The 115,343-nt window shown below is 70.3% G+C and carries 98 protein-coding genes, 2 tRNA genes and 6 pseudogenes (1 of these 106 running past the window's edge); 61 read left to right on the forward strand and 45 right to left on the reverse strand.

Annotated elements, in window-relative coordinates:
- Positions 1-97 precede the first annotated feature (97 nt).
- Both AB0915_RS02400 and AB0915_RS02405 read right to left on the reverse strand, forming a co-directional pair.
- Entirely contained in the window at positions 98-907 is an 810-nt protein-coding gene (locus tag AB0915_RS02400) for an SURF1 family protein (protein WP_366689309.1), read from the reverse strand.
- Positions 908-1,132: 225 nt separating this feature from the next.
- The gene (locus AB0915_RS02405; protein ID WP_366689310.1) at positions 1,133-3,010 is read right to left on the reverse strand and encodes a prolyl oligopeptidase family serine peptidase; all 1,878 of its coding nucleotides are present in this window, start codon (positions 3,008-3,010) and stop codon (positions 1,133-1,135) included.
- A gap of 61 nt (positions 3,011-3,071) precedes the next feature.
- Between AB0915_RS02405 and AB0915_RS02410 the strand changes: the two genes are divergently transcribed.
- Positions 3,072-3,908, forward strand: a complete 837-nt coding sequence (locus AB0915_RS02410) for a class I SAM-dependent methyltransferase (protein ID WP_366689311.1) — start codon at positions 3,072-3,074, stop codon at positions 3,906-3,908.
- A 40-nt stretch (positions 3,909-3,948) separates the two neighbouring features.
- Entirely contained in the window at positions 3,949-4,332 is a 384-nt protein-coding gene (locus tag AB0915_RS02415; RefSeq protein WP_366689312.1) for a nuclear transport factor 2 family protein, read from the forward strand.
- A gap of 201 nt (positions 4,333-4,533) precedes the next feature.
- Here AB0915_RS02415 and AB0915_RS02420 read toward each other — a convergent pair.
- The 4 genes and pseudogenes from AB0915_RS02420 to AB0915_RS02435 form a co-directional block, all read right to left on the reverse strand.
- Positions 4,534-5,061: pseudogene (locus AB0915_RS02420) on the reverse strand (SGNH/GDSL hydrolase family protein); the annotation flags it as partial.
- A 1,500-nt stretch (positions 5,062-6,561) separates the two neighbouring features.
- The gene (locus tag AB0915_RS02425) at positions 6,562-7,431 is read right to left on the reverse strand and encodes a phosphatase PAP2 family protein (RefSeq protein ID WP_366689313.1); all 870 of its coding nucleotides are present in this window, start codon (positions 7,429-7,431) and stop codon (positions 6,562-6,564) included.
- Complete coding sequence (locus AB0915_RS02430; RefSeq protein WP_366689314.1) at positions 7,428-8,252, reverse strand: polyphosphate polymerase domain-containing protein; 825 nt, start codon at positions 8,250-8,252, stop codon at positions 7,428-7,430. Before AB0915_RS02430 ends, AB0915_RS02425 begins: the two co-directional genes overlap by 4 nt.
- The gene (locus tag AB0915_RS02435; RefSeq protein WP_366689315.1) at positions 8,249-8,914 is read right to left on the reverse strand and encodes a DUF4956 domain-containing protein; all 666 of its coding nucleotides are present in this window, start codon (positions 8,912-8,914) and stop codon (positions 8,249-8,251) included. The genes AB0915_RS02430 and AB0915_RS02435 overlap by 4 nt, the downstream gene beginning before the upstream one ends.
- Positions 8,915-9,084: 170 nt before the next feature.
- On the opposite strand from AB0915_RS02435, the gene AB0915_RS02440 reads away from it, so the two are divergent.
- Positions 9,085-9,756, forward strand: a complete 672-nt coding sequence (locus tag AB0915_RS02440) for a response regulator transcription factor (RefSeq protein WP_366689316.1) — start codon at positions 9,085-9,087, stop codon at positions 9,754-9,756.
- Positions 9,753-11,135, forward strand: a complete 1,383-nt coding sequence (locus tag AB0915_RS02445) for an ATP-binding protein (protein WP_366689317.1) — start codon at positions 9,753-9,755, stop codon at positions 11,133-11,135. Before AB0915_RS02440 ends, AB0915_RS02445 begins: the two co-directional genes overlap by 4 nt.
- Before the next feature lie 326 nt (positions 11,136-11,461).
- Here the strand turns inward: AB0915_RS02445 and AB0915_RS02450 are convergent.
- Together AB0915_RS02450 and AB0915_RS02455 are read right to left on the reverse strand one after the other, a co-directional pair.
- Positions 11,462-11,535, reverse strand: a tRNA-Pro gene (locus AB0915_RS02450).
- 97 nt (positions 11,536-11,632) lie between these two features.
- Entirely contained in the window at positions 11,633-12,571 is a 939-nt protein-coding gene (locus tag AB0915_RS02455) for a metallophosphoesterase (protein WP_366689318.1), read from the reverse strand.
- A gap of 79 nt (positions 12,572-12,650) precedes the next feature.
- Between AB0915_RS02455 and AB0915_RS02460 the strand changes: the two genes are divergently transcribed.
- Positions 12,651-13,115: a GatB/YqeY domain-containing protein gene (locus AB0915_RS02460; protein ID WP_358857089.1), complete on the forward strand. Its 465-nt coding sequence runs from the start codon at positions 12,651-12,653 to the stop codon at positions 13,113-13,115.
- 82 nt (positions 13,116-13,197) lie between these two features.
- Here the strand turns inward: AB0915_RS02460 and AB0915_RS02465 are convergent, their stop codons facing one another.
- Positions 13,198-15,423 (reverse strand): transglycosylase domain-containing protein, encoded by a 2,226-nt coding sequence (locus AB0915_RS02465; RefSeq protein ID WP_366689319.1) that lies wholly within the window; start codon positions 15,421-15,423, stop codon positions 13,198-13,200.
- Positions 15,424-15,830: 407 nt separating this feature from the next.
- On the opposite strand from AB0915_RS02465, the gene AB0915_RS02470 reads away from it, so the two are divergent.
- The gene (locus AB0915_RS02470) at positions 15,831-16,178 is read left to right on the forward strand and encodes a WhiB family transcriptional regulator (protein WP_037690812.1); all 348 of its coding nucleotides are present in this window, start codon (positions 15,831-15,833) and stop codon (positions 16,176-16,178) included.
- A 31-nt stretch (positions 16,179-16,209) separates the two neighbouring features.
- On the opposite strand, the gene AB0915_RS02475 is transcribed toward AB0915_RS02470, so the two are convergent.
- Positions 16,210-17,580 carry an ArsA family ATPase gene (locus AB0915_RS02475; protein ID WP_366689320.1) on the reverse strand — a complete coding sequence of 457 codons (1,371 nt, stop codon included), beginning with the start codon at positions 17,578-17,580 and terminating at the stop codon, positions 16,210-16,212.
- Positions 17,577-18,563 carry an ArsA-related P-loop ATPase gene (locus AB0915_RS02480; RefSeq protein ID WP_366689321.1) on the reverse strand — a complete coding sequence of 329 codons (987 nt, stop codon included), beginning with the start codon at positions 18,561-18,563 and terminating at the stop codon, positions 17,577-17,579. The genes AB0915_RS02475 and AB0915_RS02480 overlap by 4 nt, the downstream gene beginning before the upstream one ends.
- Positions 18,564-18,634: 71 nt before the next feature.
- Between AB0915_RS02480 and AB0915_RS02485 the strand changes: the two genes are divergently transcribed.
- From AB0915_RS02485 to AB0915_RS02500, 4 genes are all read left to right on the forward strand, one after another.
- Positions 18,635-18,793, forward strand: coding sequence for a DUF4177 domain-containing protein (locus AB0915_RS02485; RefSeq protein ID WP_019992579.1), 159 nt, complete (start codon positions 18,635-18,637; stop codon positions 18,791-18,793).
- Positions 18,793-19,263: a RidA family protein gene (locus tag AB0915_RS02490; RefSeq protein ID WP_366689322.1), complete on the forward strand. Its 471-nt coding sequence runs from the start codon at positions 18,793-18,795 to the stop codon at positions 19,261-19,263. Before AB0915_RS02485 ends, AB0915_RS02490 begins: the two co-directional genes overlap by 1 nt.
- A gap of 171 nt (positions 19,264-19,434) precedes the next feature.
- Complete coding sequence (locus AB0915_RS02495; RefSeq protein WP_366689323.1) at positions 19,435-20,349, forward strand: NUDIX hydrolase; 915 nt, start codon at positions 19,435-19,437, stop codon at positions 20,347-20,349.
- Positions 20,346-21,176, forward strand: coding sequence for an MBL fold metallo-hydrolase (locus AB0915_RS02500; RefSeq protein WP_366133474.1), 831 nt, complete (start codon positions 20,346-20,348; stop codon positions 21,174-21,176). The genes AB0915_RS02495 and AB0915_RS02500 overlap by 4 nt, the downstream gene beginning before the upstream one ends.
- A gap of 116 nt (positions 21,177-21,292) precedes the next feature.
- On the opposite strand, the gene AB0915_RS02505 is transcribed toward AB0915_RS02500, so the two are convergent.
- A complete protein-coding gene (locus AB0915_RS02505) occupies positions 21,293-21,967 on the reverse strand; it encodes a Crp/Fnr family transcriptional regulator (RefSeq protein WP_030925113.1) in 675 nt (224 codons plus the stop codon).
- A 313-nt stretch (positions 21,968-22,280) separates the two neighbouring features.
- Between AB0915_RS02505 and nth the strand changes: the two genes are divergently transcribed.
- The 3 genes from nth (at position 22,281) to AB0915_RS02520 (ending at position 25,260) form a co-directional block, all read left to right on the forward strand.
- A complete protein-coding gene (nth, locus tag AB0915_RS02510; RefSeq protein WP_366689324.1) occupies positions 22,281-23,180 on the forward strand; it encodes an endonuclease III in 900 nt (299 codons plus the stop codon).
- A 60-nt stretch (positions 23,181-23,240) separates the two neighbouring features.
- Entirely contained in the window at positions 23,241-23,966 is a 726-nt protein-coding gene (locus AB0915_RS02515; protein WP_366689325.1) for a CoA pyrophosphatase, read from the forward strand.
- 88 nt (positions 23,967-24,054) lie between these two features.
- On the forward strand, positions 24,055-25,260 hold the full coding sequence (locus AB0915_RS02520) for a MarP family serine protease (protein WP_366689326.1): 1,206 nt from the start codon (positions 24,055-24,057) through the stop codon (positions 25,258-25,260).
- A 55-nt stretch (positions 25,261-25,315) separates the two neighbouring features.
- On the opposite strand, the gene AB0915_RS02525 is transcribed toward AB0915_RS02520, so the two are convergent.
- From AB0915_RS02525 to AB0915_RS02550, 6 genes are all read right to left on the reverse strand, one after another.
- Entirely contained in the window at positions 25,316-25,519 is a 204-nt protein-coding gene (locus AB0915_RS02525; protein WP_366689327.1) for a hypothetical protein, read from the reverse strand.
- Positions 25,520-25,681: 162 nt separating this feature from the next.
- On the reverse strand, positions 25,682-26,644 hold the full coding sequence (locus AB0915_RS02530; RefSeq protein WP_366689328.1) for an alpha/beta hydrolase: 963 nt from the start codon (positions 26,642-26,644) through the stop codon (positions 25,682-25,684).
- Positions 26,641-27,180: a phage holin family protein gene (locus AB0915_RS02535; protein WP_366689329.1), complete on the reverse strand. Its 540-nt coding sequence runs from the start codon at positions 27,178-27,180 to the stop codon at positions 26,641-26,643. The genes AB0915_RS02530 and AB0915_RS02535 overlap by 4 nt, the downstream gene beginning before the upstream one ends.
- Before the next feature lie 47 nt (positions 27,181-27,227).
- A complete protein-coding gene (gene nhaA / locus AB0915_RS02540) occupies positions 27,228-28,634 on the reverse strand; it encodes a Na+/H+ antiporter NhaA (RefSeq protein WP_366689330.1) in 1,407 nt (468 codons plus the stop codon).
- A gap of 253 nt (positions 28,635-28,887) precedes the next feature.
- Complete coding sequence (acs, locus tag AB0915_RS02545; RefSeq protein WP_366689331.1) at positions 28,888-30,885, reverse strand: acetate--CoA ligase; 1,998 nt, start codon at positions 30,883-30,885, stop codon at positions 28,888-28,890.
- 160 nt (positions 30,886-31,045) lie between these two features.
- A complete protein-coding gene (locus AB0915_RS02550) occupies positions 31,046-33,670 on the reverse strand; it encodes a SulP family inorganic anion transporter (protein ID WP_366689332.1) in 2,625 nt (874 codons plus the stop codon).
- Positions 33,671-33,956: 286 nt separating this feature from the next.
- Here AB0915_RS02550 and AB0915_RS02555 point away from each other — a divergent pair, with 286 nt between their 5' ends.
- On the forward strand, positions 33,957-35,282 hold the full coding sequence (locus AB0915_RS02555) for a hypothetical protein (protein WP_366689333.1): 1,326 nt from the start codon (positions 33,957-33,959) through the stop codon (positions 35,280-35,282).
- A gap of 57 nt (positions 35,283-35,339) precedes the next feature.
- Here the strand turns inward: AB0915_RS02555 and AB0915_RS02560 are convergent, their stop codons facing one another.
- Positions 35,340-36,335 (reverse strand): ATP-binding protein, encoded by a 996-nt coding sequence (locus AB0915_RS02560; protein WP_366689334.1) that lies wholly within the window; start codon positions 36,333-36,335, stop codon positions 35,340-35,342.
- A gap of 102 nt (positions 36,336-36,437) precedes the next feature.
- Here AB0915_RS02560 and AB0915_RS02565 point away from each other — a divergent pair, with 102 nt between their 5' ends.
- Entirely contained in the window at positions 36,438-37,262 is an 825-nt protein-coding gene (locus AB0915_RS02565) for an oxidoreductase (RefSeq protein WP_366689335.1), read from the forward strand.
- A 559-nt stretch (positions 37,263-37,821) separates the two neighbouring features.
- On the opposite strand, the gene AB0915_RS02570 is transcribed toward AB0915_RS02565, so the two are convergent.
- The gene (locus tag AB0915_RS02570) at positions 37,822-38,661 is read right to left on the reverse strand and encodes an HAD-IB family hydrolase (protein WP_366689336.1); all 840 of its coding nucleotides are present in this window, start codon (positions 38,659-38,661) and stop codon (positions 37,822-37,824) included.
- Between the two features lie 567 nt (positions 38,662-39,228).
- On the opposite strand from AB0915_RS02570, the gene ssd reads away from it, so the two are divergent.
- From ssd to AB0915_RS02605, 7 genes are all read left to right on the forward strand, one after another.
- Positions 39,229-40,290 (forward strand): septum site-determining protein Ssd, encoded by a 1,062-nt coding sequence (ssd, locus tag AB0915_RS02575; protein WP_366689430.1) that lies wholly within the window; start codon positions 39,229-39,231, stop codon positions 40,288-40,290.
- Entirely contained in the window at positions 40,287-41,435 is a 1,149-nt protein-coding gene (locus AB0915_RS02580) for a TadA family conjugal transfer-associated ATPase (protein ID WP_366689337.1), read from the forward strand. Before ssd ends, AB0915_RS02580 begins: the two co-directional genes overlap by 4 nt.
- Positions 41,432-42,313: a type II secretion system F family protein gene (locus AB0915_RS02585; protein ID WP_366689338.1), complete on the forward strand. Its 882-nt coding sequence runs from the start codon at positions 41,432-41,434 to the stop codon at positions 42,311-42,313. The genes AB0915_RS02580 and AB0915_RS02585 overlap by 4 nt, the downstream gene beginning before the upstream one ends.
- Positions 42,310-43,113, forward strand: a complete 804-nt coding sequence (locus AB0915_RS02590) for a type II secretion system F family protein (RefSeq protein WP_366689339.1) — start codon at positions 42,310-42,312, stop codon at positions 43,111-43,113. Before AB0915_RS02585 ends, AB0915_RS02590 begins: the two co-directional genes overlap by 4 nt.
- Positions 43,114-43,241: 128 nt before the next feature.
- Positions 43,242-43,379, forward strand: coding sequence for a DUF4244 domain-containing protein (locus tag AB0915_RS02595; RefSeq protein WP_366689340.1), 138 nt, complete (start codon positions 43,242-43,244; stop codon positions 43,377-43,379).
- On the forward strand, positions 43,366-43,767 hold the full coding sequence (locus AB0915_RS02600) for a TadE family type IV pilus minor pilin (protein WP_366689341.1): 402 nt from the start codon (positions 43,366-43,368) through the stop codon (positions 43,765-43,767). The genes AB0915_RS02595 and AB0915_RS02600 overlap by 14 nt, the downstream gene beginning before the upstream one ends.
- Before the next feature lie 50 nt (positions 43,768-43,817).
- Complete coding sequence (locus AB0915_RS02605) at positions 43,818-44,285, forward strand: Rv3654c family TadE-like protein (RefSeq protein ID WP_366689431.1); 468 nt, start codon at positions 43,818-43,820, stop codon at positions 44,283-44,285.
- Here AB0915_RS02605 and AB0915_RS02610 read toward each other — a convergent pair.
- A complete protein-coding gene (locus AB0915_RS02610) occupies positions 44,179-46,704 on the reverse strand; it encodes a DEAD/DEAH box helicase (protein WP_366689342.1) in 2,526 nt (841 codons plus the stop codon). The two genes, AB0915_RS02605 and AB0915_RS02610, sit on opposite strands and share 107 nt — an antisense overlap.
- Positions 46,705-46,782: 78 nt before the next feature.
- On the opposite strand from AB0915_RS02610, the gene AB0915_RS02615 reads away from it, so the two are divergent.
- The 12 genes and pseudogenes from AB0915_RS02615 (at position 46,783) to AB0915_RS02670 (ending at position 64,283) form a co-directional block, all read left to right on the forward strand.
- Positions 46,783-47,136: an STAS domain-containing protein gene (locus AB0915_RS02615; protein ID WP_003967428.1), complete on the forward strand. Its 354-nt coding sequence runs from the start codon at positions 46,783-46,785 to the stop codon at positions 47,134-47,136.
- Positions 47,137-47,516: 380 nt separating this feature from the next.
- Positions 47,517-47,969, forward strand: a complete 453-nt coding sequence (locus tag AB0915_RS02620; protein ID WP_366689343.1) for an ATP-binding protein — start codon at positions 47,517-47,519, stop codon at positions 47,967-47,969.
- 286 nt (positions 47,970-48,255) lie between these two features.
- Positions 48,256-50,691 (forward strand): sodium-translocating pyrophosphatase, encoded by a 2,436-nt coding sequence (locus AB0915_RS02625; RefSeq protein ID WP_366689344.1) that lies wholly within the window; start codon positions 48,256-48,258, stop codon positions 50,689-50,691.
- Between the two features lie 298 nt (positions 50,692-50,989).
- The gene (locus AB0915_RS02630; RefSeq protein ID WP_366689345.1) at positions 50,990-51,616 is read left to right on the forward strand and encodes a small secreted protein; all 627 of its coding nucleotides are present in this window, start codon (positions 50,990-50,992) and stop codon (positions 51,614-51,616) included.
- An 80-nt stretch (positions 51,617-51,696) separates the two neighbouring features.
- A complete protein-coding gene (locus AB0915_RS02635) occupies positions 51,697-53,208 on the forward strand; it encodes a class I SAM-dependent methyltransferase (protein WP_366689346.1) in 1,512 nt (503 codons plus the stop codon).
- A gap of 28 nt (positions 53,209-53,236) precedes the next feature.
- Positions 53,237-54,313, forward strand: a pseudogene (locus AB0915_RS02640) (hypothetical protein); the annotation flags it as partial.
- Between the two features lie 164 nt (positions 54,314-54,477).
- Positions 54,478-54,675, forward strand: a complete 198-nt coding sequence (locus tag AB0915_RS02645; RefSeq protein ID WP_366689347.1) for a hypothetical protein — start codon at positions 54,478-54,480, stop codon at positions 54,673-54,675.
- A 335-nt stretch (positions 54,676-55,010) separates the two neighbouring features.
- Positions 55,011-57,866: a type I DNA topoisomerase gene (gene topA / locus AB0915_RS02650; protein ID WP_366689348.1), complete on the forward strand. Its 2,856-nt coding sequence runs from the start codon at positions 55,011-55,013 to the stop codon at positions 57,864-57,866.
- A gap of 152 nt (positions 57,867-58,018) precedes the next feature.
- Positions 58,019-61,141, forward strand: a complete 3,123-nt coding sequence (tmk, locus tag AB0915_RS02655; protein ID WP_366689349.1) for a dTMP kinase — start codon at positions 58,019-58,021, stop codon at positions 61,139-61,141.
- 119 nt (positions 61,142-61,260) lie between these two features.
- Positions 61,261-62,466 (forward strand): DNA polymerase III subunit delta', encoded by a 1,206-nt coding sequence (locus tag AB0915_RS02660; RefSeq protein WP_366689350.1) that lies wholly within the window; start codon positions 61,261-61,263, stop codon positions 62,464-62,466.
- Between the two features lie 88 nt (positions 62,467-62,554).
- On the forward strand, positions 62,555-64,084 hold the full coding sequence (locus AB0915_RS02665; RefSeq protein WP_366689351.1) for an alpha/beta hydrolase: 1,530 nt from the start codon (positions 62,555-62,557) through the stop codon (positions 64,082-64,084).
- 125 nt (positions 64,085-64,209) lie between these two features.
- Positions 64,210-64,283 (forward strand) — tRNA-Thr (locus tag AB0915_RS02670).
- Positions 64,284-64,947: 664 nt separating this feature from the next.
- Here AB0915_RS02670 and AB0915_RS02675 read toward each other — a convergent pair.
- Entirely contained in the window at positions 64,948-65,874 is a 927-nt protein-coding gene (locus AB0915_RS02675; RefSeq protein ID WP_366689352.1) for an MATE family efflux transporter, read from the reverse strand.
- Between the two features lie 56 nt (positions 65,875-65,930).
- A complete protein-coding gene (locus tag AB0915_RS02680) occupies positions 65,931-66,275 on the reverse strand; it encodes a hypothetical protein (RefSeq protein WP_366689353.1) in 345 nt (114 codons plus the stop codon).
- 128 nt (positions 66,276-66,403) lie between these two features.
- Between AB0915_RS02680 and AB0915_RS02685 the strand changes: the two genes are divergently transcribed.
- Entirely contained in the window at positions 66,404-66,904 is a 501-nt protein-coding gene (locus AB0915_RS02685) for an SRPBCC family protein (protein WP_366689354.1), read from the forward strand.
- A gap of 227 nt (positions 66,905-67,131) precedes the next feature.
- Here AB0915_RS02685 and AB0915_RS02690 read toward each other — a convergent pair whose 3' ends face one another.
- Entirely contained in the window at positions 67,132-67,473 is a 342-nt protein-coding gene (locus AB0915_RS02690) for a hypothetical protein (protein WP_366689355.1), read from the reverse strand.
- Positions 67,474-67,557: 84 nt separating this feature from the next.
- Here AB0915_RS02690 and AB0915_RS02695 point away from each other — a divergent pair, with 84 nt between their 5' ends.
- The gene (locus tag AB0915_RS02695) at positions 67,558-68,217 is read left to right on the forward strand and encodes a DedA family protein (RefSeq protein ID WP_366689356.1); all 660 of its coding nucleotides are present in this window, start codon (positions 67,558-67,560) and stop codon (positions 68,215-68,217) included.
- 177 nt (positions 68,218-68,394) lie between these two features.
- Here AB0915_RS02695 and AB0915_RS02700 read toward each other — a convergent pair whose 3' ends face one another.
- Together AB0915_RS02700 and AB0915_RS02705 are read right to left on the reverse strand one after the other, a co-directional pair.
- The gene (locus tag AB0915_RS02700) at positions 68,395-69,366 is read right to left on the reverse strand and encodes a M48 family metalloprotease (protein ID WP_366689357.1); all 972 of its coding nucleotides are present in this window, start codon (positions 69,364-69,366) and stop codon (positions 68,395-68,397) included.
- 10 nt (positions 69,367-69,376) lie between these two features.
- Positions 69,377-69,769, reverse strand: coding sequence for a BlaI/MecI/CopY family transcriptional regulator (locus AB0915_RS02705; protein ID WP_366689358.1), 393 nt, complete (start codon positions 69,767-69,769; stop codon positions 69,377-69,379).
- Positions 69,770-70,176: 407 nt separating this feature from the next.
- Between AB0915_RS02705 and AB0915_RS02710 the strand changes: the two genes are divergently transcribed.
- From AB0915_RS02710 to AB0915_RS02720, 3 genes are all read left to right on the forward strand, one after another.
- Positions 70,177-71,985, forward strand: a complete 1,809-nt coding sequence (locus tag AB0915_RS02710) for a phosphatidylglycerol lysyltransferase domain-containing protein (protein ID WP_366689432.1) — start codon at positions 70,177-70,179, stop codon at positions 71,983-71,985.
- A 598-nt stretch (positions 71,986-72,583) separates the two neighbouring features.
- The gene (locus AB0915_RS02715) at positions 72,584-73,750 is read left to right on the forward strand and encodes an ROK family protein (RefSeq protein ID WP_366689433.1); all 1,167 of its coding nucleotides are present in this window, start codon (positions 72,584-72,586) and stop codon (positions 73,748-73,750) included.
- Positions 73,734-75,317: a beta-galactosidase gene (locus AB0915_RS02720; protein ID WP_366689359.1), complete on the forward strand. Its 1,584-nt coding sequence runs from the start codon at positions 73,734-73,736 to the stop codon at positions 75,315-75,317. The genes AB0915_RS02715 and AB0915_RS02720 overlap by 17 nt, the downstream gene beginning before the upstream one ends.
- Positions 75,318-76,091: 774 nt before the next feature.
- Here AB0915_RS02720 and AB0915_RS02725 read toward each other — a convergent pair.
- The gene (locus AB0915_RS02725) at positions 76,092-76,772 is read right to left on the reverse strand and encodes a phosphotransferase (protein ID WP_366689360.1); all 681 of its coding nucleotides are present in this window, start codon (positions 76,770-76,772) and stop codon (positions 76,092-76,094) included.
- Between the two features lie 37 nt (positions 76,773-76,809).
- Positions 76,810-77,067: a DUF2804 family protein gene (locus AB0915_RS02730; protein WP_366689361.1), complete on the reverse strand. Its 258-nt coding sequence runs from the start codon at positions 77,065-77,067 to the stop codon at positions 76,810-76,812.
- Between AB0915_RS02730 and AB0915_RS02735 the strand changes: the two are divergent.
- Together AB0915_RS02735 and AB0915_RS02740 are read left to right on the forward strand one after the other, a co-directional pair.
- Positions 77,003-77,191, forward strand: a pseudogene (locus AB0915_RS02735) (S1 family peptidase); the annotation flags it as partial. The gene AB0915_RS02730 and the pseudogene AB0915_RS02735 sit on opposite strands and share 65 nt — an antisense overlap.
- A 156-nt stretch (positions 77,192-77,347) precedes the next feature.
- Entirely contained in the window at positions 77,348-77,623 is a 276-nt protein-coding gene (locus AB0915_RS02740) for a hypothetical protein (RefSeq protein WP_366689440.1), read from the forward strand.
- A gap of 6 nt (positions 77,624-77,629) precedes the next feature.
- Here AB0915_RS02740 and AB0915_RS02745 read toward each other — a convergent pair whose 3' ends face one another.
- The 3 genes and pseudogenes from AB0915_RS02745 to AB0915_RS02755 form a co-directional block, all read right to left on the reverse strand.
- Positions 77,630-79,324: a bifunctional 3'-5' exonuclease/DNA polymerase gene (locus AB0915_RS02745; protein WP_366689362.1), complete on the reverse strand. Its 1,695-nt coding sequence runs from the start codon at positions 79,322-79,324 to the stop codon at positions 77,630-77,632.
- A gap of 155 nt (positions 79,325-79,479) precedes the next feature.
- Positions 79,480-79,666, reverse strand: a pseudogene (locus tag AB0915_RS02750) (hypothetical protein); the annotation flags it as partial.
- Positions 79,660-79,896, reverse strand: a pseudogene (locus AB0915_RS02755) (ABC transporter ATP-binding protein); the annotation flags it as partial. The pseudogenes AB0915_RS02755 and AB0915_RS02750, both read right to left, overlap by 7 nt.
- Positions 79,897-79,954: 58 nt before the next feature.
- Here AB0915_RS02755 and AB0915_RS02760 point away from each other — a divergent pair.
- Positions 79,955-81,121: a DUF2786 domain-containing protein gene (locus tag AB0915_RS02760; RefSeq protein WP_366689363.1), complete on the forward strand. Its 1,167-nt coding sequence runs from the start codon at positions 79,955-79,957 to the stop codon at positions 81,119-81,121.
- Positions 81,122-81,430: 309 nt separating this feature from the next.
- On the forward strand, positions 81,431-83,563 hold the full coding sequence (locus tag AB0915_RS02765) for an FUSC family protein (RefSeq protein WP_366689364.1): 2,133 nt from the start codon (positions 81,431-81,433) through the stop codon (positions 83,561-83,563).
- A gap of 28 nt (positions 83,564-83,591) precedes the next feature.
- Here AB0915_RS02765 and AB0915_RS02770 read toward each other — a convergent pair.
- Positions 83,592-84,059 (reverse strand): annotated as a pseudogene (locus AB0915_RS02770) (hypothetical protein); the annotation flags it as partial.
- A 261-nt stretch (positions 84,060-84,320) separates the two neighbouring features.
- Between AB0915_RS02770 and AB0915_RS02775 the strand changes: the two are divergent.
- Complete coding sequence (locus AB0915_RS02775; protein ID WP_037690973.1) at positions 84,321-84,563, forward strand: DUF397 domain-containing protein; 243 nt, start codon at positions 84,321-84,323, stop codon at positions 84,561-84,563.
- Between the two features lie 60 nt (positions 84,564-84,623).
- On the opposite strand, the gene AB0915_RS02780 is transcribed toward AB0915_RS02775, so the two are convergent.
- Complete coding sequence (locus AB0915_RS02780) at positions 84,624-85,127, reverse strand: ATP-binding protein (RefSeq protein ID WP_366689434.1); 504 nt, start codon at positions 85,125-85,127, stop codon at positions 84,624-84,626.
- A 326-nt stretch (positions 85,128-85,453) separates the two neighbouring features.
- Between AB0915_RS02780 and AB0915_RS02785 the strand changes: the two genes are divergently transcribed.
- The 6 genes from AB0915_RS02785 to AB0915_RS02810 all read left to right on the forward strand — a co-directional run bounded on the left by AB0915_RS02785 (position 85,454) and on the right by AB0915_RS02810 (position 91,007).
- A complete protein-coding gene (locus AB0915_RS02785) occupies positions 85,454-86,335 on the forward strand; it encodes a helix-turn-helix transcriptional regulator (protein ID WP_366689365.1) in 882 nt (293 codons plus the stop codon).
- Between the two features lie 56 nt (positions 86,336-86,391).
- Entirely contained in the window at positions 86,392-87,849 is a 1,458-nt protein-coding gene (locus tag AB0915_RS02790) for an aldehyde dehydrogenase family protein (RefSeq protein WP_366689366.1), read from the forward strand.
- Between the two features lie 103 nt (positions 87,850-87,952).
- The gene (locus tag AB0915_RS02795; RefSeq protein WP_366689367.1) at positions 87,953-88,504 is read left to right on the forward strand and encodes a DinB family protein; all 552 of its coding nucleotides are present in this window, start codon (positions 87,953-87,955) and stop codon (positions 88,502-88,504) included.
- Between the two features lie 18 nt (positions 88,505-88,522).
- A complete protein-coding gene (locus AB0915_RS02800) occupies positions 88,523-89,164 on the forward strand; it encodes a PadR family transcriptional regulator (protein WP_366689368.1) in 642 nt (213 codons plus the stop codon).
- 95 nt (positions 89,165-89,259) lie between these two features.
- Complete coding sequence (locus AB0915_RS02805) at positions 89,260-90,198, forward strand: ATP-binding cassette domain-containing protein (protein ID WP_366689369.1); 939 nt, start codon at positions 89,260-89,262, stop codon at positions 90,196-90,198.
- The gene (locus tag AB0915_RS02810) at positions 90,195-91,007 is read left to right on the forward strand and encodes an ABC transporter permease (RefSeq protein ID WP_366689370.1); all 813 of its coding nucleotides are present in this window, start codon (positions 90,195-90,197) and stop codon (positions 91,005-91,007) included. Before AB0915_RS02805 ends, AB0915_RS02810 begins: the two co-directional genes overlap by 4 nt.
- A gap of 30 nt (positions 91,008-91,037) precedes the next feature.
- Here the strand turns inward: AB0915_RS02810 and AB0915_RS02815 are convergent, their stop codons facing one another.
- Both AB0915_RS02815 and AB0915_RS02820 read right to left on the reverse strand, forming a co-directional pair.
- Positions 91,038-92,462, reverse strand: coding sequence for a glutamate decarboxylase (locus AB0915_RS02815; RefSeq protein WP_366689371.1), 1,425 nt, complete (start codon positions 92,460-92,462; stop codon positions 91,038-91,040).
- A gap of 160 nt (positions 92,463-92,622) precedes the next feature.
- Entirely contained in the window at positions 92,623-93,900 is a 1,278-nt protein-coding gene (locus AB0915_RS02820) for an ion channel protein (protein ID WP_366689372.1), read from the reverse strand.
- Between the two features lie 148 nt (positions 93,901-94,048).
- Here AB0915_RS02820 and AB0915_RS02825 point away from each other — a divergent pair, with 148 nt between their 5' ends.
- Positions 94,049-94,807 carry a MerR family transcriptional regulator gene (locus AB0915_RS02825; RefSeq protein ID WP_366689373.1) on the forward strand — a complete coding sequence of 253 codons (759 nt, stop codon included), beginning with the start codon at positions 94,049-94,051 and terminating at the stop codon, positions 94,805-94,807.
- 55 nt (positions 94,808-94,862) lie between these two features.
- On the opposite strand, the gene AB0915_RS02830 is transcribed toward AB0915_RS02825, so the two are convergent.
- On the reverse strand, positions 94,863-95,228 hold the full coding sequence (locus AB0915_RS02830) for a YbjQ family protein (RefSeq protein WP_366689374.1): 366 nt from the start codon (positions 95,226-95,228) through the stop codon (positions 94,863-94,865).
- A gap of 127 nt (positions 95,229-95,355) precedes the next feature.
- On the opposite strand from AB0915_RS02830, the gene AB0915_RS02835 reads away from it, so the two are divergent.
- The gene (locus AB0915_RS02835; RefSeq protein WP_366689375.1) at positions 95,356-96,072 is read left to right on the forward strand and encodes a VTT domain-containing protein; all 717 of its coding nucleotides are present in this window, start codon (positions 95,356-95,358) and stop codon (positions 96,070-96,072) included.
- 27 nt (positions 96,073-96,099) lie between these two features.
- Here the strand turns inward: AB0915_RS02835 and AB0915_RS02840 are convergent, their stop codons facing one another.
- Together AB0915_RS02840 and AB0915_RS02845 are read right to left on the reverse strand one after the other, a co-directional pair.
- Positions 96,100-97,821 carry a threonine/serine exporter family protein gene (locus AB0915_RS02840; RefSeq protein WP_366689376.1) on the reverse strand — a complete coding sequence of 574 codons (1,722 nt, stop codon included), beginning with the start codon at positions 97,819-97,821 and terminating at the stop codon, positions 96,100-96,102.
- Between the two features lie 256 nt (positions 97,822-98,077).
- Positions 98,078-98,572: an inorganic diphosphatase gene (locus AB0915_RS02845; protein ID WP_037691000.1), complete on the reverse strand. Its 495-nt coding sequence runs from the start codon at positions 98,570-98,572 to the stop codon at positions 98,078-98,080.
- 86 nt (positions 98,573-98,658) lie between these two features.
- On the opposite strand from AB0915_RS02845, the gene dacB reads away from it, so the two are divergent.
- From dacB to folE, 6 genes are all read left to right on the forward strand, one after another.
- Positions 98,659-100,155: a D-alanyl-D-alanine carboxypeptidase/D-alanyl-D-alanine-endopeptidase gene (gene dacB / locus AB0915_RS02850; protein ID WP_366689377.1), complete on the forward strand. Its 1,497-nt coding sequence runs from the start codon at positions 98,659-98,661 to the stop codon at positions 100,153-100,155.
- A 49-nt stretch (positions 100,156-100,204) separates the two neighbouring features.
- Positions 100,205-101,338, forward strand: coding sequence for a zinc-dependent metalloprotease (locus AB0915_RS02855; RefSeq protein WP_366689378.1), 1,134 nt, complete (start codon positions 100,205-100,207; stop codon positions 101,336-101,338).
- Between the two features lie 198 nt (positions 101,339-101,536).
- The gene (gene tilS, locus AB0915_RS02860; RefSeq protein WP_366689379.1) at positions 101,537-102,619 is read left to right on the forward strand and encodes a tRNA lysidine(34) synthetase TilS; all 1,083 of its coding nucleotides are present in this window, start codon (positions 101,537-101,539) and stop codon (positions 102,617-102,619) included.
- Positions 102,620-102,718: 99 nt separating this feature from the next.
- On the forward strand, positions 102,719-103,258 hold the full coding sequence (gene hpt / locus AB0915_RS02865; protein WP_072487175.1) for a hypoxanthine phosphoribosyltransferase: 540 nt from the start codon (positions 102,719-102,721) through the stop codon (positions 103,256-103,258).
- A 215-nt stretch (positions 103,259-103,473) separates the two neighbouring features.
- A complete protein-coding gene (ftsH, locus tag AB0915_RS02870) occupies positions 103,474-105,501 on the forward strand; it encodes an ATP-dependent zinc metalloprotease FtsH (RefSeq protein WP_366689380.1) in 2,028 nt (675 codons plus the stop codon).
- A gap of 144 nt (positions 105,502-105,645) precedes the next feature.
- On the forward strand, positions 105,646-106,251 hold the full coding sequence (folE, locus tag AB0915_RS02875; protein WP_366689381.1) for a GTP cyclohydrolase I FolE: 606 nt from the start codon (positions 105,646-105,648) through the stop codon (positions 106,249-106,251).
- 259 nt (positions 106,252-106,510) lie between these two features.
- Here the strand turns inward: folE and AB0915_RS02880 are convergent, their stop codons facing one another.
- The 6 genes from AB0915_RS02880 to AB0915_RS02905 form a co-directional block, all read right to left on the reverse strand.
- Positions 106,511-106,993 (reverse strand): DUF3180 domain-containing protein, encoded by a 483-nt coding sequence (locus AB0915_RS02880; RefSeq protein ID WP_366689382.1) that lies wholly within the window; start codon positions 106,991-106,993, stop codon positions 106,511-106,513.
- 98 nt (positions 106,994-107,091) lie between these two features.
- Positions 107,092-107,703, reverse strand: coding sequence for a 2-amino-4-hydroxy-6-hydroxymethyldihydropteridine diphosphokinase (folK, locus tag AB0915_RS02885; RefSeq protein ID WP_366689383.1), 612 nt, complete (start codon positions 107,701-107,703; stop codon positions 107,092-107,094).
- Entirely contained in the window at positions 107,700-108,059 is a 360-nt protein-coding gene (folB, locus tag AB0915_RS02890; RefSeq protein ID WP_366689384.1) for a dihydroneopterin aldolase, read from the reverse strand. Before folB ends, folK begins: the two co-directional genes overlap by 4 nt.
- Before the next feature lie 214 nt (positions 108,060-108,273).
- Positions 108,274-108,741, reverse strand: a complete 468-nt coding sequence (locus AB0915_RS02895) for a nuclear transport factor 2 family protein (protein ID WP_366689385.1) — start codon at positions 108,739-108,741, stop codon at positions 108,274-108,276.
- Complete coding sequence (gene folP / locus AB0915_RS02900) at positions 108,738-109,535, reverse strand: dihydropteroate synthase (protein WP_366689435.1); 798 nt, start codon at positions 109,533-109,535, stop codon at positions 108,738-108,740. The genes AB0915_RS02895 and folP overlap by 4 nt, the downstream gene beginning before the upstream one ends.
- A gap of 93 nt (positions 109,536-109,628) precedes the next feature.
- Positions 109,629-111,470 (reverse strand): phosphatidylglycerol lysyltransferase domain-containing protein, encoded by a 1,842-nt coding sequence (locus AB0915_RS02905; RefSeq protein ID WP_366689386.1) that lies wholly within the window; start codon positions 111,468-111,470, stop codon positions 109,629-109,631.
- Between the two features lie 140 nt (positions 111,471-111,610).
- Here AB0915_RS02905 and AB0915_RS02910 point away from each other — a divergent pair, with 140 nt between their 5' ends.
- Complete coding sequence (locus AB0915_RS02910; protein WP_366689387.1) at positions 111,611-112,732, forward strand: alpha/beta hydrolase-fold protein; 1,122 nt, start codon at positions 111,611-111,613, stop codon at positions 112,730-112,732.
- Positions 112,733-112,807: 75 nt separating this feature from the next.
- Here AB0915_RS02910 and AB0915_RS02915 read toward each other — a convergent pair whose 3' ends face one another.
- The gene (locus AB0915_RS02915) at positions 112,808-113,986 is read right to left on the reverse strand and encodes a betaine/proline/choline family ABC transporter ATP-binding protein (RefSeq protein WP_366689388.1); all 1,179 of its coding nucleotides are present in this window, start codon (positions 113,984-113,986) and stop codon (positions 112,808-112,810) included.
- 130 nt (positions 113,987-114,116) lie between these two features.
- Between AB0915_RS02915 and AB0915_RS02920 the strand changes: the two genes are divergently transcribed.
- Both AB0915_RS02920 and AB0915_RS02925 read left to right on the forward strand, forming a co-directional pair.
- Positions 114,117-114,830: an ABC transporter permease gene (locus AB0915_RS02920; protein ID WP_366689389.1), complete on the forward strand. Its 714-nt coding sequence runs from the start codon at positions 114,117-114,119 to the stop codon at positions 114,828-114,830.
- Between the two features lie 3 nt (positions 114,831-114,833).
- Positions 114,834-115,343 carry the 5' portion of an ABC transporter permease gene (locus AB0915_RS02925; RefSeq protein WP_366689390.1) on the forward strand. 165 nt of this gene lie beyond the right edge of the window, so the window shows 510 of its 675 coding nt (coding positions 1-510); the start codon lies at positions 114,834-114,836; its stop codon lies off the right edge, out of view.

A 115,343-nucleotide genomic window follows, 5' to 3' on the forward strand; every position in this document is an offset into this window, starting at 1 on the left:
GCGCTGCGGCGCGTTCGGTGACATGTCCACATCCCTGTCGCGGGTGGTCCGACCTCAAACACCGGCGGACCCCCTCACGTATGCGCGTCAGCACGCCTCAGGCGCTGTCCGTGTCCGCGTCGTCCGTGAGGCCGAGCCGCACGTCCCGCGCGGCCTCCGCCTCACGCCGGACCAGCCGGAACCACATGAAGAGCACGAAGGCGCCGAAGACGAACCACTCGCCGGTGTAGCCGAGGTTCTGGAACGCCTTCAGGTCGAGCCCAGTGCCCTGCGGCGCGACGGCGGGTACGGGGCGCAGAGCAGTGGCCCCGCTGTTCTTGGCGTCGGTGCTCTTGCTGTCGGTGCCCTGGAGCGTTACCCATGCGTCGTACACGTCGTAGGGGACGAGGTTGACCAGCGACGCGGCGCTGATCATGCCGAGCTGGCCGTCCGGGAGTCCGCCCGCCGTGTCGACGCCCGGAGTCCCCGCGTTCTCGGACGCCTGGAGGTCGCCGGTCACGGTGACTTCACCGGTCGGAGCTGCGGGAACCGCGGTCTGCCCGGCCTTGCCGGGCAGCCAGCCGCGCACCACTGGAAGCGCCTTGCCACCGTCGGTGCGCAGCAGGTTCAGGACGTAGAAGCCGCTCTTGTCGTCGAGTACCCGGCCGGGCACCAGGAACTGGTCGGCGTACCGGCCCGTCGCGGTGGCGGGACGCCCGGACGTCACCTTGTCGACCGGCAGAAGATCGTCGAGCGGTTCGGCGGCCCTGCTGCCCGGGGCGGGCTGCTCCTGGGCCTGTTCGTGTGTTTGCACGCGGTCCTCGAAGCGCCCGAGCTGCCAGGTGCCCATGAAGACGCAGAACGGGATGGCCAGGACGGCGAAGAGGTTGATCCCCCACCATCGCGGGGTCAGCAGGAACCGGTACACCCCTCCACGGTACGGTCCCCGATCCGACATCCCGGACCGGGGTGCCGCAAGCACCGCCACCCGCCCGGGCCAGAACGCCGGTCACCCGGGACGCCGCCGGGCGGGGCGGAGGCCGGGCGGGACGCCGCGCCGGGCGTGGCGTGGGCCCCCGCGTGGCCCCGGCCGCCACCAGGGCCTGGCGCGGGCCCGCACCGTCGCCGGCCACGGCGCGGGCCCGGACGCCGACTACCCGAGGTGCCGTCGGGCGAAGTCGAGTTCCAGCCGCACCTGCTTGATCCGCTCCTCGATGACGAGCGAGCCGTGCCCCGCGTCGTACCGGTACACCTCGTGCGGGGCGCCCCGGTCCTTCAGGCGGTCCACATAGTTCTCGACCTGGCGGATCGGGCAGCGTGGGTCGTTGACTCCCGCCGAGATGTAGACCGGTGCCTTCACGGCGTCGACGTACGTCAGCGGGGACGAGGCCTCGAACCGCTCGGGCACCTCCTCCGGCGTGCCGCCCAACAGCGTGCGGTCCATCGCCTTCAGGGCCTCCATCTCGTCGTGGTACGCCGTGACGTAGTCGCCGACCGGGACCGCTGCCAGGCCCAGCGCCCAGTCGTCCGGCTGCGTACCCAGGCCGAGCAGGGTCAGATAGCCGCCCCACGAGCCCCCGGCCAGCACCAGCTTCTCCGGGTCGGCGAGCCCGGACTTCACCGCCCACTGCCGCACCGCCGCGATGTCCTCCAGTTCGATCAGGCCGACCCGGTGCTTGAGCGCGTCCGTCCACGCCCGCCCGTAGCCCGTGGAGCCGCGGTAGTTGACCCGGACCACCGCGTAGCCGTGGTCCACCCAGGCGGCGGGCCCGGACGCGAACTCGTCACTGTCGTGCCAGGTGGGGCCGCCGTGGATCTCGAAGACGGTCGGGAACGGTCCCTCCGCCGGGGCGGCGGGCCGCTGCACGAGCGCGTGGATCCGGCCGCCCGGACCGTCCACCCACACGTCCTCCACCGGAACCGATTCCGGAGCCTTCGCGCCCGGCGGATCGAGCACCACTGCGCCCGTCGTGGACCGCACGACGGGCGGCTGCGCGGCCGACGACCACAGATACTCCACGGTGCCGTCCGGCCGGGCCGTGGCACCCGACACCGATCCGGCCGGCATCTCCACCCGTACCGGAGCGGTATCGGTGCCCGGCTCGAACCGCCACAGGTCGCTGCGAGCCTCGAAGCCGTGGACGATCAGCAGCGCGGAGCCGTCCGGATACCACTCGGCGCCCACGTCGCCGGGCAGATCGATCGCGAGGTCCGTTTCCGTCCCCGCCACCGGGTCCCAGATCATCGGCTCCCAGCGTCCCCGCCGCTGATGCCCGATCAGCAGCCGGGTGTCTCCGGCCACCGGCGCGAAGCCCAGCACGGTCAGCCCCAGCTCCTCCGTGCCCCCCTTGGTGTCGTCGAGCTCGGCGACCGTCGTTCCGTCCGGCCGCACCACGCGGAGCGCCGAGTGCATCGCGTCGCCGTGCTCGGTGTGCTCCAGGGCGATCAGCGTCCCGTCGTGCGACAGGTCGCCGACGCCCGCCGACTCGCGGTGCCGGTAGATCTCGACGGGCGCGGACCCTGGCCGTACGACATGGATCGTCGTCCCGTCCTCGTCGGTGGAGCGGCCGATCACCGCCGTCCCGTCCCGCCCGATCGCGAGCCCCGCCGGGTAGGAGGGGGCGAGACCGGGAGCCGCGGGCACGTCCGCCGTCCCTTCATCGCCACCGCCGTGGAACGGCTGGCGCATCCACACCCCGAACTCGTCCCCGTCGGTGTCGTCGAACCACCAGATCGCCTCGCCGTCCGGGGTCAGCACCCCGTCCGTCGTCCCGTTCGGCCGGTCGGTGACCTGCCGCTGATCCCCGCTCGCCCGGTCCCATGCGTACAGCTCGTACGTCCCCGTCGCGTTGGAGACGAACAGCGCACGGTCCGGAGCGTCCTCCGCCCAGTCGGGCAACGACACCCGGGGCGCCCGGAAGCGCTGCTCCCACACCGGAACGGAATCGGTCGTCGGTGCCGGAACGGAGCCGTTCGCCCGCGCCGGAGCGGAGTCGGTCGTCGAGCCAGTGATCTCAGTCATGCCCCCCATTCTGCGTCGGGCCCGGAAAATCCGTATCCATCGTCCTCAGTCTGTGGATAACCTCCCCGGCATGTACTCCCCGACTCCGGACGACTGGCACGAGGCCAACCGCGCGCGCTGGGATGAGCGCGTGGCGATCCATACGGCGAGCGACTACTACGACCTCGATGGCTTCCGGGCGGGCAAGGACGCGTTGCGTGCGTTCGAGCTCGCGGAGGTCGGGGACGTGACGGGAAAGTCGCTGCTGCATCTGCAGTGCCACATCGGGCTCGACACTCTCTCCTGGGCCCGGCACGGCGCCGCGCACGTCGTCGGGCTCGATTTCTCCGGGCCTGCCGTCGAGACCGCCCGTGGTCTGGCCCGCGAGCTGGGGTTCACCCCGGACCGGGCGGCGTTCGTCGCCGCCGATGTGCATGACGCGGCGGAGGCCGTCCCCGACTCCTCGTACGACATCGTCTACACCGGCGTCGGTGCGCTGAACTGGCTGCCGGACACCCGCCGCTGGGCCGAGATCGCCGCCGCGCTCGTCGCGCCCGGCGGATTTCTCTATCTGGCGGAGTTCCATCCGCTGACCGACTGCCTCGACGACGCGACCGGCACGACGATCATGTACGACTACTTCAGCCGCGACGCATGGGTCGACGAGACACCGGGTACGTACGCGGACCTCGACGCGCCGACCGTCCACAACCGGAGCGTCGAGTGGCAGCACCCCGTCGGTGACGTGGTGTCGGCGCTGGCCGCTGCCGGACTGCGGATCGAGTTCCTGCACGAGCACGACGCCTCGCTCTTCCAGCGGTTCGCGGCACTGGAGCGGCACGCCGACGGGTTCTACCGCTTCCCGCCCGACTGGCCTCGCATTCCACTGATGTACTCGATCAAGGCGTCGAAGCCGGCTGCGGGTTGAGCGAAGGCCGGTTGTCAGTGGTGGGGTTCAGACTCGAACCATGACTGCCGATCTGCGCGCCACGGTGGAGACGTACTGGACCGCGGCCGAGAAACGTGACTGGGACGCCTTCGCGGCGACGCTCGCCGAGGAGGTGCTCTACGACCTGCCGCAGACCCGCGAGCGCATCCGTGGCAAGGAGCGGTATCTCCGGTTCAACCGGGAGTATCCGGGGGACCGGCATGTCCGTGTTGAACGGATCGTGGCCGACCGGGCAGGCGAACAGGTGGCCGTACGGACGCTGTTCACCGTAGGCCTGGAAGAGATGCACGCCATCCACTTCTTCACGGGGGACGACCAGGGCCGGATCGTGGAGATCACGGACTTCTGGCCGGAGCCGTACGAGCCCCCGGCCGGGCGGGAGCACCTCGCCGAGCGTTACTGAGGCGCGGCTTCCGGGGCGGCCTCCACGGGGGTGGGGCCGGCCGCCGCCACCGCCGTACTCGCCGCAGCGACGGCCCTCGCCCTGCCCCGGCCGGGCGCTGCGGGCGGCGCTGAGCGGGACGGCATACGTGTGGCGGCCCACCGGAGAATTCCCGGCGGACCGCCACCTTGCGTGCCGTACGAACGCGTTACCCGTTGCCTGTCACGCGACCGAGCGGAAGGCGGGCAGATAGCCGCCCGACTGCCCCGTGGCCTTGGGGTGGTACGAGTTGTAGACCGGCAGCGTCACACTGTTGAGCCAGGCGTCACCGGAGCACAGCTCATGCCCGGTGAACTCGTCGGCCATGCCGGAGAACGTGAATCCGGCATGGGCAGCCTGCTTCGCGATGACACCGTTCAGCACATCGGACGCGTTGTTGATGGTCGAGCGCTCGGTCTCGGTGAGCCCGGCGATGCAGGTTCCCTTCAGCTGGTAGAACCGCGGATATCCCAGCACCACCACATGGGCCTGCGGGGCACGGGAACGGATGGCGCTGTACAGCGAACCAAGGCCGGACGGAAGTGAGTTCCGCATCTGCGACACAGCCGCGTTCACACTGCTCACACAGGTGGACTCGCTGTACAGGACGCAGTCCTGCATGACATCGGCGAAACCGACGTCGTTGCCGCCCACGGTGACGCTCACCAGGGTCGTCGACGAACTCAGCACACCCAGCTGGCTGCCGGCGACCAGGAGCCCGGTCGGCCCAGGGCCACGACGCGACATCGTCCGGAGGGCGCCGCTCCCGGCCAAGTCGCCCAACTGCACGGGGGCATGCCCGGGCCCGAATCCGAGGGCGCCGAAGTGATCGATGCGGAGGGGCTGTTCGCCCTTTCCTGACGGGCCGGAGCACGTGGCACACCCGGCCGGCGGCACTCAGACAGTCCCACCCCGAACTGTCACTCGGCGGGCATCCCGGAGATCCTGCGTTGAGCCGACGACGGGATGCGCCCGGAGGATGTCAGTGCAAGCGACGCCGCCGGGCGCCGTGTCGGCGCCGGACGTGGACGTCGCCACGCTGCTGGACGCGGGCATCGCGACGCCCCCTGACACGGGCATCAGTACGCCCGGATTCGGTGCGCAGGCGGCAGTACGACGGATCCTGACGGCCGGGATCGCCGCCGGCCCCGGTATCGCCATCGAAACGTGCCGCAGCGGGCGGTCTGTTCACCGCGATGCGCTTCACGGTCGCAACCGAGCGCGCGAACGCGCCGGACGAGGAGTCCGCACTCGGTGCGCGGGAGGTGGTACGAAATCGTCGAAGAGGCGCGCGGCTTCGGGCCCAGTGGCCGGGCAAAGCGGCGGATCCGGTCCCGCTCACGCCCGGCGACCTGAACCCGGCACCGATACCGACGGCCGCGGAGCGGTCGCGCCGGCCGTGCCCCCGGACACAGGGGACACGGTCCTCGTCGTCGGGTGGATCATGAAACGGGGCGGGTGACTGCTCACGCGACATCATGCGGGTCCGCGAGCCGGCCGCGGCACCAGTGGCACACCCGCGGGCACCGCCACAGATGGCGCCCGGGGCTGCGGAGATTCAGGCCGACACGCAGACGCACTCTGTGGTGGCCCCACGCGGGGTGCCACCACAGCGCTTCGGCCGCGGTCGGCCGGCGAAGATCAGTTGTGTCCGAACCTGCGCTGCTTCCGGTGGGAGACCTGCTCCGATATCGCGCGCACCGGCCCAGGTGCATCCGGAAGATGCGCCTGCCTCTGCTCCTTCGTCTCCGCGGACGCGCTGCGTTCGTGACCACCTGTGCGGGCACCGCGATTCTGTCGGCTCTGCTTCTTGCTCACGATCACGCCTCCTGTAGCCGATCTCGGACGAGGGGCCACTTTCAGATTCGCATGTGAGTACGAAGCGCGCATTCCGGGCGGCCGGGCTGAGGGTTGATCTCCGGAAACCACTCAGGGGCCTGATCCACTCAGTGGATCAGGCCCCTGACCTGGTTATTCAGCTGTCGGGGTGGCGGGATGTGAACCCGCGACCTCTTCGTCCCGAATGAGGATCGGTCGAGATCAATACCTGCCTGTTCGGTATTTATGCAGGTCAGAGTGTTGGGCTCGATGGTTCTCGCGTGCTGCGGGGGAGGGCTTGGGGAGCGGATTGGCTCCCAGACGGCTCCCAGAAGAGGTTCGGGAGGGTGACGGTGACCGGGTCACCGTCGCCGCGGCCCAGGGGGCACGGTGTCAGCGTGCGCCGGCCGCCAACTCGTAGTCGCCGATGAGGTCTCCGAGCAGAGTTCCGGCGAGGATGTCGCTGGGGACGTGGCCGGCCATGTAGACGCGGGAGTAGACGACTTCGTCCTGCATCCACTCGTAGTCCGTCGTGCGGTGTGGGGCGTGGGCGCTGAGCAGGGTGACCGCGGCGGCGGAGCGTGCGGCGTGCCGGGAGGGGTAGGAGTAGGGGCCCTTGGCGCCGGCCTTGAGGTGCTTGTCGGGGCGCAGGGAGGGGTCCAGGACGAACGGCGCGGGCTGCTTGTCCTTGGCGGCCAGCTGGTCGCTGATGGTCTTGGCCATCTTCAGGGCGGCCTTGAGCTGTGTCTTCTCCGCGGTGCCCTGGGCGGCGGGGATCAGTTCGCGCTGGTCGTGCAGGTAGAGCTTCCAGATGTCCTTCTTGCCGTAGATCTCCAGCCAGGTGGCGGCCTTCTTCCCGGCGGCGGTACGGGTCTTGGCGAGTTGCTGGACCTGGTGGAGTTCGGCGGTACGGGTCTGCGCGGAGGGCGGCGCGGGGATCTGCTGGGCGGCCCAGGCGGCGAACGCCTTGTCGTCGCGGGCGGTGCCGTGTTGTGCCTTCCACTGGGCGAAGAGCTTGTCGGCCTTGGTGTGCTGGGCCGCGACCTGCTTGCCGAGCGGGGCGATTTCCGTGTCGGCGAAGAGGGCCGGCGGCGGGTTCTGCTTGATGAGGGCGGTCGCTCCGGGCTTCTTGTGCTTGGCGGAGGCGAACGCGGAGGCTGTTGCCCCGATCATCTGCGGTCGCAGCAGGCCGACGGCGGCGGCCGCGACGGCGACGATCGCGATGACGGCGTACGGCCACTTGATGCTGCGCAGGACGTTCATGCGGCGTGGGTCCTTTCGAGGTGCGGTGCCGTCACCGGTTGCCGGTAGGTCCGGAAGTGGGTGCGGGCGAGGTGGCGTACGTCGTTGTCGGGCAGGCCGGGGGTGAGCAGGGACTGGCCGACGATGTATTTGCTGAGGGAGACGGACCGGGCGCCGAGGCGCAGCAGCAGCCGGTCGGCAGGTGCGGGCCGCAGGCCGCCTTTGGTCTCGACGAGGACGTGACCGGGGTCGAGGCCGGCGGTGCGGTCGCCGCGGTGGCAGGTGAGGATGCCGTCGAGGGTGACGCGGGTGCCGTGGTGGAGGTCGGCGAGGGCGGCGCGGACGTAGCGGATCTCGGCGGCGGGGGACAGGGCGGAGGCCCGGACGGGGATCCCGGCCTGCCGCAGTACGTCGTCGACGAACTCCGCCGCCGGTGCGTCGAGTTGGCCGTACGCGGGAGCCGGGATCGTGAGCGCGTGCTTGACCGTGGCGCCGCGGCCGTCCTTGGTCTTCACCTCCGCCCTGCACAGTCCGTCCTCCGCGTACAGGCGCGTGCGGACCTTCCAGCGATGGCGGCGCCGCTGGATGTGGGCGCGCCAGGCGCCGAGCTGCGGGGTGTCGAAATACGTGCTGAGATAGCTGGTCGTACGCCGTCCGGCGAGGTCGAGGACCCGGTGGCTGTCGGCGAGCCGGTCGATGAAGAGGCGTGCAGCCTCGAGCGGGAGCAGGTACTTGCGGTCGGTGCGGTGCTGGAGTGCGGCTGCCGCGTCGACCTCGGTGAGCGTCGCGCCGCGCAACCCCGGAAGTCCGAGCGCGGTGGCGAAGGAGGCCGGGGCCGTCATGACGCTGCCGCGCTCTCGCGCACGGTGGGAAGGCCGGTCTCCGTGGCGGCCGGTGGCTCGTCCGGCTGGGAGGGGTAGCGGGCGGAGACCCGGGTGGTCTCGCGTACGTAGTCGACCTCGTCGACCACGACGGACAGGGGGGCCTGGCCGAAGCGGAACGCTACGTCCTGGGCGATGAGTCCGGGGTCGGGGTAGATCCGGTCGAGGGTGAGCTTGACGACCCGGGTCGGGTTGTACGTCCTGGGGTCGTCGACGACCAGCACCGCCACGAGCACGAGGACGTTCAGGGCGAGGACGAGCCAGCTCTGGCGCTGCGGCAGCCCGGTGACGAGAGCGATGACCAGGGCTGCGAAGGTGTAGGCGACATCGCGCAGGGTGAACGCCGCGCTGCGCAGCCGGACCAGGGAGAGGATGCCGAACAGGCCGAAGCCGACCCCGGCCGGGAACTTGCCCCCGCCGATCGCGCCCATCGCGGCGAACAGGCCGATGTTCAGCGCGGTCAGCACGAGCGGCATCTCCGGTGCGCTGGGGCGGCGCCGGTAGAGCCAGCCGACCAGGATCAGCAGGGCGACGACGTCGAGGCCGCCGCGCGTGATCAGGTCCCCGGGGGCGATGTGGTCGGTGATGGCCTTCGCGGCAAGCACCGATATCGCTGTGTGCATGGCAGTTCCTTCCCCCGCGGCGCACCAGGAGGCGGACCGGCCCCGGTCCGCGATGCGCTGCGACGTGAAGGACGCTAGGGATGGCGCATGAACAGACCATGAAGCCTCCTGGCCGACCGGGTCGGGTCCTCGGGGTCGGGGCATCCGCGGTTCCGGTTAGCCTGGCCGCCATGCACTACCTGGTCGTCGACGACGAGACCCGCCTGACCGATCTGGTCGTCCGCTACCTCGGCGAGTCCGGGCACAGTGCCGAGGGCCGCTACGACGGGCCCTCCGGCCTGGCCGCCGCCCGCGATCCCCGCCTGGACGCGGTGGTCCTGGACGTGATGCTCCCCGGGATGGACGGGCTCAAGGTGTGCCGCACCCTGCGCGGCGAGGGCATCGACGTCCCGGTGATCCTGCTCACCGCACGTGGCGCCGTCGGCGAGCGGGTCGCCGGCCTCGATGCCGGGGCCGACGACTACGTCGTCAAACCCTTCGCCATGGAAGAGCTGCTCGCCCGGCTACGTGCGATCTCCCGGCGCCGCCCCGACCCGTCGGGACGCCTCCAGGTCGGCGACCTCGTGCTGGATCCGGAGCAGCAGCGGGCCTGGCGGGGTGACTGTGAACTTGACCTGCCGCGCCGGGAGTTCGCCGTGCTGCACGTGCTGATGGAAAACGCGGGCCGGGTCGTCTCGCGGCTGCAGCTCCTCGACGAGGTCTGGGACGGCGAGACCGATCTGCGCAGCAACGCCATAGACGTCCACGTCTCCAAGGTGCGCGCCAAGGTCGACCGGGCCTTCGACCGCACCACGATCACGACGCTGCGGGGCCGGGGTTACCGCCTGGAGACCGCCCCGTGACACGGCCTGGTCGGCTGTCGGCGCGTTTGCGGCGCCTGCCGGTGGTCGCACGGCTGGTGCTGGCCGTCGCCGTCACCATGTCCCTCGTTCTGGCGGGTACCGCAGGCCTGGTCTACTGGCGCGTCGAAACCGCCCTGGACCGTCAATTGGACGGGGACCTGGCCACGTACCAGCAGAGCCTGGACCAGGCCGTACGCGCCGGTGACGTACTGCCGCCCGGCCCCGATGGCAGTCTCCATCAGGTCCTCGACGCCGAGGGCCGGGTGCTGCACTCCAGCGACGCCGTGCGCGGTCAGCAGCTGCTCACGCCCGCGGAACGCGCTGCCGTCGCTGACGGTGCCACCGTCCGCCGCGATGTCGGCTCCCTGCTGCCCATCACCTCGGACACGCTGCGTCTGCAGGCCAGGCGGGTCACCGCCGGCGGGCAGCCGCGCATCGTGGTCGCCGCGGTCCGGCGGGGCCATCGTGACGAGGCGCTGCGCGAGCTCCTGGCCCAGCTGGCCCTGGCATCCGGGCTGACGCTGCTGGCCGCCTCGTACGTCGGCTACCGCACCGCCCGCGCCGCGCTGCGCCCCGTCGAGCGCTACCGCAGTGGCGCCGCCGCTCTCGCCGACAGCACGGGCGGGACCCAGGACCTGCGCCTGGAGGTGCCCACGGACCGCGACGACGAGATCACCCGGCTCGGCCACACCCTCAACCGCATGCTCGACCGGCTGGACGCCTCCGCCGCTCGCGAGCATCAGTTCATCGCGGACGCCAGCCACGAGCTGCGCACACCGCTCACCCTGATGCGGGCTGAACTCGACGTGGCGCTGCACCGGCCGCGCAACGCCGAGGAGTTGACCGACACGCTGCGTTCCGTCGACACCGAGGTCGGTCGCCTGGTCAGCCTGGCCAACGCTCTTCTCGATCTGGAACAGCTCGACAGCGGTGAAGGCGTGCAGCGCAGCGCCATCGGCCTCGGCCGCCTCCTCGACGGCGCCTGTGCCCGCTACCGGACGGCCGCCGCACGCGAGGAACGCACCCTCACCGTTGAGCACGGCGACGCCACAGTGCGGGCCGACCCGCGCTGGCTCGAACCGGCCATCGGCACCCTGCTGGACAACGCCCTGCGCCACGGCGCCGGTGCGATCCGGCTGCGCGCCGAGACCCACGGCGGGCGTCTGCAGCTGACGGTCACCGACGAAGGCCCCGGCTTCCCGCCCGACTTCCTCCCGCGTGCCTTCGACCGCTTCTCCCGGGCCGAGACCAGCCGCACCACCCCCGGCACCGGACTCGGTCTGGCTCTGGTCGCCGCGGTCGCCGCCTCGCACGACGGCACCACCCATGCCGAGAACACCGCATCAGGCGCGACCGTCACCCTCGACATCGCCTGTTGAGCCCGCCGAGCCGGTGTCACCCGCCTCCGGAGCGGCGGCGTACGAGGCCGATCACCGGGCCGATCACGAGCGGGGCGGCCGCGTACCTGCGGGTGCATGACGATCGTTGTACCTTCTGTGGTCACGTCAGCACAACCCGTAGCGGGCGCATCTCCAGGGTGCGCGCGGCGCGCGGCGCGTTCGAAGGTGCATCGCTACCCGTCGGGAGCCCCCCGGGGGGGCCGGTCCCCGAAGTCGGCTCCCAAATGGTTCCCAGACTGGGGCCGCACAGCAAATCAGGCCCGGTGCTGATTTCTCAGTACCGGGCCTGACCTGGTATTTCTCTGTCGGGGTGGCGGGATTTGAACCCACGACCTCTTCGTCCCGAACGAAGCGCGCTGCCAAGCTGCGCTACACCCCGATCGCCGCCGGTCTCCCGGCGACATCGATTACTTTAGCCCACCCGCGCCCGGAGACGAAATCCGGTTTCTGCCCCGGTGGGCGGGGCACCCCCGGGTTCAGTCGCGGGGCGTCAGCGTCAGCAGGGTCGCCTCGGGCGGGCAGGCGAAGCGAACCGGGGTGTAGCGGTTGGTACCGCAGCCTGCGGAGACGTGGAGGTAGGCGCGCCGGTCGCCGACCGTGTGGCTGGAGAGCCCCTTGACCCGGTCCGTGTCCAGGTCGCAGTTGGTGACCAGAGCCCCGTAGAAGGGGATGCAGAGCTGGCCGCCATGGGTGTGACCCGCCAGGATCAGCGGGTAGCCGTCGGCGGTGAAGGCGTCGAGGGCGCGCAGGTACGGGGCGTGGACCACGCCGATGGACAGGTCGGCGCCCGTCTCGGGGCCGCCCGAGACCTCCGCGTACCTGTCGCGCTTGATGTGCGGGTCGTCGAGGCCGGTGAAGGCGAGCTCCAGGCCGTCGAGCTTGAGACGGCCCCGGGTGTTGCTCAGGTCCAGCCAGCCCGCGTCGTCGAACGCATCGCGCATCGGCTCCCACGGGTTGTGGACGACGCCGACCGCGGGGGCGTTGCCGTTGAGGCCGTGCTTGCCCTGGACCTTCTCGAAGAGGTAGCGGGCCGGGTTACGGAGCTTGGGCCCGTAGTAGTCGTTCGAGCCGAAGACGTACACGCCCGGGATCTCCATCAGCGGACCGAGCGCGTCCAGCAGCTCCGGTACGGCCTCCGGGTCGGAGAGGTTGTCGCCGGTGTTGACGACGAAGTCCGGGCGCAGGCCGGCCAGCGACTGCAGCCAGCCGCGCTTCTTGCGCTGGCCGCTCACCATGTGGATGTCGGAGACCTGCAGCACGCGCAACGGGCGTGCCCCGTGCGGGAGTACGGGGACGGTGACCCGTCGGAGCCGGAACGAGCGGGCTTCGAAACCTGCCGCGTAAACGAGCCCGGCGGCGCCGACCGCTGCGCCGACTGCCGTGACTTTCAGGGGTACTCCGTAGCGTGCGCGCATGTGCCCATCGTCGCAGACACGATGCGGCGAGAGGAAAACCAGCGGGCGGTGGCCGCCCCGCACCTGCCACAATCAGCACATGACCACGCTCAAGTCCAAGCTCAAGGAAGACCTCACCGCGGCCATGAAGGCGCGCGACGAGCTGACCTCGTCGACGCTCCGGCTGACCCTCACCGCGATCACCAAGGAGGAGGTCAGCGGCAAGACGTCGCGTGAACTCTCCGACGACGAGGTGCAGAAGGTCATCGCCAAGGAGGCGAAGAAGCGCCGCGAGGCGGCCGAGGCCTTCGCCCAGGGCGGCCGGACGGAGCAGGCCGAGCGCGAGAAGGCGGAGGGCGAGCTGCTCGACGCGTACCTGCCGAAGCAGCTCAGTGACGACGAGCTGGGTGCGATCGTTGCGTCGGCGGTCGACGAGGCGAAGGCCGCCGGCGCCGAGGGGCCGCGGGCGATGGGTGCCGTCATGAAGATCGTGAACCCGAAGGTCGCGGGGCGCGCGGACGGCGGCCGGGTGGCCGCCGCGGTGAAGAAGCTCCTCGCGGGCTGAGCGGACCGTACATACGAGGAGGTGGGGTGACCCGGAATGTTCCGGGTCGCCCCACCTCCTCGTTCATGGACCGAGTGGCCGGTCAGGGACCCTTCGTGCCACCGGGACCCGGGCGCTGGGCCCCGTAGTTCCCGTCGGCGTTGTCCGGCGGGATGCCGGGGAACGGGTTGTTGCCGTCGCCCCTGTCCCGCCCCTTGTCACGTCCCCGTCCCCGTCCCCTGCCCCGGCCCTCGTCCGTGTTGTCCGGCGGGTCCGGGATGTTGACGGTGTTGAACGACGGGGCGGGCAGTCCGTTGAGGGCGCTCGTCATGGCGTCGCGCCAGATCGGTCCGGGGACCTGGCCGCCGTACACTTTGTCCTGGTACACGCCGCCGATGGTGACGCCCTCCATCTCGACGCTCTGGGACGGGCTGCCGACCCAGACCGCGCCGGACATGTTCGGCGTGTAGCCGACGAACCAGGCGTTCTTACGGGCGTCGGTCGTACCCGTCTTGCCCGCGTTGTCGCGGTTCTGCAGGCCGGCCTGCCGACCGGTACCGGAGTCGATCACACCGCGCAGCAGGGTGTTGACGGTGTCGGCCGTCGTCTGCGACATCGCCTGCGAGCAGGTGGTCTTCGGTACCGGGAGCGACTTGCCGTTCGCCGTCGTGACCGCCTCGATGGCGATCGGCGTGCAGTACATGCCCCGGTTGGCGAAGGCGGCGTACGCGCTGGCCATCGTGAGCGGCGAGAGGCCGTTGGAGCCGAGGGTCAGTGTGGAGGGGTTCTGCGGCAGCTTGGTGCCGTCGCCCTGCACCACGCCGAGCTTGTCGGTCATCTGGGAGACCGGGCACATGCCGATGTCCTGGAGCATCTGGACGAAGTAGGTGTTGACCGACTTCGCCATCGCTTCCTTCAGGGCGTACGGCCCCTCCTCGGACTCGCTCTCGTTCTCCAGGTGATACTGCCTGTCGTTGACCCACGGCTTTCCGCAGGTCTGAACCGTGTCCGGGTAGTCCATCTCGTACGGCGACGAGTACATCTGCGTCGCAGGCCTGCCACCCTCTATGGCCGCCGCGGCGAGGAACGGCTTGAACGTCGACCCGGTCGGGAAGCCGAAGTTCGAGCCGCCCATGTCCTTGTTGACCGAGTAGTTGTACTGGGTCTCGTTCGGCCCGAAACCGTACGGCTTGGACTGGCCCATGCCCATGATCTTGCCGGTGCCGGGCTGGACGAGCGTCACGGCGGTGGCGACCTTGTCCGTCTTGTAGACGTGACTCCTGATCGAGTCCTGCACGCCCGCCTGCGCCTGCGGGTCGAGCGTCGTGCGGATCGTGAGTCCGCCCTGGTTCCAGACCTTGGCCCGCTCCTCCTTCGTCTTGCCGTAAACCGGGTCGGTGAGGAAGACCTTGCGGACGTAGTCACAGAAGAAGGAGGCCCCGTTGACGGCCGTGATGCAGCCGTTCTTCGGCTTGCTGACCCTCAGCTTGATCGGCGTCGCCTGCGCCTTCTTCGCCGCCGTGCGAGTGATGTCCCCGACGTCCGCCATCCGCTGGAGCACGGTGTTGCGACGCTTGGTCGCCTCCTCCGCGTCGTTGACCGGGTCGTAGCGGCTCGGCGACTGGACGATGCCGGCCAGCAGCGCGGCCTCCTCCAGCTTCAGGTCCTTCGCCGACTTGGAGAAGTAGCGCTGGGAGGCCGCCTCGACGCCGTACGCCTGCTGCCCGAAGAACGTGATGTTGAGGTAGTTCTCCAGGATCTTCTTCTTCCCGAGCTCCTCCTCGACCTGGATCGCGTACTTCAGCTCCTGGACCTTGCGGCCCATCGTCTGCTGGGTGGCCTGCGCGACCTTGTCCGGGTCGTCGCCCGCCTCCTCGACGAAGACGTTCTTCACGTACTGCTGGGTGAGGGTCGACGCGCCCTGCGCGGTCCCGCCCGCCTGCACGTTGCGGTTCATCGCGCGCAGGATGCCCTTGAGGTCGATCGCCCCGTGCTGGTAGAAGCGGGCATCCTCGATCGCGATGATCGCCTTCTGCATGTACGGAGAGATGTCCTTCAGCGGAACGACGGTGCGGTCACGCGAGTAGACCGTCGCAAGCATGTCGCCCTTGCTGTCCAGGATCTTGGTGCGCTGGCTCAGCGGCGGAGTCTTGAGGTTGGCCGGGATCTCGTCGAATCCCTCGACCGTCCCCTTCGCGGCGAGCCCCAGAGCTCCGGCGGCCGGCAGCGCGATGCCTGCGAGCACGACTCCGGAGAGTGCGGCGACACCGAGGAACTTGGCGGCCTGCTGGGTCGCGGTGAGACCCCCGCCCGAGCGGTTCTTTGGCATGGGGGCAGCCTACGTTCTCAATCGCCGGACACGCGTATATGCGTTGGCCTAAGCTGCTCCCAACTGTCACAGCCTGCCGGTTCCGTATCAACCCCCATGCAGCATTCGGCCGTGACCCGACCACGGTTCGGCCAGCACCTCGGGCGCCCCGAATTCGCCCCATGTGTCATTGAATGTCCGTTGTGACTCCGATGAATTGTCCCTATTTTGCGGGGATATTCTTGTATGTCCTTGCCTCACTCCCCTGGGTGATCTGCCGCGTACGCATAGTCCGTTCGGGCCATCCAAGATTGGGCCCGAAGGGGGTGTTGTGCTGTCGCCACCTTCCGTAACGTCCTCAACTGGCAGCGGTGAATATGCCGCTACCGCCGTGGGGGAGCCTCGATTCGGGAGAGGACGGCGCCGGGATGGGCTGGGTAACCGACTGGAGTGCGCAGGCAGCCTGCCGCACTACCGATCCGGATGAACTGTTCGTACAAGGGGCAGCGCAGAACAGGGCCAAGGCGGTGTGCACCGGTTGCCCGGTGCGGACCGAGTGCTTGGCCGATGCGCTGGACAATCGCGTCGAATTCGGCGTGTGGGGCGGCATGACGGAACGGGAACGTCGCGCGCTGCTGCGCAGGCGACCCACCGTCACGTCCTGGCGCCGGCTGCTGGAGACCGCTCGCAGTGAGTACGAGCGGTCCACGGGCATCCTGCCGGTGGCCATCGGTCTGGACGACGAACTGCACGAGACGTACGCCGCCGTGGGGTAGGCCGCCGGGGCCACTCGGCCGTTCAGGTGGTTTACGCAGCTCCGGCCGGAGTGGAATCGGTCGCGAGCCGGTCCCCGACGGCCCGCAGTCCTGCGAGGTCGTGCACATCTCCGGGCAGCGCCGCGACTTCGGTCACGGCGACCTCGGGGTGCAGCGCGATAAAGCGGTCGCGGGTGCGCTGTTCGCGCGCGACCACCTGCATGCGTTCAGCGTGCAGCCGCAGCAGGCCTGCGGTCAGCTGCTCGACGGAGACGGCATCAGCCTCTGGTTCGGTGTCAATATCCTGGGTGTGCTCGGAACGGGCGGGGGAGGGCGGCGACTCGGGGTCTTCGGGAGAGGTGACTGCCGAGTCGGCCGGGTCACGAAGTCCAGCCTTCCCGGTGGTCTGATCCACAATGCCGATGTCGTCAAGATTTTCTGCGGCTGCCAGGGCGCGCTCGGCGGAGAGCCGGGCGGCGTCACTGCCGTGGACCCGGTTGAGGACCAGACCGGCCAGGGGCATGTCCTCCGCGGCCAGCCGTTCCACGAAGTAGGCGGCCTCGCGCAGTGCGTCCCGCTCCGGTGTCGCGACGACGAGGAACGCCGTGCCGGGCGCCTGCAGCAGTCTGTACGTGGCATCCGCCCGGGTCCGGAAACCACCGAACATGGTGTCCATCGCTGCGACGAACGTCTGTACGTCGCGCAGGAACTGGCCACCCAGCAGCTTGCCGAGCGTCCCGGTCATCATCGACATGCCGACGTTGAGGAACTTCATCCCGGCCCGGCCGCCCATTTTCGCCGGAGCCATCAGCAGCTTGATGAACTTCCCGTCCAGGAAAGAGCCGAGCCGCTTGGGCGCGTCAAGGAAGTCCAGCGCGGAACGCGACGGCGGGGTGTCGACGACGATCAGGTCCCACTCGTTGCGCGCCCGCAGCTGCCCCAGCTTCTCCATCGCCATGTACTCCTGCGTGCCCGCGAAACCGGCCGACAGGGATTGGTAGAAGGGGTTCTCCAGGATCGCGCGCGCCCGTTCGCCCTCCGCGTGCGCCTCGACGATCTCGTCGAAGGTCCGCTTCATGTCGAGCATCATGGCGTGCAGTTCACCGCTGCCCTCACCGGCGCTCTCGATGCCCGGCACCCGGCGCGGGACGTTGTCCAGGGAGAGAATGCCCATGGACTGGGCGAGCCTGCGGGCCGGGTCGATGGTGAGGACGACGACCTTCCGGCCGCGCTCGGCGGCCCGTACACCCAGCGCCGCCGCGGTCGTGGTCTTGCCGACGCCGCCCGAGCCGCAGCACACGATGATCCGGATGTCCGGATCGTCGAGCAGCGCATCGGTGTCCAGCGCGGGCGCGGTGGCCGTGGCTGTGCCTGTACCGGGGTCCGTACGCGCATCGGTGCCCGGTTCCGTACCCGCTCTCATGCACCCACCCCTTGGCCCGCCTCTTCGCCCACGCCCTGCTTGCGGAGTTCGACCGCCAGGTCGTACAGACCGGGCAGGTCCACGCCTTCGCTGATCAGCGGCAGTTCGCTGGTCGGCAGCTCCAGATCCGCGAGGGCCGCGCGCTGCTCGCGCTCCAGCTCGACCCGCTGGGCATGCTCGGAGGCCTGCTCGATCAGCGGACGTACCAGCGCCGCCGACCCGGTCACGCCCGCCCGGGTGAGCGCCTTGGCGATCTCCTTGCGGCGGCCCCCGGAGGCGGTACGCAGCGCGTCCTCATCCAGCAGATGCGGCCGCACCATGTTCACAATGACCTTGCCCACCGGCAGTTCGGCCGCCCGCAGCTCCGCGACGCCGTCCGCGGTCTCCTGGACCGGCATCTCCTCCAGCAGCGTCACCAGGTGGACCGCCGTTTCCGGGGACTTCAGCACCCGCATCACGGCCTGCGCCTGATTGTGTATCGGGCCGATCCGGGCCAGCCCCGCCACCTCGTCGTTCACATTGAGGAAGCGCGTGATGCGGCCGGTGGGCGGCGCATCCATGATCACGTAGTCGTAGCTGTACCGGCCCTGCTTGTCCTTGCGGCGTACGGCTTCGCAGGCCTTGCCCGTCAGCAGCACGTCCCGTACCCCGGGTGCGATCGTCGTGGCGAAGTCGATCGCACCGAGCTTCTTGAGCGCCCGGCCCGCGCTGCCGAGCTTGTAGAACATCTGGAGGTAGTCGAGGAGTGCGCGCTCCGCGTCGATCGCGAGGGCGTACACCTCGCCGCCGCCCGGCGCGACCGCGATCTTGCGCTCCTCGTACGGAAGGGAATCCGCCTCGAAGAGCTGGGCGATGCCCTGCCTGCCCTCGACCTCGACGAGAAGGGTGCGCTTGCCCTCGGTCGCGAGGGCGAGCGCGAGGGCGGCGGCGACCGTGGTCTTACCGGTACCGCCCTTGCCGCTGACGACCTGGAACCTGCTCACGTATTCGAGCCTAACCAGTACGGCCCCGGGCTACGCACGAGCCCGTACGTGCCAGGCATTACAGTCGGCCTATGACCAAGTGGGAATACGCGACCGTGCCGCTCCTCGTGCACGCGACGAAGCAGATTCTGGACACCTGGGGCGAGGACGGCTGGGAGCTGGTCCAGGTCGTTCCCGGCCCGAACAACCCCGAGCAGCTCGTGGCCTACCTGAAGCGGGAGAAGCCGTAGTGGCGGGCGCAGTCGAGGCGAAGCTCGCCGAACTCGGGCTGACGCTGCCGGACGTCGTACCGCCGCTCGCCTCGTATCAGCCGGCCGTCCAGTCCGGTGTGTACGTGTACACGTCGGGCCAGCTGCCCATGGTGGAGGGCAAGCTTCCGGTCACCGGCAAGGTCGGTGCGGAGGTCACGCCGGACGAGGCCAAGGAGCTGGCCAGGACCTGCGCGCTCAACGCGCTGGCCGCCGTGAAGTCGGTCGCGGGCGACCTGGACCGGATCAAGCGGGTCGTGAAGGTCGTGGGCTTCGTCGCCTCGGCCTCCGACTTCACCGGGCAGCCTGCCGTGATCAACGGTGCGAGCGAGCTGCTCGGCGCGGTGCTCGGCGACAAGGGCGTGCACGCGCGCAGTGCCGTGGGCGTCGCGGTGCTGCCGCTGGACGCGCCGGTCGAGGTCGAGGTGCAGGTCGAGCTGGACGGGGCCTGAGCCGCCGCCGCAGTGAGGCGGGTACCTCCGTGATCCATGATCCCGCCCGGTCCGTGCGACCGGGCGGGATCACGCGTTTCACACCCCCGGGTCCATGCGTGACGCGTGTCTCGTCCCGTGCACCCCTTGCTGCCTCTCGAACATCGTCGCGGTTCCGGATAGCCTCCGGCCATGTCCAATGGTCAGTGGTACCCACCGGAATGGCCCGACCGGATCCGGGCACTCGCCGCAGGCGAGCTCACGGCCGCGACCCCCCGGCGCGCCGCCACCGTGATGCTGCTCCGGGACGCCTCTGGCACCGAGGGCGGGCCCACCGTCCACATGCTGCGCCGCCGCACCTCCATGGCTTTTGCCGGAGGTGCGTACGCCTATCCGGGTGGCGGCGTCGACCCGCGCGACGACGACCGCCTCGTCGGCTGGGCCGGACCCGCGCTGGAGCTCTGGGCCGAGCGGCTCGGCGTCGGTACCCTCGCCGAGGCGCAGGCCATCGTCTGTGCGGCGGTCCGTGAGACGTACGAGGAGTCGGGTGTCCTCCTCGCCGGGCCGACCGCCGACACCGTCGTCAGCGACACCACGGGCGCCGACTGGGAGGCGGACCGCGAGGCCCTCGTCGCCCGCGAGCTGTCCTTCGCCGAGTTCCTGGACCGGCGCGGGCTCGTGCTCCGCTCCGATCTGCTCGGGGCGTGGGCGCGCTGGATCACGCCCGAGTTCGAACCCCGGCGCTACGACACCTGGTTCTTCGTCGCCGCGCTCCCCGAGGGGCAGCGCACCCTCTCCCATGGCCCTGAAGGCATGGGAGCCGCCCCTTCCACCTCCACGGAGGCCGACCTCGCGCTGTGGATCTCCCCGGCGGACGCCACCGACGGATACGACCGGGGCGAGCTGCTCATGATGCCGCCGACCGTGTCGACGCTGCGTCAACTGCGCCCGTACGGCACCGCAGCCGAGGCGCTGAAGGCCGCGTCCTCCCAGGACCTCACCCCGGTACTCGCACAGGCCCGGCTGGAGGACGGCGAACTGGTGCTGAGCTGGCCGGGGCACGATGAATTCACCAAGCACATCCCGACCGGAGATGGTTCTGCATGAGCGACGCAGCAGCGCTGCCCGGGCAGCCGCGCGGCGGGGTCCTCTCCGGCCCCGCGACCGCCCGTACGGTCAACGTCCTCGCCCCCAACGCCTCGGCGATGACGCTCGACGGCACCAACACCTGGATCGTCGCCGAGCCCGACTCCGACCTCGCGGTCGTCATCGACCCGGGCCCGCTGGACGACAGCCATCTGCAGGCCGTCATCGACACCGCCGAGCGCGCCGGCCGGCGGATCGGCCTCACGCTCCTCACCCACGGTCACCCCGACCACGCGGAGGGCGCGGCGCGCTTCGCCGAGCTGACCCGTACGGCGGTGCGGGCGCTGGACCCGGCGCTGCGGCTCGGCGAGGAGGGGCTGACGACGGGCGACGTGATCACCACGGGAGGGCTCGAACTGCGGGTGGTCCCGACCCCCGGGCACACCTCCGACTCACTCTCCTTCCATCTGCCCGCCGACCGGGCGGTGCTGACCGGCGACACGATCCTCGGGCGCGGCACCACGCTCGTCGCGCACCCGGACGGGCGGCTCGGCGACTACCTCGACTCGCTGCGGCGGCTGCGCTCGCTGGCGGTCGACGACGGGGTGCACACGGTGCTGCCGGGGCATGGTCCGGTCCTGGACGACGCACAGGGCGCGGTCGAGTTCTATCTCGCCCACCGCGCGCACCGGCTCGCCCAGGTGGAGACGGCGGTGGAGGCCGGGCACCGCTCGGCCACGGAGGTGGTGGCGTACGTGTACGCGGACGTGGACCGGTCGCTGTGGCCCGCGGCGGAGCTGTCGGTGCGGGCGCAGCTGGAGTACCTGGGCGAGCACGGGCTGATCTGAGCCGCTGTTACGCCCGTGGCGCTGATATCAGGGCTGCGCGGCGCCGAGGCGCCGTGACGCGCGAGAGGCCCCGCCGTCCGGCGGGGCCTCTCGCGTCGTGAGGGGGTGGTGTCCGGCTAGCGCGAACGCTTCGCCAGGCGCTCCACGTCCAGCAAGATCACGGCGCGCGCTTCCAGGCGGAGCCAGCCGCGGCCCGCGAAGTCGGCAAGCGCCTTGTTGACCGTCTCGCGAGAGGCGCCCACCAGCTGGGCCAGCTCTTCCTGGGTCAGGTCGTGGACGACGTGGATGCCTTCCTCCGACTGGACGCCGAACCGGCGCGACAGGTCGAGAAGGGCGCGGGCGACACGGCCCGGTACGTCGGAGAAGACCAGGTCGGACATCTGGTCGTTGGTCTTGCGCAGTCGGCGGGCGACGGCGCGCAGCAGAGCCGTGGCCACCTCGGGGCGGGCGTTCAGCCAGGGCTGGAGGTCGCCGTGGCCGAGGCCGAGGAGCTTGACCTCGGTCAGCGCGGTGGCGGTGGCGGTGCGCGGGCCCGGGTCGAAGAGCGACAGCTCACCGATCAGCTCGCCGGGGCCGAGGACGGCCAGCATGTTCTCGCGTCCATCGGGGGACGTGCGGTGGAGCTTCACCTTGCCCTCGGTGACCACGTACAGGCGGTCACCCTGGTCGCCCTCGTGGAAGAGAGCGTCGCCGCGTGCGAGGGTCACCTCACTCATCGAGGCGCGGAGCTCCGCGGCCTGCTCATCATCGAGCGCCGCGAAAAGCGGGGCGCGCCGCAGAACGTCGTCCACGAGTTCTCTCCTTGTCGGCCTGTTCAGGGAACCGTGGTCCCCATCATGCCGGACGGTAAAACAGTGCGATCAATCACAAACCAGTTTGACGCACGGGCGCGCCCCATCGTGCCGCAGGGGGCCGATTGGGGGCGGATCCACAGTGACCGGGGCGGATGTCACTGCCTGGCTCTAGGCTGGCCGGGTGTCCAACAAGCCGGTGAGAGCGCAGGCCAAGGGGGCTGATGGGGTGTCGGAAGACCGTAATTCCGCTGTGGGCGAACAGGCTGCGAGTCAACCGACAAAAGCCGCAAAACGCCCGAATGGGGAGTCGGTGAAGCGGGTGAAGTCCGGGGGGCCCGCGAAGGCGTCCAACGGCTCCGCAAAGAAGGCCGGAGCATCGGCGAAGACGTCCGGGGCGTTCGGGAAGACGGTCGGGGCAGCAGTGAAGCCGGGAAAGTCCGGGAAGCCGGAGTCGCACCTCGCGATGGTCCGCCGCGCCCGTCGGATCAACCGCGAGCTCGCCGAGGTCTATCCGTACGCCCACCCGGAGCTGGACTTCCGGAACCCCTTCGAGCTCCTGGTCGCCACGGTTCTCTCCGCCCAGACCACCGATCTGAGAGTCAACCAGACCACCCCCGCGCTGTTCGCCGCCTACCCGACCCCCGAGGACATGGCGGCGGCCGTCCCCGAGGAGCTCGAGGAGATCATCCGGCCGACCGGCTTCTTCCGGGCCAAGGCCAGGTCGCTGATAGGGCTCTCCGCGTCCCTCAGGGACAACTTCGGCGGTGAGGTCCCGGGGCGGCTCGCGGACCTGGTCACGCTGCCCGGCGTCGGCCGCAAGACCGCCAATGTGGTCCTAGGCAATGCCTTCGGCGTCCCCGGCATCACGGTCGACACCCACTTCGGCCGGCTGGTCCGCCGCTGGAAGTGGACGGAGCAGGAGGACCCGGAGAAAATCGAGGCTGAGATCGCCGCGATCTTCCCCAAGAGCGAGTGGACGATGCTCTCCCACCGCGTCATCTTCCACGGCCGCCGCATCTGCCACGCCCGCAGGCCCGCCTGCGGTGCCTGCCCGATCGCCCCGCTCTGCCCCTCGTACGGCGAGGGCGAGACGGATCCGGAGAAGGCCCGGAAGCTCCTGAAATACGAGATGGGCGGACAGCCCGGCCAGCGGCTGAGCCCGCCGCCCGACTACCCGGGCAAGCCCGCGCCGGCGCTGGGAGCCGGGTGACGGGGGCGCCCTTCCGGAACGAAATGCGCGACCGCAGGCGTTGTGAGACGAGGGGTGCCTATGAAGACGCACGAACAGAGCCACGTGGAGGATCACTCCGCAGGTGTGGGACGGGACGACGCGATCGCCGTCTCGACGGACGGGCTGCCCGAGTGGCTCGAGCCCGTTGTTCGCGCCGCACGGACCATCGAGCCCCGGCAGCTCAGCCGCTTTCTTCCGCCCGAGAACGGCGCCGGGCGCCAGTCCGCCGTCCTTGTCCTGTTCGGTGAGGGCGAGCGCGGGCCCGAGCTGCTCCTGATGGAGCGCTCGGGCTCACTGCGTTCCCACCCCGGACAGCCCTCCTTCCCCGGAGGAGCCCTGGACCCCGAGGACGGCGACCAGGCGACCGCAGGGCCGCTCAGGGCGGCTCTGCGGGAGGCCGAGGAGGAGACCGGACTCGATCCGCGCGGAGTCCAGCTCTTCGCTGTGCTGCCCCGGCTCTACATCCCGGTGAGCAGTTTCGTCGTCACGCCCGTACTCGGCTGGTGGCGGGCGCCGAGCCCGGTCGGGGTCGTCGATCCGGCCGAGACTGCCCGGGTCTTCACGGTTCCCGTGGTGGATCTCACTGACCCGGCCAATCGGGTGACGACGGTGCACCCCAGCGGTCACCGGGGCCCGGCATTCCTCGTCGAATCGGCACTGGTCTGGGGTTTCACCGCCGGGGTGATCGACCGCATTCTGCACTTCGCGGGCTGGGAGCGCCCCTGGGACGGGACCAGGCAGGTGCCGCTCGACTGGCGCGCATGACAGGCTGACTTCCGTGCTGGGGCGTTCGGGCCTGCCCGGTCCCAGCCGAACGAACGGGTCCGGTGACGAATCTGCGAGGCAATAGACGGTGAACGTGCTGGACATCCTGCTGCTGGCCGGCGCCGTGTGGTTCGCAGTGATCGGCTACCGCCAGGGCTTCGTCGTCGGCATCCTGTCGGTCATCGGCTTTCTCGGCGGCGGCATGGTCGCCGTCTATCTCCTGCCGGTCCTGTGGGACCAGCTGACGGACGGCTCCGAGGTCTCCTCCACGGCCGCCGTGGTCGCGGTCATCATCGTGATCGTGTGTGCCTCCGTCGGCCAGGCGTTCACCACCCACCTCGGCAACAAACTCCGGCGGTACATCACGTGGTCGCCCGCCCGCGCACTCGATGCCACCGGCGGCGCACTCGTCAATGTGGTCGCGATGCTGCTGGTGGCGTGGCTGATCGGTTCCGCACTTGCGGGCACGTCGCTGCCGACGCTGGGCAAGGAGGTACGTAACTCCTCGGTGCTGCTCGGGATCTCCCGGGTGATGCCCGCCCAGGCCTCCAACTGGTTCACGGACTTCTCCTCCGTCCTCGCGCAGAACGGCTTCCCGCAGGTCTTCAGCCCCTTCGCCAACGAGCCGATCACCGAGGTCAAGGCCCCGGATCCGGCCCTGGCCGGCAGCCCCATCGCGGCCCGCGCCAAGCAGTCCATCGTCAAGGTCGTCGGTACGGCCCCGAGCTGCGGCAAGGTCCTCGAAGGCACCGGCTTCGTCTTCTCCGACCGCCGGGTGATGACCAACGCCCATGTCGTCGGCGGCGTCGACGAGCCGACCGTCCAGATCGGCGGCCAGGGGAGGCTGTACGACGCGAAGGTCGTCCTCTACGACTGGCAGCGTGACATCGCCGTACTCGACGTCCCGGACCTCGACGCGAAGCCGCTGAAGTTCACCGATACGGACCACGACGCCGCGACGGGGCACGACGCCATCGTCGCGGGCTTCCCGGAGAACGGCTCGTACGACGTACGCTCCGCGCGCGTCCGCGGCCGCATCGACGCCGACGGCCCGGACATCTACCACCGGGGCACCGTCCGCCGCGATGTGTACTCGCTCTTCGCGACGGTCCGCCAGGGCAACTCCGGCGGACCGCTGCTGACCCCCGACGGCAAGGTGTACGGAGTCGTCTTCGCCAAGTCGCTGGACGATCCCGACACGGGTTACGCCCTGACCGCCGACGAGATCCGCCAGGACATCGCCGACGGCCGCACCGCCAACCAGCAGGTCGACAGCCAGGCGTGCGCGCTGTAGGGAAACGGACAGGGGCCGGCTCGGGTCCGGTCCGTGTGATCAGGTCAGGACTGCGTCATCCGCGGGGATGGCGCAGCCGCGCCGAGACCCAGCGGGCCCGGCGGCGGAGAATGTGCGGAATGCCCAGCTGGGGATCATGCAGGTCATGCACACCGGGCACCCGGCCCTGAAGGCCGTCCCCCTCATGAATGCTCGGATCCGCCGTAGCGGTCGAGCGACGATTGCGTGCTGTGTCACCGAAGTCGTGCGTCCAGCCCATACCCGGACGTCTGCCCGTGCCTCATGGTCGGTAATCGTGCGGGCGCCAGCCAATTGGCCTATGCGCCCGGCAATTGGCTGTTCGTCGGACAACTGTGCTCTTCCGGCCACCGACTGGTCGCGCCCGGTTACCTGTCCTGCGACCCCCAGGGCTCGTCCCGGGCTACCGGTCGGGCTCGGGATCCTTGAGCCAGTTGATGAGTTCGGTCGAGAATCCGGCCGGATCCTCCTCGTGCGGGAAGTGCCCCAGACCATCGAAAAGTCGCCAACGGTACGGCGCTTCGACGTACTCGCCGGACCCCGCCGCACTCCGCGTACGGGCCACCGGATCGAGCGAACCGTGCAGATGCAGCGTCGGCACCCGTACCGGGCGCTTCATCCGGCGGTTGAACTGGATGCCGTCCGGGCGCGCCATGGAGCGCACCATCCAGCGGTACGGCTCGATCGAGCAGTGAGCCGCCGACGGGATGCACATCGCGCGCCGGTAGACGTCCACTGTCGCGTCGTTGGGGAACTCGGGCGTCCGCGGACCCGACCAGTCGCGGATCAGTCGGCCCACCAAGGCCCCGTCGTCCGCGACGAGCTGACGCTCCGGCACCCAGGGGCGCTGGAAGCCCCAAATGTATGAGCCCGCCCGGGACTGCGCGAAGTCGGAGAGCATCGAGGACCGCCAGCGGCGCGGATGCGGCATCGAGGAAACCACCAGCCGGCGCACCAGCTTGGGCCGCATCACCGCGGCCGTCCAGGCGAGGTATCCGCCCATGTCATGGCCGACCAGCGCCGCGTCCGGCTCACCGAGCGACCGGATCACGCCGGTGACGTCGAGGGCCAGGTTGGCGGGGTCGTACCCCCGCGGTGTGCGGTCGCTGCCGCCCACCCCGCGCAGATCCATCGCGACGGCACGGAACCCGGCGTCGGCGAGCGCGGTCAGCTGATGGCGCCAGGTCCACCAGAACTGCGGGAAGCCGTGCAGCAGCAGTACCAGAGGGCCGTCGCCCAGCTCGGCGATGTGGAAGCGTGCCCCGTTGGCCGCCACATCCCGGTGGATCCAGGGACCGTCGATCCGTACGGGACTGCCGGAGCCGGGGCCTTTGGGGTCGAATGCGCTGGAATCGGGGACGGTCATGTGGACGAGCGTGCCACAGCGGACGCCTCGTCCTTGACCGCGGACTCCGCTCCGGCCTTCTCCGTCCGTGTGCTGCCCGAGGCGGTGACGGCCGGGAGACCGGGACGCGTAGTGATCACCGGACGCGGGTGCGGCTTGACGCCCTGCAGCACGGCCGCCGTCTGCTTGGCCGACGCGATCGACTTCTCCGGCGGCTTGACCTTCTTGAACTTGGCGATGGCGAACAGTGCGAGCAGCACCCCCAGCACGATGAAGGCGGCGCCCACGATCGTGAACGACACGGCGAGTCCGAGCCCCAGGTAATGGATTCCGTACGCCGCCGCGAAGCTCAGCACGGGGATCGCGAACAGAATCAGCACTCCCGCGATGATGAACGCCACACTGCCGGTCACGCCCCGCTTGACGTCCTGCCGCACCTCGGCCTTGGCCAGGGCGATCTCGTCGTGCACCAGTGCGGACACCTCGGCCGTCGCCGAGGCGACCAGCTGCCCGAGACTGCGGTCTGCGCTGCCCGCGTACTTGCCGGGGTCGCTCATCCCTGACTCCCTCTTCTGCTCTCCTGCTCAACACATCTGGTGTCAGATCATGCCGGACTGTCCGGCTTGCTGCTCGCCGCCCCCGCCGCTTGGGCAAGGCGCCGGTGCTCTGCGGCCTTCTTCTCGTAGATCGCGGCCATCCGTAGGTGGTAGGCCGGATCGTCCTGTTCGTAGATGTCGGGTACCCCGTCCTCGTCCTCGTCGCGCTCCTCCGCCTCGTACAGCGCCTGGTAGGTACGTACCCGGAGTTTGAGCAGCACACCGGAGAACATGGCTGCTATCAGCGACCCCAGCAGCACGGCTGCCTTGATCTCGTTCTCGACGAACGCGTCGCCCGCGAACGCCAGCTCGCCGATGAGCAGCGAGACGGTGAAGCCGATCCCGGCGAGTGAGGCAACCGCGAAGACGTCCGCCCAGGCCAGGTCCTTGTTCAGCTCCGCCTTGGTGAAGCGGGCGGTCAGCCACGTACCGCCGAAGATGCCGACCGTCTTGCCGACGACGAGCCCCAGCACGACACCGAGCGTCTCGGGCCGCGTGACGACATGCGCCACCGCGTCGCCGGAGAGCGACACGCCGGCCGAGAACAGTGCGAACAGCGGCACGGCGAGACCGGCCGACAGCGGGCGCATCAAGTGTTCGATGTGCTCGCCGGGGGAGTGCTCCTCGCCCTCGCGCCGGGTGCAGCGCAGCATCAGCCCCATGGCGACACCGGCGATGGTGGCGTGGATGCCGCTGTTGTACATCAGTCCCCAGATGACCAGGGCGAGCGGGATGTAGACGTACCAGCCGCGCACGTTCTTGCGCAGCAGGAGGTAGAAGACGGCGAGGCCGACGAAGGCGCCGGCGAGCGCGGCGAGGTCGATGTCGTCGGTGAAGAAGACCGCGATGATCAGGATCGCGAAGAGGTCGTCGACGACGGCGAGCGTGAGCAGAAAGGCGCGGAGCGCGGACGGCAGCGAGGTGCCGATGACCGCGAGCACAGCGAGGGCGAAGGCGATATCGGTGGCCGTGGGGACGGCCCATCCGGCGGTCGAACCGCCGCCGATCACGTTCACCAGCGTGTAGACGACGGCCGGCACGGCCATTCCGCACACGGCGGCGATGACCGGCAGCGCGGCCGCCTTGGGATCGCGCAGCTCACCTGCGACCAGTTCGCGCTTGAGCTCGACGCCCGCGACGAAGAAGAAGACCGCAAGCAGCCCGTCGGCCGCCCAGTGCTGCACGGAGAGATTCAGTCCCAGGGAACCCGGACCGAAGTGGAAGTCGCTGATGGCCCGGTAACTGGAGCCGAAAGTGTTCGCCCAGACCAGCGCCGCGATCGCGGCGACCAGCAGGATGACCCCGCCGACGGTCTCGGTGCGCAGGGCGTCCGCGAGGTAGTTCCGCTCAGGGAGGGAGAGGCGCCCGAGGAAGGTCCGGCGGGATGTCGGGGGTGTGCGGGTGGGCGCGGCCACGAGTGGAGACCTCCGGGTTGGTACGGCAGCGATGGCATGGCTGATGCACTTGCCGACCAGACTTCCCGGCACACCCTGTGGAGATTTCTTGATGTGTTGTTGACGTTGCTGCCACTGTACCCGGCGGTGTGCGGGGGGCGTATCCAGTGATCTTCACCTTAATTGCCCGAGGGGCAACCGGCGCGTTGCCGGATGCCCCTCGGGTTCGTACATGTACGTCGGCCGGTGCTCCGGCCTTCTGCCTGTGCGTCTGTCAGTCCTCGGACGACGACGTCGGCAGCTGGGTCTGGATGAGGTCCATCACCGAGGAGTCGGTGAGCGTGGTGACGTCGCCCAGCTCGCGGTTCTCCGCGACGTCACGCAGCAGACGCCGCATGATCTTGCCGGAGCGGGTCTTCGGCAGTTCGGCCACCGGCAGGATCCGCTTCGGCTTGGCGATCGGGCCGAGCGTGGCACCGACGTGGTTGCGCAGGTCCGCGACGAGTTCGTCGGAGGCGGACGCCGAACCACGCAGGATCACGAACGCGACGATGGCCTGACCGGTCGTCTCGTCGGCCGCGCCGACCACGGCCGCCTCGGCGACCGCCGGGTGCGACACGAGTGCCGACTCGACCTCGGTCGTCGAGATGTTGTGCCCGGACACGAGCATCACGTCGTCGACCCGGCCGAGCAGCCAGATGTCGCCGTCCTCGTCCTTCTTGGCGCCGTCGCCCGCGAAGTACTTGCCCTCGAAGCGCGACCAGTACGTGTCGATGAAGCGCTGGTCGTCGCCCCAGATGGTGCGGAGCATCGACGGCCACGGCTCGGTGAGGACGAGGTAGCCGCCCCCGCCGTTCTCCACCTCGTGGGCCTCGTCGTCGACGACGGTGGCGGAGATGCCAGGCAGGGCGCGCTGCGCCGAACCGGGCTTGGTGTCCGTGACACCGGGAAGCGGCGAGATCATCATCGCGCCGGTCTCGGTCTGCCACCAGGTGTCCACGATCGGGCACCTGTCGGCGCCGATGTGCTTGCGGTACCACATCCATGCCTCGGGGTTGATCGGCTCACCGACCGAACCGAGGACCCGCAGCGAAGACAGGTCGAACTTGGCGGGGATGTCGTCTCCCCACTTCATGAACGTACGGATCGCGGTCGGCGCGGTGTAGAGGATCGTGACGCCGTACTTCTGCACGATCTCCCAGAAGCGCCCCTGGTGGGGGGTGTCGGGCGTGCCCTCGTACATGACCTGCGTCGCGCCGTTGGCCAGCGGTCCGTACACGATGTACGAGTGCCCGGTCACCCAGCCGATGTCGGCCGTGCACCAGTAGACATCGGTCTCCGGCTTGAGGTCGAAGACCGCGTTGTGGGTGTATGCGGCCTGCGTGAGGTAGCCGCCGGAGGTGTGCAGGATGCCCTTCGGCTTACCCGTCGTACCCGAGGTGTAGAGGATGAAGAGCGGCTGCTCCGCTTCGAAGGCCTCGGGGGTGTGCTCGGCGGACTGGCGACCGGTGATCTCGTGCCACCAGACGTCGCGGCCCTCGGTCCACGCGGTGTCCTGGCCGGTGCGCCGCACCACGAGGACGTGCTCGACGCTGTCGATTCGGGATACGGCGTCGTCGACCGCAGGCTTCAGCGCCGACGGCTTGCCGCGGCGGTAGCCGCCGTCGGCGGTGATGACGACCTTGGCGTCCGCGTCCTGGATGCGGGCGGCGATGGCGTCGGCGGAGAAGCCACCGAAGACGACCGAGTGCGTGGCACCGATGCGGGCGCAGGCCAGCATCGCGACAGCGGCCTCGGGAATCATCGGCAGGTAGACGGCGACCCGGTCGCCCTTGCCGACACCGAGCTCGGTGAGGGCGTTGGCGGCGCGGGAGACCTCGTCCTTCAGCTCCGCGTAGGTGATCGCGCGGCTGTCGCCGGGCTCGCCCTCGAAGTGGATGGCGACCCGGTCACCATGGCCCGCCTCGACGTGGCGGTCCACGCAGTTGTACGCGACGTTCAGCCTGCCGTCCGCGAACCACTTCGCGAAGGGCGGGTTGCTCCAGTCGAGCGTCCCGGTCGGCTCCGTGGCCCAGGTCAGGCGCCGGGCCTGCTCGGCCCAGAAGCCCAGCCGGTCCGCCTCTGCCTGCGCGTACGCCTCGGCTGTGACGTTGGCGTCGGCGGCCAGATCGGCGGGGGGTGCGAACCGACGATCTTCCCGAAGCAGATTGGCCAAGCTCTCGTTGCTCACGACATCTCCCATTCCCAGGGTGTCCGTTGTGTCCCGGCACATAGCTCATCAGTCCACGGGCCGGGTGACAAGTGTCTGCCGGGAATTGGTTTAGACCTGTTCTTTCGTGTATGGGCACGGTCCCCCTCCCTGCCATGCGGTGCAGCACAGTGCAATGCGGAAGCGGGACCACAAGGTCTCACGGAACCGAGGTGCGTACGGTTCAGGCGCTTGTGCGTTCCAGCTCGCCGGAACCGGAGGGATCGCCGGGGCCCACGTGGTCGAAGACCTCGTCGAGACATGTGCCGGCGCTCGCGCCCTCGGTCAGGAGGTAAGCCTGCGCCTCACCGACATGGAAGTACATCCCGTGAAGCTGCAGCGTGCCCTCGGCGAGTCGCTGTGCCACCGATTCGTGGGCGCGCAGATGGTCCAGCTGCTGGACCACGTTGGTGAGGCAGAGCTGCTCCACGGCGTCGGCGGGCAGCCGGCCGGAGATCCGCGCCCAGGCGCGATGCCGTGACGTCATTCGCTCCAGGCTCGGCAGACCGTGCCGCAGCCACCGCCACAGGGACGTCTGCGGGTTGTCCGGCTTGGCGCCCAGCAGTGCCTGCATCGCGCCGCAGCCGGAGTGGCCGCAGACAGTGATGGACTCGACCTGCAGCACCTCCACTGCGTACTCGATCGCGGCGCCCACCGAGTCGTCGCCGGCTTCCGCGCCCGGTGGGGGGACCAGATTGCCGACGTTCCGCACGGTGAACAGGTCGCCCGGACCGCTGGCCGTGATCATGCTGGTGACCAGCCGGGAATCCGCGCAGGTGATGAAGAGCTGGGAGGGGCGCTGCCCCTCCCGGGCCAGCCGGGCCAGCTCCTCGCGCACCAGCGGAGCCGTATTGCGCTGGAACGAACTCAGACCACTGACCAGCCGGTGCACGCCGGTCCGACGGGGAGCGGCGGGGGGTGCGGAGGATGACGGAGTGCTGGGAATGGGTTCGGCGGCTGGGGCCGCGGCGCTTGCGCTGGTCGTTGCGTGGCTCGTGACGTCGGTCATGGTGTCGGCCGCCGTGGTGTCGGTTGTTCCGGGACTGGGGCTGGGGTCGGCGGTGATGGCGGTGGCGTGATGCGCACTGTCGCAGGCATCGGCTCGCGTGCCGCGGTCGTGGTGGACGCTTGCCGGCTCGGGCCGGTCATGGCAGTGGTGATTGCGCCACGGCGTCCAGGGGCGGCAGCAGGAGTGCGCGGCCGAGGCAGGCTCGGCGATCCGGCCGTCCGATCTGCCGGTGAAGACGACCCGGCCGCCCTGGGTGGTCTGAGTGTTGCTCCAGTCCTGGATCGTCTCGTATGCCGCATGGTCCATGAAGAAGCCGTCCAACTCGACTACGGCGTCACTGCCTTGGGGAATCCTGCCAAGCGCCCGGCTGAGACGTGGTACCGCGAGGAACGTCAACTGCCCACGCACGACCACGAGATGCTGTCCGCCCTGATCCGTCACCGTGATCCGTGTGCGGGCCAGCCGGTGCAGAGCGATGACGACGGCCACCGCGACGCCGATCGCCACGCCCCTCAGCACACCGAAGAGCACCACAGCGGTGATCGTCGCCCCGTAGACCGGGAATTCGCGGTGCTTATGAACATTGCGGATATGGGCGAAGCTCACCATCTGGATGCCGACCATCATCACCAGCGCGGCGAGCGCGGCCAGCGGGATCCACTCCAGAGCCGTCACCAGCAACCCGGCGGCGAGCAGGATCCAGACACCGTGCAGAACGGTGGATGTGCGGCCGGTGGCCCCGGCCCGCACATTTGCCGAACTCCGCACCGCTCCCCCTGACACCGGCAGCCCGCCCAGCAGGCCGGACAGCACATTGGAGATGCCCTGGCCGCGCAATTCGCGGTCGAGGTCGGACCGCCTGACCGGCGGGGCTGCCGGGGCGGGAGGCTCGGTGCCCTGCCGTCCGGCACGGTCAGTGGTCAGCTTGTCCACCGCGACCGCCGCGAGCAGGGATTCGAGGCTGGCCACCAGCGTCACGGTGAACACGGCGGTGGCGAGGGCCAGTGCGGGGCCCTGCGGCAGTTCGGGCAGGGCGTGCGACCGCCAGGAGGGCAGATCCACCCTGGCGATCCCGGGAGCCGCCACCGCGGCCACCGCTGTTGCGATCACCACCGAGGCGAGGGCCGCCGGAATCCTCCCTACCGCCCGCCCGATCCGCCCGGGGAGCCGTGGCCAGGCCATCAGGATGGCGATGGTCAGTCCGCCGATGAGAGGGGCGGCCGGGCTGATCCGGTCCAACTGGGCAGGCAGTGCGAGGGCGTTGCCGACGGCTGAGCTCTGGGGCGAGCCGCCGAGCACGATATGCAGCTGGGCCAGTGCGATGGCCACGCCGATACCGGCCAGGGTGCCGTGCACGATGGCGGGACTGACGGCGAGAGCGCTGCGTGCCGCACGCACCGCGCCCAGCAGCATCTGCAGCAGCCCGGCGCCGATGGTGATCGCGCAGGTGGTGCGCCAGCCGTAGATCTGGATCAACTCGGCTGTGACGACGGTCAGTCCGGCGGACGGGCCACTGACCTGAAGGGGGGTGCCACCGAGCAGTCCGGCGGCGATGCCGCCGACGGCCGCGGCGACGAGGCCGGCCTCCAGCGGGGCGTCCATGGCCACGGCGAGGCCGAGCGACATGGGAACGGCAATGAGAAAGACAGTGATCGATGCGGACAGGTCGGCGCCCGCGATGCGGAATCGTCCGCCGCGACGCGGCGGTGGCGGGCTGTGAGGTCGCTTGATTCCCGGGCCGTTGGACTGGCGCCAACTGCGGGACGTGTGGTCATGACGTGTGGGGACGCAGGCAGACATGTTCCCGTCTCCTCCGGGGCAGCGCGGTCGCGGAACGTGGGGACGCGGCCGTGGGTCACGGCGTGCAGCGGCGGGATTTCTCAACTCTCGGTAAATAGATCGTAATGGAAAGTAAAGAACCGTGTCCATGATTGAGGGCAAATGGTCCACTCGATCACCCATTCACGTGAATAGGCAGCTTTTCATATGGCCTGTCGTGTCGATTCATTCAAGGACGCGTGCGAACGTAGGTGCGCCGCGTCGGCGCATTCCACGCAAATTACCTGAAAAGGAAGAGGGTGGGCGGATGATGGCCGCCACGAAGAGGGTCGCCCTGGGCGCCATGGCCGTCGCGCTCGTTGCGGGAGCCGCCGGCTGTTCCGGCTCGGGCTCCGGTTCGGCTTCGGGTTCGGCTGTCGGGGCTGCGGGGCCGGGTGCCGAGAAGGGGGCTGCCGGGCCCAAGGGGAACGCCCCCGAGAAGGCATTCCGGCTCATCGGCGACGGCTCCACCTCCTTCACCGGCAGCCAGCCGAAGCAGCCCGTACCCATGCGCCTGACGCCTGGTCAACAGCCCCCGCAGTTCGTGGTGTTCTCCTGGGACGGCGTGGGTGGGGACAGCCAGGAGCTCTTCTCCCGCTTTCGCGAGGCCGGCAAGAAGTACCACGCGAACATGACGTACTTCCTCAGCGGCGTGTACATGCTGCCGGAGGAGAAGCGGGAGCTCTACGACCCGCCCAAGCACAACGCGGGCAGCTCCGACATCGGCTTCAACGACATCAAGGGGATCCGGGACACCATCACCCAGATCCGGGGCGCCTGGCAGGACGGCGACGAGATCGGCACCCACTTCAACGGCCACTTCTGCGGCCCCGACGGCGGTGTCGGCACCTGGTCGGTCGCCGAGTGGAAGCGCGAGATCAGCCAGGCCAAGGCCTTCGTGAAGAAATGGAGGACGAACGTCCCGGACCTCGCGGACGAGAAGCCGCTGCCCTTCGACTACGACACGGAACTGGTCGGCGGCCGCACCCCCTGCCTGGAGGGGCGGAAGAACATGGTTGCCGCAGCGCGGTCGATGGGCTTCCGCTACGACTCCAGCGGCGCCGACAAGCAGGTCTGGCCGAAGAAGAAGGACGGCGTCTGGGACCTCTCCCTGCAATTCGTGCCGGTGCCGGGGCGGGGGTTCGAGACGCTGTCGACGGACTACAACTTCATGTTCAACCAGTCCGGGACGACCATGCAGGGCGACCCGGACCAGTACGAGTACTGGGGCGACCAGATGCGCGACGGCCTGATCCAGGCCTTCGACCGCGCGTACGAGGGAAACCGGGCCCCGCTGATCATCGGCAACCACTTCGAGTCCTGGAACGGCGGCACATACATGCGCGCCGTCGAGGAGACCATCGAGGCGGTGTGCACCAAGGAGGGCGTGCGCTGTGTGTCCTTCAGGCAGCTCGCCGACTGGCTGGACGCCCAGGACCCGGCGACACTGGCGAAACTTCGCACGCTCGACGTCGGCCAGGCGCCGATGGAGGGCTGGGCGGCCCATCTCGCCGCCCAGGCCTCCGGACCGGCCAGGACTCCGGGAACCGTCAAGGCTTCCGGTAAATCCGGTGCGAAGCCGGCGGAGCACTGACGCCGGTCGATCCGCCACCCGCCGGGTCGTCGGTGGACGCGGCTTCGGGCGACCGGCTCATGCGGGCTGTACGGCGGCTGCCTGTGCGCTCCGCTCGTCGAGCACGAAGGCGGGGTCGACCTGGGCGGCCAGGTCGGCGCCCGTCTTCTCGTTGCCCCAGCTCTCCGCGTTCTTCAAGTGGAAGTGCACCATCTGCCGCGTGTAGCGCTCCCAGTCGCGTTGCTCGTACGAGTCCTCCGCGGCGTTCTGCAGAGCCTGCAGGGCCATCCGGTTGTCCGCCTCCAGAAGCTCGAAACGGGCCGGACGTCCCTTCTCCATCGCCCGGACCCAGTCCGAGTGGCCGACGGTGACCAGCAGGTCGTCGCCGACTTCGGCCCGCAGGAAGTCCAGGTCGTCCTGGCCCTGCACCTTGTTGCCCACAACCTTCAGGGCGACCCCGAAGTCCCGTGCGTACTCCTTGTACTGGCGGTAGACCGAGACGCCCTTACGGGTCGGCTCGGCGACCAGGAACGTCATGTCGAAGCGGGTGAACATGCCGGACGCGAACGAATCCGAACCCGCGGTCATGTCGACGACCACATAGTCGTCGGGGCCGTCGACAAGGTGGTTGAGGCAGAGCTCGACCGCGCCGACCTTGGAGTGGTAGCACGCCACCCCGAGATCCGACTCGGTGAACGGTCCGGTGGCCATCAGCCGGATCTCTCCGTCGTCGAGCCCGACCGTGCGGGCACATGCGTCGTAGACCGGGTTGTCCTCGCGGACCCGCAGCAGCCGCGAGCCCTCGCCGGGCGGAGTCGTCTTGATCATTGTCTCCACCGAGGCGATGCGGGGGTTGCTTCCCCGCAGGTACTCCTTGATCAGGGGCAGGTGCGCACCCATGGCGGGCAGCGCCGCGGCCTCCTCCTCGTCGAGGCCGAGCGCGGCCCCGAGGTGCTGGTTGATGTCGGCGTCCACCGCGACGACATGGGCTTCATTGGCGGCAAGGTGGCGGATGAAGAGCGAGGACAGCGTGGTCTTGCCGCTGCCGCCCTTCCCCACGAAAGCGATCTTCATGTTCACCTAGGGTAGCGGTGCAACTGCGCTGTGCAGTCACGCTTCGTGAAGAAGGCCACTCCGGGGTGGTAAGGGCGTGGGGGGCGCGTAGCCTCGCTACTTATGAGTACGACTGCCCCAGATCCGCTCGCCGCCCTGGGCGCCCTGCCGGGTGTCGCCGATGCGGTGGACTCCGTACGCAAGGCCGTCGACCGGGTCTACGGCCACCGTGTCATGCGACGCCGCAGCAGCGAGATCACCGCGGAGGCGGCGCTCCGCGGCGCCCGCGGCTCCGCCGCGCTCTCCGGTGCCGACTGGAACCTGGAGGAGGTGCGCCGGCGCACCGACTTCAGCGGCGACGAGGAGTCGCAGGTGATCGGCGCCGCCCTGCGGCTGACTGCGGAGGCGGGCCAACTGCTCTCCATCTGGCGGCAGTCGCCGCTGCGAGTCCTCGCCCGGCTGCACCTCGTGGCGGCAGGCGGGGCCGCGCCCGACGACGCGGTCGGCCGCCCGCGGCTGGCCGGTGAACCGGTCGACGAGCCGCTCATCGAAGCGCCGCTGCCCGATGCCGACGAGGTCGCCGGCCGCCTGGAGGGACTCTCCGGCTTGATCCTTTCGGGAAGTGCGGCGCCCGCGCTGGTGACGGCCGCGGTCGTGCACGGCGAACTGCTGGCGCTGCGTCCCTTCGGCTCGTACAACGGCCTCGTCGCGCGGACTGCCGAGCGGATCGTCCTGATCGGGAGCGGGCTCGACCCGAAAGCGATCTGCCCCGCCGAGGTCGGTTACGCCGAGCAGGGCAGGGCGGCGTACGTCGCAGCGTTCGAGGGGTATCGGTCAGGAACGCCGGACGGGATGTCCGCCTGGATCGCACACTGCGGGCGCGCGGTGGAGCTGGGGGTCAGGGAATCGACGGCGGTCTGCGAAGCGCTTCAGCGCGGAGCCGCGTAACCATCCCCGGGGCTGCCGGCGCGGCCTCAACTGGCGGGTCCGCCAAGCCAATTGTGCTTCGTCAGTTTCATTGCCCGATAAAAGGGTTGCGGCGGTACCGTCCGCGGTACCGCCGCTGGCACGTCCACCCAGTTACCATGCGTCCTCGAAAATTGCCCATCAGGTCGGAAACTCAGCCCGTTCCCTGGTGCAGCTGGCCCGTAATCGACGGGTCGACGTCGCGTGGGTGCTGGGTATTCATGCTCGGTCCGTGGGGCCTTCTCTGCGTTTTCAGGTTAATCCTTTCGGATGTCCTTGGTCTCGCGGGCCGTTGAGTCCTTTGTACTCCAGAGCCAGGACAAGCGGTAGTGCTGGCCGTACTTCTTTACTTTTGCGTTCAAATATGGACGAACCGGGCGGGCGGTCGGGGGTGGGATCCGGACGTCAGTGGAGGGTGCCGGATGCGAGTGGGTGGCGCCCCGGCCCACGTCCTGGAACGGCGGCCGAGGGCGTGTTCGGGTGCGGGCCGGGTTCGGGTGCAGGTCCGGGCCGAATGCCGGTCCTGACCGGATGCGGGAGGTCAGCCGGATGCTGTGGTCGTGCGCCGGCGCGAGGTGTACCAGACCAGCCCCGCTGTGACGGCCGCCGCGCACACCGCCGCCGCGGCGACGAGTGCCGGGCGCGCCGGCATCGAGAAGGCGGGCAGCCGCTGCTTGAGCCGGACCGGGCGGTCGAAGACGAGAATCGGCCATTCCCGGAGCGTCGCCTCACGCCGCAGCGCGCGGTCCGGATTGACCGCGTGCGGGTGGCCCACGGACTCCAGCATCGGTACATCGGTCGCGGAATCGCTGTAGGCGTAGCACCGCGAGAGGTCGTATCCCTCGGACACGGCGAGCGCCTTGACCGCCTCGGCCTTCGTCGGCCCGTACGCGTAGTACTCCACCTCGCCGGTGAAGCAGCCGTCGTCGCCGACGACCATCCGGGTGGCGACGACCCGGTCGGCGCCCAGCAGCTCGCCGATCGGCTCGACGACCTCGGCGCCCGAGGTGGAGACGATGACCACGTCGCGTCCGGCGGTGTGATGTTCCTCGATGAGGGTCGCCGCCTCGTCGTAGATGATCGGGTCGATCAGATCGTGCAGGGTCTCGGCGACGATTTCCTTCACCTGCTGGACGTTCCAGCCCTTGCAGAGCGCGGAGAGATATTCGCGCATCCGCTCCATCTGGTCGTGATCGGCGCCCCCGGCGAGGAACACGAACTGTGCGTACGCGGTGCGCAGTACGGCACGGCGGTTGATCAGTCCGCCTTGGTAGAAGGACTTGCTGAAGGTCAGAGTCGATGACTTCGCAATGACCGTCTTGTCCAGGTCGAAGAAGGCTGCTGTGCGCGGCAAGGAGTGGTTTTCCACAAGGCAGAGCATAGGGGGACACCATTCGGCGTAAACTCTGGTGCGCGGGTTTGCCTGAGAAGGCTCTCGGGTACACCATGGAAGTCACGGATCGTTCGCGACCGTGCTAACCCGGTCCGACTCCTCCCCCCCCGAGTCGGCCGTGGGGACGACCCCCGCTCTCCCCCCCGGCGGGGGTCGTCGCATGTCCGGACGCGTTTCCGTCGCTCGGAATCAAGCATTCTGCCTCCTTCTCGGCTGCGACGGCCTGTCTTTTCGGGCGGCCGCACGACTCCCTGCCGTCACAGTGTGTAACGGAAGCGCTGCTCTCCGGAAGTCGTCGGTTTGGGTGACCGAGATATTCACAGCGGTGGAGTTGTCCACAGATTTAGAGCAAGATCCACACGATTTTCCGAAGCGTTGCACGGTGATTCCACCCGCGAAGTCCGCGGGTTCCGGATATCGCCGAACTCGGAACGCTCCGAGATCGCTGCGAATCCGCGGTGAAGGTGCAGTGAGAAGGGGGCGGAGATCGTGGCTGAATCCATCGCACGGGATCGTCTGCCGGTCGTCGGAGAACGCCGGGGCGGACCGTTGATCGTGACCGAGGATGTGGAACTGCTCGACGATCTGCTGCGGCTGTGTGCGGCCGCCGGCGCGGAGCCTGAGGTGCACCACACGCCGCCCGAGGGCAGGGGCGGCTGGGAGCAGGCTCCGATGGTCCTGGTGGGTGATGACGCGGCTCCGCGGTGCCGCGGAGCGCTGCGCAGACAGGGCGTGATGCTCGTCGGGCACGACCAGGACGCACCGGATGTCTGGCGGCAGGCCGTCGAGATCGGGGCCGAATATGTGCTGCGGCTGCCCGACGCGGAGAGCTGGCTCGTCGATCAGATCGCCAATGCGGCAGAGGGGGTGGGGCGGCCCGCTCTCACCGTCGGGGTGATCGGCGGGCGGGGCGGCGCCGGCGCGTCCACGCTGGCTTGTGCTCTCGCTGTGACCGCGGCCAGGGCCGGGCGGCGGACGATGCTGATCGATGGCGATCCGCTGGGTGGTGGCATCGATGTGCTGCTCGGCGGCGAGCGGGCCGAGGGAATGAGGTGGCCGGATTTCGCTCATTCCAAAGGGCGGGTGGGCGGTGGCGCCCTGGAGGAGTCGCTGCCCGCACTGCACGGGCTGCGGGTGCTCAGCTGGGGGCGTGACGACTGGGTGGTCATCCCGCCGCAGGCCATGGAGGCGGTGCTGGCGGCCGCCCGCAGGCTCGGCGGGGTGGTGGTCGTCGACCTGCCGCGCCGGGTCGACGAGTCGGTTGCGAAGGCGCTTGCACAGTTGGACCTCGGGCTGCTCGTGGTCCCCGGTGAACTGCGGGCGGTCGCGGCGGCAAAACGCGTCGCGTCGACGGCCGGGATGGTCCTGGGCGACCTGCGGGTGGTGGCACGCGGCCCCTACGCGGCGGGGCTGGACGAGCGCTGGGTGGCTCAGGCGCTCGGCTTGCCGCTCGCCGGTGAACTCCCGCTGGAACCAGGTTTGCTGGCGGCTCAGGACGATGGAACGCCGCCCGGCTCGGGTGCCCGCGGACCCCTCGCCAGATTCTGTACGGCGTTCTGGGAGCGGGCGCTTGCCGGTGGAGCCGGCGCGGGCCCCGGTGGGGAAGGTGCGTCATGACCGACGGGCTCCTCGACGCTGTGCGGCAGCGGCTTGCACAGAGCGGCGCCGCACCGACCCCGGCCGGGGTGGCGGCCGCGCTGCGTGCCCAGGGAAGGCTTCTCGGCGATGCCGAAGTGCTCGGCGCGGCAGAGGAATTGCGCGGCGAACTGGTCGGTACGGGAGTGCTGGAACCGCTGCTCGCCGATCCGGCGGTGACGGATGTGCTGGTCTCCGCGCCGGACCGGGTGTGGGTGGACCGGGGCAGTGGGCTCGAACTCACCGGGGTGACCTTCCGCGACGCTCCGGCGGTGCGCAGGCTGGCACAGCGGCTCGCGGCGGTGGCAGGGCGGCGGCTGGACGATGCCCGGCCCTGGGTGGACGCACGGCTTCCGGACGGGACCCGGATGCATGCGGTCCTGCCGCCGGTGGCCGTGGGTTCCACCTGTCTGTCGCTGCGGGTGGTGCGCCCCCGGGCCTTCTCGCTGGCGGAGTTGGTCGCGGCGGGCACCGTACCGCCGGGTGGTGACCGGGTGCTGCGGGCGCTGGTCGAGGCCAGGGTCTCATACCTGATCAGTGGCGGGACGGGGGCGGGGAAGACCACGTTGCTGTCGAGTTTGCTGGGTGCCGTCGGGGAGCGGGAGCGGATCGTGCTCGCCGAGGACTCGGCGGAGCTGCGGCCGGACCATCCGCATGTGGTGCGGCTGGAGTCACGCCCTGCCAACCAGGAGGGTGCCGGACGGGTGACTCTGCGGGACCTGGTGCGGCAGGCGCTTCGGATGCGGCCCGACCGCCTGGTGGTCGGAGAGGTGCGGGGCGCCGAGGTCACCGAACTTCTCGCTGCGCTGAACACCGGCCATGAGGGTGGCTGCGGGACTGTTCACGCCAACGCTGCCGAGCATGTACCGGCGCGGCTGGAGGCGTTGGGGACGGCAGCCGGTCTTGACCGGGTGGCGCTGCACAGCCAGCTGGCGGCGGCACTGTCGGTGGTGGTCCATCTTGCACGGGACCGGGCCGGGGTACGCCGGATCGCCGAGGTGCATGTGCTGGAGCGGGATGCGGCCGGGCTGGTGGTGACCGTGCCCGCGCTGCGGTGGGGCGCCGACGGCTTCGTCCACGAGCGGGGCCGGGAGCGGCTGCGCTCGCTGATCGGGGGTGCGCTGTGACCGGTGGCACGGCGGTGGGGGTCCCGGAGTACGCGACGTATGCGTCGGCCGTGTGCGCGGGGGCCGCGGCCTGGCTGGTGGTGGGGCGGGGCCAAGGAACGCGGCGGGCGCGGGCGTTGTTCGTCGGTTCGGTGCTGGAGCCGGAGCCGCGGATCGGCCGGGACCGGGTCCGGCTGTGGTGCGCGGGGATGCTCCGGGAGCGGCGGGAGTGGCTGTGTCTTCCGGTGGCGTTGCTTCTCGCTGTGCTGGGCGAGTCCCTGCTGCCGGTGGTCGCGGGGGCGCTGGCGGTACCGCTGGTGCGGCGATGGCTTCGTAAGCGGGCCGGGCGGCATGAGCGGGAGCGCAGAGCGGATGCCGTGGTGGGGCTGTGCGGTGCGGTGGTGGGCGAGCTGCGGGCCGGGCACGAGCCGGGGCAGGCACTGCTGGTGGCGGTGCGTGGCACGGGGGCGATGGGTGCGGCGGAGGCCGTGGTGTCGGCTGCGGCACGGTTCGGCGGCGACGTGCCGGGGGCCCTCGGGCAGGCGGCGCGCGAACCCGGGCTGGAGGGGCTCGCCGGAGTGGCGGCCTGCTGGCGGGTGGCGGTCGACGGTGGCGCGGGGCTGGCAGCCGGTCTGGACCGCCTGGAGGGCGCGCTGCGGGCCGAGCGGCGTCGGCGGGAGGAGTTGCGGGCACAGCTGGCGGGGGCCTGGTCGACGGTGGCCGTGCTGGCGCTGCTGCCGGTGCTCGGTCTGGGACTGGGGGCGGCGCTGGGGGCCGACCCGTTGGGGGTGCTCCTGCACAGTCCGGCCGGGCTGGTCTGCCTGTTGGTGGGCGGGCTGCTGGAGACGGCCGGTCTCTGCTGGGCCGGCCGGATCGTACGGGCGGGGGAGCGGCCATGAGCGAAGGGGCCGGCGCGGTGGCGCACATCGTCCGCGGGCCGGTTCCGGTGGCGGTCGCCCTGGGCGCGGTCGGATACCTGGCTGTCTGCCTGGCCGGGTGGAGGCGGCATCGGGTGGCGCGCCGCCGGGGCGCGGTGCTGCTGGCGGTCGACGCCGGGAGGCGGTGGCACGAGCGGTCGGTGTCCGGGGCCTGGTTGAAGAACTGGGCCGTGCCGCTGGGCGCCGTGGTGACGGGCTGGTTCCTCGTCGGTGGTTCGTGGGGGTGCGCGGTCGGACTGGTGGCGGCGTACGGCACGTGGCGATGGCAGCGGACGCGCCATCGGCGCAGACCCGCCGTGTCCGCTGCGGAAGCTGCGGAGACCGAACGCCGACTCCCGTTGGCGGCCGACCTGTTGGCGGCGTGCATCTCCGCAGGAGCCGGCCCGAGGGAAGCGGCGGAGGCGGTCGGGGAGTCGCTGGGCGGTCCGGTCGGCGAACGGCTGGCACGGACAGCGGCGGAGATCCGGCTGGGCGGCGAACCTGCCGTGGCCTGGGGAAGGTTCGGCGAGATATCGGGCGCAGGCGCGCTGGCCCGCTGTCTGGACCGGGCGGGTTCGACCGGGGCTCCGGCGGCGGAACCGGTCGCCCGGCTGGCCGAGGCGATGCGGGCGGAACGGTCGAGCGAGGCGGTGGCGCGCGCCCAGCGGGCCGGCGTGCTGATCACAGCTCCGGTAGGGCTCTGCTTTCTGCCCGCCTTTTTGGCGGTCGGTGTGGCGCCGGTGGTCATCGGCCTGGCGAACGGGCTCCTGCAAGCTCGATGAACAAAAGCATGCAATCAGTGACGAATCTGCACAAAAGAACACTTCTGGGGGTTGACATGGCATGGCAAATCAAGCGCATCAGGGGCTGGGCACGGCGTGTGGTGCGCCGAGTCCGGACGGACCGCGGGATGACGACGTCCGAGTACGCGGTGGGGACGATCGCCGCCTGTGCGCTGGCGGCGGTGCTCTACAAGGTGGTCACGAGTCCGCCGGTCATGGCGGCACTGCAGTCGATTCTCACGGACGCTCTCGATGCCAAGGTCTGAGAGGCTTTCGGGGAGCGGAGTCGGGGACCGCGAAGGGGGCGGAGGCGACCGCGGTGCGGTGACGGCGGAGGCGGCCATGGTGATCCCGGTGCTGATGTTGTTCGCTCTGGCCCTCCTCTGGGCGCTGATGGCCGCTGCCGCTCAGATCCGGTGCGTGGATGCGGCAAGGGCCGGCGCGAGAGCGGCGGCCCGGTCCGAACCCCAGGCGCAGGTGCTGGCTGTCACCCGCTCGGTGGCACCCGGCCGGGCGCGTGTGGAGGTGGAACGGGCCGGGGAGCTGTGGCGGGTACGGGTGGCTGCGCCGACGCCCGGACCGGGTGTGCTGGCCCTGACGCTGAGAGCGGACGCGGTGGCGATGGCCGAGGACACGCTGGGGGCGGAGCCGTGACAGAGGCGATCGGAGCGGTGCCCCTGCGACAGAAGCGACGGGTGCGACGGATGCGGTGGGGGTGGCGGGTCCGACGGGCGTTGCGGGTGGCGGGTTCGCGCGGGTGGGGGGAGGGGCGTGACCGCGGGGTGGCGACAGTGTGGGTGGCGGTGACCACGGCAGCGCTGTGTGCGGTGTTCGCGGCCGTGCTTGCGCTCGGCCAGGTGGTGGTCGCTCGGCACCGGGCCGGCGGGGCGGCGGACCTGGCGGCCCTGGCAGCGGCCGACCGGGCCCTGCGCGGGGCCGAGGCGGCGTGCAGGGCGGCCGTGGAGGTGGCCGAGGCGCAGGGTGCGGCGGTGATCCGGTGCGCGGTGCAGGGGGAGATCGCCGATGTGACGGCCCGGGTGCGGTTCGGGCCGTACGCACCCGAGGTCAGGTCCCGGGCAGGCCCTCCGACGGGCGATCCCGGTCCGATTCCGGGCTCGGCGGTTCCCCCGCCTGCTCCGGGTCCGCCGGGGCGGAGCGGAGAAGTTCGGTGAGGAGGCGTACGGCCCCCCGCTTGTGCAGCGGGTCGTTTCCGTTGCCGCACTTGGGGGACTGGATGCACGACGGGCAGCCCGCTTCGCACTCGCAGGACGCGATGGCCTGGCGGGTGGCGGTGAGCCAGTTGCGGGCGGTGTGGAAGGCCCGCTCGGCGAATCCGGCGCCGCCCGGATGACCGTCGTACACGAAGACCGTCGGCAGCAGGGTGTCCGGATGGAGGGGGACGGAGACGCCGCCGATGTCCCAGCGGTCGCAGGTGGCGAAGAGGGGCAGCATCCCGATCGACGCGTGTTCGGCGGCATGCAGGGCGCCACCGAGGACCTCGGGGTTGATGCGGGCGGCGTCCAGCTGGTCCTGGGTGACCGTCCACCACACCGCGCGGGTGCGCAGCGTGCGGGGCGGCAGATCGAGCTTGGTCTCACCGAGGACCTCGCCGGTGATCAGTTTGCGACGCAGGAAGGAGACGACCTGGTTGGTGACCTCCACGGAGCCGTAGCAGAGCCTTCCGTCACCCCAGGGGATCTCTGTGTCGGTCTCCAGGACGGTGATGGAGGTGGTATCGCGGGCGGTCGTCGAGTACGGCGGACTGGCTTCCTCGACCAGCGCCACCGAGTCCTCCAGATCCAGTTTCCGGACCAGATAGGTGAGGCCCTGGTGGAGATGGACGGCTCCTTCGTGGACGGCGGTGTGCGCGGCCGACTCGTCGACGGTGCCCAGCAGCCGGCCGGTGCCCTCCTCGACGATCTGGACCGGGCGGCCGCCCTCGCCACGGATGTCGGTGAGATCGGCGGCCCGCTCGCGCCGGGTCCAGTGCCAGCCCGACGCCCGCTTGCGCAGCAGCTTCGCGGCCTCCAGCTGCGGCAGCAGCTCGGCCACGGCCGGCCCGAACAGCTTCAGGTCGCTCTCGGTGAGCGGAAGCTCCGCAGCGGCCGCGCACAGATGGGGGGCGAGGACGTACGGGTTGTCCGGGTCCAGAACGGTCGACTCCACGGGCTGCTGGAACAGAGCCTCGGGGTGGTGGACGAGGAAGGTGTCCAGCGGGTCGTCGCGGGCCACCAGGATGGCCAGGGCGCCCTGGCCGGAGCGCCCGGCGCGGCCCGCCTGCTGCCACAGCGACGCCCTGGTGCCGGGGTAACCGGCGATGACGACGGCATCCAGGCCCGAGACATCGATACCGAGTTCGAGGGCGGTGGTGGCGGCCAGGCCGAGCAGCCGGCCGGAGTGAAGGGCGCGCTCGAGGGCGCGGCGTTCCTCGGGGAGGTAGCCCCCGCGGTAGGCGGCGACCCGGGAGGGCAGCGAGCGGTCCACCTCGGCGAGGCGTTCCTTGGCGATGACGGAGATGAGCTCGGCGCCGCGCCGGGAGCGCACGAAGGCGACCGAGCGGACGCCTTGGACGGTCAGGTCGGTGAGGAGGTCGGCAGTCTCGGCGGTGGCCGTACGGCGTACGGGGGCGCCCTTCTCGCCGTGCAGCTCGGTCAGCGGTGGCTCCCACAGGGCGAAGACCATTTCGCCGCGGGGTGAGGCGTCGTCGGCGACCTCTGTGACCGGAAGGCCGGTGAGGCGGCCCGCGGCGACCGAGGGCTGCGCGGCGGTCGCCGAGGCGAGCAGGAAGACCGGATCGGCTCCGTACCGGGTGCACAGGCGGCGGAGCCGGCGCACCACCTGGGCGACATGGGAGCCGAAGACGCCGCGATAGGTGTGGCACTCGTCGATGACGACATAGCGCAGGGCGCGCAGGAAGGAGGACCAGCGCGGATGGGACGGGAGGATCCCGCGGTGCAGCATGTCGGGGTTGGTCAGGACGTAGTTGGCGTACTGACGTACCCATTCGCGTTCCTCGACCGGGGTGTCGCCGTCGTAGACCGCGGGCCTGACCGCGTTGCCGAGCGGGGCCGCGAGGTCCTTGACCGAACGCCGCTGATCGGCGGCGAGCGCCTTGGTGGGGGCCAGGTACAGGGCGGTCGCTCCACGGCCGTTGGGGGCCTCCGAGCCGTCGAGTAGGGCGCTGAGGACCGGGGCCAGATAGGCGAGCGACTTGCCGGAGGCGGTTCCGGTGGCGATCACGACGGATTCGCCGTCCAGGGCGTGCTCCGCGGCGGCCGCCTGGTGTGCCCACGGGTGGTCGATACCGGCCCGCTGGACAGCGGCGATCACTTCCGGCCGGATGCGATCGGGCCAGATGGCATGGGTACCTGCTCGCGGGGGCAAGTGCTCCGTATGAGTGATGCGCGCGGACCGGCCCGCCGCTGCGGCGAGCCGGTCGAGGACCATGGCGGGAGAGGGGCGGGAGTCCCTGCTCTCGGGTGGTCGACTGGGGCGGTGATTCTTGGCCATCGGCACCGAGTGTGTCACCGCTGTGACGGACAATGGTCCCAAGGCGTCGTGCATGGCTGCTGGTAAGTGATTGAATGCCATCGCGGCTGGCGATCCGTCCCCTGGCTCCGTCGGGGAGACCGAGGGGCGACCGCTCGATAGCAAGGTGCTGGAGGATCCGTGGACCTGTCCTTGTCGACTCGCAATGTGTCCGGCCCTGGTGGCGACCGTACGGTCGTCGAGGTCGGTGGCGAGATTGATGTGTATACCGCGCCCAAGCTGCGCGAGCAGTTGGTCGAGTTGGTGAATGACGGCAGCTACCACCTGGTTGTCGACATGGAAGGTGTCGACTTCCTCGACTCCACCGGCCTCGGCGTGCTCGTGGGCGGCCTGAAGCGTGTCCGGGCCCATGAGGGCTCACTGCGCCTGGTCTGCAACCAGGAGCGCATTCTCAAGATCTTCCGGATTACTGGTCTGACCAAGGTGTTCCCGATCCACACCACGGTCGACGAGGCTGTCGCGGCCACCGACTGACGGCTGACCGCCTGCTTCCGGATCGGCCGGAGGCCGGTCAGCCGGCCGGCCGGTCCGGTGCACAGCCGGGTCGGACCGCGGCCCGTTCGGCGGGCGGCTGGTTCGGTGGACGTCGTGGTGCCGGGTCATCGGCATTCCGGCAGCCGGGCCGGGCCGTCGGCTGTGACACGCCCGGCAGCGGGCTGTCGGCCATCGGTACTGACGGCTTCCGGACGTCGACGGGATACCCGTCGGCCGATCGGTGGGCCGACTGCCGATGATCGCGCGTCGGCTGTCGGGGGCCGGTGGCTCTGCCGGCTTCCGGAGGAAGAGAGAGCGGGGGTACCGGGCAGTGCGCCCGGGCCCCTGAGATGCACGCCCGTACGTCTGAAGGGGATCGCATGGCCACTGTTGAACTCCGCTTCAGCGCCCAGCCCGAACACGTCAGGACGGCCCGCCTCGTGGCGGCCGCCGTGGCGCGCCGCGCCGGGGTCGACGAGGCAGTGCTCGACGAGGTCCGACTCGCCGTCGGTGAGGCCTGCAGCCGCGCCGTAGGGCTGCACCGCAACCACGGCATCACCGCTCCGGTCAAGGTCGTCCTGACCGAGGAGGAGAAGTCCTTCTCCGTCGAGGTCGGCGACGAGGTGCCTGGCCCCGGGGGGGAAACCGGAGCCGCCGAGGCGTCCGGGGAGGGGCCCGGCCAACCGGGTACCGAGATCGACGCCGACAGCGAGGACGAGATGGGTCTCGCGGTCATCAGCGGCCTCGTCGACGACGTGGAAGTCAGATCGGGAGCCGATGGCGAAGTGATCCGCATGAGCTGGCCCAAGACGCCCGCAACGGCGCATCCCTGAGCGCCGGAGGCGTCACAGCGGCCCGGCCCGTCGTGGCGCCGCTCCGACCGTAACTCCTGATCCACTCTCCCGGGGCCCTGCCGAGCAGGGCCTTTTTTCATTTCAGCTTGATCAGCGATCTACGGACAATGCTTCTGCCCCATTACTGCATTCGGATCAATCCGAGGGTGCGATCATTTATCGATCGGCGGGCAAAGTCGATTTACATTTACTGCGGACTGTTTTGATCAGGTTCTGCTCCCTACAATCCGTCCACGTCTTGAGCGCTGAGCGTCAAGGAGGACGTATGGCGGGCTTCATCAACACACCACTGGCAGAACTGCCCGAAGTTTCCGCACTTTCCGACCGACCCACCTCTCTCGCGGCCGCGGTACTCACCGATGACAACCGCGTCATCGTGATCGTCATCGCGATCGTCGCCGTCGCCGCACTGATCGTCGCCCGGCTGCTGGTCCGCCAGGTGCTGGCGGCCGGCGAGGGCACCGACCGCATGAAGGAGATCGCGGCAGCCGTCCAGGAAGGCGCGAACGCGTATCTGGCCCGGCAGCTGCGCACTGTCGGCGTCTTTGCCGTCGTGGTCTTCTTCCTGCTCCTGCTGCTTCCGGCCGACACCTGGTCGCAGCGCGCCGGCCGGTCGCTGTTCTTCCTGGTGGGTGCGCTTTTCTCGGCGACCACCGGATACATCGGCATGCGTCTGGCCGTCCGCAGCAATGTGCGGGTGGCCGCCGCCGCGCGTGAGGCGACTCCGGCGGAAGGCGAACCGGAAAAAGATCTCACCGACGTATCGCATCGGGCTATGAAGATTGCTTTTCGCACGGGCGGCGTGGTCGGCATGATCACGGTAGGGCTCGGGCTGCTCGGCGCCTCGTGCGTGGTTCTCGTCTATGCCGCCGACGCGCCCAAGGTGCTCGAGGGCTTCGGGCTCGGTGCCGCGCTCATCGCCATGTTCATGAGGGTCGGTGGCGGCATCTTCACCAAGGCCGCCGATGTGGGCGCCGACCTCGTGGGCAAGGTTGAGCAGGGCATCCCGGAGGACGACCCGCGCAACGCCGCCACCATCGCCGACAACGTGGGCGACAACGTCGGTGACTGCGCGGGCATGGCGGCCGACCTGTTCGAGTCGTACGCCGTGACGCTCGTCGCCGCGCTCATCCTCGGCAAGGCCGCTTTCGGTGACGCCGGACTGGCCTTTCCCCTGATCGTGCCGGCGATCGGCGTGGTCACCGCGATGATCGGCATCTTCGCGGTCGCCCCGCGGCGCGCCGACCGCAGCGGGATGACTGCCATCAACCGCGGCTTCTTCATCTCCGCGGTGATCTCGCTCGTCCTGGTGGGGGTGGCGGTCTTCGTCTACCTCCCGTCCTCGTACGCCGACCTGGACGGCGTCACCGACAGCGCGATCACCACGCACAGCGGTGACCCTCGGGTCTTCGCCCTGGTCGCCGTCGCCATCGGCATCGTGCTGGCCGCGCTGATCCAGCAGCTCACCGGCTACTTCACCGAGACCGGCCGGCGCCCCGTCCAGGACATTGGCAAATCCTCCCTCACCGGCCCGGCCACCGTCGTACTCGCCGGGATCTCCATCGGTCTGGAGTCCGCCGTCTACACCGCGCTGCTGATCGGCCTCGGCGTCTACGGGGCTTTTCTGCTCGGCGGTACGTCGATCATGCTGGCGCTCTTCGCGGTGGCCCTCGCCGGAACCGGGCTGCTCACCACCGTCGGGGTCATCGTCGCCATGGACACCTTCGGACCGGTCTCCGACAACGCGCAGGGCATCGCGGAGATGTCCGGCGACGTCACCGGCGCCGGTGCCCAGGTCCTCACCGATCTGGACGCCGTCGGCAACACCACCAAGGCCATCACCAAGGGCATCGCCATCGCCACCGCCGTACTGGCGGCGTCGGCGCTCTTCGGCTCGTACCGCGACGCGATCGCCACGGCGGTCGACGGCGTGGGTGCCAAGGCCGGGGAGATGACCCTCAGTCTCGACATCTCGCAGCCCAACAACCTGGTGGGGCTGGTCCTCGGGGCCGCGGTCGTCTTCCTGTTCTCCGGCCTGGCCATCAACGCGGTGTCCCGGTCCGCCGGGTCCGTGGTCTACGAGGTGCGGCGGCAGTTCCGCGAGCGCCCCGGGATCATGGACTACACCGAGAAGCCGGAGTACGGGCGCGTCGTCGACATCTGCACCAAGGACGCGCTGCGTGAGCTCGCCACGCCCGGGCTGCTCGCGGTGATGGCGCCGATCGCGGTGGGCTTCACCCTCGGTGTCGGGGCGCTCGGTTCGTACCTCGCGGGCGCGATCGGCACCGGGACGCTGATGGCGGTCTTCCTCGCCAACTCCGGAGGCGCGTGGGACAACGCCAAGAAGCTCGTCGAGGACGGTCATCACGGCGGCAAGGGCAGCGAGGCCCACGCCGCGACCGTGATCGGCGACACGGTCGGCGATCCGTTCAAGGACACGGCGGGACCGGCGATCAACCCGCTGCTGAAGGTGATGAACCTGGTGGCGCTGCTCATCGCGCCGGCAGTGGTGCAGTTCAGCTACGGGGCGGACGCGAGCGCGGGCGTGCGGGCGGTGGTGGCGGTGATCGCCCTCGCCGTCATCGTCGGAGCGGTCTATGCCTCCAAGCGTCGCGGGATCGCCGTGGGCGACGAGGACGACTCCGATGATGACGACGGCGGCGCGACTGCCAAGTCGACCGATCCGGCTGCCGTTTCATGAGGCGGGCACAGGGAGGAGAGCGACAGCTCGCGGGGACCCGAGCAACCCGGGGCCGCAGCTGATCAAGCAAGGGCATGGCCTGGTCAAAGAACGGGCGGGCGGCGCATTCCGATGCGCTGCCCGCCCGTTTACCGTTCGGCTGCCGGGTGCGTTCACCCGTTCGCGCGTGAGTTGTATCTCCCTCATTCCCCTTGGTGCAAATGGCTACAAAAGGACATCTATCGGACGCCTGGCACCCGGATGGAGGTCATGTGGCGTGTAAGTTCCGGGGCCGAGAGCCTTGGAAGGGACCGATCCGGTGAACAAGAAGCTTGCAGCCGCACTGTCCGGCGGTGCGGTACTGGTACTTACGCTGTCGGGCTGCAGCGACAACAGTGGCAACGACAACAAGGTCAACGACTGGGCCAAGAAGGTCTGTGACCAGGTCAAGCCCCAGCTGCAGAAGATCGCGAACGCCAACGCCGCCATCCAGCAGCAGACCGCCGACAACAGCAAGCCCGCCGATGTCCAGAAGACCGACTCGGCCGCCTTCCAGCAGATCTCGCAGGCGTACAAGGCGCTGGGCGCAGCCGTGGGTTCGGCGGGCGCACCGCCGGTCGACGGCGGCGAGACCACGCACAAGGAGGCCGTGAAGGAGCTCAACGCCTCCTCGGCCGCTTACGCGGAGCTGCAGAAGAAGGTCGACGCGCTCGACATCAAGGACCAGGCGAAGTTCGCCGACGGTCTGAAGGGCATTGCCGACGAGCTGAACAAGATCAGCACCAATGGTGACCAGGCGTTGAAGCAGCTCCAGTCCGGCAAGGTCGGCATCGCGATGGCCAAGCAGCCGGGCTGCCAGAAGCCGACGGCTTCGGTCCCGCCGGCCGCCGCGCCGTCGAAGACCCCCGAGAAGTCGGCTTCCGCGTCGCCCAGCAAGAAGCCCTGACAACGCCGGCACGATCGGCCCGGCAGCTCCGATGCTGCCGGGCCGCTGCCGTTGTCGGTGGGAGCGGCCACAATGGGCGGGTGAGTACGACCAGTCTCCCCGTGCCCGACCGTTCGCCCCGGCTCCGCGAAGCCCTGCTTGCCGCCGCCTTCACCGCCGACGGTCTCCTCGACCTGCTCGGCGCGCCCGCCTATGCCGCGCTCGCCCGCAGCGAGACGGTTCCGGCACTGCGGGCCACCCGTGGCGAATCCCCGCTCGACACGCTGGTGCGGCTCTTCCTGCTTCAGCACCCCGTCCCGTACGAGCGGGCCCGCGCCGCACTCCCGCTGGACGCGTGCGTCGAGGACGGCTGGGTGATCCGCGCGGGCGACGAGGTGCGGGCCGCCGTCGATGTGCGGCCGTACAGCGGGCCCGAGGCGCAGGACTGGTTCATCGTCTCCGACCTGGGCTGCGCGGTCGGCGGCGCGGGTGGCATCGGTTCGAGCGAGGAGGGGGTGGTCCTCGGCGTCGGTGGGGCGTCGTCCACACTCGCCGGGATCACCGTCCGTACGCCGGTCGCCTCCGCGCTCGATCTCGGTACGGGTTCCGGCATCCAGGCGCTGCACGCCGCGCAGCACGCCACCCGGGTCACGGCCACGGACCTCAACCCCCGCGCCCTCGCCTTCACCCGGCTGACCCTCGCCCTGTCCGGCGCCGCCCCGGCCGATCTGCGCGAGGGTTCGCTCTTCGAGCCGGTCGACACCGAGACGTACGACCTCATCGTGTCGAATCCGCCGTTCGTCATCTCGCCGGGCGCCCGTCTCACGTACCGCGATGGCGGCATGGGCGGCGACGACCTGTGCCGGACGCTGGTGCAGCAGGCCGGCGACCGGCTGAGCGAGGGGGGATACGCGCACTTCCTCGCCAACTGGCAGCACGTCGAGGGCGAGGAGTGGCAGGACCGGCTGCGCTCCTGGGTGCCGCGCGACTGCGATGCCTGGGTCGTCCAGCGCGAAGTGCAGGACATCACGCAGTACGCGGAGCTGTGGCTGCGCGACAGCGGCGACCACCGTACGCACCCCGCGGAGTACGCCGCACGGTACGACGCCTGGCTGGACGAGTTCGAGGCCCGCAAGACGAAGGGCGTCGGCTTCGGTTGGATCACGCTCCGGAAGTCCGCGGCCGCGGCCGACGGGAATCCGTCGGTCGTGATCGAGGAGTGGCCGCACCCGGTGGAACAGCCGCTCGGCGCGGCCGTGGAGGCCCACTTCGCGCGCCAGGACTATCTGCGGACGCACGATGACGCGGCGTTGCTCGCCGACCACTTCACGCTGGCTCCGGAAGTGATGCAGGAGCAGGTCGGACTGCCGGGCGCGGAGGACCCCGAGCATGTGGTGCTGCGTCAGAATCGCGGCATGCGGCGCGCGACGAAGGTCGACGCGGTCGGCGCCGGTTTCGCGGGCGTCTGCGACGGGACGCTGCCCGCGGGCCGGATCCTGGACGCGATCGCCCAGTTGATGAACGAGGATCCGGTACTGCTGCGCGACCGTACCCCGCAGGCGATCCGGCTGCTGGTGGAGGAAGGGTTCCTGGAGCCGGTGGGGGCGGCCTGATGAGCGCGGAGCGGACGGTGACCGCCGGTTGATCCGGATCGAGCTGGACGAGGCGGCGCTCGGCGCGACCCGGATCGCCATCAGCCCGCCGTGGGACGCTTTCTGCAGCCTGCATCTGGCCAAGCCGCACCGTACGCCCTCCTGGCCGTACGAGAAGTGGGCGGGCGGGCCTGTGAAGTGCTGCGCGAAGACGACCGGACCGCGGCGCTGCGGCTGCTGATCGACGGCCCGATGAGTTTCCCGGACTTCCTGCTGCTTCGCCCGGTCGGCGCCTCGTCCGTCGAGACGGAGCTGGACATCATCAGGGCCACGCCGCCCGAGGTCGTACGGGCCGGGGTCGAGGAGCACGTCCGGGACTCGGGGATCATCCGCGCATCCGGCCCTACCTGGCGAATCCGGAGGCGGCCTGCGCCGCGTCGGCGGATTCCTGCACCGCGTACTGGCAAGGGGCGATGGAACGGCACTGGCCGACCGTGCGACGCCTCGTCGAGGACTACCTGCTGGGCAACGCCGTTGTCGCCGCCTCCACCGCCGGTGTGTCCACGGCGGCACCATGGCCGTCGCCGACGAGCGTCGCCTCGGCACGCTCGGCGCGGTGCTGCTGAGCCCTCGGCGCCGGGCTCCGCTCTGGTTCGGGCGCGCCCTGCCGTACGTACTGAACGGCCTCCTCATCAGTGTCTTCATGCTCACCCCCGCCACTCTCCTGCTGGGTCTGCGGATTCCGGTTGGGGCGCTGCCCGGCCTTGCCGCAGTGCTGCTTGCCGCCTCGGCCGGATGCTCCGTTTTCGGCCTCGTCCTCGGGGCGCTGGGTCTGCGCTTCCGCGATGTGTTCCTGGTGTCCCATGTGGCCGCTTCCGTACTCCTGCTGCTGACCGGCGCGGATGTGCCGCGCGAGACCCTGCCGGAGTGGATGCGGGCTGTCGGGGACGTTCTTCCGCTGACCCATGCCGCCGAAGCCGCCCGGGAGTTGTCCGCAGGCGGTGGCCTCGACCGGGGACGGCTCGGCGCCGAGCCGGCTACGGGGGCCGGATACGCGGTGCTCGCCGTGGTCCTGCCGGCGGTGTTCGAACGTGGCAGCCGGCGGCGCGCGACCCTCGACCTGATGTGATCCGGCCCACGGGCGTGGCCCGGCCGGAGCGCGCTTCCGTGGACCGCGGCCCTGGAGTTCACCCGGGGTTCGCACCGGTGTCGCCGCCGAGTGACAGCCTCCCCCTGACTCGACACGGGCATCGGCCCCGGGCCGGGCATGTCACGGAGAGGCGTACGGGCATGGAGAGCGGACCTGCGGTATTCGCCGGAACGACGTTCGCGCTGTTCGGGACCGCGCTGCTGGTGTGGACGGGGGCGCGCGTCGCGCACCACGCGCCGGTGGCGTACGGGGTGCGCCCCGTTGTCTCCGCCACACTCGCCACTCTGTTCGGCGTACTTTTCCTCGCCCTCGGCGTGGGGTGCTTCACGCGTATCTGATCCACGGCTGCCGCCTCGCCGCCCACGTCCCGGGCCGTGTGATCACCCGGCCCGGGACGTGAACACGCCCGGCTGTCCCGCCACTGACCTCCGGCGGCCGCAGCACCGCCACGGCGCCGCGAAACCCGCAGGCAGCGACCGCGCGCGCCGCGTATCGGGCACTCCGGGCGGCAGGAATGGCGGAAGTCGGGTTACCGTTCGAGTGGCCGTTGCGGGCTTTTGCCGTTTGACACGGGGGCGGGTTGTACCGTCACACTCCGCAGCGACAGCACCGTCGGCAGCGTCATCGCGCTGCCCGGATGCCCACTGAGTGTCGACCGGAGAGAAGAGCGAAGTTGTCCCCGACCAGCGAGACCGCACAGGGCGGCCGCCGACTCGTCATCGTCGAGTCGCCTGCCAAGGCGAAGACGATCAAGGGCTACCTCGGCCCCGGATACGTCGTCGAGGCGAGCGTCGGGCACATCCGCGACCTGCCGAACGGCGCCGCAGAGGTTCCCGACGAGTACACCGGCGAGGTCCGTCGGCTCGGCGTCGACGTCGAGCATGACTTCCAGCCCATCTATGTCGTCAACGCGGACAAGAAGGCGCAGGTCAGGAAGCTCAAGCAGCTGCTGGCCGAGTCCGACGAACTCTTCCTCGCCACCGATGAGGACCGCGAGGGCGAAGCCATCGCGTGGCACCTGCAGGAAGTGCTGAAGCCCAAGGTCCCGGTCCACCGGATGGTCTTCCACGAGATCACCAAGGACGCGATCCAGGCCGCCGTCGCCAACCCGCGCGAGCTGAACCAGCGCATGGTCGACGCCCAGGAGACCCGCCGTATCCTCGACCGCCTCTACGGCTACGAGGTCTCGCCGGTCCTGTGGAAGAAGGTCATGCCGCGGCTCTCGGCAGGCCGGGTCCAGTCCGTCGCCACCCGACTCGTCGTCGAGCGGGAGCGCGAGCGCATCGCCTTCCGTTCCGCCGAGTACTGGGACCTGACCGGCGCCTTTGCCACCGGCCGTACCGGTGACGCCTCCGACCCGTCGACGCTGACCGCCCGCCTCAGCGCGGTCGACGGCCGCCGGATCGCCCAGGGCCGCGACTTCGGTCCGGACGGACAGCTGAAATCCGGCGCCGGCCAGGTGCTGCACCTGGACGAGACGAACGCCCGGGCCCTGGCCGCCGCGCTCGCCGACTCCGCGTTCGCCGTGCGGTCCGTCGAGTCGAAGCCGTACCGCCGTTCCCCGTACGCCCCGTTCCGTACGACGACCCTTCAGCAGGAGGCGAGCCGGAAGCTGGGCTTCGGGGCGAAGGCCACCATGCAGGTCGCACAGAAGCTGTACGAGAACGGCTTCATCACCTACATGCGTACCGACTCCACGACGCTCTCCGACACCGCGATCTCCGCGGCGAGGGCGCAGGTCACGCAGTTGTACGGCGCCGACTACCTGCCGGACAAGCCGCGTACGTATGCCGGGAAGGTCAAGAACGCGCAGGAGGCGCACGAGGCGATCCGCCCCTCCGGCGACCGCTTCCGCACACCCGCCGAGACCGGTCTGACCGGCGACCAGTTCCGGCTCTACGAGCTGATCTGGAAGCGGACCGTCGCCTCCCAGATGAAGGACGCGGTCGGTAACTCGGTCACCGTGAAGATCGGCGGCCGGGCGAGCGACGGACGCGACACCGAGTTCTCCGCGTCCGGCAAGACGATCACCTTCCACGGCTTCATGAAGGCGTACGTCGAAGGCGCCGACGACCCGAACGCCGAGCTCGACGACCGCGAGCGCCGGCTGCCGCAGGTCGCCGAGGGCGACGCGCTGTCCGCCGACGAGATCTCGGTCGACGGCCACGCGACCAAGCCACCGGCCCGTTACACCGAGGCCTCGCTGGTCAAGGAGCTGGAAGAGCGCGAGATCGGCCGGCCGTCGACGTACGCCTCGATCATCGGCACCATCCTCGACCGCGGCTACGTCTTCAAGAAGGGCACGGCGCTCGTCCCGTCCTTCCTCTCCTTCGCCGTGGTCAACCTGCTGGAGAAGCACTTCGGCCGGCTCGTCGACTACGACTTCACCGCGCGGATGGAGGACGACCTCGACCGCATCGCGCGGGGCGAGGCCCAGTCCGTGCCGTGGCTGAGGCGTTTCTACTTCGGAGAGGGCGACGACGCCGTCAGTGGCGCGGCCTCCGCCGCGGGCAACGGCGACGGCGACCACCTCGGCGGTCTCAAGGAGCTCGTCACCGACCTCGGCGCGATCGACGCCCGGGAGATCTCCTCCTTCCCCGTCGGCAACGACATCAAGCTCCGCGTCGGGCGGTACGGCCCGTACATCGAGCGCGGTGAGAAGGAGGCCGAGGGCCACCAGCGCGCGGACGTGCCGGAGGACCTGGCGCCCGACGAGCTGTCGGTCGAGTACGCGGAGGAGCTGCTGGCCAAGCCGAGCGGCGACTACGAGCTCGGCGCGGACCCGGTCACCGGCAACCAGATCATCGCGAAGGACGGCCGGTACGGTCCGTACGTCACCGAGGTACTGCCCGAGGGCACGCCGAAGACCGGCAAGAGCGCGGTGAAGCCGCGGACCGCGTCGCTCTTCAAGTCGATGTCGCTGGACACGGTGACGCTGGCGGACGCGCTCAGGCTGATGTCGCTGCCGAGGGTCGTCGGCGAGGACGCCGAGGGCGTCGAGATCACCGCGCAGAACGGGCGCTACGGCCCGTACCTGAAGAAGGGCACGGACTCGCGTTCGCTGACGTCCGAGGACCAGCTCTTCGACATCACGCTCGAAGAGGCTCTCGCGATCTACGCCCAGCCCAAGCAGCGCGGGCGCGCCGCCGCCAAGCCGCCGCTGAAGGAACTGGGCACGGACCCGGTGAGCGGTGCTCCGGTCGTCGTCAAGGACGGGCGCTTCGGCGCGTACGTCACCGACGGCGAGACGAACGCGACCCTGCGGACCGGCGACAGTGTCGAGGACATCACGCCGGAGCGTGGCTACGAGCTCCTCGCTGAGAAGCGCGCCAAGGGACCCGCCAAGAAGAAGACGGCGAAGAAGGCCCCGGCGAAGAAGGCACCCGCGAAGAAGGCGACGACGGCCAAGAAGACGGCCGCCAAGAAGACGACCGCCGCGAAGAAGACGACGGCCGCGAAGAAGACGACGGCGGCCAAGAAGACGACCGCGGCCGCGAAGAAGGCGTCCGCGTCGTCCGTCGAGGACTGACCGCACCGGCGGTCAGCGCGTTCCCGAACACCCGAGGGGCTGGACATTCCAGCCCCTCCGGCGTACGGGGGAGCACCTCCGCACCCCGCTCGGGCGCCCATATGTTCGGACGGGGCCGTCGCCGACCGCGCCGCTCCGGATAGGCTGGGCGGATGACGCGAGCCGAGCAGCCAACGGTCGTGAGCCCCACCTCCGACACACTTGCCGCAGACTCACGCGAGCGCGCCGTACGAGCCCTGTTGCGTGTTCCCCCGCTGAAGCGGTTGTGGAGCGCCCAGCTCGTCGGGAGTATCGGCGATGCACTCGCCCTTCTCGTGCTGGTGTTGCTGTCGCTGCAAGCGGCGGTCCTTGAGGGCTCATTCGGATCCGGATACCGCGGGGCGGCCTTTGCCGTCGCCGCCGTGTTCGGTGCCCGAATCCTTGCCACGCTCCTCTTCGGAGCCGTACTTCTCGGGCCGCTGACGACGCTCACCGCGCCCGGTGGACCGCTGGACCGGCGGTGGCTGATGATCGGGGCGGACGGCCTGCGGCTCGCGCTGCTCGTCGTCGCGCCGCTGTGGATCGACTGGATGCCCGACCGGGCGCTCATGATGATCCTCATCACCGTCTTCGTCACCGGCGCCGGCGATCGGCTGTGGACGGTCGCGAAGGAGAGTGCCGCCCCCGCGCTGCTGCCCTCCCCGCCCCCCGAGGGCGCCGCGGTACGCCCGCTGCCCGACCACCTCGACGCCCTGCGCAGGCTCTCCCTCCGTACGGACTTCGCCGCCGTCCCCGCCGCCGCGGCCGTTCTGTTGATCGCCGCGCTGATCGGCAATCTGCTGTCCTCGGGGCTGGAGTGGTTCTCCTTCCACCAGGCGGCTCTCGGTTCGTACGTCGCGGCCGGGCTGTTCTCCGCCTCGATCTCGATCCTCTACTTCCTCGAACTCCCCGGTTCTCCGACGCCCCGCCCGCGCTCGCCCCTGGAGGGCCTGCGACGGCCGTCCGCCGGCAGCGGCCCGGACAAGGGCCGCACCGGCGCCGTCCCGCTGCTCGTCGGCGCGTGCGCGGCCGTCGCCGGAGCGATCGCCGCCGCAGCCGCCGTCGCCGCACTGCACGCCTACGACCTCGGTGGCGGACCGGCCGCGTTCGCCCTGCTGATCCTGGCTCTGACGGGCGCCACAGGCGCCGGTATCCGTACCGCGGAGAAGGTGCTGCCCACCTTGTCGCGGCGCCGGATGCTCGCCCTCGCCACCGCCGTCACCGGGGTCGCGCTCCTCGCGATGGGCCTGGTGCCGGACACGGCGACCGTGGTGTTCCTCGCGGTCCTCGCCGGTTACGCCGCGGGTGTCGCGGCCAACACCGGCCACACGCTCGTCGACCAGGAGACCGAGGAGTCCCGCCGGGCCAGGACGACCGAGCACCTCCAGGCAGTTGTCCGGGTCCTGATCGCGCTCGGCGCGATCGCGGGACCGCTGCTGGCCGCGGCGATCGGCACCCACCGGCTGAAGGCCGGAGACTTCGTCTTCGCGCACGGTGGCGCAGCGTTCGCCCTCATGCTCATCGGCGCCCTGCTGCTGCCGGTCGCCGCGATCGTCCTCGCGAAGACGGACGACCGTTCCGGAGTGCCGCTCCGCCGTGACCTGCGCGAGGCCCTGCGCGGCGGGGAGCCGGCTGTCGCCCCCGCCGCCACTGGCTTCTTCCTCGTCCTGGAGGGCGGCGACGGGGCCGGCAAGTCCACCCAGGTCGCGGCGCTCGCCGAGTGGATCCGGGCCAAGGGCCACGAGGTCGTCGTCACCCGCGAGCCCGGCGCCACGCCGGTCGGCAAGCGGCTGCGTTCGATCCTGCTCGACGTGTCGTCGGCGGGGCTCTCGAACCGGGCCGAGGCACTGCTCTACGCCGCCGACCGTGCCGAGCACATCGACTCGGTGGTCCGTCCGGCCCTGGAGCGCGGCGCGATCGTCATCTCCGACCGCTACATCGACTCGTCCGTCGCTTACCAGGGCGCGGGCCGCGACCTTTCCCCGACCGAGATCGCCCGGATCTCGCGGTGGGCGACGAGCGGACTCGTACCGCATCTGACGGTGCTGCTCGACGTCGACCCGGAGACCGCACGGGAACGGTTCACCGAGGCGCCCGACCGGCTGGAGTCCGAGCCGCCCGAGTTCCACGCCCGGGTACGGTCCGGCTTCCTCACGCTGGCTGCCGCGGACCCGACCCGCTACCTGGTGGTGGACGCCGGCCAGGAACCGGAATCGATCACCACCGTCGTACGCCACCGGCTCGACCAGGTCCTGCCGCTCTCCGAGGCCGAGATCAAGGCCCAGGAGGAGGCGCGCAGGGCGGCCGAGGAAGAGGCCAGGCGCAAGGCCGAGGAAGAGGCGGCGCGCAAGGCGGAGGAGGAGCGGCTGGAGCGCGAGCGCCAGGAGCAGCTCGCCAAGCTCCGCGCCGAGGAGGAGGAGCGCAAGCGCCGCGAGCTGGAGGAGGCGCGGCAGCGCGAGGCCGAGCGGCAGGCGGAGGAGGCCCGTCGGCAGGCCGAGGAAGCCCGTCGGGTCGCCGAGGAGGAGCGGGCCCGGTGTGAGGCCGAGGAGCAGGCGCGCGAGGCCGAGCAGGAGCGGCTGCGCAGGCAGGCCCAGGAGGAGGCCCGGCTGCGCAAGGAGGCCGAGGCGCGGCGGCTGGAGAAGCAGCGCAAGGCGGAGGAGGCGCTGCTGCGGGCCGAGGCTGCCCGGCGGCAGGCCGAGGCCGAGGCGGCCGCGGCGGCGGAGGCCGCCCGCGCGGAGGCGGCCGCGTCCGCTTCCGTCCCGGACAACGAGCTGACGGTGCCGACGCCGGTCGTCAGCCCGAACGAGGTGACGCAGCCGGTGCCGTCACCGGTCGACACGCCTTCGGACCAGGCCGAGACCACGATGATCCCGAGGATCAGCGATACGTCCGAGCCGCCTGCGGCACGGGGCGACACGGGCTCCGCGGACGAGACGGCGATACTCCCGCCGGTACGTGACGAGCACCCGGCGGACCGCGTTCCGCGGGGCATCTTCCGCGACGAGCGCCCGGCGGACGCCGTACCGGAGGGCGAGAACGAGCGCACCCGGGAGCTGCCGCAGATCAGCGATCCGCACGCCGTCCCGGAGGCAGCCGAGGAGCGGCGTCCGGGCCGGGGCCGCCGCCGTCGCCCGGAGTGGGCCGAGGAGACTCCGCTGGACGATCTGCCGACCCTGGCCGACGAGCTGCTCGGCGACCACGACCGGGACGACGAAGGGCACGGCACCTCCGGACGGGGCCGCCGCCCGCGCCGCTGAGAGCGGCCGTGGCGGGTGGCCCGTGGGGTGAGGGGCGGACCGGATCGCCGGGAATGTCAGACCCTTCCGCCACAATGGGAAACCGGAGCCGTAGACCACCACCGGAAGGGCGGTGACCGATGACCGTATGGGACGACCTGGTCGGCCAGGACCGGGTGCAGGAGCAGCTCGGTGCCGCCGCCCGGGACGCCGATGAGCTGGTCACCGCCATTTCCGCGGGGGGTTCGGTGCCGCCGGGGTCGAAGATGACCCACGCCTGGCTGTTCACCGGACCGCCGGGTTCCGGGCGGTCCACCGCTGCCCGCGCCTTCGCCGCCGCCCTCCAGTGCACCAGCCCGGACCGCGCGCTGGGCGGCGCACCGGGCTGCGGTTTCTGCGACGGCTGCCACACCAGCCTCATCGGTACGCATGCCGACGTCGAGGTGGTCCGTACGGACCTGCTCTCCATCGGCGTGAAGGAGACCCGTGAGCTGGTCCGCCGCGCCCAGCTGTCCCCGGCCGTGGGCCGCTGGCAGGTGATCATCCTGGAGGACGCCGACCGACTCACCGAGGGCGCGGGAAACGTGCTCCTGAAGGCGGTCGAGGAGCCCGCGCCCCGTACGGTGTGGCTGCTCTGCGCACCCTCGCTCGAAGATGTGCTGCCCACTATCCGGTCCCGCTGCCGTCACCTCACCCTGCGCACGCCCCCTGTCGACGCCGTTGCCGATGTACTGATCCGGCGTGACGGAATCGAACCGGAGCGGGCCGCGGCAGCCGCTCGCGCCACTCAGGGGCACATCGGCCGGGCCCGCCGCCTGGCCACCGACGAGAAGGCCCGCGCGCGCCGCGCGGCCGTGCTCAAGCTTCCGCTCCGGGTGGAGGACATCGGTGGTTGTCTCAAGGCCGCCCAGGAGCTGATCGACACCGCCACGGAGGACGCGAAGCAGGTTTCCGAGGAGGTGGACGCCAAGGAGACGGAGGACATGAAGGCCGCACTCGGCGCGGCTGCCGGAGGCCGGATGCCGCGCGGCACGGCAGGGGTGATGAAAGAGCTGGAGGACAAGCAGAAGCGCCGCAAGACCCGTACCCAGCGCGACAGCCTCGACCTCGCCCTCACCGACCTGACCGGCTTCTACCGCGACGTCCTGGCGCTGCAGCTGGGCTCGCAGATCGCCCTCGCCAATGTCGATGTACGGGACGCACTCGACGGCATCGCCCGGTCCTCGACGCCCGAGCGCACCCTGCGCCGGATAGAGGCCGTGATCGCCTGCCGCCGGGCGCTGGACCGCAATGTGGCGCCACTGCTCGCAGTGGAGGCAATGACGATGGCTCTGCGCGCCGGCTGATCCGTCCGCGGCCCTCGTTGCGCACCGCCGATTCATCCGAATGGGTGACGAAACGGGCCAGTCGCCCCGTGAGGGCTACGCTCCGGGCATGGATACCAGGCGTCTGCTCCGTACCTTCGCCACCGTGCTCGGCACGACCGGCCTGCTCATCTCCGGCTGCAGCAAAGGCAGTACGACGACGAGCCCGTCGAGCCCGACGCCCGCCGCACCCGCGGCGCTCCAGCCGTACTACGCGCAGCATCTGAACTGGCGGGACTGCGGCGTCTCCGGTTTCCAGTGCGCCACGATGAAGGCGCCGCGCGACTACCGGAAGCCGGACGGCGGCGACATCAAGCTGGCTGTCTCCCGTAAGAAGGCCACCGGTCCGGGCAAGCGGATCGGCTCCTTGCTGGTGAACCCGGGCGGACCCGGCGGCTCGGCCATCGGCTACCTCCAGAACTACGCGGCCCTCGGCTACCCCGCCGCGGTCCGCGCCCGCTACGACATGGTCGCCATCGACCCGCGCGGCGTCGCCCGCAGCGAGCCCGTCGAATGCCTCACCGGCCCGCAGATGGACGCGTACACCCAGGTCGACCAGACCCCCGACGACCGTGCCGAGGTCACGAAGCTGGGCACCGCCTTCGACACGTTCGCGGACGGCTGTGAGCAGCGCTCCGGCGCGATCCTCCCGCATGTCTCCACCGTCGAGACGGCCCGTGACATGGACATCCTGCGGGCCCTGGTCGGCGACGAGAAGCTGACGTACCTCGGGGCGTCGTACGGCACCTTCCTCGGTGCGACGTACGCCGAACTCTTCCCCGGCCGGACCGGCCGCCTCGTCCTCGACGGTGCGATGGACCCGTCGCTTTCGTCGCTGGAGATGAACCGCGACCAGACGGCGGGCTTCGAGGTCGCGTTCCAGGCCTTCGCCGCGGACTGCGTGAAGAGGTCGGACTGCCCGCTCGGCACCACCTCCACCGCGGACGCCGCGGCCCGGCTGAAGCAGCTCTTCACCGACCTCGACGCCAAGCCCGTCCCGGCCGGTGACTCCCGCAAGCTCGGCGAGTCCCTCGCCACCACCGGTGTCATCGCCGCCATGTACGACCAGGGGACCTGGCCCCAGCTCCGTGGCGCCCTCGCCGGCGTCCGGGCGGGCGACGGGTCCGGCCTGCTCGCCCTGTCCGACAGCTACTACGAGCGCAAGCCGAACGGTACGTACGCCAATCTGATGTCCGCCAACGCCGCGGTGAACTGCCTGGACGCGCCCCCGGCCTTCACCGGCCCGGACGCCGTCGAGCAGGCCCTCCCCAGCTTCGAGAAGGCCTCCCCGGTCTTCGGCGAGGCCTTCGCCTGGGCTGCCCTGAACTGCGCCCACTGGCCCGTCGCGCCCACCGGCACCGCGCACCGCATCACGGCGAAGGGCGCGTCCCCGATCGTCGTGGTCGGCACCACCCGTGACCCGGCGACTCCGTACAAGTGGGCCCAGTCCCTCGCCGCCCAGCTCTCCTCGGGCAGGCTCCTCACGTACGAGGGAGACGGTCACACCGCGTACGGCCGCGGCAGCCACTGCATCGACACGGCGATCAACACGTACCTCCTGGACGGCACCCCGCCGGCCGACGGCGCGAGGTGTTCCTGACCTCCCGCGGCTCCCTCCACCCCCTGACCTGCGCATTCGGCTCCGGAGGCGGGTGGTGCGGAGCACCCTCCGAAACTGTGTAAACTTAGCGACGCTGCTGCTCGCACCATAGTGCGACAGGGCGTGCCGCCTTAGCTCAGTTGGCCAGAGCAACGCACTCGTAATGCGTAGGTCTCGGGTTCGAATCCCGAAGGCGGCTCTGTGGCGAGTGGCCAGGTCAGGGTTCTGACCTGGCCATTTGTCGTTCCCTGAACTCCTAAAGATCTAGTCCAGTCGTCGCCGAAGCTCGGCAGAGGGCTGACGGGAACGCGATGGGAACGAAATTGGCAGTGCGTAGGTCGATGCTTCGACCGCCCCATCGGCGATGGCAACAGCCCAGCGGCAGAGCTGGAAGGGTGAGCTGATCTCGACACTGCTTGAGAGCGTTTGATCGGCTGCACTCGGCGCTCACAGTTGCGGCGGAGCCGAGCGGCCGAGGGCGCTGTGAGGTCACGATCCGCAGACGATGACCAGCCTCGCGCGACCATGGATGCTGGCGTGGTCCCTGGTCTGGATGGGAAGCAGTACCAGTCTTCTGGAGTAGAAGATCCTCTCAGTCCCTACGCCTCGATCAAGGCGTGGGGCCTCCGAGTCCCGGTCCAAGACCGCTGGGCCTCGCTTTCACGAGCCGGACCGTCCGGGGTGTGATCAAGCCATGCCACTCGTGATCACGGCAGGGCAGCGCGGTGACTCCCCGCAGTTCCAGGTTGTCGTGGGGCAAGCACGACGGCCAGGGGGCGCACCCCACGCGGGTCGCGCGGGGCGGGCACATCGGCGAGCCGCTCCAGCAGCCAGCGCGCTTGACGGATGACCAGGACTGGCGGTCAGGTCCTGGATGCGGGTGTAGGCGTCGGAGACGGCCCTGCTCCAGGGTCAGTCGGCGGCGACTTTGGGGATCCGGCGGCGTCCGCTGCGCACAATGCGGGCGGGGATGTCCAGGATCCGTAGCCGGAGGGTGTCGGGTTCGGTGCGGGACTCCTCACGCGAAGAGCATCGCGGCATGCCTCCGCCGCAACGCTCGCGACTTCAGCCGACCCCTGGCCATGCTCGGCCGCGCGTGAGCGCAAACCGGATGTCAGCCGACTACGCCGAAGCCTTGCGGGCGAGGCTTTGAGCAGGAGGGGTTGGATGCCTGCGCCGAGGGCCATCGCCAGCCACACCCCGTTGACGCCGGTCAGCCGCGAAAGCGCGTATCCGGCCGGCAGTTGGAGGGCGAAGCCGAGTCCGGTGGCTCGGACGAGAGCGCGGCCCCGGCCTGTCGCCTGGAGCACTCCGCCGAGGGCGACGACCAGCGCGTACGGGGGCAGATAGAGCCCCATCAGTCTGAGGAAGGCGACGGACTGCTCGGCAACAGCCGGATCGCTGGTGAACAGGGCGGTGACCGGGCCGGCGGCGACGGCGCACAGGACGCTGAAGGCGGCGCTCACTGCCCCGGCCGAGAGTGCGGTGTTGCTCGTCAGCGAGGGGAGTTGGGTGTGCTCGTCGGCTCCGGCGAGGCGGGCCGCCTCGATCGCGGCGGCCTGCCGGATGGCATAGAAGGCCATGGTGGCTGTCAGCAGCACGCGATAGCCGACGCCGTATCCGGCTACTGCTGTCACGCCGAACGAGGCCACCAGACCGAGCTGGAGTGTCCCGACCGCCATGCGGGCCGTGAAGTCGACGCCGAACGGTGCTCCTGCGGCCAGGATCTGCCCAGCCGTACGGACTGTGTTCCGTTGCCTGCCCGGGACGCGCCGGCGCCGCCGCAGCACCAGGGTGACTGTCAGGGCGACGGTGCGGGAGGTGACCAGGGCGAGCGCTGCGCCGGTCAGCCCACGGGCGGGCAGTGGTCCGGCGCCGAAGAAAGGATCTTCGTCTCATTCGGGGTGCCGGTCCGGGCGTGTGCACCGAGCCGGCCCGTCCGGGTCGGCGGTACTGGGCGTACCCGCAACCGGTTCGGGTCAGGCCGCTTCGGCGGGGAGGCCGTGGGCTTGGCCTGGCAGTGCAGGTGGTGGTCGAAGGCTGCCCGCCGTTCCAGCAGAGTGCCCTCGAACTGGCCGGGCAGCTCGAATCCGATCCACCCGAACAGGGCCAGTCGGCAGCGTGCGGCCTCGACGATCTCCCTGGCCGGCTCGGTGCGGGCGCGCTCGCGCGCGGTTCGTGGGGCGGTCATGGCGGGACCCTCGCCGGGCACCTGTCGCAAAGCGAGAGCACCGCTCTTGACTCGAAGCGCCGCTCCAAGAGAGCATTGCTCTCGGACCGGAGCACCGATCCAATCCAGTCCGTCCAAGGGGGTTCGTCATGAAGCTGCTCTACCGCGGTCCGGTCCGGCAGGAACTGCACGAGCGGTACGCGAAGCGCCGCCGGATCGACGGGGCCGCGCCCGTGGTCAGCGCATCGGAGGTGCGGATCGAGGCGCCGGTCGAACGGGTCTGGCAGCTCATCGCCGACCCGGCCGGCTGGCCGCAGGTGCTGCCCGGGCGGCGGGTGCTCGAACTCGACGCCGGCGTGGTCGAGGATGCCGACTTCGTCTGGGCGATCGGCCGGACGGTCATCCGCGCCCGGTTCGCGGTGGTCGATGTCAACCGTGAACTCACCTGGAGTGCCGTCGCGATGGGCGTCCGGGCGATCGACCGGCAGGTGCTGACACCGACCCGGGACGGCGCGACCGTGCTGCGCATCGAGGAGTCGATGGCGGCACCGCTGGTCGGCCTTCTCTTCTCCGCCGACCGGCTGCGGGGGCAGCACGAGGAGTGGCTCCGGGCGGTGAAGGCCGCCGCTGAGCGGCAGGATCGAATGTGAACGGCCACTCCCGGTGCGGCCTCCTGTCCGGCCGCGCACACTGGCCCGGCAGGTGTGGAAGGTGAAACGGCGTGCTGGGTCGAGCCGCCGCCAGGGGTTGGTGCACCGAGCCTGCGGGTTGGGGTCGTCGCAGGTCGACTTGGCCCGCCCAGATGGTGGCCCGCGCCGCAGGCCGGGCCGAGCAGGCCCGGCCGCGCGACCTTCTGGGGCGAACTCGGCGGGCGTGCTCAGGACGGCGCCGAGGTACGTCCGGTTCTCCGCTTCCCCGGCCGTTCGTCGGGCAGGGAGCGGGGCAATCCGAAGGCCGGGAAGATGCTGGTGTCGCCGAACCAGGTGATCGCGGTGATCGCGTCCCGGTCCGCACTGAGCACCAGCAGCCCGTACGGGCGGGCGATGGGCGCAGGTGGGGTCGGCAGGTAACAGGCCAGCGCGGGCTGGCCGTTGGCGCGAACGGGGACCGCGCGCAGTGCCCTGCCGCGGGCTCGCGCACGGTCGGCGAACCCAACGGCCAGCAGTGCCGAGCACCGGGCGCGGCTGGGGCCGCGCGCCGCGCTCGGCCCGACGCCCACTGCTACGCACCTAGAGTTAATTTCGGCTCCCCCCGCGAGGACGGGGCGTTAACCCGGGGCCGACATGCGCCGAAGGGATGGCTGATGCACACGATCACCGACTGGCTCGGCAGCCTTTCCGGCCCTGTGGTCTACGCCGTCGTGGCCGCCCTGGTCTTCTGCGAGGACGCCCTGTTCGTGGGCTTTGTCCTACCCGGGGAGACCGCAGTGGTCATCGGCGGCGTCCTCGCGAGCCAGGGCAAGGTCTCCGTGTACTGGCTGGCCCTGGCCGTCGTCCTCGCCGCCATCGCCGGAGACAGCGTCGGCTACGAGATCGGCCACCACTACGGCCCCCGGATTCTCGAGACCCGTCCGCTTCGCCGTCACCGCGACCGCGTCGAAAAGGCCCAGGACATGATCCGCAGCCGTGGGGCCGCCGCTGTGTTCTTCGGCCGCTTCGTCGCGTTCTTCCGTGCGATGATGCCCGCTCTGGCCGGCATCTCCCACATGCCCTACCGCCGCTTCCTGCCCTTCAACGCTCTCGGCGGCCTGGTCTGGGGTACGGGCTTCACGCTGCTGGGATACTTCGCGGGTAGCGCCTACACCAAGGTCGAACACCAGGTCGGCCGAGCCATCGCGGTGGTCATCGCCGGTGCCGTGATCGCAGCGCTGATCGTGTGGCACCTGCGGCGGCGTCGGCATCAGCGCGCCGCCGAGCAGCCCCCAGGCAGCGATGAACGCGGCAAGCCGGGAGACGACGAATAGCGGCCGGGCAGGTGGCCGACCCGACTCTCCTGCCACGGATATGCGCAGCATGTCGGTTGGCGCGAACGTAGGCCCCGCCAGCCGACTGCCGCCGCCGTTTCGGGTTAGCGGTCAGCCGCCCGCCTTGCTTGGCTGAGGGAATTGCCGTTGTGTGCGCGTGGCCAAGCCGGCGCTCGCTCAACCGCGCGAGGCACCGTGCTTGGCGAGCTCCAAGAGTGTCTCCAGGTCGTGCGCCGCCTCGGCGGCGCACAGTCCGGTTGCCAACAGGACACCGACGGTCGCGGCGAGCGGCAGGGAGCGGCTGCGAAGGGGCGGGGCGAGCAGGGCGGCAACTCGGCGGGGCACCGGGCCCGGCCCGGCCTGCGAGAAGCGGCCCAGGCTCAGCCCACCCACGATGGCCAGGGCTGAGGCTGGAATCCAGGTGCGGCCCCGGGTGCGCCGGGCAGCGAGGGCTGCTTTGCCCACCGTGTGGGCGACCTGTCGGCGGTCGCCAATGGCGGTGGCGGCGCTCTCGTCGGCCCATCGCTCGACTGTGTAGGTCACCGTGGTGGCGAGGGAGCGCAGCAGTGGGTTGGCGGCGGCGGCCAGGTGGGCGACGGCCACGAACAGGTGGTGATGGTGCTTCAGGTGGGCGCGCTCGTGGGCGAGCAGGACCTCGTGCTCGGCGGGGTCGAGGGCGTCGAGCATTCCGGTGGAGACGACGATGCGGCCCGGCAGTCCGGGGACGGCGAAGGCCTCGGCGGCGGGATCCTCGAGGATGACCAGTTGGTCCTGGCCCGGGAGGCACGCGGCTTCGGACGCGGAGGCGACCAGGGTGCGGACCCGTCGCCAGAGCATGCGGGCCGCAGCAGTGCCCGCAGCGGCCAACAGGGCGCCGGCGAGCAGGCCGACCGACAGTGAGGCCGGGTCGTCGTGCTGGGCGATCTCCGCCGACCATCGCCCCTGCGCGAGGCTGGCGAGCAGCGGGATGCGGATCAGGCCGGTGATCGCCAGCATGCCCAGGACCAGGCTGCTCGCGGTGGCCAGCACCAACGCTCCGACGGTCAGCAGCCAGGTGGCCAGGCGTGGTGGCAGTCGCTCGCCCAGCGGGCGGGCGGCCAGGGCGGCCAGCAGCGGGAAGAGCAGCGGCAGGTAGACGGCGACGCGCATCCGGTGGCCCCTAGGTCCCGCTGTCCAGCAGCCGGCGCAGCAACTGCTCGTCGTCGGCCGACAGGTCGTCGACGAAGGTGGTCAGGACGGCCTCGCGGTCTGGGCCGTTCTCCAGGACCTGGCGCATCTTGCGGGCCGCGAGTCCCGATTCGTCGGCGACCGGGGTGTAGGCGAAGGCTCGCCCGCGCTGGCTGCGCTTGAGCACGCCCTTGGCGTAGAGCCGGGACAGCGCGGTGACGACAGTGCTGTAGGACAGGCCGCCGCCGAGTTGCTCCTTGACCTCGCCGGGGGTCAGCGGGTCGGGGGTCGCGTGCTGCAGGGCCGCCAGGACCTCTGCTTCCAGCTCGCCCTTGCCCCGCTGTCCGAGTGTGCTCCGGGGCGGGATCGGTTCGGGTGCGGCCATGGGCTGGTCACCTCCTGCGCTATCTTCTACATTCACGTAGATGTTCTACGTTCCCGTAGAAGCTACTGTCCAGAGTCTGCCAGGCCCGCACGCCCGCGCGCGCCGGGGCGGCGAACCCGGGAGGATGTGCGTGAGCGCAGCGAGTGCCGTCCACACGCCGCAAGAGGCCATCGCGGCCCGCACCGAGGCCCTGACCAAGGCGTACGGCTCCGGCGCTCGGACACGTGAAGCCGACCGGCGTCACCTTCGCCCCCCGGGCGCGCCCTTCCTCCACGGCACGCCCATGAAGGTCCACCACCTCTCATGCTTCGAAGTGGAAGTGGACCCCCCACCGCAGCCCCTACACCAGGCAGATGTGAAGCTCCGTGTCCCTTGACCCGTCCCCCGAGCAAGCGCACCGCCGCGCCCTGCACACGCTCCGCAGTCAAGCCGCAGCCGTCCCCCGGGCCTGGCTCCCGCGCGCGGTCGGCTACGCCTGCCTGCTCATCGGCCTCCTCGACATCGCCAGCGCCGTGTTCCCCAGACTGCGGCACAGCAGAGTGCACGCGCTGGCCGGTCAACTCCCGGGTGGGACGACCACCCTCGAAGCCGCCGGCACGCTCATGGTCGGCGTTCTGCTGGTGCTGCTCGCGCACGCGTTGCGCCGCCGCAAGCGCCGAGCCTGGCGCACCGTCTGCGTCCTGCTGTCGACCAGCGCGGCCCTGCACATCGCACATGGGCACCAGATCGGCCCGACAGCCCTCTCGCTCGCCCTGCTCGTGGTGATGCTCATCCACCGCCGCGAGTTCTATGCCAAGGCCGACCCGCGCACCCGCTTGCGCGCCCTCGTCAACCTCGTTGTCATGGGCGCCCTGAGCGTGGTCATCGGCCTGGTGGTCGTCGCCGTCCACACGCACTCCGCGACCGGCAGCCCCGGCCTCGGCGAGCAGCTGCAGGAGACCATGTGGGGCCTCTTCGGCTTTGAGGGCCCGATCCGCTACAACCCCGAGGGCACCGAAGAGGTCGCGAATTCACTCGGCGCACTCGGCCTGCTCACCGCCCTGACAACCGGCTACCTCGCGCTGCGCCCGGAGAAGCCCGAGCCGGAGCTCACCCCGGAGGACGAGGCCAAGGTCAGGGCGCTGCTGGAGCGGCACGGTGGACGCGACTCACTGGGCTACTTCGCGCTGCGCCGGGACAAGAGCGTGCTGTTCTCGCCCACCGGTAAGGCCGCGATCTCCTTCCGGGTGGTCTCCGGGGTGATGCTCGCCTCCGGCGACCCGGTGGGAGACGTCGAGGCATGGCCGGGCGCGATCAAGGTCTTCATGGCCGAGGCCCGCGAGCACGCCTGGGTACCGGCCGTCATGGGCTGCAGCGAGGTCGGCGGCGAAGTCTGGACCCGCGAGGCCGGGCTGGACGCGATCGAACTCGGTGACGAGGCGATCGTGGACGCCACGACGTTCTCGCTGGCGGGGCGCCCGATGCGCAACGTCCGGCAGATGATCAAGCGGATCGAGCGGGCCGGGTACTCCTGCCAGGTCCGCCGGGTCGGCGAGCTGACCCTGGAGGAGAAGCGAAAGATCGCGGACGCCGCAGCCCGATGGCGCGGCACCGACACCGAGCGAGGCTTCTCGATGGCGCTCGGCCGTTTCGGCGACCCGAACGACGACGACTGCGTGGTGGTCACCGCACACAAGGCTCCGGAGGAGCGCGAACCAGGTGCCACGACCGGCGACGACCTCAAAGCCGTACTGCACTTCGTCCCCTGGGGCAAGGAGGGCATCTCGCTGGAGCTGATGCGCCGCGACCGCACCGCCGACCCCGGACTGAACGAACTGCTGATCGTGGCCGCCCTGCAGGCGGTCCCGGCCATGGGCATCCACCGGGTGTCGCTGAACTTCGCGATGTTCCGCTCGGCCCTCGCCCGGGGCGAGCGAATCGGCGCCGGCCCGGTGTTGCGCGCCTGGCGTGGGTTGCTGGTGTTCGTCTCGCGCTGGTTCCAGATCGAGTCGCTGTACAAGTTCAACGCCAAGTTCCAGCCCGAATGGGAGCCGCGCTTCCTGGTCTACCCGAGCACCCGTGACATGCCCCGGATCGGATTCGCCGCCCTGCAGGCGGAGGCCTTCATCACCCTGGGCATGCCCAAGCTGGGCCGGAAGCGCCGGTACGAGAGCCTCATGCCCAACACGGTGACAGGGAACGGGTCGGAAACGCCCCAACGAGCCGGGGCCGCGTGAGCGTGCCTCGACAGATGCCTCCCTGCCGGCCGCCTCCGCCCTGGTCGCCCGGCTGAATCAGGCTTCCAAGCACGGGAGCGCGTTCGGCTCGTACGGCTTCTACAAGAGCCTCGGCTGCACCGCAGGGCCGCTGCCCCGTGGTGCGGTCGTCTACCTCGGTGGTCTGCCGCCGCTGTTCGGCGTTATGGCCGGCTTTGCCATCGCCGTCGCGGCGTGGGCCGCCGTCGCCGTACCCGCCGTCCCCCGCTGCCCCGCGCCCGACAGACCGTCATCGACCTTGCGCGGCGACTCGGCCAGGGCGACTTCCTGCGCCCCACCACCGCCCTGGCCTGCGCCACGGCAGCACTGTCGGTCGGCGTCGGATTCCTCCCCGTCTCCGGCCCGGTGCCTGGCTGCGGCGGAGCAGTCGCTGGAGAGCGGCCCTCGCCGACGCGGTCGCCGCCCGGGAGTTTGCCGCTGGTGAGCCGGCGACGCCGTCCGAGGACTCTGCTGTCCTCCCCTCCCTTGCCATTTCTTTTCTTGACGCGCAAAAATATCTCCATCACACTCTTGGCAACACTGAGTCGGCCATGTGATGGAGAGGCGTGATGTGAGCGCGATGACGGCCCTGGTCCCGGACCAGACGGGAGCCGAGATCTTCGCCCAGGTGCTGACCGCCGGCCCGATCTCCAGAACAGTGATCGCGCAGCGACTCGGTCTGTCACCCTCCACGGTGACCCGGCTGCTCTCGCCGCTGATCGAGGACGGCTATCTGAGCGAGACCGGACAGCAGAGCGCGTCGGGTCTGGGCCGCCCCCAGCGCCTGTTGCGGGTCAATACCGAGCAGCACCTGGTCGTCGGGATCCAGATCGCACGCACACATGTTGCGGCCGTGCTCACCGACCTCGGTGCACGTCCGCTGCACCGCCTGGAGCAGGTGCTCGATTCCCTGGAGCCCGCTCATGTGCTGTCGGTGGCGGCGGAGTTGACAGACCGGCTCATCGCGCAGGCGCCGAGTGCCGACGCGAGGGTGCTGGGCATCGGGGTCGGCGTGGGCGGCCACGTCGATGCGGCGAGCGGGGTGTGCCGTTCGGCGGTGCGGCTGGGCTGGACGGATGTTGCCGTCGCCGCTCCGCTGACCGCGGCCACCGGGCTTCCGGTGGTGGTGAACAACGACGTCAACGCCCTGGTCATCGCTGAGCGTTGGTTCGGTGAGGGCCGGGACGTCGGTTCATTCGCCGTGATCTCGGTCGGACGCGGCGTCGGTGGTGCGCTGATGCTCCACGGAGTTCTCCACTCGGGTGTCGGTGGACTGGCCGTCGAGTTCGGCCATCTGCCGATCGAGCCGAATGGTCCGGACTGCGCCTGCGGCAACCGCGGCTGCGTGGAGGCGCTGGCCTCCTCCGATGCGGTGCTGCGGATGTTCCGCGAGGCCGGTGGTCGGACCGAGGCCGACTACGACGCCGTTGTGGAGCTCGCGCGGTCGGGGTCGGAGGTTGAACGACGTGCCGCGCTCGATGCGTTCGCCGTGGCAGGCGACGCGCTTGGACGCGGACTGGCATGTCTGTGCAACCTGCTCAACCCGGGACTGATCGTGATCGCGGGTGAAGGCGTGGTGGCCTACGAGTACTTCGGGCCCGCCATGACTGCAGCGTTGGAGCGCCACGCCGTCTCCACCGCGGCCCGCGACTGTGTGATCAAGGTCGACGAGGCCAGCGAGACGTTGTGGGCGCGGGGTGCCGCCTGTCTGGCCATCAGGGAGAGCGTCCGTGCCCGGTTGTCCTGAGCGCCCGCCCCGTCCCGCTTCGCTCGGCCTTGATGTGATCGCCCGCCCCGGCCCGTACATCTGCGCCGAATGGGACCTGGGCGGGCTCCCGGCCTGGCTGCTCGCCGACGAGTCCCTGCGCCTGCGCACCGCCGACCCCGCCTACCTGGCCGCCGTGGATCAGTGGTTCGACCAGCTGATCCCGGTGCTCGCCGAACTCCAGGTCTTGCGCGGCGGCCCGATCGTCGCCGTCCAGGTCGAGAACGAGTACGGCAGCTACGGCAACGACCGGGCCTATCTGGAGCACCTGAAGGACGGCCTCGTCGCGAGGGGCATCGACTGCCTGCTCTTCACCTCCGACGGCCCAGAGGCGCGCATGCTCGCCGGCGGCACCCTCCCTGGTGTGCTGGCCACCGCCAACTTCGGCTCGCGCGCCAGCGAGGCCTTCGACGCCCTCGCCACGTTCCAGCCCGACGCCCCGCTGGTCTGCATGGAGTTCTGGAACGGCTGGTTCGACCACTACGGCGACCCCCACCACGTCCGGGACACCACCGACGCCGCCGAGGCGCTCGACGGGATCCTCGCCGCCGGTGGATCGGTCAACATCTACATGGGCCACGGCGGTACCAACTTCGGCTGGTGGGCCGGAGCCAACCACACCGGCAAGACCCTCGCCGACCCCGGCTACATGCCCACCATCACCAGCTACGACTACGACGCGCCGATCGGCGAGGCCGGCGAGCTGACCGAGAAGTTCCACGCCTTCCGCGAGGTCATCGGCCGCTACGTGCCGCTGCCGGACACCGAACCGCCCGCCCAGCTGCCCCGGGTCGACCCGCAGACCGTCCCCGCCGCCCCGGTTGCGGCCCTGCGCGACAGCCTGGACCTTCTCTCCGTCGCGACGCACCGCCCGGCCCCCGAACCGATCGAGAAGCTCGGCCACCACAGCGGGCTCGTCCACTACCGGCACCGCATCACCGGACCCGGCGGTCCCGCCACGCTGACCGTCGACGGCATCCGGGACCTGGCGCAGGTCTTCCTCGACGGGCACCTGGTCGGCGTGCTCGAACGCGACGCCCCGTCTCCGACCATCGAGCTGTCCGTCCCCGAGGGCGGCGCGGAACTGGAGATCCTGGTCGAGCCCTTCGGCCGGGTCAACTACGGCCCCCACCTGGCCGACCGCAAGGGCCTGGTCGCAGGCGTGCGCCTGGACTACCAGCACCTGTTCGGCTGGGACGTCCGGGTACTCCCCCTCGACGACCTGGCGGCCCTGCCCACAGCCCCTGCCGCCGGGACCGCCGACGGCCCCGTCTTCCACCGCGCCGTCGTCGACCTTCCCGAGGCGGCCGACGCATTCCTCGCCGTCCCGGGCAGCCACCGCACCCTGGTCTGGCTCAACGGCTTCCTCCTCGGCCGCCTGCGGACCGAGCAGGGCCCCCAGCGCACCCTCTATGCCCCGGCGCCCTTGTGGCATGCGGGCGCCAACGAGGTCCTGGTGCTGGACCTCGCCGGGGCCGCCACGCCACTCACCGTGGAACTGCGGGCACAGCCCGACCTCGGGCCGATTGCGCCAGCACCCCAGTACTGACCGAGAGCAACATCGACGTTCAGTAGGCATGGAGGAGCGGTCGGCGTTGCTTCATCGGCTCGGCGAGCCCTCCGGGCCGCCACCCGCCATGCAGCATCCGGGCCGCTCCATCCGTGGTGAATTTTTTCCGCTTCCTCTCTTGACTACGGACAAATAAGGAGGAAGCTAGCTAATACACCAGAACGACCGGTGAGAGCCACACCGCCGGTGGAGACGTCCATCGACCCGAGTGACACCCATCTCGGCAACTGGCTAGGCTCCCGGAAGAGCAACGTATCGACAACGGAGTCGTCGGCGACGACTGACGGTAACGGGTCGATATGGGGCACCGGGAGCCACCGTATGTGCGGCCCCGGTCTGTGCGAGCCGACGAAACGCTGCGTAACGTCCTGCAACCGGCTGGGCTGATCTCCGACAGCGTTGCCCGTGGCCCCATGCGTGCCCGTCCTGTGTGCGAAGCCCGGAGTCGGGTCAGGAAACCCCAGGTCACTCACCGTGACCTGGGGTTCTTCCTTGTCCGGGCGAGGGGGGCGTCATCTGTGCGTGGCGTCCGCCACCCGCTCGTACCGCGACCCGTGGTGGATCCCGAATGATCCGTACGGCTCCCTCATGGCCGGCGGCGTCCACGGGCGGCGCCTCTTCGTCCCGCCGGGGCTCGACCGCGTCGCGCGTTTCGGCTGCCGGGTCATGCCGCCTTCGGCCCCCCGGGGCGCCGCTGGTCCAGACACGTTCCCCGAGATCGGACCCGTCCCGGGGGCCGGGTCCGACCGATCCTCATCCTGCCCATGCGCGGATCAGGCCCGCCGCTTCGTCGATGAACTCCCGTTCGTCCCGCGTCAGGTTCGGGTCCGCCGCGCGGCGACGGACCGCCTGGGCCAGCTGAGCGCCCGGGATGCCGCCCCGGTCGGCGAGCCGGGGGAGCAGAGCGGTGAGCAGGGAGCGGGCACCCGTTGCCTGTGAGGAGGTGCGGTCGACCGCCACCTGGGCCAGGATCAGCGACGACATGGCCCGGTCCAGGGCGGGCGGCCCCTCCGCGGCGGTCCGCCAGTCGATCACCACCGGGCCGTCGGGCGTCAGCATCACGTTGTCCGGGTGCAGGTCCAGGTGGAGGATCCGGTCCTCGGGATCCGGGGAGAGCCTGGCCGGGATCGTGTGCAGGTCGGTGAGGAGACCGGCGAGGATCGCGGCTCCCTCGTCCCCGGTGAGTGCGCCGGAGAGCAGGGACTCCCGCATGGTCGGGCCGGTCAGGCGTTGCAGTACGAGGTCGGAGGGGGTGGCGGCGGCCGGGCTCGGGCCGAGGCGGGGGACCGGGTAGCCGAAGGCCGAGAGGTAGGACATCACGGCCAACTCCGGTCTGGCGTCACTGCTGTCGCGGTAGCGGCGCAGGACCCACGCCTCGTCGATCGCGTACACATCGGCAGATCGTCCCGTGCCCAGCAGGTGGCCTATTCGCATGAGGGGAACCTACTGCTGCGGGCGGATGCCGGGGAGATCACCCGCACGTACGGACGTCCTCCGCCCAGCCGAGGAGCTGCTTGGCGACGATGGCCTGGCCCCGGTCGTCCCTGATCCGGCCGTTGTCGTGGCCGAAGCACTGGTCGGTGCGGTCGGCGAGTGGGGAGAGACCCGTGCTCCGTAGACGTGCACGGGCCGCCGTACCACCGCTGGCCGGGGCCCTTCCCGCCGCCGTCGGAGTCGAGCGCGACGTGGTGACGGTACGTCGGGTGAGCGGGAAGCCGCGGACGTTCACCGACCTGCGGGGCGGTGACGCGTCCTGCATGAACGGCTCCGGGCGCTGCTTCATCGGCTTCCCCGTCAGGCGCGGCAGCGGCCGGTCCGGGTTTGTCGGCGCCGTGCACTCGGGAACCCGTGGGGCCGGCACCGCTGCGCGGGCGCGCCGAGGCCCGGGGCGGAAATGGCAACGTTCCTGGTCCGGGCCGCTTTCCCGGTCCGGCCGACGACCTGTGCGGACGGCTCACGGAGTAGCCTGGAGAAGTCTCGGCCTGCGCGCGCGAAGGGGGCCGGCTCTCATGGACAGCTTGATCACCGCGGCGGTCGTCCTGGCGATGATCGCGCTGACGGCGTACGTTATCCATCTGCTCAATTCCCGGCACCGGCACCGGCATCTGCGGGCCGTGCACTACGACCACGGGCTGGCCGGGTTCGGTGGGTTCGGAGGGCCGGGTGCGGGTACAGGGCGCGTTGTTCCGCCCGCGGAGACGGTGCAGCCCACGCAGTCGACACAGCCCACGCAGCCCGTGCAGGGTGAGCCCGGGACGGACGCGGCCGAACGCCCCGACGGGTGAGCTCTGCTACTTGGCGTCGGAGTAGCGTTCCACGATCGCCGTCGTAAAAGGGAAGCGCACCGGCGTCCTGCCGAAGGCGGTCCGCCCCGCCAGGTCACCGGCGGCCCGGATCGCCTTCACGACTGCCTCGGCCTCCTCTTCGGGGCAGTGCACCATCACCTCGTCGTGCTGGAAGAAGACCAGTTCGGCCCGGAGACCGGCGGCGGCCAGGGACCGACGCAGTGCGGCCAGGAACAGCAGCGCCCAGTCGGCGGCGCTGCCCTGCACCACGAAGTTACGGGTGAAGCGGCCGCGCGCCCGGGCGTTCGACGAGGCGTAGCCCGGCGTGAACTCGCCCTCCCCGGAAGGCTGCTCGTCGCTCTCCTGCGGGATTCCGGCCTCGTCGTCGTCCCCGCTCCCGGCCGCCGGCGGACTGGTCCGGCCCAGCCAGGTCCGTACGAGACGGCCCTCCTCGCCCGCCTTCGCCGCGTCGTCGACATACGCCACGGCAAGCGGGAAGCGTCGTCGCAGCGCCGCGAGGTTCTTCAGGCCGTCGCCCGAGGTCTGGCCGTAGATCGCTCCCAGCAGCGCCAGCTTGGCGTGGTCGCGGTCGCCGTGGAAGGCGCGGTCCGACAGCGCCGTGTAGAGGTCGCCGTCATGGCCCGCGACCTCCATCAGGCCGGGGTCGCGGGAGATCGCGGCCAGAACCCTCGGCTCCATCTGGTCGGCGTCGGCGACGACCAGCCGCCAGCCCTCGTCGGCGACGACCGCCTGCCGTATCACCTTGGGGATCTGCAACGCCCCGCCGCCGTTGGTGGTCCAGCGGCCGCTGACGGTGCCGCCCGGCTGGTACTCGGGGCGGAACCTGCCGTCCCGCACCCAGTCCTGGAGCCAGCTCCAGCCGTGCGCCGTCCAGATCCGGTACAGCTTCTTGTACTCGATCAGCGGCTCCACGGCCGGATGGTCCAGTTCCTGAAGCTCCCAGCGGCGAGTCGACTTCACCTTGATCCCGGCCCGTGCGAACGCCCTGACCACATCGGCGGGAAGGTCCGGGCGGACCCGATGGCCGAACGCCGTGGATACCTTCTCGGCCAGCTCGGCCAGTCGGCGGGGTTCGCCGCCGCCGGCGTATCGCTCACCCAGCAGGTCGTGCAGGAGCTCCCGGTGCACGTCTGCCCGCCAGGGCAGGCCGGCCCGGTTCATCTCGGCGGCGACCAGCATGCCGGCGGACTCGGCGGCCGTCAGCAGACGCATGCGGCCGGGGTGGGTGGTGGCGTCGTGGCGGCGGAGCTGCTCCGCGTACACCTGGAGGAGCGCCTCGAAAGGGATGCCCGTGCCGGACTGCGGCTCGAAGAGGGAGGACTGCGCGCCGGGCTCCGCGGCGCGGGAGGGGGGATCGGGGGGTACGGGGGCGTTACGGAGGCGGGCGTGGGCGGCCGCGGCGGAGCGGGGTTCGCCGAGCCGGCCCTCGTGTGCGAGGAGGAGGGACTCGGCTGCCTCGATGTCGTAGCAGCGGTCGATCCGTACGCCCGCGGCGAGCAGGCGGGGGTAGGTCTCGGCGGTCGACCGCCAGACCCAGCGGATGACGTCCGGGCGGGAACGGACCGCCTCCACGAGGTCGGGTTCGGTCAGGACCGGGGCGGCGGGAAGGCCGTCGGCAGTGAGGGGGGTGAGGCGGGCGCCGCCGGTCTCCGTGGTGGCCAGAGCCCAGCGTGCGGTCATGTCTGTGAGTCTGGCAGGTGGGACTGACACTGGGGCGGGGCGACGCGGGCCACCGGGCCGAGCGCTGTCGGGTCGCGCAGACGATTGATATCCACAGGGTGTGGATGAGCGAGTCTCCTGGTGACATGAGCGGTGGCCGGTCCGCGCCGCACCCGCACGGTCAGCGTGTCGATGCCCTTCACCACCACCGGTGACGCGGCGAATCGCTGCGGCTCACGGTCCGGGGCGTCGAAGGCCGAGGCGAGTCCCAGTCCCATGGTCGCGATCAGCCGCACGCCGAGCGCGAGCGCGACGAAGGTGCCGATGAGTGTGGTCCAGCGCGGCCAGGGCGACGGTCAGCACGATGCCGCCTCCGCGCGATCCCCGACCGCGGCGTCCGTACGGGCCGCGCTCACGCGCGCTGCGGCCATCCAGGCCGCGATCCGTTCCACGGAGAGTCCGGTCAGGTCGTCCGAGACGTGCCCGTCGACCAGGAAGACCACCCGGTCCGCGTACGCCGCCGCCACCGGATCACGCGTGACCATCACGATCGTCTGTCCCTCCCGGTCCACCAGTTCCCGCAGCATCAGAACCCGTCTCCGGGGTGGGGCCAGGCCTACCCCGCCGCGCCGCCCTGCCTACCCTGACCTCATGGAACCGGTGATCGACCAGGCATTCGCGGCAGCCCTCTACTCGGACGGCGACGCCGGTCTCGACACCGGTGCCTCCCTTCTCGCCGCCGATCCGGCGGCCGACGCGGAACTGGTCCGGCGCGGAGAGGAATTCGTCCGCCGTGCCTGGGAGCGTGGCTGGCAGCCTGCCGATGTCGTACGGATCGTCCGCCGCGAACTCGACGAGACCGGGGCCGGGCTCGCCGCGGGGCTGATCACCGCGGAGGCCGGCCGGTACGAGCAGCTACCGCCCCGCTGGCGGTCCCAGCTGGCCGAGCTGCCCGCGCCGCCGCCGCGGAACCGGCCCGACCGGTTCTCGTACGCCTCCGCCCTCCTCGGTCTCTACCGGCTGCTCCTCCGGCTTCCCTCGATCGAGCCGGTCGGCCCGCCGCCCGGCGCCCCCGGCCGTCGGCTCGATCTGCCGCCCGCGCACGACGAACCCCGCATGCTGACCCGGATCCGCGCGCTGCTCGCGAAGGCGGAGGCGACCGGGTTCCCGGAGGAGGCGGAGGCCCTCACCACCAAGGCGCAGGAGCTGATGGCCCGGCACTCCATCGACGAGGCCCTCCTCGCCGCCCGTACGCACAGCAAGGAGGCGCCGGGCGCCTGCCGGATCGGGGTGGATGCCCCGTACGAGACGGCGAAGGCGATCCTGCTCGACGCCGTCGCCTCCGCGAACCGCTGCCGTGCCGTGTGGAACAGTGATCTCGGCTTCTCGACGGTCGTCGGCTTCGAGCCGGACCTGGAGGCCGTGGAACTGCTGTACACCTCCCTGCTGGTCCAGGGCACGGCGGCGATGGCGAAGGCCGAGGCGGGCCAGCGGGCCGGAGGGCGCAAGCGGACCAAGACGTTCCGCCAGTCCTTCCTGATGGCGTACGTTCAGCGGCTGGGCGCGCGCCTGGCGTCCGACACCGCCCGGGTGACCGCGGCCTCGGTCTCGGAGGGGGGCGCCGCCGACGACGATCTGCTGCCGGTCCTGGCGGCGCGGGACGTGGCGGTCACGGACGCCGCGGACCGGATGTTCCCTCGGACGACCAGCACCCGGGTGCGCGGAGTGACGGACGGCGAGGGCTGGGCGCACGGCACGGCCGCCGCCGACCGGGCCCGGATGGGCGAGCGGCGGCCGGGCATCGACGGTTCCCGGTAGCGGGGCGTACGCGAACAGGTGGCGCCCCTCTCGCGACCGAATAATCGGAAAGTCTGCATAAGACCGACCGGCACATGGGAGGCGGCGTCGCGGGGCTGGGTGCGCACTCCCCCAAGGCCTTGAGGGCCAGGGGGGACCCCCTCCGGCGTTGTCGTCAGTCACCGACTCCCCCATAGCCCTGAAGGCATGGGGGGACCCCCTTCGCGTCGACTCCCTCCTCCGCCTTGCACCTGCACGCACCCAACCCCGCTCCTTCTCCCACCCCCATGTGCCGGTCGGTCTAAGGGGCATTCCGACTAGGCTCGGTCCATGGGCTGGCTCCGGGCGCTGAGAGAGACCGCCCGCTCGGGGCTGACGATCGAGCGGCGGCGCCTCGAACCGCTCATCGCGATCCGTGGCGCGGCCGGACTCGCCCTGGTCATCGGGGTCGGCCTCGCCTTCTTCGGGCCGGTGGTCGCCGCCAGTTCCGCGTTCGGCGCGTTCCAGGCGGCCATCGCCACCTTCCAGCGCAGCTGGCGCCCCCGGCCCGTCCTGGCCCTGGTCTCCGGTGCGAGTCTCGCGGTATCGACGTTTCTCGGCTATCTCACCGGCGCCCATCTCCCGCTGTTCATGGTCCTGCTGGTCCTCTGGACGTTCCTGGCCGGGCTGGCCTGGGCGGCCGGGCCGACGGGCGGCATCATCGCCGGATCCAATGTCGGCATCATGCTGGTCACGATCACCCTCCCCACCTCCGTCGCCCAGGCTTCCCTGCACGCTGTGATGATCGCGTTCGGCGGAGTCGTCCAGGCGGCGCTGATCGTCCTGTTTCCGGTACGCAGATGGGGCGTCCAGCGCGACGCCCTCGCCGACGCACTGGCGGCGGAGGCCGACTACGCCCGCAGGCTGCGCCACGACCCGGTCGCCGCGTTCGACCCGGTCCCGCTGATGACCGCCCGCAGCGCCGCCGCCGTCACCCCGCGCCAGGCCCGCCACCGCCCCGCCGAACTGCATGGCTTCCGCGGCGTCGCCGAACGGATCAGGCCGGTGCTCGCCTCCCTCGCGGACCCGGCGGTGGGCGCCCCCGCCGAAGGTCCGGAACGCGACCGGGTCCGCGAACTCCTCGCCGCCGCAGCCTCCGTACTGGACGCCGCGGCCGGCGCCATCCGGCACGGCACCCCGGTGCGCCTCCCCGCCCCCGCGGTCGCCGCCCTGAAGACCCCCGACACCGGGGCGATCCTCACCGGAGCCGCGCGCCGTGCCGCGCGCCGCCTCAGCGCGCTGCTCGCCGATGTCATCGAGACCGCCGAGGGCGACGGGACGAAGGAGGACCGGGCGGAGGCCGATGACGCGGCCGACACGATCGCCCCGCACCGCCGCCGCCCCACCCTGCTGCGGCTGGTCCCCGTCGTCCTGCGGGCGATGCGCGCCGAACTGCGCCCAGGTTCGCCGATCCTGCGGCACGCCGTCCGGGTCACAGCCGTCGTCGCCGTCGGCTATCTCATGGGCGCCGCCCTGCCGTTCGGTCACGGCTACTGGGCGCCGATGGCCGCCGTCATGGTGATGCGGCCCGAGTTCTCCCAGACGTACGCCCGAGCCGCGGGCCGGTTCGGCGGCACGATCGTCGGGGTTTTCGTCGCCACGGTCATCGTCCGGGCCGTCCATCCCGGTGTCGGTCCCACCGCCGCGCTCGCCGTCGGCTGCGCCCTGCTGATGTACCTGCTGATGCGCACCGGGTATGTGGTCGGCCAGGCCTGCGTCTCCGCGTACGTCGTCTTCCTGCTCGGCATGGCGGGCGACGTCTGGTCGCAGACCGTGGCCGAACGCGTCGTCCTCACCCTGGTGGGCGGGCTCCTCGCGATGATCTCGTACGCCGTCTACCCGGCCTGGGAGACCCCTCGGCTGCGCAACCGGCTCGGCGACTGGCTGGCAGCCGACGGGCGGTACGCCGCCGCCGTCGTCGACCAGTACGCGGATCCGGCGGAGCGCGGCCCGGAGGACGTCCGCGCCGCGCTTCTCGCCTCCCGCGAAGCCCGCGTGGCCTGGCAGGAGGCGGTCGCGAGGGCCCAGCACGAACCCGTGCGCCACCGCGGCCTCTCCCGCGCGGCCGCCGAGGACGCCCAGCACGCCCTCGCTCAGCTGGGCCGGGCCGGGATGCTGATGGAGGCGCACCTGCCGGAGGGCGATGCCATTCCCGTCCCCGCCGCCGCGCAACTCGCCGCCGCGCTGCGCCGGGCCACCGCGCGGGGCGCGAAGGAGGTGCGGGAGCGCCGCGCACCGCGCTGGGACGCGGTCCGTGAGGCGCTGGAGCGGTGGGACGAGGAGGACCGGCGGTGCGGGCGGACATCCGACCCGGTCGTACGGAACGGGGCCGATCTGCTGCTGGAGTCCCTGGAGGAGTTCTCCCGGGCGCTGGACGGCGGCGCGGGCACCCGGCCCCGGACGAGCGGTGCCGGACGGAGCTGAACGGTCCGGCAGCGCTCCCGCGTCACGGGGTGGGCAGGCCCGGCAGTCCCGTCGGAAGCGCACCCGGCTCCGTCTTGGCCAGCGTGTCCTTGCCGCCGGCGTCCCACTGAACGACGATCGTCTTGCCGTCGTTGGACGCGATGGCTCCCATGGTGCGGGCGGTGTCGCCGTCGGTGCACTTCAGTGCCAGCATCACCTTGCCCATGTCCTTCACCTCGCCCGAGCAGACGTGGGCGTCGGCAACGAGCGCGGCCTTGCCGGCGGTGACCGACAGGGCGACGGCCTTGCCATCGGTCACCCCGGCCCATGTCCCGTCGAGCGCCGCGGCATCTCTCGCGGAACCGCTGTCGCTGCCGTCGGCGGGTGCCGAGGCGGGCCCGCCAGCTGCGCCCTTGTCCGAGTCGCTCTTCCCGCTGTCACTGCCGCAGCCCGTCAGCGCGACCGCGGCGGCCAGACCCGCGACGGCGACGGCGCCGGATCGTACGAGTGGGTGCACCTGGAATTCCCCCTTGTTGACGAAAGACCGCCCAAAGTTACCAGGGCGTTTTGATCGATTTACCGGACAACTCCCGCTGCGGGGAGCCAAATAGACGGTCCGTTCGTCTGTCTCTCCGTGAGAGCGGGCGGGCGGGCGAAGGTAAAGCTGTAATCAAGAGAACACCCCGCGTGCACGTGCATCTGCTCATGCATCGGCATATGAACACAGCTATGATCCGAACCAGTTGACACTTGCACCTTGCAACTCGGGGAGCGTCCTGTGCACCACGTGTACAACGGCATGGCCGCCACAGAGCTTCGCGGAGTCGTCTGGCAGAAGAGCAGGCACAGCAACTCCCAGGGATCCTGCGTGGAGTTCGCCAAGTTGCCCGACGGGGATGTGGCGATGCGGAATTCACGCCACCCCGACGGGCCCGCCCTGGTCTATACGCCGGCCGAGATAGAGGCGCTGCTGCTCGGCGTGAAGGACGGGGAGTTCGATCACCTGATAGCGGGCGGCTGACCGCCGTACGGGCGGAAAGCGCAGGCCGTGCGCGCGGAACGCCGCGCCGGTCCGCGCGCGTCAGACGGTGTCGGAGAGCCGGAACAGCGCCCAGACCACCTTGCCGCGCAGCGCCTGCGAGCCCGCGGCCGGATTCTCCGGGGCCCGTGCGGGGGACGGGTGCCAGCCCCAGCCGTCACTGAACGACTCGACCAGGAACAGACCGCGACCCGACTCCGCCGAGTCCGCCGCCTCGGACGCCACCGGACTCGCCTGACTGGGGTCGCGCACCGCGCACACCAGACGTGAGGACCAGCGCATCAGGTGCAGCTTTACCGGAGCCTCCTGAGGGTCCCTCGGGGCGTCATCGGGCAGCGCGTGCCGCAGCGCGTTGGTGACGAGTTCGGAGACGACCAGGGCGACGTCGTCGAAACGGTCGCTCAGCTCCCACCGGGCCAGCGTCGCCTTGGTGAACTGGCGGGCCCCACCGACGGCTTCGTACCGGGCCGGCAGGGTGCAGGTGGCTGATCCGGAGGCGGCTGAGGGATCGGCGGGGGGAAGCCCCTGCCTTAACGGCCCGAGCATCGTCGATCCATTCGTCCCCATGCGAGGCACTCCCGGGATTCGCGGCTGTAGCGGTACTGCGTTGGTACGGCGGACAACACGAACGAGCACGCAGGTGCGCGGGGCCCATGGTTCCGAATGCGCTGAGCAGATGCAAGGGCAGATGCACGTGCACGCGCCGGACCTGTCCGACCCCGTGCCGGTTCTTGCTCATTTCTCCCTACAGACAGTTTCATGGCCTTCCGGAAGTCTTCTCATTTCCGTAATCGAATGAGTACGGGCTGAAGCGTTTTGATGGCAGAATCCGGCTCTTGGGGTTCAGGGGGTGCCCCGATGCCCAGGAAGCGATGGGGAGGGTTGGACCAGTGGCGGCAGGCGAGTCGAGTGGATCCGTGGTGCGGCGCATCCTGCTGGGCTCTCAGCTCAGGCGGCTGCGCGACTCGCGCGGCATCACCCGCGAGGCGGCCGGCTACTCCATCCGTGCTTCCGAATCGAAGATCAGCCGCATGGAGTTGGGACGGGTGAGCTTCAAGGCCAGGGACGTCGAGGACCTGCTCACGCTCTACGGAGTCACGGACGAGGCGGAGCGCGACTCGCTCCTCGGTCTGGCTCGCGAGGCCAACGTGGCGGGCTGGTGGCACAGTTACGGAGACGTGCTGCCCGGCTGGTTCCAGACGTACATCGGTCTGGAGGGGGCGGCATCGCTCATCCGGATCTACGAAGTCCAGTTCATCCACGGTCTGTTGCAGACCGAGGCCTATGCGCACGCCGTCGTCTCCCGCGGCATGTCCGGCGCCCCCGCCGCCGAGATCGACCGCCGGGTCGCGCTCCGGCTCGAGCGGCAGAAGGTCCTCGTCTCCGAACGCGCTCCGAGCTTCCACGCCGTGCTCGACGAAGCGGCACTGCGCCGCCCGTACGGCGAACGCGAGGTGATGCGCGCACAATTGCGCCATCTGATCGAAATGTCGGAGCACCCGAACATCACGCTTCAAGTGATGCCCTTCAGTTTCGGCGGGCATGCCGGAGAGAGCGGTTCCTTCACGATGCTCCGATTCCCGGAATCCGACCTGTCGGACATTGTCTATTTGGAGCAGCTGACAAGTGCGCTCTATCTGGACAAGGCCGAGGAAGTCGCCCAGTACGAAAGGGCGATGGCGCGGCTCCACTACGACAGTCCGGGTCCCGAAGAGAGTCGCGATCTGCTCCGCGGACTTCTCCAACTGTCCTGATTCATCAGTACGATGACGTATCGCAACAGGAGTCTGCACCTGCAGTAAGGGATCGCATGTCCTTCTTCAACGAGCTGGCCAACCAGTACATCGACGGTGAGTGGCGGACCGGCACGGGCTCGTGGGACATCATCGATTTCAATCCGTACAACGGGGAAAAGCTCGCGGCCATCACCGTCGCCACCGCGCAGGAGGTCGACGAGGCCTACCGTGCCGCCGAGCGCGCCCAGCGGGTCTGGGCCACCACCAACCCGTACGAACGCCGCCTCGTCCTCGAACGCGCCCTGCGTATCACCGAGGAGCGCACCGAGGACATTGTCGGGGCGATCAGCGACGAACTGGGCGGCACCCGGCTCAAAGCGGAGTTCGAGATCCGCTGCGCCAAGGACTTCCTGCGCGAGGCGATCCAGCAGGCGGTGCGCCCCGAGGGGCGGATCCTGCCGTCCCCGCTGGACGGCAAGGAGAACCGCGTCTACCGGCTGCCCGTCGGCGTCATAGGCGTGATCAGCCCGTTCAACTTCCCGTTCCTGGTGACGATGAAGTCGGTCGCACCGGCCCTGGCGCTCGGCAACGCGGTCGTCATCAAGCCCAACCAGAACGCTCCCGTCGTCGGCGGCGGACTGATCGCCAAGATCTTCGAGGACGCCGGGCTGCCCGCCGGACTGCTCAACGTCCTGGTCACCGACATCGCCGAGATCGGCGACGCGCTGATAGCGCACCCCGTGCCCAAGGTGATCTCCTTCGCCGGCTCGGACCGGGTCGGCCGCCATGTCGGTGCGACCGCGGGCGGACTCTTCAAGCGGGCCATCCTCGAACTCAGCGGCAACAGCGCCCTGGTGGTGCTGGACGATGCGGACATCGACTACGCGGTCGACGCGGCCGTCTTCAGTCGCTTCGTCTACCAGGGGCAGGTCTGCATGGCCGCCAACCGCATCCTGGTGGACCGCTCCCTTGCACCCGAGTTCACCGAGAAGTTCATCGCCAAGGTGGCGGCGCTCAGGACCGGCGACCCGCGCGACCCCGAAACCCAGATCGGCCCGGTCATCAACACCTTCCAGGCCGACGCGCTGACCGCGCTGGTCGACCAGGCGGTCGCCGAAGGCGCCACGGCGCTCGTACGGGGCGGCACCCGCGGCAATCTCGTCGAACCGACCGTCCTCACGGGGCTCCCGGACGACTCGCCGCTGCTCGCCCAGGAGATCTTCGGCCCGGTGGCGCTGCTGATGACGTTCGACGGTGAGGAGGAGGCCGTACGGATCGCCAATGACACTCCGTACGGGCTGAGCGGCGCCGTGCACACCGGGAACGCCGAGCGCGGGGTGCGGTTCGCGCAGCGCATCGTGACCGGAATGTTCCACGTCAACGACTCCACGATCGCGGACGACCCGTTGGTGGCGTTCGGCGGCGAGAAGTTCTCCGGGACCGGGCGGCTGAACGGCGACGCCACCGTGGAGGCGTTCACCACCCAGAAGTGGATCTCGATCCAGCACGGCCGGACCGAATTCTCGCTCTGATGCCCGCCTGTTGAGGACGGAAGCTGTCCGCAAGGGTCCGTAGCTTGGTCGGTGTCAGGAAGACACCGAGCGCAGGCTCGAACGGTTCCGAAGGGCGGACATCATGGTCACTCATGTTCCCGCAGAGGCCCACGGCGACGAGCGCGGCGCGCTTCTCTCCTTCGTCGAGGCCCAGCGCGGCGCGATCCGGCGCTCGCTGCTCGGACTCACCGAGGAGCAGGCGGCGAGCCGGCCCAGCGCCGGCGAACTCTCCCTTTCCGGGCTGCTCAAGCATGTCGCCGAGACCGAGCTGAACTGGCTGCGCCTCGCCCAGCAGCGCCCCAACGAGAAGGCCCGCACCGAGGAGACGTGGGCGGACAGCTTCCGGCTGGTCGGGGACGAGACCGTCCCGCAGATGCTGGAGTTCTGGGCGAAGGTCGCGGCGGAGACCGAGGAGTTCATCCACTCGGTGGAGAGCATGAACGACACGTTCCCACTGCCCGAGGCGCCCTGGTTCCCGAAGGACCAGCGCTGCTCGATGCGCTGGATGCTGGTCCATCTCGTCGAGGAGATCGCCCGGCACGCCGGCCACGCGGACATCATCCGGGAGTCCCTGGACGGCCGGACCGCGTTCGAGCTGGTCGCCGAGGAGGCGGGCTACCCTAGTCAAAGTTGAATAGGAAGGGTGAGTGGGATGTCCGCGATCCGGCTGCTGGTCCTCGGTGCCGTACGTCAGCACGGCCGGGCGCACGGCTATCAGGTCCGCAACGACCTGGAGTACTGGGGCGCTCACGAGTGGTCCAACGCCAAGCCGGGCTCCGTCTACCACGCCCTGAAGCAGATGGCGAAACAAGGGCTGCTGATCGCCCATGAGATCGCCCCGAGCACCGCGGGCGGCCCGCCCCGTACCGAGTACGAGATCACCGAGAAGGGCACCGAGGAGTACTTCTCGCTGCTGCGCGCGGCGCTGACCTCGTACGACCAGAAGATGGACGTACTGTCGGCGGGCATCGGCTTCATCGTCGACCTGGAGCGGTCCGAGGCGGTCGCGCTGCTCAAGGGACGGGTGGCGGGGCTGGCGGCCTGGCGGGCGTCGGTCACCGAGTACTACACGCCGGAGGACGGGCCCGAATCGCTCGGCCACATCGGCGAGATCATGAATATGTGGGTCCACTCGGCGGACGCGGGAGCCGAGTGGACGCGGGGGCTGATCGAGCGGATCGAGGGCGGCGCGTACACCTTCGCGGGGGAGGGTGATCCGTTCGTCGGGGTACTCGCCGAGGGTGAGGAGAACCCGTACGCGACCGGTGTCCCGGATCCCGGGGATCTCGACTAATCAAGTTTGACGAATGGGGAGGCTCCGGTTACCTTTCCTCATCTAGTCAAGCTTGACTAGGCACCTTGTGGTGGCGACGAGAGGGTGTGGCGAGGGTGGCGGACGCGATCGTTCTCGACGATGTGCACAAGAGGTATGGGGGCAAGCGCGCCCTGGACGGCCTCGATCTCACGGTCGGCCGGGGCACGGTGCACGCCGTGCTCGGCCCCAATGGCGCGGGCAAGACCACGGCCGTACGCATCCTGTCCACGCTGCTCCGCCCCGACAGGGGGCGGGCCGAGGTGGCGGGGTTCGACGTACGGAGCGGGGCCGGTGAGGTCCGGCGGCGGATCGGGCTGCTCGGGCAGCACGCCGCCCTCGACGAGGAGCTCGGCGGACGGCAGAACCTGGAGATGTTCGGCCGGCTGTACCACCTGGGCGCACGCCGGGCGGGTGTGCGGGCCGACGGACTGCTGGCCCGCTTCGGGCTCGCGGACACCGGCCGCAAGCCGGTCAAGGAGTACAGCGGCGGTATGCGCCGACGGCTCGATCTGGCCGCCTCCCTCATCACCGATCCCGAGGTGCTCTTCCTGGACGAGCCGACGACCGGACTCGACCCGCGCGGGCGCGCCGAGGTGTGGTCGTCGGTGCGCTCCCTGGTCGGAGGGGGTACGACCGTCCTGTTGACCACGCAGTACCTGGAGGAGGCCGACCAGCTCGCGGACCGGATCTCGCTGATCGACGGCGGCCGGGTGGTCGCGGACGGTACCGCCGACACGTTGAAGGAGCAGATCGGCGGGGACCGCATCGACGTCGTCGTCCGTGACGCATCCCAACTGGGCGCCGCGGCAGGGCTCCTGACGGGCGGCACGGTCCTTGACGCCGACCGGCGGCTGATCGGGGCGCCCGTCGGGGACCGGATGGCGACGCTCACCCGGACGCTGCGGGCGCTGCAGGAGGCGGGGATCGAGGCGGAGGACATCGCGCTGCGCCGCCCCACCCTGGACGAGGTCTTCCTGGCGCTCACGGGTGCAGACACGGAGGTTGCCGCATGAGCGCCATCGGTACGCGCACCGGCACGAGCGCGGTCGGCTGGGTTCTGGCCGATTCCTGGACGATGACCCGCCGCGAACTCGCCCACTGGGCGCGGCAACCGGTGCAGCTCGTCGTCGGTCTGGTCTTTCCCGTGATGCTGCTGCTGATGTTCACGTATCTGGTCGGCGGCGGCCGAGGCGTCGACGGCGACCACGCCGAATTCCTGGTGCCCGGCATGCTCGCGCTGACCATGGCGTTCGGCCTGGAAGCGACCATGCTCGCGGTCACCCGGGACCTCACCAAGGGCGTCATCGACCGGTTCCGCGCCATGCCGATGGTTTCCGGTTCGGTGCTGGTCGGCCGGAGCGTTGCGGACATGCTCCAGTCGGTGGCGGCGCTCGCGGTGATGATCGGCGTCGGGTACGCGGTCGGCTGGCGCTGGCACAACGGGGTCACCGCGGCGCTGGGCGCGGTCGGGCTGCTCCTGCTGCTGCGGTTCGCGATGCTGTGGGCCGGCATCCAGCTGGCGATGGTGGCGGGGAAGCCGGAGATGGTGCAGGCGGTGCAGATCCTGGTCTGGCCGGTCGGCTTCCTCTCCAACGTCTTCGCGACGCCGGTGTCGATGCCGGGCTGGCTGGGCGCGGTCGTCGAATGGAACCCGATGTCGGCGACGGCCACGGCGGTCCGCGGGCTGTTCGGCAACCCCGGCGGTTCCGAGGACTCCTGGGCGGCCGCCCATGCCGAACTTCTCGCGGTGGTATGGCCATTGGCGCTGATCGCGGTGTTCTTGCCGCTGGCGGTGCGGAGGTTCGCCCGGCTCGGCCGGTAGAACCCCCGCCCCCCCATGTGCCGGTCGGTCTCAGTGATGGAACGCCGTCGGGACCTCCCGGTCGTGGCTCAACGGATGCCGCTGGGAGCGCAGGTCGGGCAGGAGCAGGCGCAGGTCCTCCATGAGTAGTTCCGCGAGGTCCGAGGAGAAACCGTTGCGGCACACCACCCGGAGCACCGACAGGTCCTGCCGGTTGGCGGGGAAGGTGTACGCGGGCACCAGCCAGCCGTGCTCGCGCAGCCGCCGTGACACGTCGAAGACGTCGTACGCCCGCACATCGGGCGCGGTGGTCAGCGCGAAGACGGGCAACTCGTCGCCCCGGGTGAGGAGGTGGAAGTCGCCCAGCTTCTCGATCTGGGCGGCGAGTGCGCTCGCCACATCGCGGGACGCCTGCTGAACGGCTCGGTAGCCCTCCCGCCCCAGCCGCAGGAACGTGTAGTACTGAGCCACCACCTGGGCGCCGGGCCGGGAGAAGTTCAGCGCGAAGGTCGGCATGTCGCCGCCCAGGTAGTTGACCCGGAAGACGAGCTCCTCGGGGAGTTCGGCCGGCGAGCGCCACAGCGCCCAGCCGACGCCCGGGTAGACCAGGCCGTACTTGTGCCCGGAGGTGTTGATGGACGACACCCGGGGAAGCCGGAAGTCCCACACCAGGTCCTCGTCCAGGAACGGTGCCACCATTGCCCCGGACGCGCCGTCGACATGGACGGGGATGTCGAGCCCGGTGCGCTCCTGCAGCGCGTCCAGGGCGGCGCAGAGTTCGGCGATGGGCTCGTACGAACCGTCGAAGGTGGAGCCCATGATCCCGACGACACCGATGGTGTTCTCGTCGCAGAGCTCGGCGGCGGCCTGCGGGTCGAGGTGGAAGCGGCCGCCCTCCATCGGGACCTGCCGGGCCTCGACCTCCCAGAAGTTGCAGAACTTGTCCCAGCAGACCTGCACATTGATGCCCATGACCAGATTGGGCCGGGCGGCCGCCGGGTAGCGGTCGGCGTTCCTGGCCGCCCAGCGTCGTTTGAGCGCCAGGCCGGCGAGCATGCAGGCCTCGCTGGAGCCGGTGGTCGAACAGCCCACGGCCGCCGACGGGTCGGGGGCGTTCCACAGGTTGGCGAGCATCGCCACACAGCGCCGTTCCAGCTCGGCGGTGCGCGGGTACTCGTCCTTGTCGATCATGTTCTTGTCCTGGCACTCGCCCATCAGTGAGCCCGCCTCGGGTTCCATCCAGGTGGTGACGAAAGTGGCGAGATTGAGCCGGGCGTTGCCGTCGAGCATCAGCTCGTCATGGACGAGTCCGTACGCGGTGGAGGGCGGTAGCGGGCCGTCGGGCAGCTGATGTCTGGGGGGTGCGGACGTCATACCCGCGGTCGGGTCCGCCTCCCCGAAAAAGGGGTTGAGGGCGAGCCTGCGGCGCTTCTCGGACGGTGCCCTGCCGTGGTTCGAACCCTGATGGAGAGGCATCGGCGGACAGCCCTTCTCAACTGGTGGTGGCTCTGACGGTGGTCTGCTCGGTGCTCGGGGGTCAGCTCCCGGCCGCGAGGGCGACGCATGACCAGACGAATGCGACGATACGGACAACTGCAGTGACCGGCGCGTCGGACGGGACCGGGAGGGGCCCGGCTCACCGCAGCGGTGTGCCGTCCGCGCGCAGTTGCATCTGCGGCCGTCCGGTCACCAACAGCCAGGCCGGCAGGGAGGCGACGCAGAGCAGTGGCAGCACTCCCGAGTCACTGACCAGCACCGCCACCGTGAACAGGCTCAGCCAGCCCTGCCGGGTGATGGCCAGCAGGACCCCCAGCACCGCGCTCGGCACCGCGAGGGCCAACGGCACCGCGTCGACCAGCGCATGGGCGCACATGCCGAGCGCGACGCCCACGAAGACGGACGGGAAGATCCGCCCGCCCCGGAAGCCACAGGTGGTGGCGATCACCAGGGCGGCCGTCTTCACCACGGCCATGGCGGCGAACTGCCCGGCCGACCAGCCGCTCGGATCGGCGCTGAGCTCCTTCGCCTCGTCCAGCCCCTTGAAGAGGGTGAGATGTCCGCCGAGCGCGCCGAGCAGCCCGAGCAGCAGACCACCGGCGGTCAGCATCAGGACCGGATGCCGCAGCGCGCGGAACGCCCGGTGCGCGTGCGGAACCGCGTACACCGCCGCCAGACCGAGCAGTGCCCCCGCCGAGGCGATCACGGTCGACGAGAGCAGATCGCCCCAGTGCGCTCCCGGGTACGGCGGCAGCGACAGGTCGAAGCTGGGATGGGCCAGCAGTGTCATGGTGAGCGCCCCCGCGGCGCCCGCCGCGAGCGGGGCGAAGAGCCGGTCCCAGAGCGCGCCCGGTTCGCCGCCGCCCGTGGTGAACGACTCGGAGACGATCAGGGCCGCGGCGACCGGGGTGCCGAAGAGGGCGCCGATCGTCCCGGCCGAGGCGAGCACGATCCAGAGGTCGGCCGTATTGCCCGGGGCGGCCCGGCGGCCCAGCCAGAAGGCGAGCGCGACATTGGCGGCGGTGATCGGGTTCTCGGGCCCCAGGCTGACCCCGCCCGCCAGCGCCAGCACCGTCACGACCAGCAGTCCGGGGATGACGTCCGGAGGCAGGGGCGGATCGACCAGCCCGGTGGTGGCCGGATCGGGGCCTGCGTGGCCGTGCACCGTGCGGACGACCAGCCCCACGGCAAGGCCGGTCGCGGTGAGCATCACGATCATCCACGACGAGGAGTAGCGGCCGATGGAGAGCGCGTCCGGAAGCGTCTTCCAGAGCACGTCCTGGAGCTGCTCGGCGAGCAGGCTGACGGCGAGCAGGATCAGGGCCGAGGTCGTCCCGACGAGCAGGGCGGGCACGATGAGGAGCAGCAGCCGGCGCGCCGGGGTGGTCCGGGTGAGAGCGACGGAGTCGGAGGCCATCGGGCCACCATAACTACGCAAAAGCCGCATAACCCACCCATTGCATCGGGGTGTGAGGGCAATTCGGGCTTGCACCTCACGTCACGTCAGGGCTCAGGCTCGGGTCCGTACCGACGTACAGAGCGAAAGCAGAAGGGAGCGGAGAGCCGTGGACTTTTCCGTGGGACGGGTCGCCGGGTTCGCCGGAGTCACGGTGCGCACCCTGCACCACTACGACGGGATCGGACTGCTGTCGCCCGGCGGGCGCAGCCACGCGGGTCACCGGCGTTACAGCGACGCCGACCTCGACCGGCTGCAGCAGATCCTGTTCTACCGGGAACTCGGCTTCCCGCTCGAAGAGATCGCGGTGCTGCTCGACGACCCGGCAGCGGATCCGCAGGACCACCTGCGCCGCCAGCACGCGTTGCTGTCCGGCCGGATCGCCGAACTCCAGAAGATGGCCGCCGCCGTCGAAACAGCCATGGAGGCACGGAAGATGGGTATCAATCTCACGCCCGAGGAGAAGTTCGAGGTCTTCGGGGCCAAGGACCCGGAGGAGCACGCGGAGGAGGCGGAGCGCCGTTGGGGCTCCACCGCCACGTACGCGGAGTCGCAGCGCCGGGTGGCCCGGTACACCAAGGACGACTGGAAGCGGATGCAGGCCGAGGTCGCCGAGTGGGGCGAGGCGTACACCGCGGTGATGGAGGCGGGCGAACCCGCCACCGGGGAGCGGGCGATGGAGCTCGCCGAGGGACACCGGCTCCACATCTCCACATGGTTCTACGAGTGCACCTACGACATCCATCGTGGGCTCGGCGAGATGTACGTCAGCGACCCGCAGTTCCGCGCCTACTACGAGTCGATCGGGCCCGGCCTGGCCGAACACCTGCGGGATGCGATCAATGCCAATGCGGAGCGCCGGGCGTAACTCCAGGTACGGGGGTCGAGAGCGCCTCGGCCCCCGTCGGTGCCCGTCGGGACGGTCAGGCCTTCTCGACGACGGCCGCCGTGCCGTACGCGCAGACCTCTGTGCCCACGTCGGCCGCCTCCGTCACATCGAACCGCATCATCAGCACCGCGTTGGCGCCGCGCGCCCTCGCCTGCTCGACAAGCCGCTCCATAGCCTGATTGCGGGTCTGGACGAGGGTCTTGGTCAGCCCCTTCAGCTCGCCGCCGATCATCGACTTCAGCCCGGCGCCGATCTGGCTGCCGAGGTGACGCGAGCGCACGGTCAGACCGAACACCTCACCGATGACCTGGGTCACCCGGTACCCGGGGACGTCGTTCGTGGTGACGACCAGGACATCGGACTGTGCCGTCTGCCCGCCGCCGAACTCCTCAATGCCCATCGTGTGGCACCTCCTGGCGACAGCTTTTCATCCCCGCGCGGTCCACTGGAACCCGGGGACGTCATCCGGCGTTGATAGCTTTGGGCACCCACGCAGCCGCCATCGACCGATCCTGGAGCCCGGACCCTTGAATACGCTTGCGCTCGGACCGAGCTGGCTGGACCCGGACTATCTCATCGGGCAGTTCGGACTGCTCGGTGTGCTGGTCGTCGTCTTCGCCGAGTCCGGGCTGTTGATCGGCTTCTTCCTGCCCGGCGACTCCCTGCTGTTCACCACGGGTCTGCTGGTGACGACGGACAAGCTGCACACCCCGCTGTGGCTGGTCTGCGTCCTGGTGGCGCTGGCGGCGGTCATCGGCGACCAGGTGGGCTATCTCTTCGGCCGCAAGGTCGGACCTTCGCTCTTCAAGCGCCCGGACTCCCGCCTCTTCAAGCAGGAGAACGTCGAGAAGGCGCACGACTTCTTCGAGAAGTACGGGCCGAAGTCGCTGATCCTGGCCCGCTTCGTGCCTGTCGTGCGTACGTTCACGCCGATCATCGCCGGTGTGAGCCGGATGAACTACCGCTCGTTCATCACGTTCAACATCATCGGCGGTGTGCTCTGGGGCGTCGGGGTCACCCTGCTCGGTGCCGGGCTCGGGCAGATCGAGTTCGTCCGCAAGAACATCGAGGCGATGCTCATCCTGATCGTGCTGATCTCGGTGGTGCCGATCGCTGTCGAGTTCCTGCGCGCCCGCAGCAAGTCGAAGAAGGAAGAGGCCGCCGGGGGCGGCGAGGGCCGGGGCTCGATCGTCGGCGGTGGCGCCCCGTCCACGGGCCAGCGCGGCCGCCACGCCAAGCGCTGACCGCTCACGGCCTCCCCCGTACCCGGGTCAGAAGCCGCGCGTCCGCTTGGCCGCGCGGCGGTTCGCCCCGCCGACCGCTCCGGGCACCCGCATGAACAGCCGGGAGATCTCGCTTCCCAGATTCACCCCGATCGCGATGGCCAGCGCCGTCGCCACCGCGGTCGACAGCGAGGCGAGCCCCCGGACCAGATCGTTCTGCGCGACACCCAGCAGACCGAAGTACGTCGCCGAACCCGGCAGCAGCGGACCGATCGCGGCCGTGATGAATGGCAGCGACGAGGTGTACCGGTACCGCGAGAGCAGCTGACCGAACAGCCCGACCAGCCCGGCGGCCACCGCCGTGGCCGCCACCGGCGAGATACCCCCGGTCCGGGCCATCGCCCCGTAGATCACCCACGCCACACCGCCGTTCAGGGTCACCGCGAGCACCGTGGACCGCTCCTGCTGCAACAGGATCGCGAAGGCGAAACAGAGGGCCATCGACGCCAGGATCTGCACCACCGGCCGGTCGTGGGCCACGAACCGCGTCTCCGGATTGAGCTGGGCTCCCAGCTGCACTCCCAGATACAGGACCAGCAGCACCCCGGTGACGATGCCGATGAAGAGGTACATGACTTCGAGGAGCCGGGCCGCCGCGGTGATGTAGAAGCCGGTCAGGCCGTCCTGGACGCCCGCCACCAGGGCCCGCCCCGGCAGCAGCGCGAACAGCCCACCGGTGATGACGGCGGACGGCTGGATGTCCGTCGAGTGGGTGAGGGTCAGCGCGACCCCCATCGCGGCCGGGGGCATCGCCGCCACCACGAACTGGTAGAACTCCGGCAGCCCGCGCCCGGCGCAGAGCCAGGCGAACCGGTCGCCGAGCATCGCGCCGATCGCCGCCACCATGAAGACCAGTGCGTTGCCGCCGACCAGCACCGATGCCGCACCCGCCAGCCCGCCGGCGGCCAGTGTCAGCACCCAGCCGGGGTACGGATGCCGGTTGCGGCGGATCTCGGCGAGCCGCCGGTACGCCTCCTCCAGGGAGACCTCGACGTCCTCGTGGGTGATGTCGTCGATGAGCCGGAAGACGGCGGCCAGCCGGGTGTAGTCGGTGCCGCGGCGGCGTACGGTACGGCTCGCCGTCACCGGGTCGTCGACCAGCGACGGCTGGTGCGAGATCGACAGCAGGGTGAAGGTGACCGTCGGCTCGCACCGGTCGAGACCGTACGAGCGGGTCACCGCGAACATCGCGGCCTCGACGTCCTCCGCGCCCTCACCACCCGCGAGCAGCAACTCCCCGATACGCAGCGTCAGGTCGAGCACACGCGGTACCGCGGGTCCCGTGTCGTCGGGCTTCTGCGCCGGCTCGGGCGCCGGCCGCTCGGCGACCGGCATCCGCAGCATCGTGCGCATCCGGTCCTGCCAAGGAGCTTCCTTGGTCAGCCGGATCATCGGCATGCCGTGCGCGGGAGTGAAGGCGGGCGGCGACTGGCTGGCGCTGTACGTGCTCGGCGGGGCGAAGGCCGAACCGATCGTGTCCGAACCCGAACCGGAACCCGGTCCGGAGCTGGAAGCGGAACCCGGTTCCGGGCCGGATCCGGACCCCTGCGGCTCGGTCGTCAGACCGGCTGGGAGGGCGAATTCCGAGGTGGGGTGGTCGTCCTCGGGCGGCGCTGCGGGGCGCGCCACCCCGGCCGGCGGGACAAAGGCGCTGCGCGCCTCGTCGGACTGGGGCTTCTGATCCTCGGGACCGCCCGGTTCCGCCACCACTGGACCTCGCTCCTTCTTGGCTGCGCGTCTTGGGTTGCGCTCCTGCCCAAGTATGGACACGGCCATGGGCGCATATGCGAAACGGGCGGCACACCGGTGAGGGGTGTACCGCCCGTTCCTTACGCCAGATTCTTCACGGAACCGCAGCGGGAACCGTCACGGCCTGCCCCGCGAAAGGGAGTGGGCTCCCGACCGCGGGGGAGGCCGTAAGCGGAACCAGGATCACGCCTGTGCGGCGGTCACGGACACCGCAGTGTCAGTGCTTGCCGCCCTGCGCCTCGAGGCGCTTGTAGGAGGCCTCGATCTCGGCCTCGGCCTCGGCGCGGCCGACCCAGTCGGCACCCTCGACGGACTTGCCGGGCTCCAGGTCCTTGTAGACCTCGAAGAAGTGCTGGATCTCCAGGCGGTCGAACTCCGACACGTGGTGGATGTCGCGCAGGTGCTCCACCCGCGGGTCGGAGGCCGGGACGCACAGCAGCTTGTCGTCGCCGCCGGCCTCGTCCGTCATGCGGAACATGCCGATGGCGCGGCACTTGATGAGGCAGCCGGGGAAGGTCGGCTCGTCCAGGATGACCAGCGCGTCCAGCGGGTCGCCGTCCTCGCCGAGGGTGTTCTCGACGAAGCCGTAGTCCGCCGGGTAGCTGGTCGAGGTGAAGAGTCGACGGTCCAGGCGGATCCGACCGGTCTCGTGGTCCACCTCGTACTTGTTCCGCGAACCCTTCGGGATCTCGATGGTGACGTCGAACTCCACGGGTGGCTCCTCCATGATCAACACATACGACTGGTGATTAAGTGTCCCCCACGGAGATGTGTGCTCGCGAAAGGGGCTGGTCAACGGTGGCCGAGCCGGTGAAAAGACCGTCGATCAACCCGTTGAACGCGTTGCGCAGGCCGACCGTGGCGGGCTGCCTGAACAAGGTGAGCGGATGGAGCAACTGGCAGTTCACGGCAGGCTCCGCCGTCCTCGGCCTGGCGCTCGCGGCCAGCGCCGTCCTCGCCGCCGGTCCCTGGGACTCGGGCCAGCGTAAGGCCGAGCGGCAGTGGGCAGCCGCCCGGGACCGCACAGGTGGCGCACATCACGAACCCGCAGCGTCCGCAGCGCCCGCCACGCCGGCCCCCGCCCCCAGTGCCCCGGCCGTCCTCGCGGCGCTCGGCACCCGGGTCGACAAGGCCGCCCCGGACGGAGAGGCGGCCGCTCTCCGCACCACCCTCGACAAGCTGCTGGACTCCTCCGCGCTCGGCACCGTCCGCACCGCCGTCGTCATCGACACGGCCACCGGCAAGCGGCTGTACGGGAAGGGTGCCGACACCGCGATGACGCCCGCCTCCACCGTCAAGATCGCCACCGCCGTCGCCGCACTCTCCGCCCTCGGCCCCGACCATCGCATCGCCACGACCGTCCGGGCATCCCCGGACGCCCGCACCCTCACCCTCGTGGGCGGCGGCGACCCCACCCTCGACAAGGCGGCGCTGCGCGAACTGGCCGCCGGGACCGTACGAGCCCTGCGCGACCGCGGCGTCGACTCCGTCCGGCTCCGGTACGACACCTCCCGGTACTCCGGCCCCGCCCGGCACCCGATCGGCCCCAACGAGAACATCGCCCCGGTCAGCGCCCTGATGCTGGACGAGGGGCGGCTCGACCGGACGGACAGCGGACCCGCCCCGCGGAGCGGCGACCCGGCCGGTGACGCCGCCCGCACCTTCGCCGAACTCCTGAACGACGCCGGTATCGGCACCGGGTCAGCCCCCGCGCGGGGCCGCGCCGCCGCCGCGTCCCGGCCGGTCGCCAAGCATCTCTCCGACCCGCTGTCCGCCCTGGTCGAGCGGGCCCTGACCAACAGCGACAACGACATCGCCGAGGCGTTGGCCCGGCAGACCGCCCTGGCCGCCGGCGAACCGGCCGACTTCGACGGCGCCCGACGGGCCGTCACCGCCCGGTTGAAGAAGCTGCACCTGCCGCTGGCCGGCGCGAACTTCGCCGACGGCAGCGGACTGAACCGCAAGGACAAGGTCACCGCCGGGCTGCTGGCGGGCCTCCTCGCCCGCGCCGCCGACCCCGGCCGCCCCGAGCTGCGCCCCGTCCTGACCGGCCTCCCGGTGGCCGGTTTCACCGGCACGCTCAGCAACCGGTACACCTCGACCTCGCGCGGCACCGGACTGATCCGCGCCAAGACCGGCACCCTGACCGGGGTGAACACCCTCGCCGGGACGGTTGTGGACGCACGCGGCCGGCTGCTCGCCTTTGCCTTCCTGGCGTCCGGCACGACGTCACCGTCCGAGGCCCAGTCCGCCCTCGACGCCCTCGCCACGAGCCTCGTCGTCCGTACCCGATGAGCCGGTCAACAGCACACCGCGGACGGACCCGAGCACGTACGGTTGACGCATGACGAGCATCGGTGGTGCCGAGATGGTCGACTGGAATCTCGCGGTCGCGACCGCGACCCGGCTCGTGCGGCCGGGACCCGACATCAGCCGCGAGGAGGCCCGCGAGGTCGTCGCGGAGCTCCGCAGACATGCCAAGGCGTCGGAGGAGCACGTCCGCGCCTTCACCCGGATGATCCCGGAAGGGGCCGAACCGGAGGACACCCCGGTCCTGGTCGTCGATCGGGCCGGCTGGATCAGGGCGAACGTCGCGGGCTTCCGGGAACTGCTCCGCCCGCTCCTGGCGAAAATGGAGAACCGGCGCTCCAGCAGCCCCGGCGGTGCCGTGCTCGGCGCGGTCGGCTCCAAGGTGACCGGCGTCGAGCTGGGTATGTTGCTGTCGTTCCTGGCCTCCCGGGTTCTCGGACAGTACGAGACGTTCGCCCCCGCGAGCCATGAGCTCCCGGCCTCCCTCAGCGGCGGCGGCAGACTGCTGCTCGTCGCCCCGAACGTCGTCCACGTCGAGCGCGAACTCGACGTCGACCCGCACGACTTCCGGCTCTGGGTCGCGCTCCACGAGGAGACCCACCGCACCCAGTTCACCGGTGTCCCTTGGCTCCGCGACCATCTGCAGGGCGAAATCCAGTCGTTCCTCGAGGAAACCGACGTCGACCCGATGACCGTGCTGGAACGGCTCCGCGAGGCCGCCCAGTCGCTCGCCGGCAGCACGCCCGAGGGCGAGGAGGGCGAGGACGGCGGCCGCAGCTTCGTCGAGATCGTCCAGACGCCCGCCCAGCGCGAGATCCTCGGCCGGCTCACCGCCGTGATGTCCCTGCTCGAAGGACACGCCGACTACGTGATGGACGGTGTCGGCCCCGAGGTCGTCTCCTCCGTCGGAGAGATCCGGGAGAAGTTTCAGCAGCGCCGGGCGCGAGGCGCCAGCCGCCTCGACCAGGCGTTGCGCAAGCTCCTCGGCCTCGATGCCAAACTGCGCCAGTACCGGGATGGCGAGCGGTTCGTGCGCGCCGTCGTCGACGAGGTCGGTATGGACGGCTTCAACCGGGTCTGGACCTCCCCGAACACGCTCCCCACCAAGGCCGAGATCGCCAAACCGGTGGACTGGATCGCGAGGGTGCACCGTAAGGCAGAGCCGTGATCATGAGGCGGCCGACGGGGAAAGCCGGAAGAAGTACGCCCCGGTAATCACCCATCCGAGGGACCGTAGGGGCATGGGAAGGCGTGCAATGCTCGATGAACGGCTTGGCTCTGTCACCATCGACGCACTCTGGGTGACGGCACTCTTCCCGTCCCGACGCTCCGAGGCACTCCCAAAACTTCACGAAGGGCACCGGACATGGGTCCCCATCCTGCGGTCGCGGCGATACGCCTGGCGGTCCGCCGCGTACTCCACGACGTACTGAACGAATTCGCCGAACGCACCGAACGCACCGAACGCGCCCCGCGCCCCGAGCTCGCCGAAGCCGGCCCGGGCAGGCGGCGCCCCGCGCTCCCCGAACGCCCCGACGCCCCGCTGGTGCTGGTGGCCTGCTCCGGCGGCGCCGACTCCATGGCGCTCGCCTCCGCCCTCGCCTTCGAGGCCCGCAAACTCGCGGTCCGGGCCGGCGGCATCACCGTCGACCACAATCTCCAGGACGGGTCCGACGTCCGCGCCGCCGAGGTCGTCGCCCGCCTCGCCGCCATGGACCTCGACCCGGTGGAGGCCGTCGCCGTGCAGGTCGGCCGCGACGGCGGACCCGAGGCCGCCGCCCGCGACGCCCGCTACGCAGCCCTGGACGCCGCGGCCGAGCGTCACGGCGCCGCCGCCGTCCTGCTCGGCCACACCCGTGACGACCAGGCGGAGACCGTCCTGCTCGGCCTCGCCCGCGGCTCCGGTATCCGCTCGCTCTCCGGCATGGCCGCCGCCTCCGGCCCGGCCGGCCGCTACCGCCGCCCCTTCCTGCAGCTCGACCGGCAGACCGCCCGCAAGGCGTGCCTGGTCCAGTCCCTGCCCGTCTGGGACGACCCGCACAACACCGACCCCGCCTACACCCGCTCCCGGCTGCGCCACGAGGGCCTGCCCGCCCTGGAGAAGGCCCTCGGCAAAGGCGTCGTCGAGGCCCTGGCCCGGACCGCGCAGCTGTCCCGCGACGACGCCGACGCCCTGGACACCTGGGCCGCCGAGGCCGACACCGCCGTACGGGACGACGCCGGGCAGCTGGACTGCGCCAAGCTGCACGCGCTGCCTCCCGCCGTACGCCGTCGGGTGCTGCGCCGGGCGGCCGTAGAGGCAGGCGCTCCGGCCGGTTCTCTCTTCGCCCGCCACATCGAGGAAGTCGACCGCCTGATCACCGGCTGGCGCGGCCAGCAGGCCATCAACCTGCCCGGCCGCGTCGAAGCCCGGCGCCAGGGTGGCAGACTGGTGATTCGGCAGAGCTGAAGCACAAGCGGCTGACATGCAGGCGAGCGGCTGCGCACGGCCGGGGCACCACCCCGGACCGGGCAGGCAAAGAAAGAGACGTGGGTGAACGAGAAGGACATGGGCACCGACCTTCAGTCGGTGCTCCTCACCAAGGAAGAGATCGACGCGAAGCTCGTCGAGCTGGCCGCGAAGATCGACGCGGAGTACGCGGGCAAGGACCTGCTCATCGTCGGCGTCCTCAAGGGCGCCGTGATGGTGATGGCGGACCTGGCGCGCGCGCTGTCCACCCCCGTCACGATGGACTGGATGGCTGTCTCCTCGTACGGCGCGGGCACCCAGTCCTCCGGTGTCGTCCGGATCCTCAAGGACCTGGACACCGACATCAAGGGCAAGCACGTCCTGATCGTCGAGGACATCATCGACTCGGGCCTGACCCTGTCCTGGCTGATGTCGAACCTGGGTTCGCGTGAACCCGCCAGCCTGGAGATCTGCACCCTGCTGCGCAAGCCGGACGCGGCGAAGGTCGCGCTCGACTGCAAGTGGGTCGGGTTCGACATCCCCAACGAGTTCGTCGTCGGCTACGGGCTGGACTACGCGGAGAAGTACCGCAACCTGCCCTTCGTCGGCACGCTCGCCCCGCACGTCTACGGCGGCTGAAGGCCTCGCAGCCCTCCTCCGGCCCGCGCCCGACCCGGGTGCACCCCCGGGAACCCCTGACGGGTTCTCGCCGTTGGAGCCTTTGAAGGCGGGTTTGACAGACGGCCCAGGCGGTCACAGGCGACAATGCTGGGGTACCGTCCGAAGAAACAGTCTTTTCTCACAGCAGCATTTACCTACGGGCAGGAGGGACGGGGCGACTTCGCTCCGTATGGATGGACGTGAAGCGATACTTCCGTGGGCCGGTCATGTGGATCGTGCTGGCCGTCCTCGCCGTGGTCGTGTTGATGCAGGTCGTCGGCTCGTCGGGCGGCTACAAGACGGTGGACACCGGCAAGGTGATCCAGGCGATCAGCAAGAACCAGGTGGACCAGGCCAAGCTGACCACCGGCGACGAACAAATCCTCAAGATCGAGCTGAAGAACGGCCAGAAACTCGCGGGCGAGTCCGGCAGCAAGTTCCAGGCGAGCTACATCGGTGACCAGGGTGTCCAGCTCGCCGACACGCTGCAGAAGAAGTTCGAGAGCGGTGACATCGAGAAGGGTTACACCGTCTCGCCGTCGAAGCAGTCCCCGTTCATCTCGATCCTTCTCTCGCTGCTGCCCTTCGTCCTGATCGTGGTCGTCTTCCTGTTCCTGATGAATCAGATGCAGGGCGGCGGCTCCAAGGTCATGCAGTTCGGCAAGTCCAAGGCCAAGCTGATCACCAAGGACACCCCGAAGACGACCTTCGCCGATGTGGCGGGGTCCGACGAGGCCGTCGAGGAACTCCACGAGATCAAGGAGTTCCTCCAGGAGCCGGCGAAGTTCCAGGCCGTCGGGGCGAAGATCCCCAAGGGCGTCCTGCTGTACGGGCCTCCCGGTACGGGCAAGACGCTGCTCGCACGCGCCGTCGCGGGCGAGGCCGGCGTTCCGTTCTACTCGATCTCCGGTTCCGACTTCGTCGAGATGTTCGTCGGTGTCGGTGCCTCCCGGGTCCGTGACCTGTTCGAGCAGGCCAAGGCGAACGCCCCGGCGATCGTCTTCGTCGACGAGATCGACGCCGTCGGCCGGCACCGCGGTGCGGGTCTCGGCGGTGGTCACGACGAGCGTGAGCAGACCCTGAACCAGCTGCTCGTCGAGATGGACGGCTTCGACGTGAAGGGCGGCGTCATCCTGATCGCCGCCACGAACCGGCCGGACATCCTCGACCCGGCGCTGCTGCGCCCGGGCCGCTTCGACCGGCAGATCGCGGTCGACCGGCCGGACATGCAGGGCCGTCTCGAAATCCTCAAGGTGCACCAGAAGGGCAAGCCGGTCGCCCCGGACGTCGATCTCGGCGCCGTGGCCCGTCGTACGCCCGGTTTCACCGGTGCCGACCTGTCGAACGTGCTGAACGAAGCGGCGCTCCTCACGGCGCGCAGCAACCAGAAGCTGATCGACAACGAGATGCTGGACGAGGCGATCGACCGCGTCGTGGCGGGCCCGCAGAAGCGGACCCGGATCATGTCCGACAAGGAGAAGAAGATCACCGCGTACCACGAGGGCGGACACGCCCTGGTCGCGGCGGCTTCCCCCAACTCGGACCCGGTGCACAAGATCACGATCCTCTCCCGCGGCCGTGCCCTCGGTTACACGATGGTGCTGCCGGAGGAGGACAAGTACTCCACCACGCGCAACGAGATGCTCGACCAGCTGGCCTACATGCTGGGCGGGCGCGCGGCCGAGGAACTGGTCTTCCACGACCCGACCACCGGCGCTGCGAACGACATCGAGAAGGCCAGTGCCACGGCCCGCGCGATGGTCACGCAGTACGGCATGACGGAGCGGCTCGGCGCGATCAAGTTCGGTGGCGACAACACCGAGCCCTTCCTGGGCCGGGAGATGGGCCACCAGCGCGACTACTCGGAAGAGGTCGCGGCGCTCGTCGACGAAGAGGTCAAGAAGCTCATCGAGACCGCGCACAACGAGGCGTGGGAGATCCTCGTCGAGAACCGCGACGTTCTCGACAACCTGGTTCTCCAGCTGTTGGAGAAGGAGACCCTCGGCAAGGAGCAGATCGCCGAGATCTTCGCCGGAATCGTGAAGCGTCCGGCCCGCCCGGCATGGACCGGCTCCGCACGGCGTACGCCGTCGACGCGGCCGCCGGTGCTCTCGCCGAAGGAGCTCGCCCTCACCAACGGGGTCACCACGGCCAACGGGTCGGCCCCGGCGGACACCGCCGCGGCCACCGAGGCGATCCCTGAGGACCGTCCCGAGAGCTAGTGCGGACCCCGGTGTGGCCCCTGTCACGGGGGTCCGCCGACCCGGAATGGATGCCGCGCCCCCCAGGTTTTAGCCTGGGGGGCGCGGCTTTTTGTATGTCTGCGCGATGTCCGCGCAGGTGACAGCTGAAGGAACGAGGCACAGATGACCGACCCGGTGACGCTGGACGGCCAGGGTTCGATCGGTGAGTTCGACGAGAAGCGGGCCGAGGCAGCGGTGCGTGAGCTTCTCCTCGCCGTCGGGGAGGACCCGGACCGGGAGGGGCTGCGTGAGACACCGGGACGGGTGGCGCGGGCGTACAAGGAGATATTCGCGGGTCTGCACCAGCAGCCCGAGGACGTCCTGACGACCACGTTCGACCTCGGCCACGACGAGATGGTGCTGGTCAAGGACATCGAGGTGTTCTCGACCTGCGAGCACCACCTGGTGCCGTTCCGTGGGGTCGCGCATGTCGGGTACATCCCGGCGACCACCGGCAAGATCACCGGCCTGTCGAAGCTGGCCCGGCTGGTCGACGTCTATGCCCGGCGCCCGCAGGTCCAGGAGCGGCTGACCACGCAGATCGCCGACTCACTGATGAGGATCCTGGAGCCGCGCGGAGCCATCGTCGTCATCGAGTGCGAGCACATGTGCATGTCGATGCGCGGCATCCGCAAGCCCGGGGCGAAGACGCTGACCTCGGCGGTACGCGGCCAGCTCCGTGACCCCGCGACGCGCGCCGAGGCGATGAGCCTGATCATGGCCAGCTGACGGCCTCCCCCGCGACAGGGGGTGGATCAGTGAGCGGCGTCGTGCGGCTTCGACGGCAAGGCGGAGGACGGAGTCGACGCGGAGGGGGCACCTCCCACGCCCTTAAGGCTGTGGGGGAGTCGGTGACCGACGAGAACGCCGCAGGGGCCCCTCCCTGCTCGAGCGAAGCCGAGAAGCTTGGGTGAGGAGTCGCAGGGCGTCGGGAGCCCACTCCCTGTCGCGCGGGAGGTGGTGCCGGTGGCCGGGCGGGGGCGGAGCGTCAGGCCGAGGCGGCGCTCTTGTCGTCGTCCTTGTCCTCCGGGAGCTTGCAGACGCGTTCCAGGAACAAGGCGGCGGCGACCACCCCGATCCCGGCCAGCACCGCGAAGCCGGCGTAGATCGCCTGGTCGCGGCGGGCCGGAATGTCGAGCGAGCCGAGCAGGAAGACCCCGGTGCCGCCGTACAGGCCGGCGACCAGCGACACGACGAGGGCGCTGGCCTGGCCGAAGACCACGGCGCGGGCGGCCATCAGCGGCTCGACACCTTTCGCCCCCGGGCGGCGCTCCCGCTGCGCGCGCAGCCGGGAGCGGATGGAGAGCGCCGTCGCGAGCAGGATGACGGCGATCACCGCGAGCACGATGGGCGCAGCGATCGGCACGCTCGGCAGGGTCGCGAGGGAGTCCCAGAGGCGGGCACCGCCCCAGGACAGCACGCCGGCCGCGGCGAAGAGTCCGGCCAGTACTCCGAGCCGTAGTTGCTTCACCGAGAAAGCCGCCCTTCGCCGTCGGCCGACCGGGCCGTCCGCCCATCTGTCCGGCTGTCTGTTCTGTGTTCTGTGCTGACCTGCCCTGAGCCTAACGACTACTCGGGCAGGCGGAGTTCCAGATCGGTCCGGGGGCGTATGCCGTCGCGGCCGATCGTGCCGAGCAGCTCCGCCACCGGGCCGTGGTCGGGCAGCTGCGCCTCGGGGGCGACGTCGTACCACGGGGCGAGCACGAAGGCCCGCTCGTGGGCCCGGGGGTGGGGAAGGGTCAGCGCCGGGTCGTCGGAGACCACATCCGCGTACGCCACGATGTCCACGTCGATGGTGCGCGGGCCCCAGCGCTCCTCGCGGACGCGGTCGAAGGCCTCCTCGATGGCCTGGCCGCGCTCCAGGAGGGAGGACGGGGGCAGCGTCGTCTTCACGACGATCACCGCGTTGAAGTACGACGGCTGGGAGCCGGGGGCGACACCCCACGGCTCCGTCTCGTACACCGGGGACACCGCCTTGACCCGGAGGCCGGGGGTGTCCTCCAGGGCGTCGATGGCGCCCTGCAGGGTCTCCAGGCGGTTGCCCAGGTTGGAGCCGAGCGAGATCACGGCCGGTTTGGGGTTGGAGAGGGTGATGTCCGCCGCGTCGACCTGCTCGACCACGGACGCGGGCACCGGCTGTACGGTCGGGTCGCTCTGCCCCTCGGTAGAAAATGCTGTCATGCTCGGCTCCGGGTGATGGTGATGGTCACGTCGTCGAACGGGACGGTGATCGGCGCATCCGGCTTGTGCACGACGACCTCGACCTCCTCGACGCCTTCGTGTCCCAGGCACTTCTGGGCGATGCGCTCTGCGAGTGTCTCGATCAGATCGACCGGCTCTCCCTGCACGATGTCGACGACCTCCTCGGCGACCACGCCGTAGTGCACGGTCTTGGTCAGGTCGTCCTCGGCTGCCGCGGGGCGGGTGTCGAGGCCGAGAACCAGGTCGACGATGAAGGTCTGGCCCTCTTCCCGTTCCCGGGGAAAGACGCCATGGTTCCCACGGGCCTTGAGGCCGCGCAGCGCGACACGATCCACGCGAATCACTCCTGCTCTTGTTGGTCGTAGAGACACGGGGCCGCGTGCGGACGGCAAGGTGCCCTGTTTCGAATCTACCTGCGAGCGCGGACAGTGCTCGCCCGCGGGGGCTATGGACGGGACCGTGCGGGGCTGGTGGGCGCTTCGCCTACCCCGCAAGCCCGGAGTTCAATCCCCGGGGGCGTATCCGCACGGGGCCGTGCCCCGCAGGGGGTCAGGAGGGCGATTCGTCCTCGTCCTCGTCCTCGGTCAGCACCGGGGACCCGTGATGGGACCAGAGCTTCCAGCCGTCCTCGGTGCGGCGGAACACATTGGTGGCGACGACGAGTTGGCCGACCAGCGGTCCGAGCTCGCCGCCATTCTCCGCGGGACCGCCGCTGAGGATGTTCTCGGTGCAGGTGACCAGGGCCGTGTCCCCGGTCATCGAGACCCCGACATCGGTCAGGAAGAACTGGATGTACTCGGTGTTCGCCATGATCAGGGCGTAACTGCGCAGTACCTCACCGCGTCCGCTGAGCACCGGCCAGCCGGGGTGGACGCAGGAGATCGTGAGGTTCTCGCCGGGCAGCCAGAGCCCGGAGAGCTCGTCCAGGTCGCCGCGCTCCATCGCCTCGTAGAAGGCGGTGTTGGCCTGTTCGACCGCTGCGATGTCGGCGGCCACCTGTTCCTGGTCGTCGCTCACGTGGCTCCCTCGACGGCGCGGGCGACCCGGACGGCGTCGGCGGTCGCCCGGACCTCGTGGACCCGGACCGCCCAGGCGCCCGCCTGGGCGGAGAGGGCGGAGATCGCGGCGGTGGCCGCGTCGCGTTCCCGGGCGGGTGGCGGTGCGGCGCCCTCACCGGCCAGCACATGGCCGAGGAACCGCTTGCGGGAGGCGGCGACCAGCAGGGGGCGGCCCAGCGCGCGCAGTTCGTCGAGGTGGGCGACGAGGGAGAGATCGTGGGCGGCGTCCTTGGCGAAGCCCAGGCCGGGGTCGATCACGATCCGTTCGGGGGCGACACCGCCCGCGACCACCGCGTCCATCCGCGTCCGCAGTTCCGCGACGACCTCGGCGACGACGTCCTCGTACACCGCACGGCTGTTCATCGACTCGCTGAAGCCACGCCAGTGCATGACCACGAACGGCGCTCCGGCGGCGGCGACGACCGGGATCATGTCCGGGTCGGCGAGCCCGCCGCTCACATCGTTGACCAGCGCCGCGCCTGCAGCGACGGACTGCTCGGCGACCCGGGCCCGCATGGTGTCCACGGAGACCGTGATGCCTTCCTCAGCCAGCCCCCGGACGACCGGGATCACGCGCCTCAGCTCCTCGGCCTCGTCCACCCGGCTGGCACCGGGACGGGTCGACTCGCCGCCGACATCGACCAGATCGGCGCCTGCGGCGACCAGGTCGAGGCCGTGCTTGATCGCGGCCGTGGTGTCGAACCAGCGGCCTCCGTCGGAGAAGGAGTCGGGGGTCACATTCACGACACCCATGACCGCACAGCGGTCCCACTCCGGCAGGCCCTGGACCGTGCCTCGTCCACGCAACGTACTCATGCGACCAGCGTAGGCCCGTACGGAGTGGTGTTACGCCGCGCCGGCACCGTGCTCCGGTCCGGGACCCGGTGTGTGCGCGCAGGGCCGGGGCCGGGCGGCCGGGAATCGGCGGGTGAACGGACGGGGCAGCCCGACGTTGACGAAGCCCTCGGCCTGCATCGCGGCGAACGAGATCCGGGGCAGGTCGCGGCTGGTGCGGTAGACGACGAAGCGGGGCTCCCAGCGGGGCTGGAACTTGGCGTTGAACTTGTAGAGCGACTCGATCTGGAACCAGCGCGACAGGAAGATCAGGAGCCCGCGCCAGCCCCGCAGCACCGGGCCCGCGCCCAGTTTCTCGCCGCGGGCGAGCGCCGAGCGGAACATCGCGAAGTTCAGCGAGACACGTTCGATGCCGAGCCGGGGCGCGTCGTGCAGGGAGGCGACGATCAGCAGCTCGTTCATCCCGGGGTCGGCGGCGCGGTCGCGGCGCATGAGCTCCAGGGACATGCCGTCCGTGCCCCACGGGACGAAGTGGAGCACAGCCTTCAGATCGCCGTACGGGGAGTCGGCGGTGTGCTCGTCGGCCTTGTGGGCGGTGGCGATGACGCAGTCGCTGTCGGCCGGGTCGCCGATCCGGCCGAGCGCCATGGAGAAGCCGCGCTCGGTATCGGTGCCGCGCCAGTCGGCGGCGGCCCGCCGGATGCGGGCGAGCTCGGTCTCGCCTATATCGCGGACGCGCCGGACACGGGTTTCGTAACCGTTCCGCTCAATGCGCTTCACCATCTGGCGCACGTTGCGCATCGCGCGCCCGGCGAGCGAGAAATCCGCGACATCCACCACCGCCTCGTCGCCGAGCTCCAGCGCGTCGAGCCCGGTCTCGCGGGTCCAGACCTCGCCGCCCGTCTCACTGCAGCCCATCACCGCGGGGGTCCAGGAGTGTGCCTTGGCCTCGTCCATGAAGCGTTCGATGGCGCCCGGCCAGGCCTCCACGTCACCGATCGGGTCGCCGCTGGCCAACATCACCCCGGACACCACGCGGTAGCAGACGGCGGCCTTGCCGCTGGGGGAGAAGACGACGCCCTTGTCGCGGCGGAGCGCGAAGTGGCCGAGCGAGTCGCGGCCGCCATGCTTGTCGAGGAGGGCCCGTAGCCGGACCTCGTCCTCCTCGGTGAGCCGGGCGGCCGGATGTTCGGGGCGGAACGCGAGGTAGATGGTGGTGACGGCGGTCAGCAGACCGAGTGCGCCCAGCGAGTAGGCCACGGTCCAGGAGGTCACTCCGGCGTACTCGACGGGGCCCTCGAAGCCGAAAAGTCCGTACAGGACGTGCTGGAGACGGTCGGCGATGGAGGGGTTGCCGACGACGTGGCCGGGGTGAACGGAGACGATGATCAGCCCCAGGCCGAGCGAACCCGCTCCGAGGAGAACAAAATTGGCCAGCGCCCTCCAACGGCTGCGCGGGTCGGGGAGCGCGGCGAACTCACTCCGGTGGCGGACCAGCAGAGCGCAGAGCGTGAGGGAGACGAGGGTGCCGAGGATTGAGTGCCGGTAGACGAACTGTGCTGCCGCGCCTGCCGGCAGCAGGAACACGGCGGCGCGCCAGGCCCGCCGTTTGTGCCGCTTGAGGCCGTGGGCGAGGAGCAGCAGCAGGACGCCTGCGCTCAGCGACAGCGCGGCGGCGAAGGGGCCGAGGGCTCCTGGAAGGACTTCGGCGAGCGTGTGCATCCGGCTGTGCCGGAAGCGCGGGAACACCCCTGCGGCGACGTCGATGAGACCGACGAGGCTGCAGGAGGCGCCGACGAGCGCCGGTACGGATTCGGGGCGCGGTCCGCGTACGAACTTGCGTACAGCGTTCGGAACCGATCCCGATTTATCCCCATCTAGCGTGATAGACATCGCTTCCCGTGGCTCCGCGAGAGATTCTTGAGTCCGTCGGCCGAAGCGGTCCGGACAATGTGCGACCTCTAGGACGAGGCTTCCGGGCGGTGGGTTCACCCGCAACCCGGAAAATTCCTGACAAGAAAGCTCACCCAACCATGGGGCTCACCAGCAAGACATTTCTGATCCTGTCCGCTGTGCTCACCGTCGTTCTGTTCGCTGCCACGGTCCTGATCTGGCCGAGACTGGCCCGCCGCAGTGTGCCTGCGGTGTTCGGCCGGGTCGGCCTGCTGCTGGCGACCCAGGTGATGGTCTTCACATCGGTCGGCCTGATGGCGAACAACTCTTTTCAGTTCTACGGCTCCTGGGCCGATCTCTTCGGTGGGCAGCAGGAACTGGGCGTGGTCACGGACGGGGCGGCCAGGACCCTGGCGTCGAAGAACATTGTCCGGGTCGGGATACAGCAGCCGAACGTCCCCGGTGATTTGCGCCCGACGGTGGCCGGCCGGATCGACAAGGTCGTCATCGAGGGGCGACGGTCGAAGATCAAGAGTTCGGCGTACGTGTATCTGCCGCCGGAGTACTTCCAGCCGGAGTACGCCAACCGGAAGTTCCCCGCGGTCGTCGTCCTCACCGGCTATCCGGGCGTCGCGGAGAACCTCCTGAAGGGTCTTGCGTATCCACGCACCGCACTCGATCGGGTGAAAGCCGGACGGGCACAGCCAATGATCCTGGTGATGCTGAGGCCCACGGTCGCGCCGCCGCGGGACACCGAGTGCGTGGACATAGCGGGCGGGCCGCAGACCGAGACGTTCTTCGCGAAGGATCTGCCCCAGGCGGTCTCGGACTCGTACCGGATCGGGAAGCGGGCACGGAACTGGGGCATCATCGGCGACTCGACCGGTGGGTACTGCGCACTGAAGATCGGCCTGCACCACCCGGACAGGTTCGCGGCGAGCGTCGGTCTGTCCGCGTACTACAAGGCGGCCGAGGACCCGACGACCGGTGACCTCTTCCACGGCAACCGGGCGGAGCGCGAGCGCGCGAACCTGCTGTGGTGCCTGGACCATCTGCCCCAGCCCAACTCGTCGTTTCTGGTGACGACGTCACGGCACGGCGAGGGGAACTACCGGAGTACGAAGAGGTTCATGGCGAAGGTGAAGGCGCCCGCCCAGGTCTCCTCGATCGTGCTGGACAGCGGCGGGCACAACTTCAACACCTGGCGGCGGGAGATCCCTTCGGCGCTGGACTGGCTGAGCAGCCGGCTGAGCGAGAACTGACCGGGTGCGGCGGGCTCGTGGAGATGCCGGGCGGGTGCCCCCGGTTCAGAGGAGCTCCCATTTGGTGAGCTCCTCTCAGAGCGAGCCTGCCCGGGCCACCGTCTCCACGTTCACGGCGGCGCGCGGCAGGTCCTGGGCGTCCGCGTCGATCGAGCGGCGCAGCGCCTCATGGAGGCGGGCGGGGGTGAGCACTCCGAGGAACCGGCCGGTGCTCTCCTTGTCGATGACCGCGATCCAGCCCGCGTCGTGCTGCAGCATCGTGGCGAACGCCTGCTTGAGCGGGGCGCCGACGGGGAGCCACGCCTCCATGCGGCGGGCGTGTTCGCGGACCGTGCCCTTGGCCTCGGTGAGGGCGGTGCCTGCCGGGATCCAGCCGTGCAGATGGTCGTCGGCGTCCAGGACGACGGCCCAGCGCGCACCCTCGGCACGCAGCCGCTCGGTCGCCCGGGAGAGCGGGTCGTCCAGATGGACGACGGGCGGCTGGTCGAGGTCGTTCTCCTCGATGGGGGTCACGGAGAGCCGCTTGAGGCCGCGGTCGGCGCCGACGAAGTCCGCGACGTACGGGGTGGCGGGGGCGCCGAGCACGGTCGCGGGGGAGTCGAACTGCTCGATGGAACCCTGTCCGTAGACGGCGATGCGGTCGCCGAGCCGGACGGCTTCCTCGATGTCGTGCGTGACGAACAACACGGTTTTCCGGACCTGGGCCTGGAGTTTGAGGAATTCGTTCTGCAGCCGTTCACGGACCACCGGGTCGACCGCGCCGAAAGGCTCGTCCATCAGCAGTACCGGCGGATCCGCGGCCAGCGCCCTGGCCACTCCCACGCGTTGGCGCTGACCACCGGAGAGCTGGTCCGGATATCGGTCACCATAAACGGAAGGATCGAGTCCGACGAGGTCGAGGAGTTCGGCGGCGCGCTCGCGGCCCTTTCCCCGCTTCCAGCCGAGGAGATGAGGAACCGTCGCGGTGTTCTCCAGCACCGTCTTGTGCGGAAACAGCCCGACCTGCTGGATCACATAGCCGATACGGCGGCGGAGCTGCACGGGGTCGATGGCGGATATGTCGTCCCCGCCAAGGAATATCCGGCCCTCGGTCGGTTCGACCAGCCGGTTCACCATCTTCATGGTGGTGGTCTTGCCGCAGCCGGACGGCCCTACGAGCGTGACCAGTTCGCCCTCGGCCACTTCGAAGGAAAGGTCGTCGACTGCGGTCGTGCCGTCGGCGTACCGCTTGGTGACGTGCTCGAAACGGATCATGGTTCCCCATTGTGGCGCGTGTTCTGTGAAGGACATGTTGCTGGAACACAACGGCCTCGGTGATTGTCAGTGGTCGGGGATAGAGTCGCCAGACATCAGTACGGACAGGCAACCGGGAGGTGGGGGACGGATGGCCGGACAGAACTGCCTGGTGACGAACGACTGGATCTGCGGTGAGTATCTCCGTTCCCGTAGCCAGGAGTTGACCGATGCGACCGTTCAGCACATCTGGCTCACCGCTGTCTCGGTGGTGATCGGACTCCTGGTGGCATTTCCGCTGGCGCTGCTCGCGCGCCGCAGCCGGCGTATTGCGGGACCGGTGCTCGGACTGACGACGGTGCTCTACACCGTGCCGTCGCTGGCGATGTTCTCGCTGCTGCTGCCGCTGTTCGGGCTCTCGGCCGCACTGGTCGTCACCGGTCTGGTGCTGTATTCGCTGACCATTCTCGTACGGAACATCCTGGCCGGGCTCGAAGCCGTGCCGCAGGAGGCGAAGGACGCCGCGAAGGGCATGGGATACGGGCCGGGCCGACTCCTGTGGGAGGTCGAACTCCCGCTCGCCCTGCCCGCGGTGATGGCCGGGGTCCGGATCGCCACCGTCTCCACCATCGCGCTGACCACGGTCGGCTCGATCGTCGGCAGAGGCGGCCTCGGCAACCTCATCGAGGACGCCCTGCCGAGCTTTTTCAAGGCGCAGGTGCTCACCGCTTCGGTGCTCTGCGTGCTGCTCGCGGTGGCCGCGGACCTGCTGCTGCTCGGGGTGCAGCGGCTGCTGACGCCCTGGACCCGCATACGCACGACGCGCGACGCCGTGGGTGCGGTCGCCAAGGTGAAGGCGGCCTGACCCATGGGAGTACTCGGCGAGGCCTGGACCTGGCTGACCACCGGCGCCAACTGGTCGGGGGAGAGCGGGGCGGGGCACCGGCTCGGCGAGCATCTGTACGTCAGCGGGGTGTCACTCGCGCTGGCCTGCGCGATCGCGCTGCCGGTCGCTCTGTACCTGGGGCACATCGGGAAGGGTGGCGCACTGGCCGTGAACCTCTCCAATGTGGGGCGGGCGATTCCGGTCTTCGCGGTGCTGGCCCTGTTCATGGTGTCGCCGCTGCGCAACGCCGGTTATGTGCCGACGATCAGCGCGCTGGTCCTGTTCGCCGTGCCGCCGCTGCTGACCAACGCCTATGTCGGGATGACGGAGGTGGACCGGTCGGTGGCCGAGGCGGCGCGCGGCATGGGGATGTCGGGCGGCCAGCTCTTCGTACGGGTCGAGCTCCCGCTCGCCTACCCGATGATCATGGCCGGCCTGCGCTCTGCGGCGGTCCAGGTGATCGCCACGGCGACGATCGCCGCCATGGTCGGT

Source organism: Streptomyces sp. NPDC048411, assembly GCF_040704695.1.
Lineage (GTDB): Bacteria > Actinomycetota > Actinomycetes > Streptomycetales > Streptomycetaceae > Streptomyces.

Coding starts and splice junctions, on each gene's coding strand:
- AB0915_RS02580 (WP_366689337.1), top strand. CDS start 40,287: ATGACCGACGGGCTCCTCGACGCTGTGCGGCAGCGGCTTGCACAGAGC.
- AB0915_RS02695 (WP_366689356.1), top strand. CDS start 67,558: ATGCACACGATCACCGACTGGCTCGGCAGCCTTTCCGGCCCTGTGGTC.
- AB0915_RS02765 (WP_366689364.1), top strand. CDS start 81,431: ATGGGCTGGCTCCGGGCGCTGAGAGAGACCGCCCGCTCGGGGCTGACG.
- AB0915_RS02570 (WP_366689336.1), bottom strand. CDS start 38,661: ATGCTCTGCCTTGTGGAAAACCACTCCTTGCCGCGCACAGCAGCCTTC.
- hpt (WP_072487175.1), top strand. CDS start 102,719: ATGGGCACCGACCTTCAGTCGGTGCTCCTCACCAAGGAAGAGATCGAC.
- AB0915_RS02440 (WP_366689316.1), top strand. CDS start 9,085: ATGCACTACCTGGTCGTCGACGACGAGACCCGCCTGACCGATCTGGTC.
- AB0915_RS02625 (WP_366689344.1), top strand. CDS start 48,256: ATGGCGGGCTTCATCAACACACCACTGGCAGAACTGCCCGAAGTTTCC.
- AB0915_RS02405 (WP_366689310.1), bottom strand. CDS start 3,010: ATGGGGGGCATGACTGAGATCACTGGCTCGACGACCGACTCCGCTCCG.
- AB0915_RS02810 (WP_366689370.1), top strand. CDS start 90,195: ATGAGCGCCATCGGTACGCGCACCGGCACGAGCGCGGTCGGCTGGGTT.
- AB0915_RS02760 (WP_366689363.1), top strand. CDS start 79,955: ATGGAACCGGTGATCGACCAGGCATTCGCGGCAGCCCTCTACTCGGAC.
- AB0915_RS02430 (WP_366689314.1), bottom strand. CDS start 8,252: ATGACGGCCCCGGCCTCCTTCGCCACCGCGCTCGGACTTCCGGGGTTG.
- folE (WP_366689381.1), top strand. CDS start 105,646: ATGACCGACCCGGTGACGCTGGACGGCCAGGGTTCGATCGGTGAGTTC.
- AB0915_RS02665 (WP_366689351.1), top strand. CDS start 62,555: ATGGATACCAGGCGTCTGCTCCGTACCTTCGCCACCGTGCTCGGCACG.
- AB0915_RS02455 (WP_366689318.1), bottom strand. CDS start 12,571: ATGCGCGCACGCTACGGAGTACCCCTGAAAGTCACGGCAGTCGGCGCA.
- acs (WP_366689331.1), bottom strand. CDS start 30,885: ATGTGCCGGGACACAACGGACACCCTGGGAATGGGAGATGTCGTGAGC.
- AB0915_RS02590 (WP_366689339.1), top strand. CDS start 42,310: ATGAGCGAAGGGGCCGGCGCGGTGGCGCACATCGTCCGCGGGCCGGTT.
- AB0915_RS02600 (WP_366689341.1), top strand. CDS start 43,366: ATGCCAAGGTCTGAGAGGCTTTCGGGGAGCGGAGTCGGGGACCGCGAA.
- AB0915_RS02910 (WP_366689387.1), top strand. CDS start 111,611: ATGGGGCTCACCAGCAAGACATTTCTGATCCTGTCCGCTGTGCTCACC.
- AB0915_RS02915 (WP_366689388.1), bottom strand. CDS start 113,986: ATGATCCGTTTCGAGCACGTCACCAAGCGGTACGCCGACGGCACGACC.
- AB0915_RS02795 (WP_366689367.1), top strand. CDS start 87,953: ATGGTCACTCATGTTCCCGCAGAGGCCCACGGCGACGAGCGCGGCGCG.
- folP (WP_366689435.1), bottom strand. CDS start 109,535: ATGGGTGTCGTGAATGTGACCCCCGACTCCTTCTCCGACGGAGGCCGC.
- AB0915_RS02820 (WP_366689372.1), bottom strand. CDS start 93,900: ATGGCCTCCGACTCCGTCGCTCTCACCCGGACCACCCCGGCGCGCCGG.
- AB0915_RS02410 (WP_366689311.1), top strand. CDS start 3,072: ATGTACTCCCCGACTCCGGACGACTGGCACGAGGCCAACCGCGCGCGC.
- AB0915_RS02465 (WP_366689319.1), bottom strand. CDS start 15,423: ATGCCAAAGAACCGCTCGGGCGGGGGTCTCACCGCGACCCAGCAGGCC.
- AB0915_RS02495 (WP_366689323.1), top strand. CDS start 19,435: ATGTCCAATGGTCAGTGGTACCCACCGGAATGGCCCGACCGGATCCGG.
- AB0915_RS02785 (WP_366689365.1), top strand. CDS start 85,454: ATGGGGAGGGTTGGACCAGTGGCGGCAGGCGAGTCGAGTGGATCCGTG.
- AB0915_RS02620 (WP_366689343.1), top strand. CDS start 47,517: ATGGCCACTGTTGAACTCCGCTTCAGCGCCCAGCCCGAACACGTCAGG.
- AB0915_RS02790 (WP_366689366.1), top strand. CDS start 86,392: ATGTCCTTCTTCAACGAGCTGGCCAACCAGTACATCGACGGTGAGTGG.
- AB0915_RS02815 (WP_366689371.1), bottom strand. CDS start 92,462: ATGCCTCTCCATCAGGGTTCGAACCACGGCAGGGCACCGTCCGAGAAG.
- AB0915_RS02500 (WP_366133474.1), top strand. CDS start 20,346: ATGAGCGACGCAGCAGCGCTGCCCGGGCAGCCGCGCGGCGGGGTCCTC.
- AB0915_RS02645 (WP_366689347.1), top strand. CDS start 54,478: ATGGAGAGCGGACCTGCGGTATTCGCCGGAACGACGTTCGCGCTGTTC.
- AB0915_RS02680 (WP_366689353.1), bottom strand. CDS start 66,275: ATGACCGCCCCACGAACCGCGCGCGAGCGCGCCCGCACCGAGCCGGCC.
- AB0915_RS02470 (WP_037690812.1), top strand. CDS start 15,831: ATGGGCTGGGTAACCGACTGGAGTGCGCAGGCAGCCTGCCGCACTACC.
- AB0915_RS02555 (WP_366689333.1), top strand. CDS start 33,957: ATGATGGCCGCCACGAAGAGGGTCGCCCTGGGCGCCATGGCCGTCGCG.
- AB0915_RS02700 (WP_366689357.1), bottom strand. CDS start 69,366: ATGCGCGTCGCCGTCTACCTGCCGCTGCTCTTCCCGCTGCTGGCCGCC.
- AB0915_RS02920 (WP_366689389.1), top strand. CDS start 114,117: ATGGCCGGACAGAACTGCCTGGTGACGAACGACTGGATCTGCGGTGAG.
- folK (WP_366689383.1), bottom strand. CDS start 107,703: ATGACAGCATTTTCTACCGAGGGGCAGAGCGACCCGACCGTACAGCCG.
- tmk (WP_366689349.1), top strand. CDS start 58,019: ATGACGCGAGCCGAGCAGCCAACGGTCGTGAGCCCCACCTCCGACACA.
- AB0915_RS02560 (WP_366689334.1), bottom strand. CDS start 36,335: ATGAAGATCGCTTTCGTGGGGAAGGGCGGCAGCGGCAAGACCACGCTG.
- AB0915_RS02745 (WP_366689362.1), bottom strand. CDS start 79,324: ATGACCGCACGCTGGGCTCTGGCCACCACGGAGACCGGCGGCGCCCGC.
- AB0915_RS02830 (WP_366689374.1), bottom strand. CDS start 95,228: ATGGGCATTGAGGAGTTCGGCGGCGGGCAGACGGCACAGTCCGATGTC.
- AB0915_RS02855 (WP_366689378.1), top strand. CDS start 100,205: ATGACGAGCATCGGTGGTGCCGAGATGGTCGACTGGAATCTCGCGGTC.
- AB0915_RS02725 (WP_366689360.1), bottom strand. CDS start 76,772: ATGCGAATAGGCCACCTGCTGGGCACGGGACGATCTGCCGATGTGTAC.
- AB0915_RS02535 (WP_366689329.1), bottom strand. CDS start 27,180: ATGAGCGACCCCGGCAAGTACGCGGGCAGCGCAGACCGCAGTCTCGGG.
- AB0915_RS02515 (WP_366689325.1), top strand. CDS start 23,241: ATGAAGACGCACGAACAGAGCCACGTGGAGGATCACTCCGCAGGTGTG.
- AB0915_RS02715 (WP_366689433.1), top strand. CDS start 72,584: ATGACGGCCCTGGTCCCGGACCAGACGGGAGCCGAGATCTTCGCCCAG.
- AB0915_RS02565 (WP_366689335.1), top strand. CDS start 36,438: ATGAGTACGACTGCCCCAGATCCGCTCGCCGCCCTGGGCGCCCTGCCG.
- AB0915_RS02550 (WP_366689332.1), bottom strand. CDS start 33,670: ATGTCTGCCTGCGTCCCCACACGTCATGACCACACGTCCCGCAGTTGG.
- AB0915_RS02605 (WP_366689431.1), top strand. CDS start 43,818: ATGCGGTGGGGGTGGCGGGTCCGACGGGCGTTGCGGGTGGCGGGTTCG.
- AB0915_RS02780 (WP_366689434.1), bottom strand. CDS start 85,127: ATGCTCGGGCCGTTAAGGCAGGGGCTTCCCCCCGCCGATCCCTCAGCC.
- AB0915_RS02685 (WP_366689354.1), top strand. CDS start 66,404: ATGAAGCTGCTCTACCGCGGTCCGGTCCGGCAGGAACTGCACGAGCGG.
- AB0915_RS02460 (WP_358857089.1), top strand. CDS start 12,651: ATGACCACGCTCAAGTCCAAGCTCAAGGAAGACCTCACCGCGGCCATG.
- AB0915_RS02800 (WP_366689368.1), top strand. CDS start 88,523: ATGTCCGCGATCCGGCTGCTGGTCCTCGGTGCCGTACGTCAGCACGGC.
- AB0915_RS02705 (WP_366689358.1), bottom strand. CDS start 69,769: ATGGCCGCACCCGAACCGATCCCGCCCCGGAGCACACTCGGACAGCGG.
- AB0915_RS02905 (WP_366689386.1), bottom strand. CDS start 111,470: ATGTCTATCACGCTAGATGGGGATAAATCGGGATCGGTTCCGAACGCT.
- AB0915_RS02475 (WP_366689320.1), bottom strand. CDS start 17,580: ATGAGAGCGGGTACGGAACCGGGCACCGATGCGCGTACGGACCCCGGT.
- AB0915_RS02415 (WP_366689312.1), top strand. CDS start 3,949: ATGACTGCCGATCTGCGCGCCACGGTGGAGACGTACTGGACCGCGGCC.
- ftsH (WP_366689380.1), top strand. CDS start 103,474: ATGGACGTGAAGCGATACTTCCGTGGGCCGGTCATGTGGATCGTGCTG.
- AB0915_RS02525 (WP_366689327.1), bottom strand. CDS start 25,519: ATGGGCTGGACGCACGACTTCGGTGACACAGCACGCAATCGTCGCTCG.
- AB0915_RS02660 (WP_366689350.1), top strand. CDS start 61,261: ATGACCGTATGGGACGACCTGGTCGGCCAGGACCGGGTGCAGGAGCAG.
- AB0915_RS02610 (WP_366689342.1), bottom strand. CDS start 46,704: ATGGCATTCAATCACTTACCAGCAGCCATGCACGACGCCTTGGGACCA.
- AB0915_RS02740 (WP_366689440.1), top strand. CDS start 77,348: ATGGACAGCTTGATCACCGCGGCGGTCGTCCTGGCGATGATCGCGCTG.
- AB0915_RS02595 (WP_366689340.1), top strand. CDS start 43,242: ATGACGACGTCCGAGTACGCGGTGGGGACGATCGCCGCCTGTGCGCTG.
- AB0915_RS02485 (WP_019992579.1), top strand. CDS start 18,635: ATGACCAAGTGGGAATACGCGACCGTGCCGCTCCTCGTGCACGCGACG.
- AB0915_RS02425 (WP_366689313.1), bottom strand. CDS start 7,431: ATGAACGTCCTGCGCAGCATCAAGTGGCCGTACGCCGTCATCGCGATC.
- AB0915_RS02435 (WP_366689315.1), bottom strand. CDS start 8,914: ATGCACACAGCGATATCGGTGCTTGCCGCGAAGGCCATCACCGACCAC.
- AB0915_RS02530 (WP_366689328.1), bottom strand. CDS start 26,644: ATGACCGTCCCCGATTCCAGCGCATTCGACCCCAAAGGCCCCGGCTCC.
- tilS (WP_366689379.1), top strand. CDS start 101,537: ATGGGTCCCCATCCTGCGGTCGCGGCGATACGCCTGGCGGTCCGCCGC.